General features: G+C 35.7%; 87 protein-coding genes and 1 pseudogene (2 of these 88 running past the window's edge). 57 read left to right on the plus strand and 31 right to left on the minus strand.

What is annotated here, in order from left to right:
* Window positions 1-1,075, minus strand: the 5' portion of a protein-coding gene (locus tag ACUXVC_RS03230; RefSeq protein ID WP_088022957.1) for a GerAB/ArcD/ProY family transporter. Its footprint begins 32 nt before the window's first position; the window shows 1,075 of its 1,107 coding nt (coding positions 1-1,075); the start codon lies at window positions 1,073-1,075; its stop codon lies beyond the left edge, outside the window.
* Window positions 1,056-2,558: a spore germination protein GerKA gene (gene gerKA / locus ACUXVC_RS03235; RefSeq protein WP_098235146.1), complete on the minus strand. Its 1,503-nt coding sequence runs from the start codon at window positions 2,556-2,558 to the stop codon at window positions 1,056-1,058. Before gerKA ends, ACUXVC_RS03230 begins: the two co-directional genes overlap by 20 nt.
* 189 nt (window positions 2,559-2,747) lie before the next feature.
* Between gerKA and ACUXVC_RS03240 the strand changes: the two genes are divergently transcribed.
* The 9 genes from ACUXVC_RS03240 to ACUXVC_RS03280 all read left to right on the plus strand — a co-directional run bounded on the left by ACUXVC_RS03240 (window position 2,748) and on the right by ACUXVC_RS03280 (window position 10,920).
* Window positions 2,748-3,719 carry a phosphotransferase enzyme family protein gene (locus ACUXVC_RS03240; protein ID WP_098235145.1) on the plus strand — a complete coding sequence of 324 codons (972 nt, stop codon included), beginning with the start codon at window positions 2,748-2,750 and terminating at the stop codon, window positions 3,717-3,719.
* Window positions 3,720-3,879: 160 nt separating this feature from the next.
* Window positions 3,880-5,340, plus strand: coding sequence for an alanine/glycine:cation symporter family protein (locus tag ACUXVC_RS03245; RefSeq protein ID WP_144465676.1), 1,461 nt, complete (start codon window positions 3,880-3,882; stop codon window positions 5,338-5,340).
* Window positions 5,341-5,475: 135 nt separating this feature from the next.
* Window positions 5,476-6,204 carry an amino acid ABC transporter ATP-binding protein gene (locus ACUXVC_RS03250; protein WP_002162934.1) on the plus strand — a complete coding sequence of 243 codons (729 nt, stop codon included), beginning with the start codon at window positions 5,476-5,478 and terminating at the stop codon, window positions 6,202-6,204.
* A 12-nt stretch (window positions 6,205-6,216) separates the two neighbouring features.
* A complete protein-coding gene (gene glnH, locus ACUXVC_RS03255; RefSeq protein WP_029441558.1) occupies window positions 6,217-7,047 on the plus strand; it encodes a glutamine ABC transporter substrate-binding protein GlnH in 831 nt (276 codons plus the stop codon).
* An 87-nt stretch (window positions 7,048-7,134) separates the two neighbouring features.
* The gene (locus ACUXVC_RS03260; protein WP_144465675.1) at window positions 7,135-7,791 is read left to right on the plus strand and encodes an amino acid ABC transporter permease; all 657 of its coding nucleotides are present in this window, start codon (window positions 7,135-7,137) and stop codon (window positions 7,789-7,791) included.
* Window positions 7,792-8,436, plus strand: coding sequence for an amino acid ABC transporter permease (locus ACUXVC_RS03265; protein WP_098126271.1), 645 nt, complete (start codon window positions 7,792-7,794; stop codon window positions 8,434-8,436).
* Window positions 8,437-8,640: 204 nt separating this feature from the next.
* The gene (locus ACUXVC_RS03270) at window positions 8,641-10,071 is read left to right on the plus strand and encodes an amino acid permease (protein WP_001187093.1); all 1,431 of its coding nucleotides are present in this window, start codon (window positions 8,641-8,643) and stop codon (window positions 10,069-10,071) included.
* Window positions 10,046-10,423 (plus strand): OsmC family protein, encoded by a 378-nt coding sequence (locus ACUXVC_RS03275; protein ID WP_000778853.1) that lies wholly within the window; start codon window positions 10,046-10,048, stop codon window positions 10,421-10,423. The genes ACUXVC_RS03270 and ACUXVC_RS03275 overlap by 26 nt, the downstream gene beginning before the upstream one ends.
* Window positions 10,424-10,485: 62 nt before the next feature.
* A complete protein-coding gene (locus ACUXVC_RS03280) occupies window positions 10,486-10,920 on the plus strand; it encodes an HIT family protein (protein WP_144465674.1) in 435 nt (144 codons plus the stop codon).
* Window positions 10,921-10,941: 21 nt separating this feature from the next.
* Here the strand turns inward: ACUXVC_RS03280 and ACUXVC_RS03285 are convergent, their stop codons facing one another.
* Window positions 10,942-11,925 (minus strand): helix-turn-helix transcriptional regulator, encoded by a 984-nt coding sequence (locus ACUXVC_RS03285; protein WP_186313200.1) that lies wholly within the window; start codon window positions 11,923-11,925, stop codon window positions 10,942-10,944.
* A gap of 64 nt (window positions 11,926-11,989) precedes the next feature.
* On the opposite strand from ACUXVC_RS03285, the gene ACUXVC_RS03290 reads away from it, so the two are divergent.
* The gene (locus ACUXVC_RS03290) at window positions 11,990-12,511 is read left to right on the plus strand and encodes a dihydrofolate reductase family protein (RefSeq protein WP_098126275.1); all 522 of its coding nucleotides are present in this window, start codon (window positions 11,990-11,992) and stop codon (window positions 12,509-12,511) included.
* 165 nt (window positions 12,512-12,676) lie between these two features.
* Here ACUXVC_RS03290 and ACUXVC_RS03295 read toward each other — a convergent pair whose 3' ends face one another.
* Both ACUXVC_RS03295 and ACUXVC_RS03300 read right to left on the minus strand, forming a co-directional pair.
* Window positions 12,677-14,068, minus strand: coding sequence for a HAMP domain-containing sensor histidine kinase (locus tag ACUXVC_RS03295; RefSeq protein ID WP_446025916.1), 1,392 nt, complete (start codon window positions 14,066-14,068; stop codon window positions 12,677-12,679).
* Between the two features lie 11 nt (window positions 14,069-14,079).
* Window positions 14,080-14,757, minus strand: a complete 678-nt coding sequence (locus tag ACUXVC_RS03300) for a response regulator transcription factor (RefSeq protein WP_043935151.1) — start codon at window positions 14,755-14,757, stop codon at window positions 14,080-14,082.
* Between the two features lie 175 nt (window positions 14,758-14,932).
* Here ACUXVC_RS03300 and ACUXVC_RS03305 point away from each other — a divergent pair, with 175 nt between their 5' ends.
* The 4 genes from ACUXVC_RS03305 to ACUXVC_RS03320 all read left to right on the plus strand — a co-directional run bounded on the left by ACUXVC_RS03305 (window position 14,933) and on the right by ACUXVC_RS03320 (window position 18,595).
* Window positions 14,933-16,180 (plus strand): ArsR family transcriptional regulator, encoded by a 1,248-nt coding sequence (locus ACUXVC_RS03305; protein WP_098126233.1) that lies wholly within the window; start codon window positions 14,933-14,935, stop codon window positions 16,178-16,180.
* 156 nt (window positions 16,181-16,336) lie between these two features.
* The gene (locus ACUXVC_RS03310; RefSeq protein WP_095691412.1) at window positions 16,337-17,788 is read left to right on the plus strand and encodes a SulP family inorganic anion transporter; all 1,452 of its coding nucleotides are present in this window, start codon (window positions 16,337-16,339) and stop codon (window positions 17,786-17,788) included.
* Window positions 17,789-17,853: 65 nt separating this feature from the next.
* The gene (locus ACUXVC_RS03315; protein ID WP_000278001.1) at window positions 17,854-18,276 is read left to right on the plus strand and encodes a universal stress protein; all 423 of its coding nucleotides are present in this window, start codon (window positions 17,854-17,856) and stop codon (window positions 18,274-18,276) included.
* A 202-nt stretch (window positions 18,277-18,478) separates the two neighbouring features.
* Complete coding sequence (locus tag ACUXVC_RS03320; RefSeq protein ID WP_000834733.1) at window positions 18,479-18,595, plus strand: DUF4027 family protein; 117 nt, start codon at window positions 18,479-18,481, stop codon at window positions 18,593-18,595.
* A 100-nt stretch (window positions 18,596-18,695) separates the two neighbouring features.
* Here the strand turns inward: ACUXVC_RS03320 and opp4A are convergent, their stop codons facing one another.
* The 6 genes from opp4A to glpT all read right to left on the minus strand — a co-directional run bounded on the left by opp4A (window position 18,696) and on the right by glpT (window position 25,951).
* Complete coding sequence (gene opp4A, locus ACUXVC_RS03325) at window positions 18,696-20,471, minus strand: oligopeptide ABC transporter substrate-binding protein (RefSeq protein ID WP_095691411.1); 1,776 nt, start codon at window positions 20,469-20,471, stop codon at window positions 18,696-18,698.
* A 12-nt stretch (window positions 20,472-20,483) separates the two neighbouring features.
* Window positions 20,484-21,389: an ABC transporter permease gene (locus ACUXVC_RS03330; RefSeq protein WP_446025917.1), complete on the minus strand. Its 906-nt coding sequence runs from the start codon at window positions 21,387-21,389 to the stop codon at window positions 20,484-20,486.
* Between the two features lie 18 nt (window positions 21,390-21,407).
* Window positions 21,408-22,373, minus strand: a complete 966-nt coding sequence (gene opp4B / locus ACUXVC_RS03335; protein ID WP_064532045.1) for an oligopeptide ABC transporter permease — start codon at window positions 22,371-22,373, stop codon at window positions 21,408-21,410.
* A 14-nt stretch (window positions 22,374-22,387) separates the two neighbouring features.
* Window positions 22,388-23,314, minus strand: a complete 927-nt coding sequence (locus tag ACUXVC_RS03340) for an ABC transporter ATP-binding protein (protein ID WP_090978408.1) — start codon at window positions 23,312-23,314, stop codon at window positions 22,388-22,390.
* Complete coding sequence (locus tag ACUXVC_RS03345) at window positions 23,301-24,320, minus strand: ABC transporter ATP-binding protein (RefSeq protein ID WP_090978411.1); 1,020 nt, start codon at window positions 24,318-24,320, stop codon at window positions 23,301-23,303. The genes ACUXVC_RS03340 and ACUXVC_RS03345 overlap by 14 nt, the downstream gene beginning before the upstream one ends.
* A 281-nt stretch (window positions 24,321-24,601) precedes the next feature.
* A complete protein-coding gene (glpT, locus tag ACUXVC_RS03350) occupies window positions 24,602-25,951 on the minus strand; it encodes a glycerol-3-phosphate transporter (protein WP_000466388.1) in 1,350 nt (449 codons plus the stop codon).
* Window positions 25,952-26,220: 269 nt separating this feature from the next.
* On the opposite strand from glpT, the gene ACUXVC_RS03355 reads away from it, so the two are divergent.
* The 12 genes from ACUXVC_RS03355 to ACUXVC_RS03410 all read left to right on the plus strand — a co-directional run bounded on the left by ACUXVC_RS03355 (window position 26,221) and on the right by ACUXVC_RS03410 (window position 38,578).
* Window positions 26,221-26,679: a MarR family winged helix-turn-helix transcriptional regulator gene (locus ACUXVC_RS03355; RefSeq protein WP_001132365.1), complete on the plus strand. Its 459-nt coding sequence runs from the start codon at window positions 26,221-26,223 to the stop codon at window positions 26,677-26,679.
* A 19-nt stretch (window positions 26,680-26,698) separates the two neighbouring features.
* Window positions 26,699-28,312 carry an MDR family MFS transporter gene (locus tag ACUXVC_RS03360; protein ID WP_000437647.1) on the plus strand — a complete coding sequence of 538 codons (1,614 nt, stop codon included), beginning with the start codon at window positions 26,699-26,701 and terminating at the stop codon, window positions 28,310-28,312.
* Window positions 28,313-28,449: 137 nt separating this feature from the next.
* Window positions 28,450-29,421 carry a ribose operon transcriptional repressor RbsR gene (gene rbsR / locus ACUXVC_RS03365; protein ID WP_000104051.1) on the plus strand — a complete coding sequence of 324 codons (972 nt, stop codon included), beginning with the start codon at window positions 28,450-28,452 and terminating at the stop codon, window positions 29,419-29,421.
* Window positions 29,422-29,434: 13 nt separating this feature from the next.
* Entirely contained in the window at window positions 29,435-30,331 is an 897-nt protein-coding gene (rbsK, locus tag ACUXVC_RS03370; protein WP_001132865.1) for a ribokinase, read from the plus strand.
* Window positions 30,328-30,723, plus strand: coding sequence for a D-ribose pyranase (rbsD, locus tag ACUXVC_RS03375; RefSeq protein ID WP_000716151.1), 396 nt, complete (start codon window positions 30,328-30,330; stop codon window positions 30,721-30,723). Before rbsK ends, rbsD begins: the two co-directional genes overlap by 4 nt.
* Before the next feature lie 18 nt (window positions 30,724-30,741).
* Window positions 30,742-32,226: a ribose ABC transporter ATP-binding protein RbsA gene (gene rbsA / locus ACUXVC_RS03380; protein WP_095691590.1), complete on the plus strand. Its 1,485-nt coding sequence runs from the start codon at window positions 30,742-30,744 to the stop codon at window positions 32,224-32,226.
* Between the two features lie 2 nt (window positions 32,227-32,228).
* Window positions 32,229-33,164: an ABC transporter permease subunit gene (locus tag ACUXVC_RS03385; protein WP_001074641.1), complete on the plus strand. Its 936-nt coding sequence runs from the start codon at window positions 32,229-32,231 to the stop codon at window positions 33,162-33,164.
* Between the two features lie 14 nt (window positions 33,165-33,178).
* Window positions 33,179-34,105, plus strand: coding sequence for a ribose ABC transporter substrate-binding protein RbsB (gene rbsB / locus ACUXVC_RS03390; RefSeq protein ID WP_000758975.1), 927 nt, complete (start codon window positions 33,179-33,181; stop codon window positions 34,103-34,105).
* Window positions 34,106-34,139: 34 nt separating this feature from the next.
* Window positions 34,140-34,787 (plus strand): fructose-6-phosphate aldolase, encoded by a 648-nt coding sequence (fsa, locus tag ACUXVC_RS03395; RefSeq protein WP_000667666.1) that lies wholly within the window; start codon window positions 34,140-34,142, stop codon window positions 34,785-34,787.
* Between the two features lie 380 nt (window positions 34,788-35,167).
* Window positions 35,168-37,567, plus strand: coding sequence for a M6 family metalloprotease immune inhibitor InhA2 (inhA2, locus tag ACUXVC_RS03400; protein WP_001252976.1), 2,400 nt, complete (start codon window positions 35,168-35,170; stop codon window positions 37,565-37,567).
* A 318-nt stretch (window positions 37,568-37,885) separates the two neighbouring features.
* Window positions 37,886-38,227, plus strand: coding sequence for a hypothetical protein (locus ACUXVC_RS03405; RefSeq protein WP_000665754.1), 342 nt, complete (start codon window positions 37,886-37,888; stop codon window positions 38,225-38,227).
* A gap of 21 nt (window positions 38,228-38,248) precedes the next feature.
* On the plus strand, window positions 38,249-38,578 hold the full coding sequence (locus ACUXVC_RS03410) for a hypothetical protein (protein WP_000964465.1): 330 nt from the start codon (window positions 38,249-38,251) through the stop codon (window positions 38,576-38,578).
* Window positions 38,579-38,594: 16 nt separating this feature from the next.
* On the opposite strand, the gene ACUXVC_RS03415 is transcribed toward ACUXVC_RS03410, so the two are convergent.
* The gene (locus tag ACUXVC_RS03415) at window positions 38,595-39,749 is read right to left on the minus strand and encodes an MFS transporter (protein WP_000873271.1); all 1,155 of its coding nucleotides are present in this window, start codon (window positions 39,747-39,749) and stop codon (window positions 38,595-38,597) included.
* Between the two features lie 225 nt (window positions 39,750-39,974).
* On the opposite strand from ACUXVC_RS03415, the gene bdhA reads away from it, so the two are divergent.
* The 6 genes from bdhA to ACUXVC_RS03445 all read left to right on the plus strand — a co-directional run bounded on the left by bdhA (window position 39,975) and on the right by ACUXVC_RS03445 (window position 46,257).
* Complete coding sequence (gene bdhA / locus ACUXVC_RS03420; RefSeq protein ID WP_000645827.1) at window positions 39,975-41,027, plus strand: (R,R)-butanediol dehydrogenase; 1,053 nt, start codon at window positions 39,975-39,977, stop codon at window positions 41,025-41,027.
* A gap of 118 nt (window positions 41,028-41,145) precedes the next feature.
* Window positions 41,146-41,490, plus strand: coding sequence for a potassium channel family protein (locus ACUXVC_RS03425; protein ID WP_000948241.1), 345 nt, complete (start codon window positions 41,146-41,148; stop codon window positions 41,488-41,490).
* Window positions 41,491-41,743: 253 nt separating this feature from the next.
* Window positions 41,744-42,595 (plus strand): phospholipase CerA, encoded by an 852-nt coding sequence (gene cerA / locus ACUXVC_RS03430; RefSeq protein WP_000730997.1) that lies wholly within the window; start codon window positions 41,744-41,746, stop codon window positions 42,593-42,595.
* Between the two features lie 76 nt (window positions 42,596-42,671).
* Complete coding sequence (sph, locus tag ACUXVC_RS03435; RefSeq protein ID WP_089170421.1) at window positions 42,672-43,673, plus strand: sphingomyelinase C; 1,002 nt, start codon at window positions 42,672-42,674, stop codon at window positions 43,671-43,673.
* Between the two features lie 107 nt (window positions 43,674-43,780).
* Complete coding sequence (locus ACUXVC_RS03440) at window positions 43,781-44,953, plus strand: amino acid deaminase/aldolase (RefSeq protein ID WP_095691409.1); 1,173 nt, start codon at window positions 43,781-43,783, stop codon at window positions 44,951-44,953.
* Window positions 44,941-46,257 carry a D-arabinono-1,4-lactone oxidase gene (locus ACUXVC_RS03445; RefSeq protein ID WP_095691408.1) on the plus strand — a complete coding sequence of 439 codons (1,317 nt, stop codon included), beginning with the start codon at window positions 44,941-44,943 and terminating at the stop codon, window positions 46,255-46,257. The genes ACUXVC_RS03440 and ACUXVC_RS03445 overlap by 13 nt, the downstream gene beginning before the upstream one ends.
* A 53-nt stretch (window positions 46,258-46,310) precedes the next feature.
* On the opposite strand, the gene ACUXVC_RS03450 is transcribed toward ACUXVC_RS03445, so the two are convergent.
* Complete coding sequence (locus ACUXVC_RS03450) at window positions 46,311-47,462, minus strand: VanZ family protein (protein ID WP_000128025.1); 1,152 nt, start codon at window positions 47,460-47,462, stop codon at window positions 46,311-46,313.
* 171 nt (window positions 47,463-47,633) lie between these two features.
* Here ACUXVC_RS03450 and ACUXVC_RS03455 point away from each other — a divergent pair, with 171 nt between their 5' ends.
* On the plus strand, window positions 47,634-47,837 hold the full coding sequence (locus tag ACUXVC_RS03455; protein ID WP_001268332.1) for a hypothetical protein: 204 nt from the start codon (window positions 47,634-47,636) through the stop codon (window positions 47,835-47,837).
* A 120-nt stretch (window positions 47,838-47,957) separates the two neighbouring features.
* On the opposite strand, the gene ACUXVC_RS03460 is transcribed toward ACUXVC_RS03455, so the two are convergent.
* The 3 genes and pseudogenes from ACUXVC_RS03460 to ACUXVC_RS03470 form a co-directional block, all read right to left on the minus strand.
* Window positions 47,958-48,245: a hypothetical protein gene (locus tag ACUXVC_RS03460; RefSeq protein ID WP_095691407.1), complete on the minus strand. Its 288-nt coding sequence runs from the start codon at window positions 48,243-48,245 to the stop codon at window positions 47,958-47,960.
* A gap of 179 nt (window positions 48,246-48,424) precedes the next feature.
* Window positions 48,425-49,237, minus strand: a complete 813-nt coding sequence (locus ACUXVC_RS03465) for an undecaprenyl-diphosphate phosphatase (RefSeq protein ID WP_095691406.1) — start codon at window positions 49,235-49,237, stop codon at window positions 48,425-48,427.
* Window positions 49,238-49,373: 136 nt separating this feature from the next.
* Window positions 49,374-49,904 (minus strand): annotated as a pseudogene (locus ACUXVC_RS03470) (methyl-accepting chemotaxis protein); the annotation flags it as partial.
* Window positions 49,905-50,535: 631 nt separating this feature from the next.
* Here ACUXVC_RS03470 and ACUXVC_RS03475 point away from each other — a divergent pair.
* The 5 genes from ACUXVC_RS03475 (at window position 50,536) to ACUXVC_RS03495 (ending at window position 54,624) form a co-directional block, all read left to right on the plus strand.
* Window positions 50,536-51,816 carry a 3D domain-containing protein gene (locus ACUXVC_RS03475; RefSeq protein ID WP_059304140.1) on the plus strand — a complete coding sequence of 427 codons (1,281 nt, stop codon included), beginning with the start codon at window positions 50,536-50,538 and terminating at the stop codon, window positions 51,814-51,816.
* Window positions 51,817-51,928: 112 nt separating this feature from the next.
* Window positions 51,929-52,147 (plus strand): helix-turn-helix transcriptional regulator, encoded by a 219-nt coding sequence (locus tag ACUXVC_RS03480; RefSeq protein WP_000154019.1) that lies wholly within the window; start codon window positions 51,929-51,931, stop codon window positions 52,145-52,147.
* The gene (locus tag ACUXVC_RS03485; RefSeq protein WP_053565231.1) at window positions 52,140-52,613 is read left to right on the plus strand and encodes a hypothetical protein; all 474 of its coding nucleotides are present in this window, start codon (window positions 52,140-52,142) and stop codon (window positions 52,611-52,613) included. Before ACUXVC_RS03480 ends, ACUXVC_RS03485 begins: the two co-directional genes overlap by 8 nt.
* Before the next feature lie 116 nt (window positions 52,614-52,729).
* Window positions 52,730-53,362, plus strand: a complete 633-nt coding sequence (locus ACUXVC_RS03490) for a class A sortase (protein WP_001041724.1) — start codon at window positions 52,730-52,732, stop codon at window positions 53,360-53,362.
* A gap of 140 nt (window positions 53,363-53,502) precedes the next feature.
* Complete coding sequence (locus tag ACUXVC_RS03495; protein WP_098126223.1) at window positions 53,503-54,624, plus strand: YHYH domain-containing protein; 1,122 nt, start codon at window positions 53,503-53,505, stop codon at window positions 54,622-54,624.
* A 30-nt stretch (window positions 54,625-54,654) separates the two neighbouring features.
* Here the strand turns inward: ACUXVC_RS03495 and ACUXVC_RS03500 are convergent, their stop codons facing one another.
* Window positions 54,655-56,040 carry a peptide MFS transporter gene (locus ACUXVC_RS03500; RefSeq protein ID WP_446025918.1) on the minus strand — a complete coding sequence of 462 codons (1,386 nt, stop codon included), beginning with the start codon at window positions 56,038-56,040 and terminating at the stop codon, window positions 54,655-54,657.
* Between the two features lie 253 nt (window positions 56,041-56,293).
* Between ACUXVC_RS03500 and brnQ1 the strand changes: the two genes are divergently transcribed.
* Together brnQ1 and ACUXVC_RS03510 are read left to right on the plus strand one after the other, a co-directional pair.
* Entirely contained in the window at window positions 56,294-57,595 is a 1,302-nt protein-coding gene (gene brnQ1 / locus ACUXVC_RS03505; protein WP_089170426.1) for a branched-chain amino acid transport system II carrier protein BrnQ1, read from the plus strand.
* A gap of 141 nt (window positions 57,596-57,736) precedes the next feature.
* The gene (locus ACUXVC_RS03510) at window positions 57,737-59,458 is read left to right on the plus strand and encodes a DUF2339 domain-containing protein (RefSeq protein ID WP_098126222.1); all 1,722 of its coding nucleotides are present in this window, start codon (window positions 57,737-57,739) and stop codon (window positions 59,456-59,458) included.
* 35 nt (window positions 59,459-59,493) lie between these two features.
* Here ACUXVC_RS03510 and ACUXVC_RS03515 read toward each other — a convergent pair whose 3' ends face one another.
* Window positions 59,494-61,041, minus strand: coding sequence for a DNA-binding protein (locus ACUXVC_RS03515; protein WP_446025919.1), 1,548 nt, complete (start codon window positions 61,039-61,041; stop codon window positions 59,494-59,496).
* Between the two features lie 180 nt (window positions 61,042-61,221).
* Complete coding sequence (locus tag ACUXVC_RS03520) at window positions 61,222-62,613, minus strand: amino acid permease (protein ID WP_001164892.1); 1,392 nt, start codon at window positions 62,611-62,613, stop codon at window positions 61,222-61,224.
* A 280-nt stretch (window positions 62,614-62,893) separates the two neighbouring features.
* On the opposite strand from ACUXVC_RS03520, the gene ACUXVC_RS03525 reads away from it, so the two are divergent.
* The 5 genes from ACUXVC_RS03525 to ACUXVC_RS03545 all read left to right on the plus strand — a co-directional run bounded on the left by ACUXVC_RS03525 (window position 62,894) and on the right by ACUXVC_RS03545 (window position 66,573).
* On the plus strand, window positions 62,894-64,186 hold the full coding sequence (locus tag ACUXVC_RS03525) for an NCS2 family permease (RefSeq protein WP_144561083.1): 1,293 nt from the start codon (window positions 62,894-62,896) through the stop codon (window positions 64,184-64,186).
* A 178-nt stretch (window positions 64,187-64,364) separates the two neighbouring features.
* Window positions 64,365-64,628, plus strand: a complete 264-nt coding sequence (locus ACUXVC_RS03530; protein WP_000816201.1) for a MerR family transcriptional regulator — start codon at window positions 64,365-64,367, stop codon at window positions 64,626-64,628.
* Window positions 64,625-65,782, plus strand: a complete 1,158-nt coding sequence (locus ACUXVC_RS03535; RefSeq protein ID WP_144465665.1) for an RNA-guided endonuclease InsQ/TnpB family protein — start codon at window positions 64,625-64,627, stop codon at window positions 65,780-65,782. The genes ACUXVC_RS03530 and ACUXVC_RS03535 overlap by 4 nt, the downstream gene beginning before the upstream one ends.
* Window positions 65,783-65,939: 157 nt before the next feature.
* Window positions 65,940-66,140 carry a helix-turn-helix transcriptional regulator gene (locus tag ACUXVC_RS03540; protein ID WP_000301177.1) on the plus strand — a complete coding sequence of 67 codons (201 nt, stop codon included), beginning with the start codon at window positions 65,940-65,942 and terminating at the stop codon, window positions 66,138-66,140.
* A 4-nt stretch (window positions 66,141-66,144) separates the two neighbouring features.
* A complete protein-coding gene (locus ACUXVC_RS03545; RefSeq protein ID WP_144465664.1) occupies window positions 66,145-66,573 on the plus strand; it encodes a hypothetical protein in 429 nt (142 codons plus the stop codon).
* Between the two features lie 39 nt (window positions 66,574-66,612).
* On the opposite strand, the gene ACUXVC_RS03550 is transcribed toward ACUXVC_RS03545, so the two are convergent.
* The 8 genes from ACUXVC_RS03550 to ACUXVC_RS03585 all read right to left on the minus strand — a co-directional run bounded on the left by ACUXVC_RS03550 (window position 66,613) and on the right by ACUXVC_RS03585 (window position 74,894).
* Window positions 66,613-67,050 (minus strand): GNAT family N-acetyltransferase, encoded by a 438-nt coding sequence (locus ACUXVC_RS03550; protein ID WP_000633846.1) that lies wholly within the window; start codon window positions 67,048-67,050, stop codon window positions 66,613-66,615.
* A 14-nt stretch (window positions 67,051-67,064) separates the two neighbouring features.
* Entirely contained in the window at window positions 67,065-67,322 is a 258-nt protein-coding gene (locus tag ACUXVC_RS03555; RefSeq protein WP_071714271.1) for a DUF4022 family protein, read from the minus strand.
* 52 nt (window positions 67,323-67,374) lie between these two features.
* Window positions 67,375-69,204, minus strand: a complete 1,830-nt coding sequence (locus ACUXVC_RS03560; RefSeq protein WP_000399979.1) for a monovalent cation:proton antiporter family protein — start codon at window positions 69,202-69,204, stop codon at window positions 67,375-67,377.
* Window positions 69,205-69,424: 220 nt separating this feature from the next.
* Window positions 69,425-69,736 carry a cytochrome aa3 quinol oxidase subunit IV gene (gene qoxD, locus ACUXVC_RS03565; protein ID WP_000068425.1) on the minus strand — a complete coding sequence of 104 codons (312 nt, stop codon included), beginning with the start codon at window positions 69,734-69,736 and terminating at the stop codon, window positions 69,425-69,427.
* Window positions 69,737-70,339 carry a cytochrome aa3 quinol oxidase subunit III gene (gene qoxC, locus ACUXVC_RS03570; protein WP_000729314.1) on the minus strand — a complete coding sequence of 201 codons (603 nt, stop codon included), beginning with the start codon at window positions 70,337-70,339 and terminating at the stop codon, window positions 69,737-69,739.
* A 13-nt stretch (window positions 70,340-70,352) separates the two neighbouring features.
* Complete coding sequence (qoxB, locus tag ACUXVC_RS03575; protein WP_000762374.1) at window positions 70,353-72,287, minus strand: cytochrome aa3 quinol oxidase subunit I; 1,935 nt, start codon at window positions 72,285-72,287, stop codon at window positions 70,353-70,355.
* Between the two features lie 33 nt (window positions 72,288-72,320).
* Window positions 72,321-73,196: a cytochrome aa3 quinol oxidase subunit II gene (locus tag ACUXVC_RS03580; protein ID WP_001176165.1), complete on the minus strand. Its 876-nt coding sequence runs from the start codon at window positions 73,194-73,196 to the stop codon at window positions 72,321-72,323.
* Between the two features lie 282 nt (window positions 73,197-73,478).
* A complete protein-coding gene (locus ACUXVC_RS03585; protein ID WP_446025920.1) occupies window positions 73,479-74,894 on the minus strand; it encodes an amino acid permease in 1,416 nt (471 codons plus the stop codon).
* Between the two features lie 376 nt (window positions 74,895-75,270).
* Here ACUXVC_RS03585 and ACUXVC_RS03590 point away from each other — a divergent pair, with 376 nt between their 5' ends.
* The 8 genes from ACUXVC_RS03590 (at window position 75,271) to ACUXVC_RS03625 (ending at window position 82,961) form a co-directional block, all read left to right on the plus strand.
* Window positions 75,271-75,981: a C39 family peptidase gene (locus ACUXVC_RS03590; RefSeq protein WP_000734491.1), complete on the plus strand. Its 711-nt coding sequence runs from the start codon at window positions 75,271-75,273 to the stop codon at window positions 75,979-75,981.
* 132 nt (window positions 75,982-76,113) lie between these two features.
* Window positions 76,114-77,289 (plus strand): amidohydrolase, encoded by a 1,176-nt coding sequence (locus tag ACUXVC_RS03595; protein WP_064532085.1) that lies wholly within the window; start codon window positions 76,114-76,116, stop codon window positions 77,287-77,289.
* A gap of 1 nt (window position 77,290) precedes the next feature.
* On the plus strand, window positions 77,291-77,488 hold the full coding sequence (locus ACUXVC_RS03600) for a DUF3311 domain-containing protein (RefSeq protein WP_000719836.1): 198 nt from the start codon (window positions 77,291-77,293) through the stop codon (window positions 77,486-77,488).
* Window positions 77,485-78,957 (plus strand): sodium:solute symporter family protein, encoded by a 1,473-nt coding sequence (locus ACUXVC_RS03605; protein WP_446025921.1) that lies wholly within the window; start codon window positions 77,485-77,487, stop codon window positions 78,955-78,957. The genes ACUXVC_RS03600 and ACUXVC_RS03605 overlap by 4 nt, the downstream gene beginning before the upstream one ends.
* A 101-nt stretch (window positions 78,958-79,058) precedes the next feature.
* Entirely contained in the window at window positions 79,059-80,537 is a 1,479-nt protein-coding gene (gene gerLA, locus ACUXVC_RS03610) for a spore germination protein GerLA (RefSeq protein WP_103574563.1), read from the plus strand.
* Window positions 80,538-81,662, plus strand: coding sequence for a spore germination protein GerLB (gerLB, locus tag ACUXVC_RS03615; RefSeq protein ID WP_000802006.1), 1,125 nt, complete (start codon window positions 80,538-80,540; stop codon window positions 81,660-81,662). It begins immediately after the preceding gene.
* Window positions 81,646-82,812, plus strand: coding sequence for a spore germination protein GerLC (gene gerLC / locus ACUXVC_RS03620; RefSeq protein WP_144465663.1), 1,167 nt, complete (start codon window positions 81,646-81,648; stop codon window positions 82,810-82,812). The genes gerLB and gerLC overlap by 17 nt, the downstream gene beginning before the upstream one ends.
* 11 nt (window positions 82,813-82,823) lie before the next feature.
* Window positions 82,824-82,961, plus strand: a complete 138-nt coding sequence (locus tag ACUXVC_RS03625) for a hypothetical protein (RefSeq protein ID WP_446025922.1) — start codon at window positions 82,824-82,826, stop codon at window positions 82,959-82,961.
* 62 nt (window positions 82,962-83,023) lie between these two features.
* Here ACUXVC_RS03625 and ACUXVC_RS03630 read toward each other — a convergent pair whose 3' ends face one another.
* From ACUXVC_RS03630 to ACUXVC_RS03640, 3 genes are read right to left on the minus strand one after another with little or no spacing between them, the layout of a single operon-like run.
* On the minus strand, window positions 83,024-84,424 hold the full coding sequence (locus ACUXVC_RS03630; RefSeq protein ID WP_144465662.1) for a nucleoside recognition domain-containing protein: 1,401 nt from the start codon (window positions 84,422-84,424) through the stop codon (window positions 83,024-83,026).
* On the minus strand, window positions 84,402-85,124 hold the full coding sequence (locus ACUXVC_RS03635) for a FeoB small GTPase domain-containing protein (RefSeq protein ID WP_106823158.1): 723 nt from the start codon (window positions 85,122-85,124) through the stop codon (window positions 84,402-84,404). The genes ACUXVC_RS03630 and ACUXVC_RS03635 overlap by 23 nt, the downstream gene beginning before the upstream one ends.
* On the minus strand, window positions 85,121-85,378 hold the full coding sequence (locus ACUXVC_RS03640) for a FeoA family protein (RefSeq protein WP_000252989.1): 258 nt from the start codon (window positions 85,376-85,378) through the stop codon (window positions 85,121-85,123). Before ACUXVC_RS03640 ends, ACUXVC_RS03635 begins: the two co-directional genes overlap by 4 nt.
* A 509-nt stretch (window positions 85,379-85,887) precedes the next feature.
* Here ACUXVC_RS03640 and ACUXVC_RS03645 point away from each other — a divergent pair.
* The 4 genes from ACUXVC_RS03645 to ACUXVC_RS03660 all read left to right on the plus strand — a co-directional run bounded on the left by ACUXVC_RS03645 (window position 85,888) and on the right by ACUXVC_RS03660 (window position 89,335).
* On the plus strand, window positions 85,888-86,790 hold the full coding sequence (locus ACUXVC_RS03645) for a phosphate ABC transporter substrate-binding protein PstS family protein (protein WP_000245112.1): 903 nt from the start codon (window positions 85,888-85,890) through the stop codon (window positions 86,788-86,790).
* A 71-nt stretch (window positions 86,791-86,861) separates the two neighbouring features.
* A complete protein-coding gene (pstC, locus tag ACUXVC_RS03650) occupies window positions 86,862-87,752 on the plus strand; it encodes a phosphate ABC transporter permease subunit PstC (protein WP_000676676.1) in 891 nt (296 codons plus the stop codon).
* Window positions 87,753-87,754: 2 nt separating this feature from the next.
* Window positions 87,755-88,675, plus strand: a complete 921-nt coding sequence (pstA, locus tag ACUXVC_RS03655; RefSeq protein ID WP_000994139.1) for a phosphate ABC transporter permease PstA — start codon at window positions 87,755-87,757, stop codon at window positions 88,673-88,675.
* 135 nt (window positions 88,676-88,810) lie between these two features.
* Window positions 88,811-89,335 (plus strand): AAA family ATPase, encoded by a 525-nt coding sequence (locus ACUXVC_RS03660; RefSeq protein WP_144465660.1) that lies wholly within the window; start codon window positions 88,811-88,813, stop codon window positions 89,333-89,335.
* Between the two features lie 44 nt (window positions 89,336-89,379).
* Here ACUXVC_RS03660 and ACUXVC_RS03665 read toward each other — a convergent pair whose 3' ends face one another.
* A protein-coding gene (locus ACUXVC_RS03665; RefSeq protein WP_095691394.1) for an efflux RND transporter permease subunit crosses the window boundary here: on the minus strand, window positions 89,380-92,157 show its 3' portion. It continues 267 nt past the right edge of the window; only the last 2,778 of its 3,045 coding nucleotides appear in the window; its start codon lies beyond the right edge, outside the window; its stop codon occupies window positions 89,380-89,382.

A 92,157-nucleotide genomic window follows, 5' to 3' on the forward strand; every position in this document is an offset into this window, starting at 1 on the left:
TCTTATTTCTGAATAAGGAATAGAGAAGAAATAAAAAAGGTAGAATTACTATAAAAATATAGGTGAATTTATCAGTAAATGTAGCAAGTACTTTAAGCTCCTCAGGTGTATCTATAAATAAGGCTACACTAAAAGCAATAATACCAACGATTGGAACAGCTTTTTTATGATTAGCAAGATTGAATATATGTCCAATTCCTATTGAAGCAGCACAATAATAACTAGCGATGGAGGCTACAACAGTTATCATCCAAATTGGAATGAAAATTAGGTCTGTTCGGTCTATAATCCCAATATGGAGAGAGCGTAATAAGTAAGCAACTGGTTCCGGAATAAGCTCAACTTGTTTTGGACTAAATACAATAAAGCAAATCCAAACGGTAAAAGTGTAAAAAAGAGTTACAAATCCATTAGCGATAGAAATGGCCTTTAGCCGTGCAACAGGATTCCCATTTACTTTTGGAAAAGCGATCAGAATAATTTCAAAACCATACATAGCTGTAATGGTTTCCTTTGAAGCTTGAATAATATTCCACCATCCGGCTTCTGTAATTGGAAAAATATAAGAAAAATCAGCTCGTGAAAACCCTAGTGCAATTAAAAGAGCCATGGGCAAAATGAGAATAGAAGCCATGACATAAAATCTTACAATTACTTTAAATGTATTATAGGCTACATAGCAGCAAGCTATTGTAAATAGTATGAGAATTGCAGACCAAGGGGTTGCTTGCAAAACCCATACTTTAATGACATTACAAGCATTTAACATAACGGTCATACCGATAAGTGTGAAATAAAAAACATAAGCAAAGCCTAATAGTTTTCCAAACTTATTACCAAATAGCATACAAACACTTTCATACATATCTGCATCAGGAAATCGTTTTAAGAAAAGCCACATAAGTAAAATAATAAGCTGAATCGCAAACCCAGCGATGAGAGCAGAAATCCATCCGCCACCTTTTGCTATTGGGTGAAGACGATTAGGTAAAGAAAGTATACCGACCCCAATTTGGCATTGAATAACGAAAAAGGTAAATTGAACAAGTGAAATTTTACTTTGCGTGTTTGTCACCGTCCTCATCCTCTCTCGTTACATGTTGGCGTTGCATTTTTTTCGGTTTTGGATCATGTGGTCGTTCCCAAAATGACCAAATTGGTAGTCTTACAAAAGAATCTTTCATATCTTTAATCCGCATTGGTGCAACAGGAGAAAGATATGGTGTATGGAAAGAATGAAGCTGACATAGGTGAACGAAAGTTATAATTAGACCGAATGATATTCCTACATATCCAAATATGGCAGCAAGGAGCATTAATGGAAAACGAAGAATTCGAACTGCTGAACTCATATCGTTTGATGGAACGAGAAAAGATGAGATTGCAGTTAAAGCTACAACGATAATCATTGTGTAAGAAACGAGTCCAGCTTTTACAATCGCATCACCAATTACTAAACCACCTACAATACCGATTGTTTGTCCAACTCGGCTTGGCAAGCGAATACCAGCTTCCCGTAATAATTCAAAGATTAATTCCATTAAGAGAGCTTCAAAAATAGGAGGAAGTGGTACTTTCTCTAATGAAGCTTTAATTGTATACACAAGTTCAAGCGGCAATACATCAGGATGAAAGGCTACGGTTGCGATATATATAGCTGGTAAGAGAAAAGCAATTAAGAAACTCACTAAGCGAATCATTCGGACGAAAGATCCAACAATCCAGCGGTTATTATAATCATCTGGTGATTGATAGAAAGCGAATAACGTAACAGGAACAATAAGTGCTGTTGGATCTCCGTCAGATAAAATAGCAACTCGGCCTTCCATTAAATTAGCGACAGTTCTATCTGGTCGCTCTGTATTTAATTGTTGTGGAAATGGTGAGAAAGAATTATCTTCTATAAATTCTTGTATATAACCTGGTGCCATAAGGGAATCGGTTTTTATAGTTTCTAACCTTCTTTTTACTTCAGTAACGAGATCGTCATTAGCTATGTTTTGCATATAAGCAATAGCTACTTTCGTGTGCATTTCTTCACCGAGTGTAAAATATTTAACAACTACATTTGGACTCTTAATGAGTTTACGAATAGAGGCTAAATTCGTTGCTAAATCTTCTACAAAACCAGTATGCGGTCCACGTACAATACCTTCATTATCAGGCTCTGTTATATCTCTTTTTAAAGATAGAGCTGTTTCAAAAATACAAAAGCTTTCGACTTGCTCATGGAAATATAATGATTTACCTTGTAATAAAAGCTGCACACCATAATTTAAATTCGTTTCTTTTGTCATATTCAATGTAGAAAAAGCTTTATCTAAAGCTAAGTCTGACCGTGTCAATAAAGGCTCAAGGGCTAACTGATGAATTAAATTTGGATCTGCTAAAGATTCGATATATAGGATTGTTCCTTTTCCATTTTGAAAAGGGAAATCTAATTTTTTTATATCATCAGAATGAGAAAGCTTATTTTCAATGTAATTAATGTTCTCCGGAAGTGATGGAAACATATGCTTTTGGTTTTTACTCTCTTGTTGTTCTTTTTTCTCTGTCATAATTTCCACCTCTTTTAAAGTGCAATTGTTTCTGTTAATTTTTGTCGTTTGTGAGAAATTTATGCTTGAATTATTTTTTAAAAAAGAGAATTGAAAGTTACGTTACATTGTCTTTTGTGCATTATTCAATTTCATAGCAGTACTTCTCACCTTTGTGTCGAATTAAGAAGATATATAGGAGGGATACATATGGAAATAGCTGTAGAACGTGTTTTTACAAAAGAGATTTTAAAAACAGCAGCGAATTTGTTTCATGTAACAGTGGAAGAAAAGCCACTTGGAGATTTTGAGAATTATATTTTTAAGGCGAAGGGTGATAATGATGAAGATTACGTATTACGTTTAACACATTCTTCTCATCGCTCTAAACAAGAGGTAGAGGCTGAACTAGATTTTTTACGATATGTTGCGGAGAATGGGGCAAAGGTAGCAGGACCTCTTTATTCAACGTCTCAAAATCTTGTAGAAGAAATCGCAGCAGAGGATGGGACTTTCTTTTTCGCTTCCTTATTTACATATGCAAAAGGTGAGCAAGTAAAAGGAGAAGAATCGCCTTATTGGGGAAATGCTTATTTTGAAGCGTGGGGAAAAGCGATTGGACAACTGCATCGCCTTACAATGGATTATCCTAAAACAGACTACCGTGAAACGTGGGAAGAAGACGAAAGTGGAATTGTTAATGAATTAGAAGATGAGAAAGTGAAAGAGGTTGCTGCTGTATTAATGGGGGAAATAAAGACTCTTCCAATTGGAAGAGAAACATTCGGCCTTATGCATGGCGATATTCATCCAGGTAATTTCCATTATGATGGGAAAGAGCTTACAATCTTTGATTTTGATGATGCGGCCTATAATTACTTCATTCATGATTTGGCAATGGTTCTTTATTACTCGGTCCTTTTTACACCGTGGACAGTGGAGGAGAAGACGACATTCGCTCGTAAACAGTTACAAGTGTTAAGAAAAGGATACGAATATGAGCACAGGCTGGCGGATAGTTGGTATGAATCGTTACCACTATTTTTACGCTTACGTGATATAGGTTTATATGGAACGCTTCAAAAGAAGTTTAAAGGGAAAGATATGCCTGATAATTTCTTGAAATTATCAGAAGAGCTATACGGAAGAATTATCAAAAAAGAAGCAATTGTGAATATATAATACATTTAGTTCAAAACAAAGTATATAAAACAAATATATACTTTGTTTTTTTATACAAAAATATGTTTACTTTATTAAAATAATATTGTCCTAGATTCGGTATACACTTATAATTTTATATATATTCTGAATATTCTTTATAAAAAGAGGAGGGGGAATGTTGGAAGCTATCGTAAGTTGGATCAATAATATTGTTTGGAGTCCAGCACTTGTTTATTTATGTTTAGGAGCAGGTTTATATTTTTCCATTCGAACGAGGTTTTTACAAGTAAGGCATGTAGGAGAAATGGTGAAGCTTACATTTCAAGGAGAAAAATCGGATGCTGGTGTTTCTTCGTTCCAGGCGTTAGCACTTTCTTTATCAGGGCGCGTTGGAACAGGAAATATTGCGGGTGTTGCAACGGCTGTTGCATTCGGTGGACCAGGAGCTGTCTTTTGGATGTGGGCGGTAGCTTTTCTAGGAGCAGGTTCTGCTTATGTAGAATCGACACTTGCACAAATATATAAGACGAAGCATCAAGGGCAATTCCGTGGTGGTCCAGCTTATTACATTGAAAAAGGGTTAGGGGTTAAATGGTATGCATTAGTATTCGTTGCAGCAACAATTCTTGCAACGGGGATGCTGTTACCGGGTGTTCAGGCAAATAGTATTGCTGTAAGTTTGGAAACAGCTTTCGGTATTAATACTTCTGTATCTGGAGCGGTATTAGTAGCGGCATTAGCGCTTATTATTTTTGGTGGAGTTAAGCGAATTGTTAACGTAGCGCAAGTTGTAGTGCCATTTATGGCGCTTGGTTATATTTTAGTAGCTTGCGTCATTGTTGCTATGAATATTGAAAAATTACCAGATGCTTTCATGTTAATTTTAAAAAGTGCATTTGCATTAGAAGCAGCTTTTGGTGGAATTATTGGTTTAGCAATCTCTTGGGGAGTAAAACGTGGTATTTATTCCAATGAAGCAGGGCAAGGAACTGGGCCACACGCAGCAGCTGCAGCTGAAGTATCACATCCAGCTAAGCAAGGTTTAGTGCAAGCATTTTCCGTTTACATTGATACATTATTTGTTTGTTCAGCAACAGCATTTATGATGATTATTACAGGCATGTATAACGTATTTGATGCAAGCGGAAAAAACTTTATCGTCAATAAATTAAATGGTGCACAGCCGGGTCCTGGTTATACACAGGCAGCAGTAGAATCTGTTTTCCCTGGATTTGGAAATGGTTTCGTTGCAATCTCTTTACTATTCTTCGCGTTTACAACAATTATGGCGTATTACTACATTGCAGAAACGAATATTGCATACTTAAATCGTGATAAAGATCGTCCTTGGATGTCCATCGTACTAAAATTTGTATTCTTAGGAGTCGTATTCTATGGTTGTGTAAAAACAGCTGCAACAGCATGGGCTTTAGGTGACATTGGTGTAGGGATTATGGCATGGGTTAACATTATCGCGATTTTACTACTACAAAAACCAGCATTGATCGCATTAAAAGACTATGAAAAGCAGAAAAAAGAAGGGAAAGATCCAGTATTTGATCCGCAGGAATTAGGAATTAAAAATGCTGATTTCTGGGAGCATGAGTACGGGAAAGATAAGAAAGAAGAAGTATCTTAACAGAATAGAAATGAAGAAGCAAAGGGGAAACTCTTTGCTTTTTTTATGGACAAATTGAAGCTAAAAGTTATTTTTGGGACTGTTTTTGAATATAAAAAGAATGTACATGCTTTGTTAGGGGAAGGGGTGAGTATGTTGATAGAGTTTCGTAACGTAAATAAATATTATGGCAACTTTCAAGTTTTGAAAAATATTAATGTGCAAGTGAAAAAAGGCGAAGTGGTAGTAGTTGTCGGGCCTTCAGGATCAGGAAAAAGTACATTGCTTCGATGTATAAATCAATTAGAGGCAATTACAGATGGAGAATTAATTGTACAAAATACAGAGGTACACAATAAAAAAACGGACATGAATGAATTGCGGCGAAATATTGGGATGGTCTTTCAACATTTTTATTTATATCCACATAAAACAGTTCTGCAAAATATTACACTAGCACCGATTAAAGTAAATAAAGTTTCCAAAGAAGAAGCAGAGAAAACAGCAATGTTTTATTTAGAGAAAGTAGGAATCCCGGAGAAGGCTAATGTATATCCGCATCAATTATCCGGAGGACAACAGCAAAGGGTAGCAATTGCTAGAGGACTTGCGATGCAACCGGAAATTATGCTGTTCGATGAGCCTACGTCTGCTCTTGATCCGGAGATGATCGGGGAAGTACTTGATGTTATGAAAACGTTAGCTAAAGAAGGGATGACAATGGTCGTTGTCACGCATGAAATGGGATTTGCGCGAGAAGTAGCAGATCGGATTTTATTTATGGATGATGGTCAAATTATTGAAGATACAACACCGGCGCAATTTTTTGCAAATCCTGAACAAGAAAGAGCTCGTTTATTTTTAAGTCGGGTGCTAAATCATTAGAGGAGGAATTTCATGCTTAAAATGAAAAAGTTATTTACTTTAATCGTATTTTCATGTTTATTCGTGCTTGTTGTTGCTGGATGCGGAAGTAAGAAAGATGAGGCAAAGGAAACAAATACGAAGCAAGGCGGGGCTGTTGAGCAAATTAAGAAACGAGGGAAATTAGTAGTTGGGGTGAAGAATGATACGAATTTATTTGGATTGAAAAATCCTTCAACAGGGCAGGTAGAAGGATTCGATGTTGATGTCGCGAAGGCACTTGCGAAAAAGATTCTTGGAGATGAAAAGAAGCTAGAGTTGAAAGAAGTAACGTCTAAAACACGTATTCCAATGCTGAAAAATGGTGATATTGATGCAATTATTGCGACAATGACAATTACGGAAGAACGCAAAAAAGAAGTGGATTTTTCAGATGTATATTTTAAAGCAGGACAATCGTTACTTGTGAAAAAAGGAAGCAATATTAAGAGCGTCGATGATATAAAACAAGGCGTTAAAGTATTAGCTGTAAAAGGATCAACATCTACAAATAACATTCGTCAAAAGTCACCAGAAGCGACTGTATTAGAATTTGAAAATTATAGTGAGGCATTTACAGCGTTAAAGGCAGGTAAAGGTGATGTGTTAACGACAGATAATGCGATTCTTTATGGAATGGCAAAACAAGATGCTAATTATGAAGTAGTAGGGAAAATTTTCACAGATGAACCGTACGGAATTGCAGTGCAAAAAGGTGCAGACGATTTAACGAAAGAGATTAATAACTTACTAAAAGATATGAAGGCGAGCGGGGAATACGATAAATTGTATGAAAAATGGATCGGTCAAAAACAAGAGAAGTAAAGTGAAACTTTATTTTTCTTGATAAATAGTAAGAGTGAGAGGATGAGAGTACTCATCCTCTTCTTGTAAAGAAAGAGGGGAGAATATGTGCCTGATTTTTCTATATTAACGAATAACATTGATATGTATTTAGAAGGGTTTAAATATACAGTTATGTCTAGTGTAATTGCATTAATAGGCAGTTTTATTTTGGGAGTAATTTTGGCAGTAATGCGTATTGCACCTATTCGTATTTTAAATTGGATGGGATCCGCTTTTGTAGAGTTTGTAAGAAATATTCCACTCGTATTAATTGCATTTATATTCTATTTCGCTTTACCTGTAATAGGAATTACGTTAAATGGTTTTGTAGCAGGAACAGTTACGCTTACGATATATACTGCAGCATTTATTGCAGAAGTAATTCGCGCTGGTATTTTATCAGTTGCGAAAGGGCAAATGGAAGCCGCGCGTTCCTCAGGATTAACGTATGTGCAAGGAATGTATTATGTTGTCTTACCTCAAGCTATGAAAATTGTAATCCCCCCTTTAGGAAATCAATTTCTCAATTTAGTTAAAAACTCCTCAATACTCGGAATTATTGCTGGTACTGATTTAATGTATCAAGGAGATTTAATTTCCACGAAGATGTTTGTTACGTTTGATGTTTATATATTTGTCGGGATGTTTTATTTAATATTAACAATTCCGCTCAGTATGCTAGTGCGTTATTTAGAAAAACGCTTAGCAAAGGAGGCGGTGTAAATGGATTTTAAGGGAGCAATTACAGGAGATCATATTCTGTTTTTATTAAAAGGATTACTCATAACACTAGAGGTAGCGTTCGTAGCAATTGTACTTAGCTTTATTATTGGTAGTGTAATAGGGATATTGCGCTACATGAAAATACCAGTCGTCTCACAAATATTAGGAATTATCGTTGAAGTGATTCGAAATTTACCGCTTCTTTTAATTATATTTTTTACGTATTTTGCACTTCCAGAAGCAGGCTTGAAATTAGAAATTATAACAGCTGCAATTGTTGCTTTAACAATATTTGAAGCAGCAATGATATCTGAAATTGTTCGAAGTGGTCTATTATCGATTGAAAAAGGGCAGGTTGAGGCTGCAAGATCTTCAGGATTAACGTATGTTCAAGCACTTTGGTATATTATTTTGCCGCAAGCATTAAGGAGAATGGTTCCGCCACTTGTTAGTCAATTTATTTCATTGCTGAAGGATACGTCGCTAGCGGTTGTTATATCACTACCTGAACTTATGCATAATGCTCAAATTATTAGCGGACAAAATGTGAATTACATGATCCCGACGTTTATAGTAGTAGCTTGTATGTATTTTATCGTAAATTATAGTTTATCAATTTTATCCAGAAGATTAGAACTCCGTTAACCCTTACAATATATGTGAGGGTTTTTTCCTTGTTTATCCTTATTTTCCTCTAAATAGAATCTAAATCTTGCAATAATTAGATTTTTTATATTATTTTATCAGAAAAGTTTTAATTTTATATAGAAAATGTAATCGCTTTCGTGTATATTTTTATTATCAGAAAATTTTAACAAGACATAGGGGTATGGTAGGGGGAGGATTTAGATGCAGCAACCAACGAATGAGAAATTACATCGCACGATGAAGAGTAGACATTTATTTATGATCGCACTTGGTGGTGTAATCGGAACTGGTTTTTTCTTAGGTTCAGGTTACACTATTAATCAGGCTGGACCAGGGGGAGCCATCCTTTCATATTTAGTAGGCGGATTTATTATGTATTTAACAATGCTTTGTCTTGGAGAGTTAACGGTAGCAATGCCGGTTTCAGGATCTTTCCAAAAGTATGCAACGAAGTTTATTGGACCAGGAACGGGCTTTATGATTGGCTGGTTATACTGGCTCGGCTGGGCAGTAACAGTGGGTCTAGAATTAACGTCAATCGGTTTAATGATGAAAAGATGGTTTCCAAATGTTGATGTTTGGGTATGGTGCCTTGTATTCGGTGTTATTTTATATGCTTCAAACGCAATTTCGGCGAAAAGTTATGCCGAATTAGAATTTTGGTTTTCTAGTATTAAAGTAATTACAATTCTTGCATTTGTTGTACTTGGTGGTAGTGCATTATTAGGATTTATATCATATGACGGAAAAGAAGCAGCACCTCTTTTCTCTAACTTTGTAAGCGATGGTGGACTTTTCCCGAATGGACTAGCTGCCGTATTACTTACAATGATTACAGTTAACTTCTCGTTCCAAGGAACAGAGTTAATCGGAATTGCAGCGGGAGAAAGTGAAAACCCAGAAAAAACAATTCCACGTGCGATCCGTAATACAGTATGGCGTATTATGTTATTCTTCATTTTAACAATGACAATTTTAGTAGGATTAATTTCTTGGAAAGAAGCAGGCGTAATTGAAAGTCCATTCGTAGTTGTATTTGATAAAATCGGTATTCCATATGCAGCTGATATTATGAACTTCGTTATTATTACTGCGTTATTATCTGTAGCGAACTCTGGATTATATGCAGCGACACGTATATTATGGTCACTTGCAAATGAAGGAATGGCACCAACTTCTTTCAAGAAAGTAAATAAACGTGGTATTCCAATTACAGCGCTAGTCGTAACGATTGCGGTAGCTGGATTATCCCTATTCACAAGTTTCCTTGCAGAAGATACAGTATACATGTACTTATTATCGATAGCTGGTTTATCGGCTGTTTCAAGTTGGATCATTATTGCTCTATCGCAACTTCGCTTTAGAAGTCAGTATATAAAAGGCGGAGGAAAGTTAGAGGACTTAAAGTATAGAACACCACTATATCCGATTGTTCCAATTTTAGCTTTAATTACAAATAGCATCGTTGTTATTAGTTTAGCGTTTATTCCTGAACAAAGAATGGCGTTATACTGCGGTATTCCATTTATCATTTTCTGCTATATATATTATTATTATATGAGTAAGAAACAGCAGAAACCGATGAAAGTGGAGATGGACAAAACAAATGAAACTAACAATCAAACACGATGATATAAAGGCAGATTTATCGTACGCTCAATTAGCGATTGGAAAAGAAAACGGGTATTCACCGTTACAATTACTCGTTTCTTCTATCGCAGGATGTAGTGCAATTGTCTTTCGAACAATTTTAGAAAAGAAACGTATTACATACGATACGTTTACGATCGAAACTGAAATTGGTAGAAGTGAAGCTTTATCCAAACCAGTTGAAAGTGTTCATTTGCACTATAAAATTAAAGCGGAAAACATTACAGAAGAGCAGTTGGACAAAGCATTGCAGCTTGCAGTGAAAAATTGCACGATTGTTCAATCTGTAAAAGATAGTATAAAAGTTACGGAAACAATTGAACTAATAAAGTGAAACATAAAAGCGTGAGAGTATAGCTCTCACGTTTTTATGTTTTTAACAGAGGAGGAAGTATTATGAAATGTTTAGGTTGTAAATTAGCAAACGAAGAGGAAAAAATATATAAAGTATATGAAGATGATTATGTAACTTGCTTTTTAGATCATGCGCCTTTCTACCCAGGACATACTTTAATTGTGCCAAAGCAGCATGTTGTAGAAGTAGACGAATTAGATGACGTTGTAGCAAGATCAATTATGGATGCTTCTAAGCTGATTTCAAAAGCGATTAAGGCATTATATAAACCAGATGGAATTACAGTTTGTCAAAATGGTGGAGTATTTAACGAGTTAACACATTACCATATGCATGTCGTACCAAGATATAAAGAGCGTTCGTTTGCTGAGTTTTATACGGTGCAATCGGAGGAAAAGAAGAATCATAATTTGGAAGAAATAAAGACGTTGTTAAAAGAAGAGATAGAGAAAATATTGCACACTAAAAAGGTGTAAAAGAATTTCTCTTACGCCTTTTTAATCTTCATACATACTTAAAATTTCTTTCGCACGTATACGTAAACCATCTATCAATTCTTTCGGTTCTAAAACTTTTGCATCTTTTCCAAGTCTATAAAATAAAGGAGTAATAAAGTTAATCTCACCTTTATCAATTGTTGAATGTATATATCCTGTCCCATCCTCGTTTACTATAACGAATTCCTCAAGATAAGGAACGCTTTTACATTGGCGTACGCCTTCTGTTGTCAGTAAAACATGTAACTGAGTAGGATTGTGTACTACGTTAGAGTTAGAGGCAAACCACTCTTCTAAATTCATGAATGTATCTGTATTTTCTTCCATCGATAATATTGAGAGAATACGATCAACGCGATACAGTAATACTTTTTTTCTACCGAAGTCATAGGACGGTAAGTACCATAACCCGTCGTGAGCATATACACCAATCGGATGAACATGTTTTGTTTTTATCCCTGATTTAGATTCGTATTGAAAGTGTAAATTTTTATTTTCAATAGCCGCTGTTAACACTTCGTTTAAAAGTGGGGTCTCAATTGTTCTCTTCGGATTCCAAAAGGCGATATAAGAACGTATTTTATCAACTTTCACTTTCGCCTCATGTTGTAGAGAGCTATATAGTTTATGAGTGACAGAATTGATTTCTGTATTAAAAGGCAAGTCTCTGTAGTAGCTTAAAGATTGAAAGGCAAAAAAGATGGAGACCGCTTCTTCTTCCGTAAATAAGATAGGTGGAATGACCCTAGTTGTTAATACTTTATATCCTCCATTACGACCTTGTTCAGCATAAATGGGTAATCCCATATCACTTAAATCTAAAATGTATCTATGAACCGTACGAACGGAGATATTAAATTCATCGGCTATTTCTTGCGCTGTAAATGCTTTTTTTGCAGAAGCAAATATAAGAATATCTAATAAGCGTTTAGCTTTTGACAAATGTATCACCTTTTTTCTCTTTAACATGACATAAATTGTCATGTTTTATTGTTAGTATATTGTTTACATCATATGTTATCAAGATGAGATGCAAGGAGGAAAAGATATGTCACGTGAAATAGTTTTATTTATAGCGGCGAGCTTAGATGGGTATATTGCGAAAGAAAATGATGATTTAGAGTGGTTAATGGAAACGGAAGGAGAGGGAGATAACGGTTATACAGAAATGTACGAAACGATTGATACAATAATTATGGGAAAGAAAACGTACGATTATGTAGTAGAGCATACAGAGACATTCCCGTATTTAGATAAAAAATGTTATGTGTTTTCTAATTCAGAAAAAGGCACGAACGGACATGTAGAGTTTGTAAATGAAGATGTAGTGGAGTTTACAAAAAGGTTAAAAGCACAAGAAGGATCTAAAATATGGATGGTCGGTGGAGGGAGTCTACTGAGAGAATTCTTTAAGAATAATCTAATTGATGAATATGTTGTCACGATTACCCCTCACATATTAGGTTCTGGAGTTCCGTTATTTCAAGACAAGAACCCGGAAATTAATTTAACTTTAACGGATACGAAACGTTTTGGGCAATTTGTAAATTTATATTATAAAGTAAAATGATAAAGTGAAACTTTAATCAGTGGGGGTTTTGTTCATCTCCCACTGATTATTAGTTGAACCAATCGGGCTTTTACGGGCAGTTGATCCCCCACCTAACTTCTTTGCTTCCGCTGAATTTTGATGTAGGGGTCTTACTGCCCGTTAATGCGGGATAAAGAAACACGACTATTGATGATAGTCGTGTTTTTTTATGGATGGTAATGAAATTATAAAACAAGATCCATGATCAACTTCACTCGTGACAGTAATCGTCCCGCCGTGTAGTTCTACGATCTCCTTCACGATAGAGAGTCCTAAACCAGTTCCACCTGTAGCGCGTGTTCTTGCTTTATCGACACGGTAAAAGCGGTCAAAAATGTGAGGGAGGTCTTCAGGCGGGATACCTTCGCCTTCATCTTCAATTGTAATGGAGATACGTTTATGTTCTTCTGTAATAGAAATGTTTATATGAGAATGTTCTTTTGAATGTCTATAAGCGTTATTTAAAATGTTTACTATAACTTGTTCAAATCGCTGTTCATCTAAGTTTACTAGCAGTGTAGGAGGACAAGAGAAAGAAACTTTAATGTATCTTTCTTTATACATGGCGTTTACTTTTTCAGCTATACGAGTAAGGAAGGTGTGTAAATGCACTTCCTTTACTTGAATAGAAAAGTTATGTTGTTCCATTTGTGCAAGTGAAAATAAATCTTGAACTAAGTTTGTAATGTAATCAGATTCATCTTTTATAATCGATAAATATCGCAAACGTTGCTCAGGAGGGGTGCTTTCTTTTAAAGCAATGCCAGCATAACCTCTTACGTATGTTAACGGTGTTCGTAATTCATGAGCAACACTTGCTAGAAATTCACTTCGCTCTGTTTTCATATAATGTAAATCATTTGCGAGCGTTTGAATAGATGATGCTAGTTCACCAATTTCATCATTTCGAGTAGTTGTTAACGAAACGGACAAATCGCCTTTACTCATTTTTTCAGTGGCATGTTTCATGTGTAACAATGGTTTTGTTAATAAACGTGATAATAGGAAAATTGTGATGACTGTGAGTAGAAACGTGATGACACCAGCAATAATGAATTGTTTCGTTAATCCATTAACTAACTTTTCAATTGATTCTGTTCCAAGAAACATGTACACATAGCCTTCATGTTTTCCATCTACTACAATGGGGCTAACTGTACATATATAATTAGATGTTTTCCAATGATTCTCTATAATTGCTCCGTCATGATCTGTCCGTGTTTGCATCTTTTCAATATGCTTTTTTATAGTAGTATTTATTTCATTGGATTTAGCTAGTACCTCCTTATTTGAATTTGTAATAACAACAGTAGTTTCGGCTTCGGATTCCATTAGTGCAACATGGGAGATTGTTTGCTTATCAAAATACTTTTCAAGGACATCTCTGTGACTATTTCCGCGCTTTAATAAAGCTGTCATTTCTTCATTTACTCTATTGTTGACAAGGCTATAATAAAGCGAGACAAATAGAACACTTTCGATTAAAAGTGTAACAATCAAAAAATAAAATCCGAGCTGAATGGAAATTCGCTTCATTGCTTTGCTCCTTAATCTAGAGTATCAACCCATCGATATCCGACTCCGTAAACAGTTTTTAAATGGTGATCAATAGGGAAATTTGCTTTTCGCAATTTATCACGTAAATTACGAATATGTGAATCGACTGTGCGATCTTCTGTATTTGTGTTTAACCCCCAAATTCGTTCGATGAGCTGATCACGGCTTAATACGTAGTTCACATGGCGTAAAAATAATCCGAGTAAAGAAAATTCAATTGGTGTGAGAAGGAGTTCTTCATTATGGACAGAAACGAAGTGTTTTGTTTCATCCCATACAATACCGTGATATTGGATTTGTTTATGTTCATTTGTACGTCTTAAAACGGCTTCAATTCTTGCGAAAAGTTCTTCTTCATGGAAAGGTTTCGTTACGTAATCATCGGCTCCAAGTTTTAATCCTTGAACGACATCTACTGTTTGATCACGAGCTGTAACCATAATAATAGGAATGTTACTAAAAGATCGGATTTTTTTGCACGTTTCCCATCCGTCCATCTTTGGCATCATAATATCGAGTAAAACAAATTTAAAGTTTCGATTCTCTATATGTAAAATAGCTTCTTCTCCTGAAGTCGCACATACGCAGTTATATCCAATTGGGGTAAGATAAAGCGTTAATAATTCAAGCATTCTCGGTTCATCGTCTACGAGCAGTATATCAATCATAGAGAGCCCTCCATATTTATAATCGTTACTTAAAGTGTAATGCAAAATCATGAAGAAATGGTGCAGATTATGATGTGTCTGCATAATTTCTTCAGAATTGCTTGTTATTGTGGAGTTGAAATTACATTTTAGGTAATCATATTGGCTCAAAAATGATTAATACGGAGGCGGTATAGTGAAAAAAATGACCCGAATTTTTGGGATAACAATAATTACAGCAGTTGGTCTTGCTGCATGCGGACAAACGAATACAGACCATAAAAACCATGAATCTACAAAAGAGAAAAAAATAGAGCAAAAGGAAATGAAAATGAATCAGGAGGTAACGGCGCCAAAAGAAATGAACGAAGGGGCATCGTATGATTTATTAACGACAAGTTTAAAAAATGTGACGAGGTTAAATACAAATGATCCCCTGCAAATGGCAGTGTTAACTTCGCAAACGATATGGCCAGCAACCCATAAAGAGAACCAGCCGGGTGCTGTTATTTTAGTACCAGCAAGCGAGTGGCAATTAGGTATTGCGAGTGCAGACCTTATTCATCATCCGAATAACGGACCGATTTTATTTATAGAAAAAGAAAAGATACCGGAAATGACGTTAAAAGAAATAAAACGATTAAATCCAATCGGAACGAAAGATGGAACACAAATTATGGTGATGGGGGATGTAGGTACTAGCGCGCTTGAACAATTAAAAGGTTATAAAGTAAAACAAATAAAAGAAACGGACCCAGCTATATTTGCGAAAGACGTTGATAAGGAGTATGCCGATATAACAGGAAGCTACCCAAATAGTGTTATTATCGGTTCATCTGCAGAAGAAGGACGCTTATATACAACACCCGCTGTAAACTGGATTTCTCATATGCCGGAACCACTACTCTATACAGAAAAGGATAAAGTGCCAGAAGCGACAATAGAGGCATTAAAAATGAGAAAAGATAAAGCAAATATATATGTACTAGGACCAGAAAAAATCGTTTCAAAAGAAGTAGAAAAAGAGTTAAGCAAATACGGGAAAGTAACGCGTATTAGCGGTGAGACTCCAACAGAAAATTCTATCGCATTTGCGAAGTTTAAAGATGAAAAAACAAAATTTGGCTGGGGATTCACAAAACCTGGTCACGGTGTGTCATTTGTTTCAAGCAAAACACCAGATTTAGCAGTTGCTGGGGCACCTTTTTCACATATGGGTAAACACGCACCTGTTGTATTATTAGAAGAAGGTAAAGCTTCACAACCAGTGTATGACTTCCTTGCAAGCATTCAGACGAAGTTTAAAGATGATCCAACACTTGGACCATATAATCACGGTTTCTTATTAGGAAGTACGAGTGATATTTCATTTGAAACACAAGGAATACTAGATGAGAGGTTAGAAATTGTTCAGGAAAGTGGTCAAGGACACGGTGGACATTAATGAAATGAGAAAAGATGCTACTAAGGTAGCGTCTTTTTCTTTAGGAAACTTTTACATAGCAAAAAATCTTCTACTCGTTATATAATTGCTTTCGTGCAGTCGGCTAGATTTTCTTATGGAGAAAATCAAATTATAAAGGAGTAGAGGAGTGGTATTTTGTTTCAAACGATAAAAAATGATTGGTTTTCTAATGTGAGAGGGGACGTGTTATCAGGAATTGTCGTTGCTTTAGCATTAATCCCTGAAGCGATAGCCTTCTCTGTTATTGCAGGCGTGGATCCGACAGTTGGACTATACGCAGCCTTTTGTATTGCGGTTACCATTTCATTTGTTGGCGGAAGGACTGGAATGATTTCAGCTGCAACAGGTGCAATGGCATTATTAATGGTAACGCTTGTTAAAGATTATGGTTTGCAATATTTATTTGCTACAACAATATTAACAGGTATCGTCCAAATTATTTTTGGCGTGTTCAAACTGAGCTCATTTATGAAGTTTGTTCCGAAATCTGTTATGAGTGGTTTTTTAAATTCACTTGGAATTTTAGTTTTTACAGCGCAATTACCGCATTTTAAAAATGCAACTTGGCAAATGTATGCACTCGTTGTATTAGGACTTGCAATTATATATTTATTTCCACGTATTACAACGGTTGTACCTTCTACGCTTATTTCAATTATTATTGTGACGAGCATTGCACTTATGAGCGGATTACAGTTGAAAACAGTAGGGGATATGGGAAGCCTGCCGAAAGAATTACCGTTCTTTAGTATTCCTGATGTGCCATTTACATTAGAAACATTAGGGATTATTTTACCTTATGCAGTTATGCTTGCAATCATTGGTTTACTAGAGTCTTTATTAACAGCTTCAGTTTTAGATGATATGACGCATACAGAAAGTAATAAGCATAAAGAGGCACGCGGACAAGGGATCGCAAACATCGTTGCTGGATTTTTCGGAGGAATGGCAGGATGTGCAATGATCGGTCAATCTGTTATTAATATTAAATCAGGTGGACGAGGTCGCCTATCAACATTTGTAGCGGGCGGATTTTTAATCGTATTACTATTCGTTTTAGGAGATTATGTCGTTCATATTCCGATGGCAGCTTTAGTTGCGGTTATGATTATGGTTTCAATCGGAACGTTTGATTGGAACTCTGTAACAACGATTCATAAAGTACCAAAAGGAAACGCATTTGTTATGATCGTAACAGTTGTGATTGTCCTAATTACACATAACTTAGCAGTAGGTGTAATTATCGGAACAGTAATTAGTGCGGTGTTATTTGCATTCAATATGGCAAAGATTCACGTGAAACATTTATATATTGAAAATAAGAAAATATACGAAATTCACGGTCAACTTTTCTTTGCATCCACAGCCGATTTCATAAATAATTTTTCATTTAATGAAGATGTAAAAGAAATTGAAATGAATTTTACTCATGCGCACGTATGGGATGATTCAGCGGTGGCATCAATTGATAAAGTTATCATGAAGTATGAGCAAAGTGGTGTGAAAGTAAGTATAGCAGGATTAAATGAACGTAGCTCAAAACTTGTTGCAAATTTAGCTACTTATAATAACAGAATTGCTAGTTAAAAGCCTCCTTTTTAGGGGGCTTTATTATATAATACGAGTAGGATAACGAAAAGGGGATTCAGCATATGTACAAACAAATTATATTAGCATGTGACGGTTCTGAACATGCACTTCGAGCAGCGGAACATGCAACATATATTGCGAAATGTAGCGAAGAAACAAATGTTGAAGTTGTGTACGTAGTAGATAATAGAACGGCAAAATCAGATATTATACAAGGTCAAACAGATTTAGAAACAATATCGGCTAGTCGAAAAGATAAATTAAAAGAGATTGAAGTTTTATTAAAGAAAGAGAACATATCTTATACAATTACGATATTACATGGTGATCCTGGAGATACAATTGTTCAATATGTAAATACAGGAGATATAGATCTTGTTATAGCGGGAAGTAGAGGATTAAATACACTGCAAGAAATGGTACTTGGTAGTGTAAGTCATAAAATAGCAAAACGAGTGAAATGTCCGGTGATGATTATAAAATAAAAAAGAATGTAATGAAGACCTTAGTATAGCTGAGGTCTTTTTTATGTATAAATAACTCTCATTTGTGGAAATACTAGATATATAAGTTGAAAAGATGTTAACTTACAAATTTGTAAGTTAGTTGTTAGAGAAATCGATGTTATGAAATTTTTCCCATTGGTAAAATAAAAGTATCAAAGGGGAGATAGGGAGGATGGAAGCAATGAAATCATTTCAAAATTTGTCATATAGTCAAGGGGTAAGCTTAATTTGTCTAGGAGGATTTGCTGCATCTGTTACGTTAGCTGTTTTAATAAAGGTGTTTCATCAAATTTTTTGATTTTATAGTAGGGAAGGAATTGGTTGTTATAAATAGTAAGAAAAGGATTGTAAATAAAAAATAGCTCCTGGCATGTATCTCAGTGCCAGGAGCTATTTTATTATTTCTCTGTTTCTGCTTTATCGCTCGTTACGCTAACTTTACCCCACTTATATTGATCTTCTGGTGTATATTTGTAATCTTTTACGCGATTATTTACACCTTTTAGGTCAAATTTATAATGAAGTGGAATTAATGGTACTTCATCATGAACTAATTTTTGCCATTTATCGTAGACATCTTTACGGTACTTTTCATCAGCAGCTTTTGGAGAAATACCTTGTTTTAATAATTCTGTGTTTTTGTCAGTAGCCCAACGTGTGTAATTGAACGCTGCATTTTTAGCCCAAATACCAGAAGGATCTGGATCAGATGCAGTTCCCCAAGCTGCCGCAAAAAGATCAACTTTTGGATCATCTTTTTTAATCATATCGTAGAATGAGTTGAATTCATGTAAGCGACCATCAAGAAGCTCTACTTTTAGACCGATGTCTTTCCAAGATTGAATAAAGAATTTTGCAAGTGGTTCACTTACATCGCTACCACTCATTGATAAGAAATTAGCTTTAAATTCTTTACCATTCGGGTCTTCGCGGAATCCATCCCCGTTCGTATCTTTATAGCCAGCTTCATCTAATAACTTTTTAGCTTTCTCTACATCTTTATCATAGGCACCAATTTTATTGTTATGATATTTTGGTAGAGATGGTGGGATTGGTGAGTTAGCCGGATAACGTAGGCCGTGATATAATTTTTCGCCAATTTCTTTTCGATCAATAGCATACGCCATCGCTTGACGTACACGAACATCTTTAAATTTCTCCTTATCCATCACTACTTCTTCTTTTTCTTTATCCATATGGCCTAATTTAAAGCCGATATAACTATAGTATAAATCGGTTTTACCGACTAATTGTGCATTTTTTAATTTACTTACATTTGGATACTGATCTGCACTTACTTCAGCAATGTCAATATCACCATTTTTTAAGGACGCGTTAACAACGGAAGGGTTAACAACTTTTAAAACCATACTTTTCAGTTTTGGTTTTCCACCATAATAATCATCAAAACGTTCAAATTCAACAGATTCTCCTGGAGTAATTTTCTTCACTTTAAAAGGTCCGAAACCAATTGGGTTTTTACGGATTTTATCAGATTCTGCTAATTTATCGATTGGTACATCTCCTAAATATTTCTTATGAAGAGGGTATGCCCAAAGCCCAGTTTTCACTGAAGGATTCGGCTCTTTAAATGTAATCGAAATTGTTTTTGGATCGGTCACCTTTATACCTGAAATTTTTTCTGCTTTTCCATTGTGGTAATCTTCCATACCTTCAATCATTTGCATTTGAGTGTCATAGCGAGAACCGGCATATTTTTTACTACCAATCACTAGATAAGAGTATTCTAAATCCTCAGCAGTAACAGGGTTTCCATCATGCCATTTTACATTATCTTTGATTTTTAGTGTAATTGTCTTTTTATCTGCAGAAATTTCATATGTAGCAGCGCCATCATTTGTGTATTCCCAGTTTTCGTCATTTGATAATAAAGATTCATCGAAAATTGTAATGACTTGGTTATCAGGATCTCCTTCATATACAGCGAAATTTAAAAGTCCTTCAAATGGTGTGTTAGAAACAAGACCATATGTTAATGAACCATCTTTAATTTCCTTTTTATCATTTTTAACAGATGCACTAAATTTATTTGTATCTACTTTTTTTGTGCTGCTCGTTTTTTCACTACCACCACTGCCCCCACATGCTGAAAGTAGTAATGTTGAAACTGCAAGTGTACTTAATACTTTGAAAAACTTTGGCTTATTTGTCATTTCTTCCACCCCTTATCCCTTTCTTTGTCTTGCGTCGGCCGAACGGCGTAGCGCTTGACCAATAAAATTTATACACAGCATCAATGTTAAAATCATGATTGATGCGGGTAACCAAATCCACCATTTCTCTTGTAATACATCTGGATTTCTAGCATAACTAACAAGTGTACCAAGGCTTGGTGTACTTTCTGGTAGACCAAATCCTAAGAAAGTTAGACCAGATTCAATACCGATGTTTCCAGCAAGATTTAATGTAACGCTAACAATGATAATTGAACTTAAGTTAGGTAGTACTTGGAAAAGAATGATTTTCCAGTTTGGTGTTCCTAAAGTTTTAGATGCAGAGACATAATCGAGTTCTTTTTCAGTTAATACTTTTGAGCGAATTAATCTGGCTTTTCCTGTCCATAAGAACACGCTCATAATTAAAATGAAAGTGAAAATATTAAATGTAGGAACAAGTGTAATAAATACAATTACAAGCATTAAAAATGGTAAAACCATAACAAAGTCGATAAGGCGCATAATGATATTATCAATAGTTCCTCCGAAATAACCGGCAATTAATCCAATTGAAAGACCAATTAAACAAGAAAGAATAGTAATTGCTAATCCAATTGTAAATGAGTTACGTGTACCAATAATAAGTTGACCGAAAATATCGCGTCCTCCGTAATCTGTTCCTAACCAATGTTCAGCAGAGGGAGGAGCATAAATAGCGAATAAATCAACTCGTACAATATCTTCTTGTTTCATAATAAAAGATGTTGCGTAGACTGCTAGTAATAAAATTGCTAGGAAAAAAAGTGAAAACATTGCTAATTTATCTTTACGAAGTTCTCGCCACATAATAGAGAAACCGGAAGGGCTTTTTTCGTAATGAATAACTTCAGTTTGTTTTTCGGGTTTTGCTAACATAATGTTTCTTCACCTCCATTAATCAATACGAATACGTGGATCGACGATGCTTAGAATAATATCTGAAAGGAGAGTTCCAAGTAACGTTGCAAATCCAGTAAACATAACGAGTGCAGTTATTACACTAAAATCACGTTGAGAAATAGATTGTATAAATAGTTGTCCAATTCCTGGATAGCTAAAAATACTTTCTAAGAAGATGGCACCGCCAACTAATCCTGTAATTTCATAGCCTAAGAAGGCTGCAATTGGTAAGAATGAATTGCGTAAAATATGTCTAGAATAGATTTTTGATTCTGGAACACCTTTTGCTCTTACTGTACGCACAAAGTCTTTATGTTTCGTATCAATAATTTCGCTTCGTAAATATTGAACAGTACCAACTGTTGCAATTAATGCCCCTGATAAAGCTGGTAGTAGCATGTGATTTAATTTGCTTAAATAGTAAGCAAATGTTCCTGTTGCAACTTGAGGATCTACGCTACCGCCGGTTGGGAATATTGCAAACTTAAATCCGAATAGGAAGAGCATAACGAGTGCAAATATAAATAGTGGTGTAGCAAAACCTAGATAGTTGTAAATGGTAATGAGTCGATCGGCCCATGTATCATTCCACCGCCCACTTATAACGCCTAGTGGTATGGCAATTAAATAAGTAAGAATAAGAATAACAAGTGCTAAAGATACTGTATTTCCAAGGCGTTCTCCAATTAATTCGGTTACTTTCATTTTGTGTGCATAGGAAATACCGAAGTCACCTTGGACTGCATTTTTAATCCAGCGAACATATTGTGTTGTAACTGGGTCATTTAATCCAAGCTTTTCACGTTGTTCTTCAATTACTTTTGGATCCGCTTTTGGATTCATTGCTCTGCCGGTTAAGGCATCGCCTGGCATTGCTTTAGCTAGTAGAAAGACAAGTATACTTAACACGAATAATTGCGGGATCATCACTAAAAATCTCCGTAATATAAACTTCCACATGTTTTATCACTCCCTTAAGGTAATGCCACCCGGTGTGTTGGCGAGATTGTTTTTAAATCGTAAGCACGACCATTTTCGTTGAAATAGTTTTCGTATGATTTTTCGTATTCAGCGCTTACTTCACGACGTAATTTACGTTGTTGTTCGCGGTTTTCAGGACGAATATCAGGAATAGCTGATATTAAACGCTTCGTATAAATATGTTGTGGATTATTATAAATTTCTGCACTTGTTGCTTCTTCAACGATGCGTCCGCGATACATAACACCGATACGGTCACACATATGGCGAATTACGCCTAAATCATGACTAATAAATAAGTATGTTAGTCCGAGTTCAGCTTGTAAATCTTGCAAGAAGTTTAAAACTTGAGCTTGTACCGACACGTCAAGTGCAGATACAGGTTCGTCCGCGATAATAAGCTTCGGTTTTAATGTAAGTGCCCGTGCAATACCAATTCGCTGTCTTTGTCCACCAGAAAACTCATGTGGATATTTATAAACAGATTCTGGGTTTAATCCAACTATACTAAGATACTCTTGAACGGTTCTACGTTCTTCATCAGGTGAGAGCTTCTCAAAATTTCGAAGAGGCTCAGCAATAATATCGAGAACACGTTTTTTCGGATTTAATGATGAATAGGGATCTTGGAAAATCATTTGAATATCTTTTCGTTGTTCACGTAGCTCAGAGCGACTTAACTTTGTTAAGTCTTTATTGTTAAAATGAATGCTACCATTTGTCGCTTTCGTTAAATGCATAATTGCTTTTCCAGTTGTTGATTTGCCGCTCCCAGATTCCCCAACGATTCCGTATGTTTCACCCGGTTGTAATTCAAAACTTACGCCATCGACAGCGCGCACGTAATCTAATGTGCGTCCGAAGAAACCACCTTTAATTGGGAAATGTACTTTTAAATCGTCTACTTTAAGCAGTGCCATGAGTTACGTCATCTCCTTTCTTATCTTGGAAGTTGAAATGCTTGTAGCAAGTACAACGTACCCAATGGTCTGGCTTTACTTCATGCAAAATTGGATTTTCCTCGTGGTGATCAGGTCTAATCCATGGAATTCGAGCTTGGAAACGGCAACCCGTGCGAGGCATCTTCGCCAACGAAGGAACAACCCCTTGAATCACGTGTAACTTTTCTTTTTCTGCATATGCAGACGGGATTGAATTTAATAAGGAACGAGTGTATGGATGAAGAGGATTATTAAAAATCTCTTCTACTGTTCCTGTTTCTACAACTTGTCCTGCATACATAACGACAATACGATCGGCGGTTTCGGCAACGACGCTTAAATCGTGTGTAATTAAGATGATGCCCATTTTTGTTTGTTCTTGAATGGATTTTAGTAAGTCTAATATTTGAGCTTGAATTGTTACATCTAGAGCGGTTGTTGGCTCATCTGCAATGATGAGTCCAGGCTTACAAGCAATTGCAATTGCGATAACAATTCTTTGTCTCATTCCGCCAGATAATTCGTGTGGGTATTGTTTATATGTAAGTTCTGGTTTTGGAATACCAACTTGATGGAGTAGTTCTAAGGTGCGTTCTTTCTTTTCAACTTTTGAAAGGCTTGTGTGGTAGTCTAAGTTTTCTTCGATTTGTTTTCCAACTGTCATAAGAGGGTCGAGTGCTGTAAGAGGTTCTTGGAAAATCATACCGATGTTTGATCCGCGTACTTTATTCATCTCTGCGGCGGACATGGTTAGTAGATCCTTATCTCTATAGTTAAGCTGCCCTTGTAATTTTGTATTTGCTTCATTATGCAATCGCATAATGGAAAGGGCAAGTGCACTTTTTCCGCATCCTGACTCACCAACGATAGCAACAATTTCATTTTCATGAACAGTTAAGGATACATCATCAACTGCTGCATGATACTGATCTTGTATACGAAAGGAAGTTTGCAAGTTTTCAATACGAAGAAGTGGATTCTTCATGGCTATCCCTCCATCTTTTCTGAAAAAACTAAATATTTTGTATGTTGTTATTTTAATATAAATTGACAATGTTTGACAAGGGTAAGTTGAAAAAATATTCAAAAATCTTTTTATATAAAAGTGGAATGCAGTTGTATTAGGTGTTGAAGTAATTTGGAAGCGCTAACATATATATGAGAGGAAAATAAATCTTTTGTAAGAAAAAAGATTTATATGTAGAAAAAAGAGAGGCATTCTGGAAAGAATGGTCTCTCTTTTTTTGATAAGTATAATATTTGTACTTAAGCTTGCTTTTGTTTTGTTGATCCTGTATTTAAAGTAAGGGCAAGGAAGAACATTGCAAGTATGCAAGATGCAAGTAATAAGATAAATCCGCCATCCCATCCGAATGCATCTACGATAAAGCCCATAGCGGCACTAGCGAAAGCAGCTCCGCCTAAGTAACCGAAGAATCCAGTTAAGCCTGCTGCAGTTCCAGCAGCTTTCTTTGGTGCTAAATCTAGAGCGTGTAGACCAATTAGCATAACCGGTCCGTAAATTAAAAATCCGATTGCGACAAGTGCGATACTATCAACCATTGGATTACCAGGAGGGTTTAACCAGTAAACAAGAACTGCGATAAATACACCAACCATAAATAAAATACCAGCAGGTGCACGACGTCCTTTAAATAGTTTATCACTCATCCATCCGCAAAGAAGTGTACCTGGAATACCAGCCCATTCATATAGAGCGTAAGCAGTACGTGAGCTACTATGAGTAAAGCTTTTTTCTTCTACTAAATAAGTAGGAGCCCAGTCTACAACGCCGTAACGTACGAAATATACGAAAACGTTCGCAATAGCGATGTACCATAAAAACTTATTGTTTAGTACGTATTTAAATAAAATTTCTTTTGCCGAAAGTTCGCGTTCGCGATCTTTTATTTTCTCATCTGGTGGATATTCTCCAGTATGCTCTTCAATAGAAGGTAGTCCACAAGATTGAGGCGTATCTTTCATCGTAATTAATACATAAATACCAACTAAAATTGAAAGAATACCTGGGAAGTAAAAAATACTTTTCCAGTCATTTGCAAAGAAGTATAAGCCTAATGTTACAAGAGAAGGCATAAGCGCGCCGCCGACATTATGAGCGACGTTCCAAATAGACATTTTTGTACCACGTTCGCTAATAGAGAACCAGTGAACCATCGTACGACCACAAGGAGGCCATCCCATACCTTGTACCCATCCATTTAAAAACTGAAGTACAAACATAAGTATAATGCTCGTTGTAATGAAAGAAAATGAGCCGAAAATAATATTAATGATACCTGATAAAAATAGCCCAGCTGCTAAAAAGTAGCGAGGATTACAACGATCGGATACGATACCCATCAAGAATTTACTTAATCCGTAAGCGATAGATACTGCTGAAAGGATAACCCCAAGTTCCCCTTTACTAAAGCCTTGTTCGATTAAGTATGGCATTGCTAGTGAAAAGTTTTTTCGAACAAAGTAGTAACCTGCATAACCGATGAAGATACCTAAGAATACTTGTAAACGTAATTTACGGTATTCGCTATCAACGCGATCAGCTGGTAAGCGTTCCGCGTGGGGCGCAGGTTTAAATAATTGTGTGAAAAACATAAAATGAAAATCCTCCCCTAATTAATTCGAAGCGTTTTAAGACAGAGAATATAAAAAGGCCATGAAATATAAAAAAGTTTCCTTTTTTATGATTCATAGCCTTGTACTCCGTTTCTCCGTGACTGTCAATATTAACTTCGTCGAAAATTATACAACTTTGTGACAAAAATGTAAACGTTTTTATGAATAAAAGTATTGACGGATTTTGTTCGTGGGATTAATATTTAAATACGTTAAATATTTTATTGTTTAAATAAGAGGTGGATAACATGCCAAATGATATGACGCATATCGATAAAATTCAAGCTCTTGCCTTTTCGATTGGAAAGAAAATGCAGACGGAGTTATTAGAACAAATGCAAGCAACAGGACTTACACCACCGCAGTTTTATATTTTAAAGATTTTAGATCATTATGGGGCTTCAAGAGCGACAACATTAGCAAAAAAGATGTATGTGAAGCCTAGCGCGATTACAGTGATGATTGATCGTCTAATCGATCAAGAACTTGTAGAACGCTATCACGACAAAGATGACCGTCGTGTTGTCATCATCGAGTTAACGAAAAAGGGGAAAGCTAGAGTAGAAGAGGCAATGACAGCTCGCAACGAGCATATTGCAAAATACTTTTCACATTTAGAGTTGCAAGAAAGAGAAGATTTATTACGTCTCTTTGAGAAGTTAGAAACCATTATTTGCGGGACACAAGAGAAAAAAGAGAATAACTAAGAGGAATTGAGGAGATTACATGGAGCAACAAGAAAATCAAAATAGAAAGTTGTTGTTAATCGGTTTAGTAATCGCGATGCTATTTGCTGCATTAGATGGAACAATTGTTGGTACAGCAATGCCACGTATCGTCGGTGACCTAGGCGGATTAAGTTTAATGACATGGTTAACGACAGCTTATATGTTAACATCAACGACAGTTGTACCAATTGCAGGTAAATTAGCGGATTTACTTGGTCGTCGTAACGTATATATAACAGGGCTAGTTATTTTCATGATTGGTTCGGCGTTATGTGGTATGGCGAATGGTATGACAGAATTAATTATTTTCCGTGGTATTCAAGGTCTTGGTGGCGGTATTATGATGCCAATGGCTATGATTATTATTGGAGATATGTTCACGGGAAAAGAACGTGCGAAATGGCAAGGTATTTTTGGTGCGTTATACGGTCTTGCTTCTGTAATTGGACCACAAGTTGGTGGTTGGATTGTAGATGCAGTGAACTGGAGATGGGTATTCTACATTAACTTACCGGTTGGTATTTTAGCAACAATCTTTATTGCAATGGGATTAAAATCACATAAACAAACAGGACCAATTAAAATTGATATCGCTGGAATCTTTACGATGATTCTAGGTGTTGTAAGTTTATTACTTGCGCTAACGTTTGGCGGAAAAGATTATGCATGGGATTCTTGGCAAATTATCGGTTTATTCGCACTAGCTGTAATTGGTATCGTTAGCTTTGTTATTGTTGAAACGAAAGCTGAAGAGCCGATTTTACCAATGCATTTCTTTAAAAATCGCACATTTACAATACTGAATGCGATTGGATTCTTTATGAGTATTGGAATGTTCGGCGCGATTATGTTCGTACCATTCTTCATGCAAGGTATTGTAGGAGTAAGTGCTGCTGAATCAGGAACAATTATGACTCCAATGATGATTACAATGATTGTAATGAGTATTATCGGTGGGCAACTTGTATTAAAAGTTGGTGTAAAACCACAAATTATCGCAGGTATGCTTATTATGGCCGGTGGTTTCTGGTTATTAACAACGATGGATATGCACACAACGAAGCTTACAGCTACTTCTTATATGATGGTTATCGGTTTAGGAATGGGTCTTGTAATGCCGACATTAACATTAGCGTTACAAGAAAGCTTCCCGAAAAAAGACCTTGGTGTCGTAACGTCATCAAGTCAGTTCTTCCGTCAAATTGGTGGAACATTTGGTATTACAATTTTAGGATCAATTATGAATAACACTTCAGGTACAACGTTAACAAATAAATTAGTACCTGTATTAGATACATTCCCGAAAGAAGCGGGACAAATGGTAACGAAATTTAAAGATATGATTCACACAGATCCACAAGGTTTATATTCGATGCTATTTAGCCCAGAGGCATTAAAACAAATGCCAGAAGCGTTTGCTAACAGCATTGTACCTATTTTGAAAAACTCTTTAGTAGACTCGCTTCATACTGTATTCTTAACAGGATTAGTATTTATCGTAGTAGGTGCCATCTTTACGATTTTCTTACAAAAAATTAAACTATCAGATCGTAAAAAAGATGCTGAAGAGCCTGCTGTAGAAGAAAAAGAAAAAACTGTATCATACTCGTAATGAAGAAGCATCGCCTTATGGCGGTGCTTTTTTGAGTATAACCTTAAAAGCTTTTTAGTGAGAAATGATTGACGTATTTTTAGAAATACGTTATATTATTTTCTGTAAACGGTTACATGAAATGAGGAGAAAAGAGAATGAGTACGATTAAAGACGTTGCGAAATTAGCGGGAGTATCTGTTGCGACCGTTTCCAGAGTTTTAAATAAAAATGGATATGTTCACGAAGATACATTAAAAAAGGTAGAGCGTGCAATTGAGATGTTAGATTATAAGCCTAGTACAGTAGCGCGTTCACTGTATAATAAAAAGTCTCGTTTAATTGGCTTAGTTGTTCCAAATATCGTGAATCCGTTCTTTCCAGAAGTTGCACGTGCCGTAGAAGATGTAGCACATAAACAAGGTTACACAGTTGTCCTTTGTAACTCTGATGAAAGTTTAGAAAAAGAGAAACAATACATTGATGTACTTAGACAAAATAATGTAGATGGATTTATTGTAGCAACAAATCCACAAAATAGTGTTAATTACATGAATTTATCTGTCCCGGTTGTTGCGATTGACCGTATGTTTAATGAGCGTATTCCTACTGTATATGCAGATAACTATGCAGGAAGTCAGGCTGCGACAAAGTTGTTACTAGATAAAGGATGTAAACATATTGCACATATTCGCGGTCCACGTGATGTGAGTACTGCAAATGAACGTTTTGAAGGTTTTGTAGACGTTATTACGCAAAATAACCTTTCGTATATGATTGCGGAGAGTACGTTTGAGCCAGCAAATAGTGAGCGTGTAGCGATGGAATTATTAGAAGAATACCCGCATATTGATGGTATTGTTGCTGGGAATGATTTAATTGCGATTGGTATTGTAAAGGCTGCACTTCAAAAGGGGATTGCCATTCCAGATGATTTACAAATTATCGGATTTGATGGAATTTCTTTAACAGAAATGATGTATCCATCTATTACAACAGTTGCACAACCGATATATGAAATGGGGAAAATTGCAACAGAGTTGTTGTTAGAGCAAATGGAAGGAAATACATTAGAAGAGAAACACTATCGTTTGCCGATTGAAATTATAGAACGAAATACAACGAAGTAAGGAGATGAAACAGATGCCAAATATTGCAGTAGTAGGAAGCATTTCAATGGACTTAGTGGCTGTTTCAAAAAAACGGCCGAAAGCAGGAGAAACAGTAATTGGTGAAGCGTTTCATACAATCCCAGGAGGGAAAGGGGCAAACCAAGCAGTTGCTGCAGCTAGGTTAGGAGCAAATGTAGCAATGGTTGGAGCGGTAGGAAATGATGATTATGGAACAGTAGTTAGAAAAAATTTAGAGAACGAACGCATTTTTATCGATTATGTGGTACCGGTTACAGATAGAACGACAGGAATTGCTCATATCGTTTTAGCAGAAGAAGATAACAGTATTGTTGTCGTACAAGGGGCAAATGCTCTTGTAAATAAGTCAGTTGTAGATCGCTCCAAAGACCTTCTTGTAAAAGCGGATATGGTTGTTCTTCAACTAGAAATTCCACTTGAAACAGTAAAATATGTATTGGCTATTTGTGAGGAACATAATATTCCTGTTATGTTGAATCCAGCGCCAGCACAAGTTTTATCAGAAGAAATTTTGGAAAAAGCAACTTATATTACGCCAAATGAACATGAGTGCCGCATTGTATTAGATGATTTTACATCACCAATTGAAGATTTATTGGCGAAGTATCCAAATAAATTATTGATGACAGAAGGTTCTAACGGTGTTCGTTTCCATAATGGCACGGAGATTGTACATGTTCCTAGCATTGCTGTTGATGTAGTGGATACAACTGGAGCTGGTGATACATTTAATGGTGCGTTAGCAGTTGCACTTTCTGAAGGAGAGACACTTCAAAAAGCAATTCGTTTCGCGAATATTGCCGGTGGTCTTTCTGTAACGAAACTTGGAGCACAGGGCGGTATGCCAACGAGAGATCGAGTACGTGAAGTGCAGGTGATTGTTGGATGAAAAAGCATGGTGTATTAAACAGTGAAATCGCGGCAGTCCTTGCTTCACTTGGGCATACAGATACGGTTGTAATTGCTGATTGCGGGTTACCGATTCCGGATGGAGTAAAACGAATTGATTTAGCTGTTGAGATTGGAAAACCGAGTTTTTTAGAGGTGTTACAAGTTGTAGCTGATGATATGGCAATCGAAAAAGTGACGTTAGCAGAAGAAGTCATTATAAATAATGCGGAAGTAAATAAAGAGATCGAGCAAAAATTAATAGAGCCAGCATTTGAGTATGTATCTCATGAACAATTTAAAGAGCATACAAAGAAAGCGAAGGCGATTATTCGCACAGGCGAGGCTACGCCTTATGCAAATGTAATTTTACATGCAGGCGTGATTTTTTAATAAAGGGAAGTGATGGGAATGCATATTGAAATGAAAAACATTTCAAAGGCGTTCAATGGCAATCCAGTTTTGAAGAATGCACAGTTTATGATTGAAACAGGAGAAGTCCATGCATTGATGGGGGAAAATGGAGCGGGTAAATCAACGCTCATGAAGATTTTAACAGGTGTATACAAAAAAGATGATGGGACAATCACGATTGATGGGCAAGAGCGCACCTTTAAAAATGCGAAAGAAGCTGAAGAGTACGGCATCGCATTTATACATCAAGAACTAAACATATTGCCGAATTTAACAGTAGCTGAAAATATGTTTCTTGGTAAAGAGTTAATGTATGGGAAAACAGGTATTTTACGCACTCGACAAATGAACGCGATTGCGCAGCAGCAACTAGCAGAGCTAGGATTGCATGTAAGAGGTGCTATGTTAGCAGAGGAACTATCGGTTGGACAACAGCAAATTATCGAAATTGCGAAAGCGTTAATGACAAACGCGAGCGTTATTATTATGGATGAACCTACTGCGGCACTGACGGATCGTGAAATCGAAACGCTCTTTACAGTAATCAATAAGTTACGTAAAGAAGGTGTTTCATTCGTGTACATTTCGCATCGTATGGAAGAGATTTTCTCAATATGTGATGCCATTACGATTTTGCGTGATGGAGAATACGTTGGAAAGAGATTAATTCCAGAAACATCATTTGATGAAGTAGTGAGTATGATGGTGGGGCGCAGCATTGGTGAACGTTACCCAGAGCGAAATAGTCAAATTGGTGATGTCATTTTTGAAATGCGTAACGGAGCGAAGAAAGGGAAATTTGAAAATGTTTCGTTTCAAGTGAGGAAAGGTGAAATCCTTGGTGTAGCTGGTTTGATGGGGGCTGGTCGCACTGATATTATGAAAGCGATATTTGGTTATGAACCTTTAGATTCTGGACAAATTTTTATAAATGGACAAGAAGTAAAGATTGATAGTCCGATAGATGCAATTAGACAAAGAATTGCTTTCATTACAGAAGATAGAAAATCTGAAGGGTTAGTGTTAGATTTCTCAATTCGAGAAAACTTATCGTTACCGAATTTAGAAAGTCTTTCAAAGGGAAGTGTTCTGAGCAACGAGCTAGAACAACAGTTTACAGAAGATATGATGAAGCTTCTTAATGTGAAAGCATCTAGCGGAGAGCAGGCAGTGAAATCTCTTTCTGGTGGAAATCAGCAAAAGATTGTAATCGCAAAATGGCTAGGCATTCATCCGCAATTACTCATTTTAGATGAGCCAACAAGAGGTGTAGATGTTGGAGCGAAAAAAGAAATTTACTCTATCATGAATAAGCTTACAGAGCAAGGCGATGCCGTTATTATGGTATCATCTGAGCTTCCGGAAGTTTTAGGGATGAGTGATCGAGTTCTTGTTATTCATGAAGGAAAAGTCGGCGGCATTTTAGGGAAAGATGAGGCATCACAAGAGTCTATTATGGCACTAGCTACAGGGGGAGAGTAAGGATGGCTAAGAAGGGGAATGTATTACAACAACTCGGTTCTTTAATCGGTTTAGTATTAATTATCGTCGTAATTACAGCTTTAAATCCAGCGTTCATTGAAATTCCAAATTTATTTAATATACTGCGTCAAGTATCGATTAATGCGCTTATTGCATTCGGAATGACCTTTGTAATTTTAACAGGGGGTATTGACTTATCGGTAGGTTCTATTTTAGCATTATCAAGTGCACTTGTTGCTGGAATGATGGCAAGTGGCATGGATCCGTTCCTTGCAATGGCAGTTGGACTATTAGCAGGTCTTGTAATGGGAATTGTAAACGGTATCATCATTGCGAAAGGAAAAGTAGCTCCATTTATTGCAACTTTAGCAACAATGACTATTTTTCGTGGGTTGACGCTTGTTTATATGGACGGACGTCCGATCACTGGTCTTGGTGATCATTTAATGTTCCAAATGTTTGGCCGCGGTTATTTTCTTGGTATTCCGGTACCAGCTGTTACAATGATGATCGCTTTCGCAGTACTGTACTTCATTTTGAAGAAAACGACATTTGGCCGTCGTACATTTGCAATTGGTGGAAATGAAGAAGCAGCAGCACTATCAGGTATTAATGTTACGAGAATTAAAGTAATGATTTACGGTCTTTCCGGAATTTTGGCAGCGCTTGCAGGTATTGTCTTAACATCACGACTAGATTCTGCACAGCCGACTGCAGGTACTTCTTACGAATTAGATGCAATTGCAGCAGTTGTATTAGGTGGAACAAGTCTTTCTGGGGGAAGAGGATGGATTGTTGGTACATTCATCGGTGTACTAATTATCGGTGTACTAAATAACGGTTTAAATTTATTAGGTGTATCTTCTTTCTTCCAACAAGTTGTAAAAGGACTTGTAATCTTACTAGCTGTATTAATTGATCGCCGAAAAGAAGCGTAATGGAGGGACAGTTCATGAAGAAATGGTTACTTATACTCGTTGCATGTATTATGGTCATTACTGCTGGTTGTTCAATGGAACCACCAGAATGGGCAAAGGATTCTAGCGATAAAGGTCGAAATAAAACTATTAAAGTTGGATTCTCTGTTTCAACTTTAAATAATCCCTTCTTTGTAACTTTGAAAAAGGGTGCAGAAAAGAAAGCGAAAGATAGCGGCATCGAATTGATTGCTGTTGATGCGCAAAATGATGCAGCGAAGCAAACGAACGATGTTGAAGATTTAATTCAAAAGGGTGTCGATGTAGTTGTTATTAATCCGACCGATTCAGATGCTGTTGCTTCAGCGGTAAGTGCGGCAAATGCAGCAAATGTTCCTGTTATTACAGTAGACCGCGTTGCGAATTCAGGTAAGGTTGTTTCTCACATTGCATCTAATAATATCGAGGGTGGTCAAATGGCTAGTGATTACATTCGTGAATTAGTCGGCGAAGGAGCAAACGTTGCTGAGTTAGAAGGAATCCCTGGATCGTCTGCTGCTCGTGAACGTGGGAAAGGATTCCATAACGTAGCCGATAAGTCTTTAAAAGTAGTTGCCAAACAAGCGGCTGATTTTGATAGAGCGAAAGGATTATCTGTTATGGAAAACATTTTGCAAGCAAATGGTGATATTAAAGCCGTGTTTGCGCATAACGACGAGATGGCATTAGGTGCACTTGAAGCATTGAAGTCTGCTGGAAAAACAGATGTGGTAGTTGTTGGATTTGATGCAACAGAAGATGCTGTGAAAGCAGTTAACGATGGGCGTATGGCTGCAACAGTCGCTCAAAAACCGGAATTAATCGGAGAGAAGGCGATGCAAACAGCAAAAGAGATAACACAAGGTAAAAAAGTGGACAAATCTATTCCGATTGAATTAGAGCTTATTAAGAAAAATAAATAAATATAAAATGAAAATTAGGAAGGAAGAATAACAAATGAAATTTTTTATTGATACAGCAAACATTAACGAAATTAAAGAGGCAAATGCATTAGGCGTAGTAGCTGGAGTAACGACAAACCCATCACTTGTAGCAAAAGAAGGCGTAGATTTCCATGAGCGTATTCGTGAAATTTGCAGCTTTATAGAAGGACCTGTAAGTGCAGAAGTAATTAGCTTAGAAGCTGATAAAATGATTGAAGAAGGAAAAGAATTAGCGAAGATTGCTCCAAACGTTGTTGTAAAAGTTCCAATGACAACAGAAGGTTTAAAAGCAGTAAAAGCATTCTCAGATTTAGGAATTCGTACAAACGTTACATTAGTATTCTCAGCAGTTCAAGCATTACTTGCAGCTCGCGCTGGTGCAACATATGTTTCACCATTCTTAGGTCGTTTAGATGATATCGGTCATAACGGTATGGATTTAATTCGTCAAATCGCAGAAATCTTTGCAATTCATGGCATCGAAACAGAAATCATTGCAGCATCTGTACGTCACAGCGTTCACGTAACTGATGCAGCATTAAACGGTGCACATATTGCAACAATCCCAGCAAACGTAATTGCTTCATTAGTGAAGCACCCATTAACAGATCAAGGAATTGAGAAATTCTTAGCTGATTGGGAAAAAACACAAGAGAAATAATAGAAAATCAAGAATCCTAGTTTAATTGACTAGGATTCTTTTTTATTTAAAAGAATTTTCATGCAATTTTGCATATTGTCTTTTAAATTTTTTATATAAGATATTTAATATATATCACATAACTCTTTATTTTTCATATTTCGATATAAAGTGAAACTTTAATCAGTGGGGGCTTTGTTCATCAGCACACTGATTATTAGTTGAACCAAGGGATAAACAGATAGAGGGTCTGACCAGAAAACTGGAGGGCATGATTCTATAACAGAAAGTTTAATGTTTATAGAATTATGTCTTTTTATATAGGGGGGAGTAAACAGAGATTTCGACAAAAACGCACCAATTTATCTGAATTTTAAGTTTTATAAAAGGAGAGAAATGGAATGAGAAGAAAAGCCCCATTTAAAGTGTTGTCATCATTAGCAATTGCAGCAATTATCGGATGCACATCTGTAATGAGTGCGCCGTTAGCATATGCAGAAACGCCAGCAAAAGAGAAAGAGAATGTGTCTACAACGCCAATTGATTACAATTTAATTCAAGAAGATCGTTTAGCGGAAGCTTTGAAAGAAAGAGGAACAATTAATCCAGCATCTTCTAAAGAAGAGACGAAAAAGGCTGTCGAGCAATATATTGAAAAGAAACAAGGAGACCAGGCGAACAAAGAAATTCTTCCAGATGCTCACTCACAAGAAACGTCTGATTTCACAAAAAAAGTAAAAGAGAAAAAGATGGAAGAAAAGGAAAATGTAAAAAAGACTGAAAAAAATATTAATCTTGAGCAAAAGCCAGAACCAAATAAAAAGCAATTAAATGGGCAAGTTCCAACTTCAAAAGCAAAGCAAGCTCCATATAAAGGATCTGTTCGATCGGATAAAGTATTAGTGCTACTCGTTGAATTTAGTGATTATAAACATAATAATATTGATCAAACACCAGGTTATATGTATTCGAAAGACTTTAGTAGAGAACATTATCAAAAGATGTTGTTCGGTAAGGAGCCTTATACATTATTTGATGGTTCAAAAGTAAAAACGTTTAAACAATACTATGAAGAGCAGTCTGGTGGTAGTTATACGACAGACGGATATGTAACGGAGTGGCTAACAGTTCCAGGAAAAGCATCTGATTATGGAGCTGATGGTAGCAGTGGTCATGATAATAAAGGTCCGAAAGGTGCACGTGATTTAGTGAAAGAAGCTTTGCATGCAGCTGCTGAGAAAGGACTAGATTTATCTCAGTTTGATCAGTTTGATAGGTATGATACAAACGGGGATGGGAATCAAAATGAACCTGACGGTGTAATTGATCATTTAATGGTAATCCATGCTGGTGTTGGTCAAGAAGCAGGTGGTGGTAAATTAGGTGATGATGCGATCTGGTCACATCGTTCAAAATTAGCAGTAGATCCAGTAGCGATTGAAGGTACAAAATCAAAAGTAGATTACTTTGGTGGAAAAGTAGCAGCACATGATTACACAATTGAACCAGAAGATGGAGCTGTAGGTGTGTTTGCGCATGAATTTGGACATGATCTTGGATTACCAGATGAATATGACACGAAATATACTGGAAATGGTTCACCTGTCGAAGCTTGGTCATTAATGAGTGGAGGTAGTTGGACAGGAAAAATCGCAGGAACGGAGCCGACAAGTTTTTCACCACAAAATAAAGATTTCTTACAAAAGAATATGGGTGGCAACTGGGCAAAAATATTAGAAGTAGATTACGATAAAATTAAGAGTGGTGTGGGAGTTCCTACCTATATTGATCAAAGTGTTACGAAATCAAATCGTCCAGGCGTTGTACGTGTTAACTTACCAGGTAAAAGTGTTGAAACGATTAAACCGGAGTTTGGAAAGCATGCATATTATAGTACAAGAGGCGATGATATGCATACAACGTTAGAGACACCATTCTTTGATTTAACAAAAGGAACAAATGCAAAATTCGATTATAAAGCAAATTATGAGTTAGAAGCAGAGTGCGATTTCGTCGAAGTACATGCAGTAACAGAAGATGGAACGAAGACGTTAATTGATAGACTTGGAGAAAAAGTAGTCCAAGGAGATAAAGATACAACAGATGGGAAATGGATTGATAAATCATATGATTTAAGTCAATTTAAAGGCAAAAAAGTGAAACTACAATTAGACTATATTACAGATCCGGCTGTAACATATAAAGGTTTTGCGATGGACAATGTAAATGTAACTGTTGATGGACAAGTTGTATTTTCTGATGATGCAGAAGGACAGTCTAAAATGAATTTAAATGGTTTTGTTGTTTCTGATGGGACAGAGAAGAAAGCTCATTATTACTACTTAGAGTGGAGAAACTATGCGGGATCAGATAATGGTTTAAAAGCAGGAAAAGGTCCAGTGTATAATACAGGTCTTGTCGTTTGGTATGCAGATGATAGTTTCAAAGATAACTGGGTTGGGGTGCATCCAGGTGAAGGATTCCTTGGTGTTGTAGATTCTCATCCAGAAGCGCTAGTTGGTAATTTAAACGGAAAACCAGCATACGGTAATACGGGCATGCAAATTGCAGATGCTGCATTTTCATTTGATAAAACACCAGCATGGAGTGTAAATTCATTAACACGTGGTCAGTTTAACTATTCTGGATTACAAGGTGTTACAACTTTTGATGATTCAAAAGTATATAGTAACAAGCAAATTGCAGACGCAGGAAGAAAAGTTCCAAACCTTGGACTTAAATTCCAAGTTGTTGGACAGGCAGAAGATAAATCGGCAGGCGCTGTTTGGATTAAACGTTAATAACATAAAAGCACATTCTTCATATGAAGAGTGTGCTTTTTAATTTGTACAGTAAGTTATTATTTTAGTTTATGTAATACAAGTGTTTATTCATGTGTAGTGTATCAAATTATGTGGGGAAAGGAAATATTTCCGAGGAAATTGTCGAAGTATCGTCGGTATTTATAAACTTTCTTTTTAAAAGAAGCGATGTATTATTGCCTTTACGGCTCAATTTATTTACATTGTTATTTGGTTATACACAAAAGTAATATATTGGGCAAAAAAGAGTTCTATTCAATAGGGCTCTTTTTATAGATAGAAAGGAGTAAGCGATAAATGAAAGAAGTTATTGAATGTCCACAGTGTGAAGGGGATATTACTGTACAGCATATTATTGATCTCCCGCATCCTTTTTCATTAAGGTGTCCACATTGTAAGGTGAAGTTGAAAGAAATCAGGGTAACGCCATGTTTAATATTAGCGATGATTTGTATAATTCCATTGTTTATTATTATTGGAGAGAGTATTAAGGAATTACTAGTAAAATATTTTTCTATTGTAGACAATGTACCAACTGTACTTATTTTCTTTTTATTTTGTTATCCATTGTATTATTTCTATGAAAAATATAATGCTATATTGTTTATTAAATATGGTTTGCTGAAAGTTAAAAGTTAAATTGAATAGGAGATTATAATTATGCTTTGGAAAATATATTTAGTTATTGTAGCAATGTTAGCTATTATTTCGTTAGTAAGGGGTATGTTTCAAACACCAATTCAAAAGTTTGACTTTGTAGTATCTATTATTACGTGGATAGGGCTCTTTGGTTTTGTATTTGATATACAAATATTAACCTCAATTGTTTGGAAATGTATCTTCTTGTTTAGCGTCATTTGGACTTTAACTGCAGTTTTTGTTTTTCGTTTATATGAAGAGCGAGATGAGCCATTACCTTTTATATTTAAATTAATTGGCATTATTCCAACGCTTCCATTATATTACGGATTATATCAATATGCATTTTAAAAAAGACAACGATGGATTATCCCATCATTGTCTTTTTTACTTTGCTTCTTACATAAATCATCCCAGCAAATGTTAATAAAAATGCTGTCCCGATAATGAAGCTGATGCTAGGTGATGCTCCGATTGCGCCGACTGTAAAGGAGCCAGCAACAACTCCTAATGAGAAGAAGGCATAAAATAATCCGAATGCCTTTCCGCGATTATCGTCTGTAGTATTTTCAACGAGTAAAGCGTTAATAGACGGAAAGAGGATTGCGAATCCAATTCCATAAATCATCATTACGATAAAGAGCATACCTTTTGTAGCAAATAATCCGAGTAAAGATAATGCGAATGCCATAACTGCAATTCCGATTAGCATTAGTTTCGAACGATTAAATCGATCGTAAATACGATTTGTTGGAAGCAAGAAGAAGAGGATAGCAGTAATACCAAATACACTTAACATCATGCCTGTTGTAGATGCTTTAAGCGCTAATGCCTCAACTTTTACTGGTAACATATAAGTGACAATCCCTTGTGAAAACATTAATGTGAAAGCACCAATATATGCTTGTAATAACGGTTCTGATTTTAAAAGTTCAACCATATCTTCTTTGTTCATCATTTGCGTTCTTGATGTATCTTTTCTTGATACGTTATTTGGTAAGAAGAATAGAGATACGATGGTACCAAGAGCCATTAAAATAGAAATAGTAATGAAGACCCATTCTACACCAGCTGTCGCTTTCATAATACCGCTGAAAGCAGGTCCTACGATTGCGGCTGTTCCAACAGCAGCACCAGATAGAGCCATTGCTTTTCCTTGTCTTTTTGCATTTGTTTGTTTTGATAAAAATGTAAAGGCAGCAGGAATTAAAAAGCCATCACTAAATCCATGCATAAAGCGCACAACTAATAGTTGTTCACCACTTTGAACAACGGTGTATAACAAGACTATGAAACTCGTAATTCCCATGCTTATATAAAGGATTTTTTTTGCACCAAATTTATCGACAGCGGCTCCAGCAATAATATTACCGATCATATTAGCGAATGAGTACATACCGACAACTAGCCCGATAATAAGAGGAGTTCCTCCAAGGCTTTGAGCGAAAGTACTCATAATAGGTAATTGTGAAAATGTATCTAAAAATGCCACGATAACGATAAAGTAAATAAAATATTTCAAGCGATATTCACCTCTCCTATGCTATTATGGCACAATGCTAATTTCACCTGCAATGAAATTGAATTAACAGATGTGGAAAAAAGTACAAAGTGACAAAATATTGAACGTTATTTGTAAAAAATTAGTGGGAACGTGATTGTTTTTTTGAAATATATGGATAGAAGTATTATAATAGAATTGTAAACTTCACCAGGTTAAGTATATACATAGAGAGGGATGTATAAAATGAAAGCACTACTTTGGCATAATCAACGTGATGTACGAGTAGAAGAAGTACCAGAACCAACAGTAAAACCAGGAACAGTGAAAATCAAAGTTAAATGGTGTGGTATTTGTGGGACAGACTTGCATGAATATTTAGCAGGGCCTATTTTTATTCCAACAGAAGAACATCCATTAACACATGTGAAAGCACCTGTTATTTTAGGTCATGAGTTTAGTGGTGAGGTAATAGAGATTGGTGAAGGAGTTACATCTCATAAAGTGGGAGACCGCGTTGTTGTAGAGCCAATTTATTCTTGTGGTAAATGTGAAGCTTGTAAACATGGACATTACAATGTTTGTGAACAACTTGTTTTCCACGGTCTTGGCGGAGAAGGCGGCGGTTTCTCTGAATATACAGTAGTACCAGAAGATATGGTTCATCACATTCCAGATGAAATGACGTATGAACAAGGTGCGCTTGTAGAACCAGCAGCAGTAGCAGTTCATGCAGTACGTCAAAGTAAATTAAAAGAAGGGGAAGCTGTAGCGGTATTTGGTTGCGGTCCAATTGGACTTCTTGTTATCCAAGCAGCTAAAGCAGCAGGAGCAACTCCTGTTATTGCAGTTGAACTTTCTAAAGAACGTCAAGAGTTAGCGAAATTAGCAGGTGCGGATTATGTATTAAATCCAGCAACTCAAGATGTGTTAGCTGAAATTCGTAACTTAACAAATGGTTTAGGTGTAAATGTTAGCTTTGAAGTAACAGGTGTTGAAGTTGTACTACGCCAAGCGATTGAAAGTACAAGCTTCGAAGGACAAACTGTAATTGTTAGTGTATGGGAAAAAGACGCAACAATTACTCCAAATAACTTAGTATTAAAAGAAAAAGAAGTTATTGGTATTTTAGGATACCGTCACATCTTCCCAGCTGTTATTAAATTGATTAGCTCTGGTCAAATTCAAGCAGAGAAATTAATTACGAAAAAAATTACAGTGGATCAAGTTGTTGAAGAAGGATTTGAAGCACTTGTAAAAGATAAAACACAAGTGAAAATTCTTGTTTCACCTAAATAAGATAGAATCGAAAAGAGTAGCCCTTTTCTAGAAATAGAAGAGGGCTACTTTTTTTCTGTACAGAAAGGTGATAGACTTTCCTGTAACTAAAGGTATTTTGTTTGGAAGGGGAAGTCTAATGCTTTCATTTATGTTGACATTGAAACGGATGCTAAAAGCTTGTTTGCGAGCATGGAAAGATAAAGAATTTCAAGTGTTATTCGTATTAACAATTTTGACATTAATATCTGGTACAATCTTTTATAGTACAGTGGAGGGGTTACGTCCTCTGGATGCTTTATATTTTAGCGTTATGACGCTGACTACTGTCGGTGATGGACAATTTAGTCCCAAAACTGACTTCGGAAAGATATTTACGATATTATACATATTTATAGGGATCGGATTAGTGTTTGGATTTATACATAAGTTGGCAGTTAATGTACAATTGCCAAGTATATTATCGAATAGAAAAAAAGAGTAAAGCATGTGTATGCTTTACTCTTTTTTTACATTAGTTTAGACAAGCCTTAATAATAGTTTATTAAAATGAAAGTGTATTCATTCATTATATTCACTGTGTATAAAGTTATAATGATATGAACATTTGCATATTTTAATTTAGTGATAGAAATTTCGTGAAAGGTGGGATATTCTAGTCATAGGTTAACCGGACGACATCATAGGATCCTAACAAAATGTTTACAATAATTCAATTATAAAATGGAGGATTTTATATGAAAAAGAAAGTACTTGCTTTAGCGGCAGCTATTACATTAGTTGCTCCATTACAAAGTGTTGCATTTGCTCATGAAAATGATGGGGGACAGAGATTTGGAGTTATTCCGCGCTGGTCTGCTGAAGATAAACATAAAGAAGGCGTGAATTCTCATTTATGGATTGTAAACCGTGCAATTGATATTATGTCTCGTAATACAACACTTGTAAAACAAGATCGAGTTGCACTATTAAATGAATGGCGTACTGAGTTAGAGAACGGTATTTATGCTGCTGACTATGAAAATCCTTATTATGATAATAGCACATTTGCTTCACATTTTTATGACCCTGACAATGGGAAAACTTATATTCCGTATGCAAAGCAGGCAAAGGAAACTGGAGCTAAATATTTTAAATTAGCTGGTGAGTCTTACAAAAATAAAGATATGAAACAAGCATTCTTCTATTTAGGATTATCTCTTCATTATTTAGGGGATGTAAACCAACCGATGCATGCGGCAAACTTTACGAACCTTTCGTATCCACAAGGATTCCATTCTAAATATGAAAACTTTGTAGATACGATAAAAGATAATTATAAAGTAACGGATGGAAATGGATATTGGAACTGGAAAGGTACAAATCCAGAAGATTGGATTCATGGAGCGGCAGTAGTTGCGAAACAAGATTACGCTGGCATTGTAAATGATAATACGAAAGATTGGTTCGTAAGAGCAGCTGTATCACAAGAATATGCAGATAAATGGCGCGCTGAAGTTACACCAATGACAGGTAAGCGTTTAATGGATGCACAACGTGTTACTGCTGGATACATTCAGCTTTGGTTTGATACGTACGGAAATCGTTAAGTATTTGAAAAAGGTCAAATCTCAGAATAGAGTATTTGGCCTTTTTATTACTATACAATACATGGAGGTATGAAACGTGAAAGGTAAATTGCTAAAAGGTGTACTTAGCTTAGGGGTTGGTTTAGGAGCTTTATATAGCGGAACTTCAGCTCAAGCAGAAGCATCTACAAATCAAAATGATACATTAAAAGTGATGACGCATAATGTATATATGCTATCAACAAATTTATATCCGAACTGGGGACAAACTGAGCGTGCTGATTTAATCGGGGCGGCAGAATATATAAAGAATCAAGATGTTGTTATATTAAATGAAGTGTTTGATAATAGTGCTTCAGATCGTTTATTAGGCAATTTGAAGAAAGAATATCCAAATCAAACAGCAGTATTAGGTCGTAGTAGTGGAAGTGAATGGGATAAAACGTTAGGAAACTATTCATCTTCAACTCCTGAAGATGGTGGCGTTGCGATTGTGAGCAAATGGCCAATCGCTGAAAAGATTCAATATGTATTTGCAAAAGGATGCGGGCCAGATAATTTATCGAATAAAGGATTTGTATACACGAAAATTAAGAAAAATGATCGTTTCGTTCACGTGATTGGGACGCATTTGCAGGCTGAAGATAGTATGTGCGGAAAAACTTCACCAGCATCTGTACGTACGAACCAATTAAAAGAAATTCAAGATTTTATTAAAAATAAAAATATACCAAATAATGAGTATGTGTTAATTGGTGGTGATATGAACGTAAATAAGATAAATGCAGAGAACAATAATGATTCAGAGTATGCATCTATGTTTAAAACATTGAACGCTTCTGTACCATCTTATACTGGACATACAGCGACTTGGGATGCAACGACAAACAGTATTGCAAAATATAATTTCCCTGATAGTCCTGCCGAATATTTAGATTATATTATTGCAAGCAAAGACCATGCGAACCCATCGTATATAGAGAATAAGGTGTTACAGCCGAAATCTCCACAATGGACTGTTACATCGTGGTTCCAAAAATATACGTATAATGATTACTCTGATCATTATCCAGTAGAGGCGACTATTTCTATGAAGTAGTTTCAAAAAGTTTCTTCGTAAAGAAGAAACTTTTTTTATTTGCAAACAGGAAAATCATACTTTCTTTCCAATATGTATAAGACATATTGAAAAGAGGAGAGAAAAATGTGGATCGAGGAATTTTTAAAGAAGTTCCATTACCGTGTGCATTTTTGGATGAAGTGGCTGTAGATAGAAATATTCAATCGATTATAGAGTTAAGTGGAAATAAGAAGATTCGTATAGCGAGTAAATCGTTACGTTCTGTTCCGATTATGCAAAAGATTTTAGCTGCAAATGATCGATTTCAAGGTATTATGTGCTTTTCACCTAGAGAGGTTTTATTTTTAATAGAACAAGGATTTAATGATTTATTGCTCGGATATCCTGCTTATGATGAGAGAGCTTTGTATGAAATTAGTTTGCTAACAAAGAAAGGTTTCATTATAACTTGTATGGTGGATTGTGAAGAGCATATTGTGTATTTAGAAAAAATTGCTGAGAAATCTAAAGGATGTTTTCGTGTTTGTTTGGATATTGATATGAGTAGTCGTTTCTTTCAATTTCATTTTGGTGTACAAAGATCCCCAGTAAAAAATGTGCAGGATGCGTTGAAAGTAGTAGAAAAGGTGAGAAGGTCATCATATTTAATGTTAGATGGTGTGATGGGTTATGAAGCTCAAATTGCTGGGGTGGGAGACCATATACCGAATCAATGGCTGAAAAGTAAAGTGATTTCGTATTTAAAGCAGAAATCAGTGCTAGAAGTTAAAGAAAGAAGAGAATATATTGTAAAAGCAATACAAAAACTTGGTATTGAGCTAAGGTTTGTAAATGGAGGCGGAACAGGAAGCATAAAAACAACTGAGAAAGATAATTCAGTTTCAGAGATTACAATAGGTTCTGCTTTTTATTCTCCGAAGCTGTTTGATTATTATAAAGAGGTGAAATTTCATCCAGCGGTCGGATTTGCCTTACCAGTTGTGCGTAAACCAGTCCCGTTTATTTACACTTGCCTAGGTGGTGGATATATTGCTTCAGGAGCAGTTGGAAAAGATAAAGAGCCTGAAGTTTGGAGACCAAAGGGTGCAAAACTATTAGCTTTAGAAGGTGCAGGCGAGGTACAAACGCCAATTTTTTATAACGGCGAGGAACGAGTGGACATAGGAGAGTCCATTTTGTTTCGTCATAGTAAGGCTGGTGAATTATGTGAGCGCTTTCCTTTTTTGTATCGTGTTAAACAAGGAGAGATTATTGGGGAGTATTCAACATATCGGGGGGATGGCCAATGCTTTCTATAAAGGGACAAAAGTGGAGGAATTGGACAGGGAATGTAGAAGGAACGCCGCATTACACGATGTATCCAGAAAGTATACAAGATGTAGTAGAAGTAGTGGGGCTTGCACGAAAAAAGGGGCAGAAAATTCGTGTTGTTGGTTCAGGACACTCGTTTACACCCCTTGTGCAAACCGAAGAAGTTTTAGTTTCTTTAGATGAATTGAAGGGCATTGTGAATATTGATGAAGAGAAGATGGTCGCTGAAGTGTGGGCAGGAACAAAGTTATATGATTTAGGGAAGTTACTTGAGGAAAAAGGTTATGCGCAAGAAAATTTAGGGGATATTGATTCGCAATCTATTGCGGGAGCGATTAGTACGGGGACTCATGGAACGGGTATTACCTTTGGGAGTTTATCAACACAAGTTATAGAGATTACAGCCGTTTTATCTAATGGTGAGAGTATAGTTTGTTCGGAAGCTGAGAACGTAGAATATTGGAGAGCCTTTCAGTTGTCACTTGGAATGTTAGGTATCATTGTAAAGATAAAATTGAAGGTTATTCCAGCGTATTCACTCGTTTATGAAAGTGAAAAACAGTCATTATCTACTGTAATGAACAAACTAGAAGAGTATAAGAAGCATCGTCACTTTGAATTTTTCGTTTTTCCTTATTCTGATGAAGTACAAGTAAAACTTACGAACGAAACAAAGAATATAGGCAGTGATTTGAAATGGCATAAACTAAAGGTGGAGTTACTTGAAAATAGGATGTTCTCTTTGCTATCTAAAGGGTGTAAATGGTTTCCTTCTATAAGTAAAGGAGTGAGTCGATTATCAGCTAAGGCTGTACCAAACACAAAAATAATTGGCCCGAGTTATGAAGTATTTGCTACATCACGTACGGTACCATTTTATGAAATGGAGTATAGCATTCCTTCAAAGTATATGAGGACTGTGGTAGAAGAAATCTCAAATCTTATTGAAAAGAAAAAGTATAAGGTGCACTTCCCGATCGAATGCCGCTATGTGAAAGGTGATGATATATGGCTTAGTCCAGCCTATGGAAGAGATTCAGCGTATATCGCTGTTCATATGTATAAAGGTATGAAATATGCTGCTTACTTTGGCGAAGTGGAAAAAATTTTTCTGAAGTATGAAGGGCGTCCGCATTGGGGGAAAATGCATACATTATCGTATGAGCAATTACAAGATATATATCCAGAGTTTCATTCGTTTTTACAGGCGAGGAAGTCTCTAGATGAACTTGGAATGTTTTTTAATCCTTATGCAGAAAAGTTATTTATCCCGCTATTTGCCGGGCAGTAAGACCCCCACTGATTAAAGTTTCACATTATGTATATAAAAAAGCTGACAAATAATTATTTGTCAGCTTTTTTTAGTGTAATTGCATTTCTTGTATGACTAATATGTTCATAAAATAGTAGTTTATCACGGCTAAATACATGCAGTAAAACATGAATAATGAATAGGCCGTTAATGATAAATAGGAATAACAATGTAACGAGTAATACTAAAGGTTCTGTATGATTTAACATAGAGCTACTAGAAAGAATATAATTGATTCCGCCTAACGCAAAATAAAATATACCGTAGCGAATAAATAGTTCTTTTAATGTAATACGATCTGATTTTCCTTTCAGATGAATGCGGAGCAATGCTTTCCCAATTGTTTTTCCATTTGTAAAGTATGGAATAAGAATAAAATAAATAAGGATTGAACACGTAATGAAAATGAGTTCATACATATTCGTGTAAGATTGCATATTAGAAACGAAGAAAGAATTTCCTTTGTTTTTAACGACAGGTACGACGATAGATAAGAAAATCCAATCAATTTGCATCGCGATAAGGCGACGAATGAATCCGACTGGTTTCGTTTCCAAATCAATATGACTATCTAACTCGTTTGTCTTCGGAAGGAAGTACGTAAATATTGGTGCAATGATAAAACCAATTACGCCACCTAATGTATTTAAAAACAAATCATCGATATCAAATAATCGGTATGCACAATTGTATATACCGTATAATCCAGTCACTTGTGTTAGCTCGAAAAATAGTGAAAGGAAAAAGGAAATGCAAATTGTTTGTAAGAAACTACGTCGGAAATAATAACGTAAGTAAATACCGAATGGAACAGTTAATAGAACATTAAATGCAACTTGTAAAAACGCAGACTCTTTTAATAAGTAGAAATAAGTAGCTGGTTTCGTTAAAACTGCCGATGTATGACTACTAATCTCTTGTATGAAATAAAATGGTGAGAGTTGCATGTGTTGTGTATTAGCTGGTTGTAGGCTACAAGTATCAAACGTTTGTGGTAACGGCAAAATAACAAGAAAATAGGCATTTAATAAGTAAAGTAATAATGAGTATAAAATAAATGAGCGCCATTTATTTAAATAACCGTATTTTCGATAATTAAATATTAAAAAAGGGATTAAAAGAAACATTGCTAAAAAGGGAAATAAAATAAATGCTGTTTTTACTGGAAATAAATATGCAGTCAAAGTAAAACTCCTTTCAATGAAAATTCGTTTATCATTATAGCGCTAAAAATATTTAAATACAAAGTTAAAATCTTTCGAAATAGAAATAATTACTAATTTTATAGGAATTAAGTTATAATAAATTTAATATGAGGATATTATGATTATATAAGTTGAGAGAGGGTACAAGAGATGCGATATGAACTTTTTTCTGTAAGTGGGGATCATATTACGACTTTTGAAAGTGCATGGCGTTTTCAGGAGGGAGAACAGATTTTTGTTCATGATGATCAAACAAAAAGAAACTTTATTATTATTCGTCTGACGCATGATGTATTTCAACAAAATAAACATGTTATTCGTTTGTATTGTCAAGAGAAGAAAGTGTATGCATAAGAGAAGCCCTCTTACAGTATGAAAAGTAAGAGGGGCCTTATCTCGTTATTTGTGAACAGCCCGATTGATGAGAGCTGATTAAAGTTTCACTGCCCCTCGTAAGGAATAAAAAGAGAAGGGTTAATGTACATAGCTAGCATTTGATTTGGAAGAAAGGATATAGCTTTGTATTTTGCGCTTCAAAGTTTCATTGCCTTCTCTTTGAGAAAGCCATGTATGGTAATCTTGTTGTGTTTTCCATAACATACGAATCATATATTCTGCCTTATTATTTGTACGATGAACATGTGAAAACTCTATGTTAATACAACCGTTCGTTCCGGGAGAAGGATAATATTGTTTAAGCCCATAAAGAAGCTCACTTTCATATCCGTACTTAATATGAATGAGTTTAGTAACAATAAACATATAAACACCTCTTTTACGATAATAGTAGGAAAGATAGCTTTACTATAATAGTGAACTTAAATTATATCATACTATTCAGAAAATTCAAATTAAATGATAGATTTTAACTTAATACAGGTATAAAAAAGCGAGTCATCTAGTGTAATAGAATGACTCGCTTTCAATTTGTAAGTTTCATTTTATAAGAAAATAAGAGTAAGTACACCTACGATAATACAATAGAAAGAGAAATATTTTAAATTTCCTTTTGCCATAATGTTCATAAACCATTTTAGTGAAATATACGTCATGATAAATGTTGCGATGAATGCAACAACATATGGCACGAATAATGTGTCTAGATTTGGATCATTTGCAATGTCTGTAATGCTTAACAATAAGCCACCTAAGCTAACAGGAATGTATAGTAAGAATGAAAAGCGAAGAGCTGTTTCTTGCTTCATACCAAGTAACATTGCTGCTACGATTGTGGCACCAGATCGGCTTATTCCGGGAATCAGTGCACAAGCTTGTGCTAATCCGACGATGATTGCATCTTTCATAGAAAGGTCGCCATCATTTTTACGACCGCGTAAATTTCTAATAATCCAAAGGCCGACAGCAGTAATAAGAAGGGAAATCCCAACCATCTTCACACCTTTTAAGTACTGATCGATGTAATCTTTAAATAAAACACCAATAACACCTGCTGGAATGGTTGCAATAACAAGATAAATAATAAAGAAGAAATCTGATTTTGTGTCTTCTGCTCTTGTAAATATATAAGAGAGACCATTCTTCGTTAGACGAATTAAATCATTTCTATAAATAAGTAATACAGCTAATAATGAAGCTGAATTAACAAGTAGTTCGAAGCTAAATCCTTCTATTTTTAGTCCTAGCAAATGTTGTGCTAAAACGAGATGACCACTTGAAGAAATCGGAATTGGTTCTGTTAGTCCTTGGAACAGACCGAGAATTAAATATTTTAAAACGTAGTAAAATTGTTCCATAATAACCTCCTTGTTTATTAGTTGAAAGAAACAACTTTTCCATTATAACAAAGATATGGATGAATATTGAAAAGAAATAAATATTCGAAATAAAATAAAAATCCCTTATAGCAGTATAAGGGATTCTTAATTTTAATTAAGAAGTCACTGTTCCTTGAAGACTTTTAGACAATTGAACATCGACTTTTTCAGCATCATGAATATGATTCATAATAGTAGTATTTAATTTTTGGAACATTTGTTGTGTGTTAGCAAATTCTCGTAATATGTCATCATTACAAGATTTTTGGTTTTCAATAGCCTTAATAACATTTGTAGCACCATTTTGTAACGTTTGAATCATAACTAAAATATTTTCAATTCTAGCGTTTGTATCGGCGCTCATTTCTACACCTTCATCGACTAAATGTAAATTATCTTTTGTGTTATCGTATGCTTTTTCAATTTCTTCTTGAATTTTTTTCGTTAAGTTGCCTATGTTTTTTGTACTTTCTGCTGTACTTTCTGCTAGTTTTCTTACTTCATTGGCAACGACAGCGAATCCTTTACCGTGTTCTCCAGCACGTGCGGCTTCAATACTCGCATTTAAAGCAAGTAAATTTGTTTGTGCTGCAATGTTTTGAATGACTTCTACAATTTGCTCGATTTCCTTTGAGCGTTCGCTTAGATGATTCATACTATTAGACGTGCGTTGGGATTGTTCACCTAATTTATTAATTACAATAAGTAAGCGGTGAACGGATTCTTTTCCTTCATTAGAGCAGTCAATAATTTCTGCAATAGACTGAATTAAGCTTTGTTCCTTTTGCAACATTTCATTATTTAACTCATTGGAATGTGTCGTACGTGTTGAAACATTTTCGAAACATGAACTTAATTGTTGAACTAAATTTTGAAGTGTATTGTGTTGGTTATTTACAAGTTGATGCTCTTGGACAACGCTTTGTACACGATCGTGGATAGTAGAAATAGTCTCTTGTTTTTCAATATCTTTTTGTTTTAATTCTGCTTCTAATTCTTGTATACGCTCTTCTAATTGAGCAATTGTATGTTGGAGTGATTTTTTTTGAGTAAACATGTATTTATTTCAACCGCCTTCGAAAGTTATATTTTCTCTATATTTGGATTTTAGCATCTTTTGTATTTTTTAAATATAGGAATTGTTAAATATTTAAGAATCTATTACATTTTATTCATAATTCTCTTTTTTTCGTCACGAAAAATAAACTGTATTTAATCGTTTTGTAAACAAACTGTAAAATAAATCATGTATAACTGTATAAGAAGGGAGTCGGATTATGAACTATTTTAAGCGAATCAGCTGTCTAGTATTAGCAGGAATTATCGGTCTTTCTAGTACAGTCGCTGTTAAAGCAGAGTCAAACGACGAGAAACTTAACAACATGCAACAGCAATTGCAACAAAACGATGCAGAAATGCAAAAGAAAGAACAAGAGAAGCAAGCTGTTAGTAAAGAAATTAAAGGTATCGAAAACGAACTACATAATTTAAATAATACAATTGCAAAAAATAAAGAGGATCAAGCTGCTATTCAACGTAAAATCGATGAAACACATAAGCAGATTGAACAAAAAAAGGAAGAAATTGTCGTTTTAGAGGATAAAGTCCTTGCTCGTAAAGATATTATGAGAAAACGTATGGTTTCTGTTCAAAACAGCTCAAATACAAGTTTAGTAGTAGAAGTTGTAGTAGAGTCAAAAAACTTTGCAGACTTCTTACAACGTATGAACGCAGTTTCTACTATTCTAGAAGCTGATAAAGAAATTTTACGTCTACAAGAACAAGATCTTCGTCAAATTGAAGAAGATAAGAAAACAATTGACGAAAAAGAAGCATCTTTAGTAGTAGACAAACAAAAATTAGCAAAAGCGCAAGCTGAACTGCAAGATAACTTGAAAAAACGTCAAGATAACTTACAAACAGTTCAAGCTAAATATAATGAGGTTGCAAGTCAACTTAATTTAGCAGCGGAAGAAAAAGCTAAAATTGAATCAAATATGAAGGCAGTACAAGAAACAATTGCTCGTGAACAAGAAGCAGCAAGAATTGCGGCGGAAGAGCGTGCAAAAGCAGAAGCGGCTGCAAAAGCAGAGCAAGAAGCTTTAGCGAAAGCACAAGCGGAAATTGCTGAAAAGCAAAAGCAAGAAAAAGCTAATAAACCAGCTGAACCAGTTGCTAATAATAATTCGAAGGTAGAACCTGCAAAACCTGCACAACCTGAACCATCTTCTAAGCCAACTGCTGGTGGGAAAGAACTTTATGTACATGCAACAGCTTATACAGCAGATCCAGGTGAAAATGGCTATGCACCAGGTCAACAAGTATATTCTGCATGGGGAGGCTATAATCTAACTGCAAACCCAGGAATGAAGTTGATTGCGGTGGACCCATCTGTTATCCCATTAGGTTCTCGTGTATATGTTGAAGGATACGGAGAAGCAATTGCAGCAGATACTGGTGGCGCGATTAAAGGTCACAAAATTGATGTTTTAATGCCAGATAAAGCTTCGTCTAGTAAGTGGGGCAGAAAAAATGTTAAGCTTACAATTTTAAACTAAAACGTAATCCAACTTTACAATACGTAAAGTTGGATTTTTTTGTAAGAATAATGTTAAGTTGAGTTTACATTTTGTTAAGGATAGCATACAATGGTGGTGAGAGGTGGTAAATTTGACCATTTTAAACAGAGTAAAAGAATTAAGAGCTCGTTTTAACTTTACACAAAGCGTATTAGCAGAAAAGGTTGGAGTAACGAGACAAACAATTGCAGCAATTGAAAAAGGGGATTACGTTCCTTCGTTGTTATTAGCACTTACGATTTGTGATGTGTTTCAGTTAAAGATGGAAGATGTGTTTGTTTTAAATAAGGAGGGGGAAGAGGATGAATAGAATTGTTTTTTCTTATATTATAAACGTGCTTTATACTGCTTTAGCATGCTGGACACTTGTTGAATTTTATAGTGTCATTACAGAGTTAGCAGATATAATTAAAAACGAGAAATTCCCGTTTGAAGTAGCGGTTAATGGAGTACCATTCATTTTATTATTTATTGGAGCAATTATAGTTACAATTTTTTATAGAATTCAAAAGAAAAAATATAAGAATTTATCTTTTTGGATGTATCCATTATTATTTCCACTAGAAGATGAACGTGAAAAAGCGATTACGGATAAAGCTTGCCGAACAACATTTGTATCGTTATGGTTTGTGTTACCTTGTGCAGTTGGATTTTTAACTTTTTCGCCTATTATTAATGAATATCTTCCTGGATACCCATTATATATTCTATTTTCGATTTTCTTTATTCAAATGACAGTATTTCACGTATCACTATACAGAAATAAATTAGCTTAAAAAGAAACCTTCTTGCACCGGCAAGAAGGTTTCTTTTTAGCTAATACTTGTACATATGGCGATATTATTTTATCATTTTATATAGAGTAAGATTTTGTAAGGGAAAGGAATTGTATATGAATAAGCAAAGAATTTATAGTATAGTAGCAATCCTTCTATTTGTTGTAGGTGGCGTGTTAATTGGAAAGCCATTTTATGATGGATATCAGGCTGAAAAGAAACAGACTGAAAATGTGCAGGCTGTTCAAAAGATGGATTATGAAAAGCATGAGACGGAATTTGTAGATGCTTCCAAAATTAATCAACCAGACTTGGCGGAAGTAGCGAATGCATCATTAGATAAGAAACAAGTAATTGGTCGTATTTCGATTCCAAGTGTTTCAGTAGAACTGCCTGTTTTGAAAGCTTCTACTGAAAAAAACTTATTATCAGGTGCAGCGACAGTAAAAGAGAATCAAGTTATGGGAAAAGGGAATTACGCACTAGCAGGACATAACATGTCTAAAAAAGGTGTTTTATTTAGTGATATAGCTTCTTTGAAAAAAGGCGATAAAATTTATTTGTATGACAATGAAAATGAATATGAGTATGCGGTTACTGGTGTATCTGAAGTAACTCCTGATAAGTGGGAAGTTGTAGAGGATCATGGGAAAGATGAGATAACACTTATTACATGTGTATCTGTAAAGGATAATTCTAAGCGTTATGTTGTTGCTGGTGATTTAGTAGGAACGAAGGCGAAGAAGTAAAAAAAGAAGGTGAACTCTTTAAAGAGTTCACCTTCTTTTTTACTAATGTTGAGAAATAATAGAATATTTTGGTTGGTATTTAAGTATTCTTCTATTTATGTATAATAAAGTTAGAATTCTATATTTTGGGAGGAACAAGAGTGAGACAACAGGTGAAGAAACTTCTTTTAACAACGAGTATAGCGTTATTGGTAGCTCCAATTTCAGCTTATGCGCATCCAGGGCGTACAGATGCTAATGGCGGACATACGTGTCGTACAAATTGTGAGAAATGGGGATTACAGTACGGGGAATATCATTATCACAATAAACCAGCTTCTAGTAGTGGTGCAACGAGCCCAGCTCCTAGCCAGAATAATAATAGTGCTGTAGAAGCTGAGAGACAAGCAGAAGCACAGCGCAATACTGAGGCTGAAAAACAACGTGCTGCAGAAGCACAGCGTAACGCTGAGGCTGAAAAACAACGTAATGCAGAAGCACAGCGTAAAGCTGAAGAAGAGAGACAACGTGTAGCCGAGGAACAAAGAAAAGCTGAAGAGGCACGTAAACAAGAGGAAGCGCAGCGCCAAGCTGATATGGAAAAAGGTCAACTTGAAGGTCAAAAGAATGGAGAAACTGATTTTAAAGCAGGAAAAAATGATGCAGAAGTGCATGTAGCTGGAAAATCTGATGCATATAAACAAGCGTTTAAAGCGACTTATGCAGCCGCATGGTCTTTAGAAGAGCAGAAGAAAACGCATTTTGAAAAAGGAAAAGAACAAGGTTTAGCGCAAGAGACGATGGACGATAGTCAAGTTGCTCCAGAGTTTAAGGTAAACTTTGCAGACGGGTTCAAAGTAGGGAATAAAGAAAGAGTAGAAAAAATTGAAAAAGAGCAAGCTGAATTAGGGGAAAAGACAGGGAAAGAATTAGCTGAAAAGAATCCTGGAAATAGAGAGAAAGAAGTATACGTGAAGGCATATGAAACAGCGTATGAAAAAGGCTATAAATCTACAAAAAAGGCAGTAGAAAAAGCTGGCTATAAGTATGCATTTGAAAACTATGATTTAAAAGTTCCTGCTAAGTATGAAAGAAATGAATTGTTAAAGAAATGGTTTACTGAAGGATTTAAATCGAATAAAAAAGCAGCGGAAATTCGAGAAGAAGGGTATAAAAAGGGAGACAGCTGGTTCTCATTCTTCTATAAGAGTTTCGTACCAAGTGAATATAAAGAACATAAAGAGCTGTACGAACAAGCAATCGAAAAAGGTAAAACAGCATAAAAAAAGATGAGGAGAAATTCCTCATCTTTTTTAATCCATCCATTTCACTAATTTCTTAGAAATTAATAATAAAACACAACCTAATACAATTGCCACAGCGCCAATAACTGTGAATACTTCAGCGTATCCAAGTGAAGTTGTGAAGCTTGCAAGTTGTCCGCCTAAAATGTTGGCGATACCTGAACTTGCTAGCCATACACCCATTAGTAAAGATGCTAATTTTACCGGAGCAAGCGCACTAACCATTGATAGTCCGACAGGTGATAAGAATAGCTCACCTAACGTATGGAAAAGATACGTAAAGACGATAAATAGTAAGTTTGCTTTTTCTGTAATGTTATGTTCATCACTACCTGTTTTTAATGTAGCGATAACGAGAATGATATAACCGATACCGAGCAAGATCATCCCAAGTCCCATTTTAGTTGGGATTTTTAAATCACCGCGCTTGCGAGTTGCAAGTTTTGCCCATAATGCAGAAATGACTGGAGCAAGCAAAATAATAAATAATGGATTGACCGATTGGAACCAAGATGTTGGAACTTCCCATCCGAACACAGAGCGGTCTACAAATTTGTTTGTATATAATGTTAATGAGCTACCAGCTTGTTCAAAGCCAGCCCAGAAGAAGACAACGAAGCATGTTAAAATGACGATAACTGCGGTACGTTGTTTTTCTTTTTTTGTTAATGGTGTATCTCCTACTGATGGTTGTCCAGCAGCTGTTTGTAAATCGCGAGTTGGTTTTTTACCGATATTACCAAGGAAGCGATTTGATAGTGTTGTAAATAAAATTTGTCCAATAATCATTCCGATTGAAGCGGCTAAGAAACCGTAACGGAATCCGTAATGTACAACGCCATCAACTGTTGTTTTGAATAAATTTTCTGATAAAAATCCGCAAACGAGTGGAGCTAAAAATGACCCGACGTTAATACCCATATAGAAAATGGTAAATGCACTATCACGTTTTGCATCGTTCTCTTCGTATAATTCCCCAACCAGTGTAGAGATGTTCGGTTTGAAGAATCCGTTACCGATAATAATAAGCGCTAATCCGAGGTATAGGCCTAATTGGTTTTGCAAGGCAAATAGTGTAAGGTTACCGATTGCCATTGTTATACCACCAATTGTGATCGCTTTTCGTCTACCTAGAAAACGATCTGTTAAGTATCCACCAATCATTGGTGTGAAATAACAGGCTCCAGTGTAAAATCCGTAAATAGAGAGTGCCCATGCGGGACTAAACCCAAGACCACCGCTTACTAAAGCTGTCGTTAAATATAATGTTAATAATCCTCGTAATCCATAGTAACTAAATCTTTCCCACATTTCTGTAAAGAAGAGTAAGTATAAACCTGGAGGATGTTTCTTTTTTCTTTGTTGTTCTCTTTCTAGTTGTATCGCTGATTCCATGTTATTTTCCTCCTGACACAAACAAAAACAAAGTTAATAATTTTGTACATTTAATATTTTACTTTATTAACTATTATAAGTCAATAAAGGTTGATTTTTCAGAAGAAATTGGAAAAAGGGAATAGCTATAGAAGGGGTGTTTCTTTTGTGATAGACTATGGACTATGTTTTCTTTGTAAGGAAGCGGGTTATTGTACTTTTTTTATATATGGAATTGATTTCATAAGAGATGAAATTAAAGAAGGAGAAAGAAATGAAATTGTTACAGAAAAAAGAAATTTTACTTATTAGTCTTATGTTATTTTCGATGTTCTTTGGAGCAGGGAATCTTATATTCCCACCTTTTCTTGGATATGAAGCAGGAGAACATGTGTGGATTTCATTAGTAGGATTTATTATATCAGCAACAGGTCTTCCTATATTAGGTGTTATCTCTATTGCAAAAGCAGGAAGTTTTCAAACGTTAGCGGGTAGAGTTCATTCTTCATTTGCAATTATTTTTCCATGTATCGTGTATGTATTTATTGGACCTGGGCTTGGTATACCACGTGCGGGAAGTTTAGCCTTTGAAATGGGGCCAGGTCAGTTATTCCCTGAAGCAGGAAGCGGAGTATTATTGTTTTATACAGTTATTTTCTTTAGTATTGTTTACTGGTTAAGTTTATCACCATCTAAACTAATGGGGTTGTTTGGAAAAGTCTTGACGCCGTTATTATTATGTATGATTGCACTTATTTTTATAAAGAGTATGTTTACAACAGTAGGAGATATGAAAGAACCAATAGGGAACTATGGCCAAGCTCCTATGTTTCAAGGGTTTTTAGATGGATATTTAACAATGGATGCGTTAGCTGCTTTAATCTTTGGAATTGTTATTGCAAATGCATTACGTGCAAAGGGTATTGAAGATGATAAAGGTTTAGCGAAATATATGAGTATTGCTGGAATTGGGGCAGGACTATTATTATCTATTATTTATGTCATCCTTGGATATGTGGGGGCAATTAGTGGCTCATTAGGAACATTTGATAACGGTGCGAAAGTGTTAGCACAAGTTATGATTACATTATTTGGACAGGGCGGAGTCGTTTTATTAGGTCTTATTTTTACTATCGCGTGTTTATGTGTTTCAATTGGACTTGTTACGTCTTGTAGTCAATTTTTTGCGAGTGCATTTCCGAAAGTATCTTATAAAGTGTGGGCATTTATAGTAAGTGTTGTTAGTATGATCTTAGCTAATTTAGGATTAACGCAAATTTTAAAAGTATCAGTACCAATTCTTGGATTTATTTATCCAATTGCATTAACGCTTATTATTCTAGGGTTATTCCATAAGTATATTGGGAGGTATGCATACGTATATGCAGTAACTGTTTGGGTTGTAGCGATATTTAGTGCAATTGATATTTTAAATAAAAATGTAATGATGAATCAGTGGACGTCAGTATTAAAATACATTCCGTTTTATACAGAAGGTGTTGGGTGGATTGTTCCAGCTATTGTAGGCATGTGTCTTGGTTTCATCGTTAGTATTGCTTTAAATAAGAATAAATGAGTAAAAAGGTGTTTTCCTATTTTGGGAAGACACCTTTCTTTTTTTGGGAAAAATACTATTGAAAATGAATAGACTAAGAGTATGATAAAGATAATTGGTAATATATAGGTTTAATGAGAGTTACGAATAAGGGGGTAGCATATGAAGAAGGATTTGGATAAGAAAATAGAAGCACTCGAAACAGCAATTGAAACGATTCAAGAAGCACTTGCTGAATTAAAGGTGAAGCAAAGGGAAATAGAAGTAGAAAACGTTCAGCAACATGTTAGTAAGGAAAAGAAGGAATATATTGAAACGGTAATGGAGGAAAAGCCAAAAGAAGAAATAGTTACGATAAAAGAGCCTGTGCAAGAATGTGAGGTAAAACAAGTAGATATATCTGCTTTTAAACCAGAGCCATTTAATATTATTAAGTTTTGTCAAACGTGGTTACCGCGTGTATTTGTCGGTATTATGTTGCTTGGAGTGATCTGGTTATTTAAAGCAGGAGTAGATGCTGGTTTATTAACACCAGCAATACGAATTGTGTTTGGTATCGCATTATCTATCGGTTTGTATTATATAGGAGATATTCAAATTAAAAGAGAGCGGCAGGCGTTAGGATTAGTATTGGTTGGAGGAAGTATTTCGGGGATTGTTTTAACGACGTTTGCGGCACATTATTTGTATGCATTTATTCCGGCAAGTATCGCGTTTCTCTTTAATATTGCATGGGTTATTTTAGGGATTTATTTAGCGAAAAGATATAACTCGGAATACCTTACTATCTTCGTAGCGGTAGGAGCGTTCTTCGTGCCATTCTTGTTAAATAGTACGACTCCTAATCCTTATATTTTCTTCGGATACGAGACGATATTAACACTTAGTTTATTATGGTATGGATTGAAAAATCGTTATAAATACTTATATATGATTTCTTACGCTGTTGCGGCCATTGTTCTTTTTGTCTTCTTTGCTGTTATGTCAATATTAGTAGAGAACTTGCAAATACAGTTAACGATTGTATATGGTTTGATTCATTTACTATTATTTTGGCATATGTTTACGGAGAGAAGTTTTATACCAGAACCACGTTTGGCGATATTTAGTGCGAATGCAGTTTTCTTTATACTAGCTATTGCCAAAATACCTGATTTTACAACATGGGGATTGATTATTAGTGCAATTGTGCACGCTGCTATGTTTGTGCTTGAGTATAGGAAGAATAGACATTCTATATTTACAAATCTCTTATTTGGTTTCGCGATGGGAGCATTTAGTTTAGCGATTTTATACGAGTATAGTTTAGTGAATGCAGCGATTGTACTATTATTACAAGGTTTCCTCGGCATGGTCACTTCTATTAAAGTAAAACAACAGATAAAATTGTATGTTAGTGCGACGGTTTATGCAATTGGAATGATACAGACGATTTTTAGCCCGTTTGATGAATTTATTTCGGCAGGTTTTGTTGCTCATCTTATTTTAATAGGAACGTTCTATTATTGCATGAGACAAGCGAAAGAAGTGTTAGCGAGTATTGGTAAGTATGTGTACTCTATAGCGCTCTACTGGTTAATGGTCATTGTATTTATTACAATCACTAGAATTGGTGAAGTTCTTTCTACAGATGGAAGTATAATTAGCGTATCTGTATCGTTATTATGGATGATATATGCGTTATTTGCAGTTTGGTTTGGTCGTTATAGACAGATGAATGAAATATTATATGCTGGATTAATCGTATTAGTAGTAACGGTAGGGAAGTTATTCCTACTTGACTTACCAGAGGTATCGATGATGATTAGGGCAGTGTTATTCCTAATCGTCGGTAGTATAGGTATCGTTATTTCAAGAATGTTTTTCTCGAAGGAAGAGAAGTGAGAAGAAGGCAATCCATGTATGGATTGCCTTTTTCATTATTTCTTATTAATCGTTACAGTTTCATTATATTTCGTTGTTGTATTTTGGCGTAGACGAAGAGTTGCTTGTCCAGTTGTATTTGAATCAATCTGTACATTTACAACTTTCTCAGCAGAGCCTAAGCTGTTTGTTGTGAAAGAGAAGGCACTACTATATCCAAAAGCAGATGGCCAAGTGCCGTTTGTATTTTGAATTTTTGCTACTTGTGTTCCACCAGTAGTGAATATACCTAAAGAATAGTTGTTATAAGTTGTATTAGGTAGTAAGTTGTTTACTTGAATCTTCATTTGGAAAATTTCATTGTTTGGTAGAATGCTAGGGTGTGTAACGACGTAGTCGCTTGTTGTTAACGCACCGTTATAACCGTATGAACCTGCTTTAAAAGTATTTGTATTAAACCATTGATAACCTGCATTTGGTGCACTCCAAGGTTCAGGTTGTGGTTCTGTTGATAAGCTTGGCTGTTCAAATGTTTGTAGAGATGTAGGTGAATCAAGCTGTAAACCATTTACTTGATCTAAACTTGTAAATGTCTCTTTATTCGATAACCAATTTACGATGTTTTCTAATAAAATCGCATCGTTTTCTTCTTTATAACCATCGTAAGTTTTCTTTGTTTGGCCAGAATCTTCACGAACGTACTTTGGCGTAGCATCTTCAACAGGAGAAGAGTCACCAATAAAGGCAGCTTTTCCAAGTCCTACTTTTGCAATTGCAGCATATGGGCCTTCTGCAATACCACCGCCATTATAAACGCCACTATCAACAGCGTTATTCCATTTTGATGGATTTTCTGGAAGGTAAACAAGTCCTTTTGCTAGTTTTGGGTTTGTAATTGCTAGAGTAGAACCAGCATGCATTGCTACAGAAGAAACACCTTTTGTAATTCCGAAAGATTGTTCAGGCGATACAATTGTTTTCGCTGAAACATCACCAAGTGCATTGTAGCGGAAGCGAATACCGAAGTTGTCAGATAGCCAATCAGAGCTTTCTACTCCTTGCATAGCTTGTGAATTTGCTTCTTCATTAGACATTCCTTTTGCTGGATTATCCCAAGCACCGCGTCTATATCCATTAAATACTTCAGAAGAGTCCCAGCGATTTTTATTACGATCTGCATTGTAATGATCGGCAATAAAGAAGATACTACCGCCATTTTTTACATATTGTAACATAGCGTCCTGCTCAGATTTTTTGTAAGGAATATTAGCTTCTGGAACGATAAATACATTGTAACCTTGTAAGTCTTCGTACGTAATAGGTGTTGATTTACGAAGTTCTTTTACGTGATAACCGTTTTTTGCAATGCCGTTTCCGAAGTCAGAAAAGCCGCCGTCAATAACCCAGTCAGCTGTCCCAGCAGTTTGACCGTGTGTATTATCGAATAATACTTTCTTCCCATTGTTTTGATTTACAACTTTTGCAGCAATTTCAGGAGCTGGGTCTACAGAGCTTTCGGCATAAGTAGACGGTATGAACGAGGTCCCTATACTTAGTGTAATTGCTGTTGCTAAAGAAAATGTAATCCATTTTTTATTCTTCATAGAAGAATCCCCCTAATAATAAATATATGTGCTTTAATAATGTAATTTATTTTTCTGTAAAAATAAAGACGGAAAACATAAAAAATATTAAAAGATTGTAAAAATACCGTGAATTTTGTTGAGAAATATTTATATAGATATAAAAAAAACCTTCCAAGTAATAAGGAAGGGGTGCTTTGCTTAACTAATTTTTGAGTTAGGTGTTTCATCAATCTTATGAAACCCTTTCATGTAATATACGATTGCTAAGCCGATAAGCCAAATTGGGCCGACAATCAATGCAATTCGTGTATCTTCTGAATACGCCATTATACCTAGTACTAATACAAGGAAAACGAGTGAGAAGTATGAGCTTAATGGGTATAAAGGCATTTTATACGATAACTTTTGTTTATTTTGAGTAGGTAAGCTTTTACGGAATTTAATTTGAGCAACTAATATAATTCCCCAAGTCCAAATTGCGCCGAAAGTTGAAATGCTAGTAAGCCATGTAAATACCTTTGCAGGTACGAGATAGTTTAATATAACGCCAATGAGTAAAACGATAGCAGTTGCTACAATTCCTTGGCTTGGAATGCCATTTTTATTTAAACGACCAAATCTTTCAGGAGCTTTTTTCTGCTGAGCTAATGTAAATAGCATACGGCCTGTACTAAATAAACCGCCATTACAAGAAGAAAGAGCTGCTGTTAATACGACAAAGTTAATAATACCTGCTGCTTTTGCGATACCAATTTGCTGGAATGTTAATACGAATGGGCTTCCTTTCTCACCAAGTTCGTTCCATGGATAAATTGCCATCATAACGAATAGAGCTCCTACGTAGAACAGTAATATTCTCCAAAACACGTTATCAATTGCTTTTGCGAGTGTTTTCTTCGGATTTTGAGCTTCACCAGCTGTGACACCGATTAATTCAACGCCTAAATAAGCGAATAGTACCATCTGCATGGAGAGTAGTAACCCAGAAAAACCATTTGGGAACCAGCCACCATGTGACCAAAGGTTTGAAATGCCAGTAGCGATACCACCGTTTCCGAATCCGAATAAAATAATACCAGCGCCGACCACTATCATACAGATAATTGTGACAATTTTAATGAGAGCAAACCAAAACTCAAGTTCTCCAAATACTTTTACTGATAAGAAGTTAAAAGCGCTCATTAACAATAGAGCAAGTAACGCCCAAGTCCAGCGCGGGATATCAGGGAACCAGTATTGCATGTAAATACCAGCTGCTGTAATTTCAGCCATACAAGTAACAACCCATAAGAACCAGTAATTCCAGCCAGTAATATAACCAGCGAGTGGGCCGATATAATCATATGCATATTTACTAAAAGAACCGGCAACAGGTTGTTCAATTGCCATTTCCCCGAGAGCTCGCATGATGAAAAAAATAACGAGTCCGGCAATCATATAGCCTAGTAAAATAGAAGGACCGGCTAGTTTAATAGCGGAAGCAGATCCTAAAAATAGCCCAACGCCAATAGCTGAGCCAAGTGACATTAAAGTAATATGTCGTTCTTTTAAACCACGATTTAAAGTTCCAGATTTGTTTGTGTGCTGCATAAGAAGAATCCCCCTTGTAGAGTGAACAATATTTGAATGCGTTTACTAAGTATTTAACTATTTCAAATTATAAAACATTTCTATCTGTTATGCTACAAAAATAATCATAATGAACTGTACTACATCTGTACTTGTCAGACTTAAACTTAAAATTCGAACTATTAGGGAATATATTGACTCTTCTTTTTATTGATTGTTAAGATTAAGTATTATATTTTCTCACATACTAGTAAGAAAAGAATGTGTGATAATAATTCAGGTGTAGGAAGGGTACATAAGCATGTTTCAATTACAAAAATATAACACTTCTGTGAAGCAAGAGTTTTTAGCTGGCATCACAACTTTTTTTACATTTGCGTATATTCTTGTCATCAATCCAAAAATATTATCTGATGCAGGTGTACCATTTGACCAAGCGTTTACAGCAACAATTATTGCAACCGTTGTTGGAACAGTAGGTATGGCGATTTTCGCGAATTACCCGATTGTTATTGCTCCAGCTATGGGAATGAATGCATATTTTGCTTATTCTGTTGTACAGAAGGCAGAAGGGATTACATATGTAGTTGCCTTTTCAGCTGTATTTGTAACGGGGATTATTTTTCTTTTATTATCTTTTACTTCGTTTAGGCAAAAGTTAATTTTAGCAATTCCTGATAGTTTAAAGCATGCAATTGCAGGTGGAATTGGACTATTTATTGCTTTTATTGGATTGCGCCTTTCTGGAATTATCGTGGATCATCCTTCTAATTTAGTTACGATTGGTGATTTTCATTCTCCAGCTGTTATTTTAACTTTAATTGGTTTAATATTAGCGGCGGTATTAATGGCATTACGTGTGAGTGGTGCATTATTTATTAGTATGATTGTGACAGGAGTTATCGCCTTCTTTACAGGGCAATTGAAGTTTGCTGATAAAATTGTGGCGATGCCTCATTTGCCAGAGGGTATTATCGTTTCAAACCCAATCAATGCATTTTCAGATGTAATTGAATACGGATTATATGGTGTTGTATTTTCATTTTTACTTGTACTTTTATTTGATACAACAGGTGCATTACTTGGTTTAATTAAACAAGCAGGTTTAATTACAGACAATACAGAGAAGCGTTTTGGTAAAGCGTTTATTGCAGATGCAATTGGCGGGACTACAGGTTCTATCTTTGGAACAAGCCCAACAGCAGCGACGATTGAATCGTCAGCAGGTATTGCTGCAGGTGGGAAAACTGGATTAACAGGGATTGTAGTTGTTGGTCTAACAATTATAACGGCATTTTTTAGTCCTGTTATTGCTTCTTTATCAAGTGTAGCCGCTATTACAGCTCCTTCATTAATTATAGTAGGTAGTTTAATGGCACAAAGCATTCGAGATATTAATTGGAATGAATTTGAAGATGCGTTACCAGCATTTTTAATTTTTATAGGTATTCCGTTAACATCTAGTATTGCGAATGGAATTGCAATTGGATTTTTAGTGTATCCAGTCTTGAAAATTGTGAAAGGGAAAGGGATGGAAGTGCATCCGTTACTATACTTATTTACAATTTTATTTGGATGTCATTTATTCTTATAATATAGGAGAGGGGGCTTCTTATGAGGGGCTCCTTTTTTGTGTATAATAAAGTGAAACTTAAATTAGTAATGTAAAATATAAATTACTTATTGGAATATATATTATAATAAGGGTGGAGGAGAAAGAAACAGTAAACAAAAACATAGACAAAAGTAGGCATATATAGTGAAAAGTAATTATGAAACAATATAAACCGAAAGAATTTTCAGAAATGCTTAATGTCTCTGTTAAGACATTGCAAAGGTGGGACAATCAAGGTGTTTTACCTGCTTACCGAAACCCAAAAGGAAGAAGATATTATACAGAAGAACAGTATAAGAAATATATGGGTATTCAAGAAGAACTTGTTCAGGATTTAATATCTATCATTCATGTATTTAGCTGTAGAATATATGGGTTGAGAAAATACAAAAAGAAAATGTCGGAGGATGAAGACTTATGAAAAGAGCATATTTAATAGAAATCAAACCGACAACTGAACAAATTAGTAAAATCCGTCAAACTATTGGGGTGTGTCGATATGTATATAACCTGTATATCTCTAAAAATAAAGAGGTATATGAGTCGGAGGGGAAATTTCTTAGTGGTTATGACTTTTCCAAATGGTTAAACAACATTCATACAAAAGAGTGTGACCAGTGGATTAAAGAAGTGTCGAGCAAAGCGGTAAAACAAGCGATTATGAATGGACATAAAGCTTTTAAGTGGTTTTTTAAAGGTTTATCTAAGTTTCCACGATATAAAAAAAAGAAGAAGCAAGATGTGAAGTGCTACTTTCCGAAAAACAACAAAACAGATTGGACAGTAGAAAGACATAGAGTAAAAGTCCCTACAATTGGTTGGATAAGGTTAAAAGAGTATGGATATATTTCAAAAAATACAACTGTAAAAAGTGGTACAGTATATCAAAGAGCAGGAAGATACTATGTGTCTATACTCTGTGAAGTGAAAGAGGTAAAACCAAATGCAACTCTCAATACAGTAGGTCTAGGAATTGATTTGGGAATTAAAGACTTCGCTGTACGTAGCGATGGAAAAACTCACAAAAATATAAATAAAACAGTACAAGTAAAAAAGATAGAAAAACGGTTAAAACGTGAACAACGCTCTTTATCACGCAAATTTGAAAATATAAGAAAGAGAGGTGAACAACCTGTTACTAATAAAAGAGCGAATATAAACAAAAATATTCTTAGGGTGCAACAACTACATGCTAGGCTAGCAAATATTCGATTAGCGTATGTAAAGTCTATTGTAAATGATGTGGTGAAAACCAAGCCAACGTTTATTGTAGTAGAAGATTTGAATGTGAAAGGTATGATGAAGAACAAACATCTATCTAAAGCTGTAGCGCAACAATGTTTTTATGCTTTTAAAACATGGTTATTAACGAAATGTAGGGAATATGGAATTGAACTACGGCAAGTGGACAGATTCTATCCATCTTCTAAAATGTGTTCATGTTGCGGTCAAAAAAAGTCGGATTTAAAGCTGTCTGACCGAGTATATACATGTGAATGTGGCAATGTAATAGATAGAGATTTAAATGCGTCAATCAACCTTTTACAAGCAAAAAAATATAAAATACTAACGTAAATAGATTGTATATATGTACGGTGGGCTACATCGGAATTTACGCCTGTGAAGTGTCACAGCAAACTGTAGTAGCAAGTGATTAGCGAGGCAGGGCACGTAGAAGCAGGAATACTCTAAGAATATACATTTGTCTATATTTTTAGTAGCAGGAACATGAATGGCTGTAAGTAAAATAAAAGTCGCGCGTGTTCAGTTAGATTTAACACAGCAAAAATTAGCAGAAAAAGTAGGCGTTACAAGGCAAACGATTAGTTTAATTGAGAAGGGGAAATACAACCCATCTTTAGATTTATGTTTGAAAATTTGTTATGCGGTAGATAAAACATTGAATGATTTGTTTTGGGAGGAAAAGGAGTGATAGGGTGAAAATCGTGAAAGATGAACGTTTAATGATTGAGGGGTTAAAACACATTAGGTTAGTTTTCATTTTACAAAATATCATCATACTAGGCATTGTTTTTTACCGTTATGTTTTGCAAGGAGCAGGATATGAAAGTGTTTCGGATCTATTAATGGTATTTATGGGCGGGGTCGTAGCTATTAACTTCTTAAATTTAAAACATTCTGTAGAGGCATATGAGCATACAGGTGGGGTATCACGTAGCTATTTCATGAAACTATTATTCATTCCGGTAGGTATTGTTATTGGACTGTTAGCTATTTGTATTATTGTAACACCGGATATTTCGATAAAAGCAATTAGTATAACAGCACTTATTATGTTTGCTTGTTTTTTAGTTCCTAGTTTATTTATCTACATATATATGAAAAAGATAAAAAGTGAAGATTGAAATATAAGAAAGGCTTTCCCGTATTGAGGAAAGCCTTTCTTATATCTTTTTATACAGTACTTTATGAAGACCAATCGGTTCAATTTCAAAGATTTCACCATGCTCCTGAAAGTCTAATCGCTTGTAATAGTCAGTTACAGTAATACGGCCATTACACCATAGGATGTTTGCTTTCCGTTCTTTTAAAATTTGTTCTGCCTTCTGAATTAAGGAGCTTCCAGCTCTTTTGTTCCGAAAGTTAGGTAATGTTGCCATTCCTCGTAGTCTATAATGGATACCTTTTTGCAAATCAGGATATATTTCTTTTGAGAAGGAAGCGATGCTAATCAACTCATCGTTTATAAAGGCACCTAAGTGGAATGTGTCTTTTTCGTAATCAGAAGAGTATTTACAGTCTGCTAGGGACTGATTGGGACGCAACACCGCTTGGCGTAATAAGTGTGTCTCGGATGCATCAATATACTGCACAGTAATCATGTTATCATCCTTTCTTATAAACCTTTTTCTATAAGTTGTATAAAGAAGTATGCAGGTGCAGCGAGAAGGCCGAGTATACTAGCGGTTCCGAGAAGGAGTGAAAGAAAAAGGAATGAGTATTTAACTCCATTTGATTTTTTCCAACCATAGCTGCAAATTTCAATGCTAACACCGATGAGAATAATGGCGACGAGTACTTCCGCTAATAATAAGAGAGCTAAAGTTACAATAGACATAATGTAATCCATCCTCATAATATGTGATAGTAACATTTTACCATATGAAATTAAAAAAATGCCCCTCAATTATGTGAGGGGCATTTTTTTACTCTAATATGTTTTTTAGTGTATCGATATGCTCTTTTGAACCTGTTACAAGTAATGTATCGCCGTGTTGTAGTCTTGTATCACCATGTGGTATTAATGCTTTATTACCGCGGTAGATTTGAATGACAAGTACATCACCTAAAAACGGAAGGCGGCGAAGCGCAATGCCGTTATATTTATTGCTGCGTAGTTCAACTTCGCGTACTGTTTCGTTTGCTGTTGTAATTAAGCGAACGAGACTAGGTTTATCAATAAGTGCACGTAATAAAATACGTGTAGAGTTAATTGTTGAGAATACAGCGATATGTTCTTGTGTTGCTTTTTCTTGTAGAAGTGGATCTTCTACACTTGCAATAACATGTTCAACACCTAGCTCTTTTGCATGTTCTGCTAATAATAAGTTTTGTTCATCATCGCTTGTTGCAACAACGACGCGATCTGCATCAAATGCTGTTTGTTCAGTTAATGATGCGATTGTGATGTCATCTAATTTCACGATAGGGAAGTCATGCGATTTCGCTTCCTCATCATTTATTTTGTTTTGACGCATCATATATAGCGTTACGTCATAATCTTCTCGTTTTAAATCTAGTGATAACGGAAGGGTAATTCTGCTCGCGCCAATAATAGCTACTTTTGGTTTTGGTGTTTCTACTTTTGGGAACATTTTTTTAAACAATATAGGTGCAAAAATACAAGTAATAACTGCGCTTAAAATAAGAGAGGCAGATAAACTTGGACTGATGATCCCTAGTTTTTCACCAATTTGTGCAGCCGCGATAACTAAAGAAAGTGTCGATGTTAATAAGATTGCACTTCCAAGTACGATATTACGTGGATACCATTTTCGTAAGACGAGTGATGGTAAGAGTTTTGAAATAAAGAGCCCTACAATTAAGATTGGGATCATTAGCATGCTAGAAGGCTCTTTAAAAATAGACCATACCTCTAGATTTACACCAACCATTACGAAGAAAATAGGGATGAAGAAACCATAGCCGATGGAATCAAGTTTTTCCACCATATCTTCATTAGGTGATAATAACGATACAAGTACACCTGCTAAGAAGGCACCTAAAATATTTTCTGCTCCAACAGATTCCGATAACCCAACTAAGATTAAAATGAGTGCAAAAACAGCCCGTGTATCAATTTGTACACTACCAGCTTTTAAACTATCTAAGTATGGAATGTTTTTAAAGCGTTTTGCAATAAAGTAAATGACAATACCGGCACCGAATAGAAGAAGTAAGAGCCACATACTTTGGCCGCTTTCGGAATTTAATCCGACGAAAACAGCGAGTAAAATCATTGTAACTAAGTCTGCAATAACAGCAACTAATAAAATGATTTGTCCGATTGCAGTTTTTCCTAGGTTGTTCTCTTTTAGTGTTGGTACAACAACACCTAAAGAAATAGTTGAAATAATTAAAGTCATGAACATTGCATTATCTACAAATCCTAGCCATACGAATAGTAATGATAGGGCATAAGATAAGATGAAAATAAATAAGAAGATAATGCTTGCTGCTTGAAATGTATTTGGTTCGTTTGTCGTATTTTTTTTCCCTTTTTGTTTAAAGATAGAAAAATCAATTTCTAAACCGCTTAAGAACATGAGGAAGATAAATCCTAATGTTGATAAAACTTGAAGCCACATATCTGGCTCAATAATATTAAACCCACTTTTACCTACAAAGATTCCTGCAATAATTTCTGCAACGACAACAGGAAGTGCTTTTAATTTAAAGCGTTGTAACAAAAGGGGAACGAAAAACGCGATTGCAACGACAACCATAAGTGATAGAACAGAAGTATGATGTTCCATTGCGTTCTCTCCCTTCAAATAAATATAGTACCTATTTAGCCATATAATAGGTAGAAAAGCAACGCATATGGATTCGATTTCATAAAGAAAGACTTTTCTTAACATTTGTCATAATAAGTATATTCTTCATGATTCTGCTGTTAATTCCGTAATGTGGATGTAATAGGGGAGGGAATAAAAAAAGACTGCTGAGATTCCTCAGCAGTCTTTTTCATGTACATTACATTGAGAAGAAGATCCATACAGTTAAACCAACTGTTGCAGTTGCAACGAAGAAACTGTATATCATTGTAAGAATTTGAACTCTTCCTTCTCCTTCTTTTAAATGCATGAACATAATTAATTGTAACAATGCTTGCGCAACAGCCATTATGATAATAGTTGTTAAGACTGTTGAAAGTGGCAATGTTGTGTAAAGTGCCACGTATAACGCTAGAAACGTTAATGCAAGCGATAAAATAAATCCGAAAACGTGTGACCAAGGGAATCCGCTATGCGCATGCCCGTTTGCTTGATTGTTGTTTTGAGCCATTTACGCCACCATCCCGTTCAAGTAAACTAGTGTGTAAATAAAGACCCAAACTAGATCAAGGAAATGCCAGTATAAGCTGATAATGAATACTTTACGAGCTGTAACTGGTGTTAAACCTCGTTTTAAAATTTGGATAATAACACAAGTTGCCCAAATGATACCGCCTGTTACGTGGGCTCCGTGCGTTCCAAGAAGAACGAAGAATGCAGATAGGAACGCACTTGTTTGAATTGTTGCGCCTTCACCGATGTACATAATGAACTCTTCGATTTCAAAGAATAGGAAACCTGCACCTAAAAGTAATGTAAGGATGAACCATCCAAGCATTGCTTTTTGGTTGTGCTTACGCATTTCGTGAATTACGATACCACATGTGAAACTACTTGTTAAAAGTAGTAATGTTTGAATTAAAAGCGTTTTAAGTTCAAACAGTTGCGCTGGAGTTGGGCCATCTGCCGTACGACCAGCAAGGACTAGATAAGAGGCGAAAAGTGTTGCGAACAGCATAATTTCAGCCCCAAGAAAAATCCAGAATCCTAGGATATTCAATCTGCTTTGTTCGGATTGATATTCCAAAGGTAAGCTTTTATCTAAAGCCGCCATGTCATTTCACCTCTCATGCTATATGTTCTGTTTCTTTAATTTCATCAACACTTACGTAGTAGCCATCATCATAATCGAATGAACGATAGATTAAGCAAGCTAAAATACCAACGCCGCCGATTGCTGCAAGCCAGAACCAGCTAAATACTAATGCGAAACCTGCAAGACCGAAGAATAAAGACGCAATAATAGGCACACCAGAGTTACTTGGCATGTGAATTGGTTTGATATCTTCTGCTGCTGGTGTAACTGTTTCTCCGCGTTTTTTCATGTACCAGAAAGCATCAGCTTCTTTGATTTCTGGAAGTTTCGCGAAGTTGTAATGTTGTACAGGAGATTGAGTTGCCCATTCAAGTGTACGGCCATCCCATGGATCTCCAGTTGTGTCACGTTCACCGTGACGTGCACTCCAAATTACGTTGTAGCAAAGAAGTAGGAAGCCAATACCCATCATTACCGCACCAACAGATGCGATTTGGTTTAGCCATCCCCATCCAAGACTTTCAGAGTAAGTGTACATACGACGAGTCATACCGTCTAAACCTAAGAAGTACATTGGGAAGAAACAGATGTTGAATCCGCTCATAAAGATCCAGAATGTCCATTTACCTAGGCGTTCATTTAACATATGACCAGTCATTTTTGGATACCAGAATGTGAATCCAGCAAGCATAGCGAATACTGTACCTGCGATTAATACGTAGTGGAAGTGAGCGATTAGGAAGTAGCTGTTATGGTATTGATAATCAGCTGCTGCCATTCCAAGCATAACCCCTGTAACCCCACCGACTACGAAGTTTGGAATAAATGCCAATGACCAAAGCATTGGAACTGTAAAACGGATACGTCCTTTATACAGTGTAAACAACCAGTTAAAGATCTTAACCCCGGTTGGAATCGAAATCGCCATTGTCGAAATCGAGAAGAATGAGTTAACCGCTGGACCTGCACCCATCGTGAAGAAGTGGTGAAGCCATACGACGAAACTTAGTAAAGAAATTGCAACCATTGAGTATACCATCGCACTGTAACCGAATAGACGCTTACGTGAGAATGTACTAATGATTTCAGAGAAAATACCGAATGCCGGTAAAATAACGATATATACTTCAGGGTGACCCCATACCCAGAACAGGTTGGCCCATAACATCGGCATACCGCCGCTCGCCATCGTAAAGAAGTGAGCATCGAATAGACGGTCAAATGTCATTAATGCAAGAGCAACTGTTAATACTGGGAAAGCGAAAATAATGATAATTGTTGTAATTAAGATTGACCAAGTAAACATTGGCATTCTCATTAAAGTCATACCAGGTGTACGCATTTTTAAGATAGTAACAAGGAAGTTAATACCGGTCATTAGCGTACCGAGACCTGAAATCTGTAATGCAATTGCGTAGTAGTTATTTCCTACGCCTGAAGTAAACTCTGTACCTGCCATTGGGAAGTAAGAAGTCCACCCAGCGTCTGGAGAACCACCGATTACGAAAGCGATGTTGAATAACATTGCTCCGACAAAGAATAACCAGAAACTTAAAGCATTTAAGAACGGATATGCAACATCACGAGCACCAATTTGTAATGGTACTACAAGGTTCATTAATCCCATAACGAATGGCATTGCCATGAAAAGAATCATTACTGTACCATGCGTTGTAAAGATTCCGTTATAGTGTTCAGCGTTTAAATAAGTTGTTTCTGGGAATGTTAATTGTGCACGGATCATTAAACCATCCATACCACCACGGAATAACATGATAACCGCAGAAATAATATACATGGCTCCGATTTTTTTATGGTCAACAGTTGTTAACCATTCGTCCCAAAGCCATTTCCATTTTTTATACTTTGTTAGTACGAAAATGATTGCTAATGTCACAAGAACGATAGAAGCGTCTGCACCGTAAATAATCGGGTCACCTGTGACAAAGAATTCATCAAGCTTCACTGTGTTCACTCCAATCTGTTGGAATAATAGCTATTATTTTTTGTTTTTGTAGTAGTTGTAATCACAATATTCAAGTGATTTTGGATCTACATAACTTAAGTGGTGACTAGAGAATGTCATACGACCAACTACACCAGGTTTAACAATTTCGTTGTACTTAGCTTCTGTTAGTTTAGGAGCAGTTTCTTGTACTTCTTTAACCCACTTGTCATATTTCTCTTTAGTTTTCGCTTCAACTTCGAACTCCATGTGTGTGAATCCTTCACCAGAGAAGTTCGCACTACGGCCTAGGTAAGAACCTGGCTTATCAGCTTGTAAATAAAGATCCATAATCATGCCATCCATTGTGTACTTCATACCACCAAGTTCTGGTACCCAGAAAGCATTCATTGGGCCGACAGAAGTCAGTTTGAATTGAATTGGTACACCAGCTGGGATGTTTAAATAGTTAACGGTTTCAATTTTTTCCTCTGGGTAACTGAATAACCATTTCCAGTTTGCAGATGTAACATAAATTTCAACTGGTTTAATATGTTTGGACTCTTTCGGAACCTCTTCCGAAGCATAAGTTGCTTTTACTGTTGGAATCGATAATGCGATAACGATAATAACAGGAACAAGCGTCCAAATAATTTCTAGTAATGTGTTACCGTGTTGTTCAGGTGGCTCATAGTCCATATTCTCTGGTTTTTCACGATAACGAATCAAGATGACTGTAAACAGAATGAATACAATTGCGATAATTAATGACATAAGCAAGAATGACCAAACAATTAAATCATACTGTGCTTTTGCAACAGGTCCTTGCGGATTTAATACTGCGAGTTTTTTATCACAGCCACCGAGGAACAGAAGTAATGATAACGGAAGAAGCGAAGCCAACTTCCAAAACGCTTTCTTTAGTTGCACGATTGAAAATCTCCTTTCTCCTTGGATTGAAACTATGCCAATAAAACAATATAAACCTATTAATTTATAGAAGGCAATAGTTTTTGATATATTGTTAAAAAATAGACACAAATGCACACTTTTTAAGGTGAATATCATTTGTAACTTGATTACATTGTAAACTATTTTCCAGAGAAAAACGTGATTGTGAAAATTTTAAGATAAATAAAGTTATACCAGGATATCCAAGAAATAGAAAAAAGCTATCTTATCATAAGAAAGATAGCTGAATATTTTGTATATTTAGTTTATTTCTTGTGTGATAGTTCGTGGCTGTTCAAGTGTGACAACTTTTTTATATTTAACTTGGTATAAAATGTAACAAGTAATCATAAATGGAATACCACAATAAAGAGCAATTCTTTGATCTGGAATGAAAGCCAAACTAACAAATGTAATGAAATTGAGCGAGAACGCTACGATTGGAACTAGCGGATAGAGCGGTGTACGATATTTTAAATCATTTATGTCGCCACCATTTTTCACGAAATTTCTACGGAAGAAAAACTGTGAAGCGGCGATTGACATCCACACGACAACAGCAGCCATCGCTGCAATAGAGGTTAAAACTAGAAAGACAGTATCTGCCGCAAATACACTTGTTAATAAAGAAAGGCTAGCGAAAATTAGGCTGAAAATTAGTGCATTTAGCGGTACACCTTTTTTAGTTAATTTCGTAAATGCTGGACTTGCCATTCCTTGTTTTGCCATCGCCCAAAGCATACGAGAATTTGCGTATAGACCAGAGTTAGCAACGGATAATACAGCTGTAATAATAACGAAGTTCATAATGTCTGCTGCATATGGGACACCGGCTACATCAAAAACAAGTACAAAGGGACTTTCGACTAGATTAGCCTCTTGCCATGGGAGTAAACCTACAACAACTGATATCGCTAAGACGAAGAAGAAGAGAGTTCGCCAAATTGTGTTTTTGATTGCTTTTGGAATTGTTTTTTCAGGGTTTTCACTTTCTCCTGAAGCGATTCCGATTAATTCTGTTCCTTGGAAGGAGTAATTTACTGTAATCATCGTAAGAAGAACAGCTAATGCGCCGTTTGGAAATAGCCCGCCATTTTCAGTGAAATTATGAAGCATTGGAGCTGGCTTTCCATTAAAGTCTAGTAGACCGAACATAACAGCGCCACCAAGTACGATAAAAATAACAATTGTCGCGACTTTTACACTTGCGAACCAAAACTCTGCTTCTGCATATGCTTTTGCTGATAAAGCGTTTACGAGGAATAGCGCTGCTGCAAATGTAACGCACCAAATCCATGAAGAAACGTCTGGAAACCAGCGTTTCATTAAAATACTTACAGTTGTTAACTCTACTCCCACCGTAACAGCCCAATTTAGCCAATACATCCAACCGACAACAAATCCAAAACCAGGTGAAATAAATTTGCTTGCATAGCTTTGGAATGAACCTGCTTCTGGCATAGCAACGGATAATTCACCAAGACATAACATCGTTAAATACATAACAAATCCACCGACTAAAAATGCAAGAATAGCACCACCAGGTCCGGCATTATGGACGATTTGACCAGATCCCATAAATAGACCGGTTCCGATAACGCCGCCGAGTGCAATCATAAATAGGTGTCTACTTTTCATTGTTCGTTTTAAATCTGTTTGTTCAATTTGTTGATTCATATGCCCCTCACCCCGTATTTTCTTGAATGTGTGAACTTCGTTTTATTCTGAGTTTTTAATCATTAGTGGGGGATGCAAAACACACTCGGTTTATTTGCTATGAAATGAATGGAGTATGTAAAAAAACGAACTATGACTAAATACTCTAAGAATGTTTGTTAACATGGTGATATCTTCACTATGTTAACAATTTTGATTTTAGCAAAATATTCTGGAAATGTATATTTATTTTTCTTTTTATTAAAAATAATTAGAATTTTTATAATTAATTCTATGAGCGATAATTCACATGATCTTTCTAGCAAACTAGTAAGAAGAAGGGTACAATGATAAGAGTTGTGTCTGTAAAATAATAATTAATGGAGTTTTGTTTATAATGAAAAAGTTAAAATATCTTTTTGTTTTTGGGATTATACTTGCTGCTGCATTTTTTATAGGAAAAGATAAAATCATGCAAAAGGCGCAAGTTCTACGCTTAGAGTTTCTATCTGAAATGAAAGAAGCAGCTATGATTGAAGATGTTCCGTTTATTAAACAATTACCAGAATTACCTCGAGGATGTGAAGTGACAAGTTTAGCTATGTTGCTGCAATATAAAGGTGTACAAGTAGATAAGATGCAACTTGCTAGCGAAATTCATCGCGTTCCATTTGAACAAAATGGCGTACGGGGAAATCCTTACGAAGGGTTTGTTGGAAATATTTACACAAAGGCAGAGCCTGGATATGGTGTATATAATCAACCGATTTTTAATTTAGCAGAAAAATATGTTCCTGAAAAAGTAATTAATTTAACAGGTAGAGACATGCAAGATATATATAAAGTAATTAGTTCTGGTTCACCGGTATGGGTCATTATCAATACGACGTTTAAGCCGCTAGCTGAAAGTAGTTTTGAAACATGGAATACGAGTTCGGGCGAAGTGAAAATTACATATTATGAGCATAGTGCAGTAGTAATTGGATATGATCAAAACTTTGTATATGTAAATGATCCTCTTAAAAATAATCCGCGTTTGGCTGTTCCACGAGCAGAATTTGAGAAAGCTTGGGAGCAAATGGGAAAACAAGCAATTACTATTTTATGATAATGAAAAAGTCATCTTTTGGGTGGCTTTTTCTTTTTAGTTTATCATCACTGAAAATTCAGAAGATTCTTTTAAAAGTTAACAATTCACGTTATAATAACATTTAACTTGGTGAAGAAGGAGTGAAGGGGTATGGATGTTGCAAAGGAACTTGTTTTGTCAAAAAATCAGTTAGTTGAGTGGAGAAGGCATTTTCATAAGTATCCAGAGTTATCTTTTCAAGAAGAAAAAACATCGCAGTTTGTGTTCGACATACTTCGAAAATCCCCGTATTTAGAAGTGTCACGGCCGACTAAATATAGTGTGATGGCAAAATTAGTAGGTAAACAGCCGGGCAAAACAGTTGCGGTTCGAGCCGATATGGATGCTCTTCCTATTCATGAAGAAAATGAGTTTGATTTTATTTCTACATATAAAGGTGTGATGCATGCATGTGGTCATGATGGACATATAGCGATATTACTTGGGGTTGTACATAAGTTAGTGGAAGAAAGAGAGAAGATTAAAGGGGAGATTCGTTTTCTATTCCAACATGCTGAAGAGAATTTCCCTGGTGGTGCAGAGGAGATGGTTGCTGCAGGTGTAATGGAAGGTGTGGATTATATTATTGGTGCTCACCTTTGGGCGTCGTTAGAGGTTGGGAAAATAGGCGTTATTTATGGTCCTGCAATGGCTGCACCGGATGTTTTTAAAATTAAGATAGAGGGAAAAGGTGGACATGCTGGAATCCCTCATGAAACGGTGGATAGTATCGCAATCGGAACACAAGTCGTTTCGCAACTTCAGCAAATTGTATCTCGCCTCACGAATCCATTAGATTCGCTCGTAATATCTGTTACGCAATTTCATGCGGGGACAACTCATAATGTAATACCAGAGCAAGCCGAGATTGAAGGGACAGTGAGAAGTTTAAGACATGAATTACGAGGTGAAACAGAGAAGAAGATTGAGCGGATTGTGAAGTATATTACGGAATCTTACGGAGCGAAATATACATTTTCATATGAATATGGATATCGACCAGTTGTAAATGACTATGAAGCTACAGAGCTTATTGAACAAACGGCATTACAACTTTATGGAAGGGATAGAGTTGTTCGTTTACAGCCAACGATGGCTGGAGAAGATTTTTCAGCGTTTTTACAAAAGGCACCGGGGACATTCTTTTTTATCGGAGCAGGAAATAAAGAGAAAGGTATTATATATCCTCACCATCACCCTCGTTTTACGATTGACGAAGATGCATTACCGATTGGAGTGGAAGTCTTTGTATCAGCCATTATGAACTTTATAAGTAAAGGAGAATGAGATGAAGAAAATACACATCCTAGCGCTTATTCCAGTTCTTTGTTTAGTAGTTGGGCCAATATTTGCGAATTCAGTTACTCCTTACGTATTAGGGATGCCCTTTTTATTATTTTGGGTATTATTATCAGTGTTTATTACATCTCTTTGTATGGGGCTTGTGTACGTGTTTGATCCTGCTAATAAGGAGGATGTAAAATGACTGCATTACTTATCATTATTTTATTTTTGTTTCTCGCACTATTTTTAGGGATTCGGGCACAACATGGAAAAGATATGAATTTAGAGCAATGGTCAGTTGGAGGAAGAGGGTTTGGCACTATTTTTGTTTTTCTCCTTATGGCAGGTGAAATTTATACGACGTTTACATTTTTAGGAGGAAGCGGCTGGGCATATAGTAAAGGCGCACCTACCTTTTATATTTTAGGCTATGGTGCTTTAGCTTATCTTTTATCGTATTTTTTATTGCCACCGATTTGGAAGTATGCAAAAGAGCATAACCTTGTTTCGCAGTCGGATTTTTTTGCGAAGAAATACAGAAGTAAGGCGCTTGGACTTATTGTTTCAATTGTTGGTGTTGTTTCCATCATCCCATATCTTGTTTTACAGTTAAAGGGACTGGGAATTATCGTTTCAGAAGCGTCTTACGGAAGGGTATCACCTGTTGTTGCGGTTTGGATTGGTGCTATTGTTATAACTATATATGTAATGGTTTCAGGTATATACGGTTCAGCTTGGACGGCTGCTTTGAAGGATATTATGATACTGTTTATCGTTATGTTTTTAGGTATATATTTACCGTATCATTATTATGGAGGATTTCAGCCGATGTTTGAAGCTGTAGAAGCAGCGAAACCAGGATTTTTATCTTTACCTGAAGAAGGAATGAGTATTTCTTGGTTTGTTTCTACTATTATATTAACGGCCCTCGGTTTCTATATGTGGCCTCATACATTTGCTTCTGCTTTTTCTGCAAAAAATGAAAAAGTATTTCGTAAAAATGCAGCAATTATGCCATTGTATTCTTTAGTGTTACTTTTCGTATTTTTCGCAGGGTTTGCTGCTATATTGCAAGTTCCTGGGTTAAAGGGAGCGGATGTAGATCTTTCGTTAGTCCGTCTTGCTTTACAAACTTTTGATCCTTGGTTTATTGGGATTATTGGTAGTGCGGGAGTATTAACGGCATTGGTTCCAGGCTCTATGCTTGTTATGGCGGCTTCTACACTGTTAGCAAAAAATATTTATCGAACGATTGTTCCATCTGCTTCAGATAGACAAGTTGCTAAGATGGCAAAATTATTTGTGCCTGTAGTAACGCTCGTGGCAGTTTTATTTACATTTAAAGGAGGGGAAACAATAGGAGCGCTTCTCTTAATGGGGTACAGTATCGTTACGCAACTTTTCCCTGCACTTGTATGTAGCTTGTTTCCACGCCAAATTGTTACGAAGCAAGGAGCGATTGCAGGAATGGGAGTTGGGCTGTTAGTGGTCGCATATATTACCTTATCTGGCTCAACTATAGCTACGATGTTTCCGAGTTTTCCGCAGTATATAAAAGATTTGAATGTGGGCATAGTCGCATTGTTAATTAATATGATTGTGATGTTTGTAGTTAGTGGATTTACAAAAGGTGTATTTATAAAGAAAAACACTACAATAGTAGAAAAGTAATTCGTTTATTGGAGCTATCTTTGCAAAGAGATAGCTCTTTTTTGTATATATTTTCTTCTATTAGCGGAATCTAACTAAAAACTTGTTGAAAAGGAAGTTAGGTGGGGAAATTGTTAGAGCTTGAAGGTAACTTATTTGAAGTTATGAAAGAAATTAGGGATGAGTTAGGTTCACCTAACGATTTAACAATTAGAGAAGTTGCTCTTGCTGGGAGTTTTACACGTTGTGCGGTTGTGTTTTTATGTGGATTAACAGATAAGGATAATGTTTATAAATATGTCATTCGCACACTGCAATACGAAGAAATTCAAAATGAGGAAGCTGTTGTTCAAACGTTATTGGATCGTTTTATTTCTATCGCAGAAGTGGGTGTAAAGACGAAGTTTCCAGATATTATGAATGCGATTTTAGCGGGAGATACAGTTATATTAATTGATAATATTCAAACTGCTATCGTTATTAATAGTAGGGCTTGGGAGAAGAGAAGTTTAGAGCCACCAGTGACAGAAGATTTAATACGCGGACCGAGAGTTGGATTGAATGAAGATATTAATGTGAATAAAATGTTAATCCGACGCAGTTTACGCGATCCAAAGTTGAGGTTCCAATCTTATATTATGGGGAAGCGATCGCAGAAAGAAGTAACCCTAGTATATATAGAAGATATTATAAATCCTCACATTGTAAAAGAGTTAGATCGCCGTCTTCAATCAATAGTGACAGATGTCGTTTTGGAAACAGGTACGATTGAACAATTAATTCAGGATAATAATTTATCCCCATTTCCACAATTTTTGAATACGGAGAGGCCTGATAATATTATAGCCTCATTAGCGAAAGGGAAGGCGGCCATTTTAGTAGATGGATCCCCGTTTGCTCTTATCGCGCCACTCGTATTTGTTGATATTTTTCAATCTGTAGAAGATCATTACGAGCGCTGGGTGATTGGAACGTTATTAAGATTTTTACGTATGGGATCAGGTATAATTGCGGTTTTGTTACCAGCTATGTATGTAGCGCTTGTATCTTACCATCAAGGACTTATTCCTTCTAAACTGGCTTATTCAATTGCGGGTGCGAGGGAAGGTGTTCCGTTTCCAGCATATATTGAAACGTTAATGATGGCCTTGACTATGGAATTAATACGAGAAGCTGGAATTCGATTGCCGAAACCGATGGGACAAACGATAGGGATTGTAGGAGGTCTTGTAATTGGAGAAGCTGCGGTAAATGCAGGGATTGTAAATCCGTTTTTAGTTATTATTATTGCGGTTACTGCGATTGCTACGTTTTCGCTTCCTGTATATAGTATTACGATTACGTTCCGAATTTTACTTTTCGTCTTTGTATTAGCTGCAACGGCTTTTGGGTTGTATGGGATCATTCTAGCTCTGATTGCACTTGCTATTCATATTACAAATTTAACAAGTGTTGGTATACCGTATACAACCCCAATTGCTCCTGCATTTTATAAAGATTGGAAAGAAGAATTTATTCGCATGCCAAAATCGATGTTGAAAGATAGACCAGAGTACTTACAAACAAAAGATTCTACAATACGTCCAAAGGAGCGAAAATAAGTGAAACCATTTGAGTATGGCGATGAAGAGATTGGATCTCGGGAAATTGGGTTTGCGGTATCATCGACCATTATTGGTATAGGGGCATTGTCTATGCCAAGAGATATCGCTAACCAAACTTTATTTTCGGACGGTTGGATTATCTTGCTTTTGGGTGGATTGATCTGCGCAGTTTTAGGTTGGTTTGTGACGAGAGTAGCTATCTTATTTCCGAAACAAAATTTTGTTCAATATACGAGTGCGCATTTGACGAAGCCTGTTGCATACACAATTAGTAGTATTTTAGTATTAACGTTTGCTGCTTTGACAGCATATGAATCGCGAATGATTTCAGTTATTTCTCAAACGTATTTATTTAGTGATACACCGATACAACTACTGTCTTTCTTCTTCTTATTAGTTGTTATTTATGGAATAGCAGGATCACGAGCAGCCTTATTAAGGTTAAATGTTTTATTCTTACCTATTGTTTTAATTGCAATAGTACTTCTTTCTTTATTGAATATAAATTTAATGGAAATAAATAATTTACTACCAGCTTTTCAAACGAAAGTAAGTCAATATGCTGTTGGAGTTAAAAATTCTATTTTTACGTTTATTGGATTTGAAGTAGCTTTATTTTATGCGGTGTTGCTAAATGATAAGACAGCGAAAAAAGCGCCAATGGCAGTCGCGAAAGCGGTGATGGTAAACGTGCTGTCATACATTTTAATTTATGTAACTTGTATTAGCGTTTTTACTTATATGACAACACGTGGATTGACATATCCAACAATTGAATTAGGGAAAGAAATTGAAATTGGGGGAGGATTTTTAGAAAGGTTTGATGCGATTTTTTTTACGACTTGGATTATTACAATTTATAACACTACAGCAATGTATTATGACGTCGCATCTTTATTGTTTTGTGCTATGTTTCCGAAAGTGAAGAAACATATTTTTATTTTCGTAAGTGCCCCTATTATTTTTATGGTGAATATGATACCTAGTAGTTTGAATACTTTATCAAGTTATGGGACTTATTTAGCTTGGATAGATATGGGGTTTGTTGTGTTAGCTCCTTTGCTCGTTTTAATTATATATAAAATAAAAAGAAGGAATGGTGGCAATGAAACGCCTTCTTAAAATTATAATGGTTATGGCTTTAACTGGATTTATGAGTGGGTGTTCTGAGTTAGAAGAGATAGAAGAAAGAGGATTTGTAGTAGGAGCGGCTTACGATATCGTGAAGGAGAAGAAAGCGAATCCAATTATGAAAGGGACCTATCAGATGGTACTCCCTAGTAAATTGTCTCAACAGGGCGGACAAGGGGGTGGGGATAGCGAAAATTATATTAATGTTAGTGCAAAAGCAGATAGTGTATTTGAACAAATAAGAATAATCGCAAAAAAAATTAGTCGTACATTATTTTTCCCTCATATACAGGTGATTATTTTCTCTGAAGAATTACTTTCACATCCATACATTTTACAAAATACGTTAGATGTATATATTCGCGATCATGAGATGAGAAGAAATATTCGTTTGTTCGTTTCTAATAAAAATGCCGAAGCTATTTTAAAACAAAGTGCCAAGCCTGAAAATTTACCGGCGCAGTATATTGATATGTTAGCTGAACACCCTCCGAAAAATGCCCAAATGATTGAGGCTGCAAGAATTGGTGAGGTGCAGGAAAAGATGATCTCTAACCGAAGTTTTGTATTGCCTATTCTGGAACTAACAAAGCAAGGAGTACAAATGAACGGTGCAGCATTGTTTCGTGGAAAGGATAATAAGTGTGTAGGCAATTTGAGTGGGGAAGAAACATTAGGGATGAATTATATAATAGGTAAAAAAATTGGAGGCTTTTTTACCATCCGTAAAAAGAATCAACTTATTACATATGAAATTCATAAGTTACGTCGAAAAATTAAAGTATCCACAACGAATGCTACAAAACCGAAATTTAATATTCATTTATTTCTGGAAGGTACAATAGCTGAGTTGCACTTTAGTGATCATAAAAAGGTTTTGAATGAAAAGCGTTTAGAGAAGGATATATCGGAAGAAATGGAGGAGCGTATTCAAAAATCGATTAAGCTTGTTCAAAAAAAATATAAGGTAGATGTATTAGAGTTAGGGGAAGTGTATAAGAGACATAATTATAAAGAATGGACAAAAATAAGTAAGAATTGGGATCAAGGCGAAAATTACTTTAGTAATGCTGAAATTACTGTTCACGTTCATCCAACAATTGAACATTCAGGTTCAGCTTTACCGAAAAGAGTGAAATAAGGTGATGAAAGTTGTTTACTGGATTAGGAATTAGTTGCACGATATTAATGGCGGTGCTGCCGGGGGCTATTTATTTCATTCATAAAAAACTCACAAAGTATGGAGCGCAGCCGTGGAATACTGATGTACAAAAAAAGAAACCTGAATGATTTTCAGGTTTCTTTCGGGCAAAGCATATGTGAAGGGGGATGCCTTCTATGTATGCTTTGTTTTATACAAGCCCTAACCAATGTACCAATTGTGTAGAGAGGAATGTAACAACAATGGCGATAACGGTAGGGATTGCAAACGATAAGAATGTCCATTTTGCACTTTTTGTTTCTTTGTATATGTTAACCAGTGTTGTTCCACACGGGAAATGAAGAAGTGAGAACAACATTGTGTTTAACGCTGTTAACCAAGTCCAACCATTTTCTAGGAATAGATTTTTAATTTGATTAAAATCATCTATTTCAGTTAAAGCCCCAGTTGATAAGTAAGACATTAATAAAATTGGGATTACAATTTCATTAGCGGGTAGTCCAAGAATGAATGCAGCTAGAATAAACCCGTCAAGTCCTAACATTTTAGCAAATGGATCTAGGAAATTTACAAAATACATAAGTAAGCTTGTGTCACCGATAAAAATATTAGCAAGTAACCAAGTTAATGCAGCTGCAGGGGCAGCAACAACTATAGCTCGTTTTAAAACGTAGATTGATTTATCGAGTGTTGCGCGAACAATTGTATTCCAAACTTTTGGCTTGCGGTACGGAGGTAACTCCAGTGTGTAGTGAGTTGGAACCCCTTTTAAGGCTGTTTTTGATAGTACCCAAGAAACAGTTAATGTCATAATAACACCAATTACAACCATTCCAACTACAACGCCAGCAGTAACCAATGTTTGCATACTGCCTGTATAACCAGCAGCCATAAATAGTGAAGCCATTAAAATTAACATAGGCCAGCGACCGTTACAAGGAACGAAGTTGTTCGTTAAAATTGCTAGCATACGTTCACGTGGTGATTCAATGATACGTGTTGACATAATGGCTGCTGCATTACAACCAAATCCCATTGCCATTGTTAAAGATTGTTTCCCGTGTGCGCCGGATCGTTTGAATAAGCGGTCCATATTAAACGCGACACGTGGTAAGTATCCGTAGTTTTCTAATAGCGCGAACATAGGGAAAAAGATTGCCATAGGTGGTAACATAACGCTAATAACAGCACCGATACCACGGAATAAACCAAGTATTAAAATGCCATGTAACCATTCAGGTGCATGCGCTGCTTGGAACCAAGATGTTAAATATCCTTCGGCCCATCCGAAGAATTCGGCAATCATATCAGATGGTACGTTAGCGCCTGCAATTGTAAGATAAAAAATAATAGATAAAATACCGAGCATAATTGGGAATCCCCAGATTGGAGATGTGAAAATTTTATCTAGTTTTTCGGAACGATATAATTTATCAGTATTTGTATATTGGACAGATTCTTTACATATGCTTGCAGATGTTCGGTAAATATCTCCGACTATATCATCTCGTATATCTTCTGTTGAAAGTGATTGTGCATGTTGAATAATATAGTCTAATGGAAGAGCTTTACTGGCTGAGTGAGATTCCATTAATTACGACCTCCCTTACAAGTGGTTCATTATGGTGTTTTTGAAGTGTAGTTAAGAAATTTTTATCTCCATCTAATATACGTAACGCAATCCAACGTGCTGGATACGTATCACCGAACACTTTATAAATTTGTGGTTCTAATTCCTGAATCATATTTTCGATTTTTTCGCTGTAAGTAATTTTAATTGGTGTTGGAATTAGTTTTTTATTTGCTACTTTTGCAATAACATTTAGCAAATGACCAATACCTACTCGGTTACGTGCTGAAATTTTAACGACAGGTACACCAAGTGATTTTGCTAATTTCTTTTCATCAATAATAATGCCTTTTTTCTCGGCTTCATCAATTAAGTTAATGCAAATGACTACATTATTTGTCATCTCCATCACCTGGAGTGCTAAATTTAAATTTCTTTCCATAGCAGTTGCATCTATGACAACTACAGTTACTTCTGGTTTTTCGAATATAATATAATCCCTCGCTACTTCTTCGTCTGCGGAATTTGAGTATAGTGAGTAAGTTCCAGGTAAATCTATTAATGTATAATTACTTCCGTTATGTTCATATTCTCCTTCAGCTTTTAAAACAGTTTTTCCCGTCCAGTTTCCAGTATGTTGTTTTAAACCTGTTAAAGTATTAAATAATGTACTTTTCCCGGTATTCGGGTTACCAGCTAAAGCAATACGATGTTTGCTCATCTGAAATCATCTCCTATTAATACCCCGAAAATAAGGGAGCTTTCTTCTTTGCGCAGTGCAATAGTTGTGTTGCTCACTTGATAAGCGACCGGATCTCCAAGTGGACTGCGTTGCAATACTTTAATCGTTGCCCCTGGGATAAATCCCAAATCTAATAAACGTCGTTTCATAGTTCCTTCTAATTGTATCTTCTCAATTTGTACAAACTCCCCTGTTTTAAACTCGGAAAGGGGTTTAGTATTAGCCGATACCATAAAAGTTACCTCTTCTCTATATTTTTAGTGTTAGTTTAAAAAGTTTCCTTAGGTAAACTTTTTGTTAGTAATATAGTAGACTACATTGGATGATGCTGTCAATTAGTACTTTAAAAATATTCATTTAATTTTAGAATTGTTCCAATTTATTTAGTTGTACTAAAAAATATTACTGAAATTCTTTTTAATGTGCATAAATTAGGCGTGAAAAAGTTACAAAATACAGCGGAATTGTAAATGTAACTTTAACTAAAAGGGAAAAAGAGAGAAAAACATTTACATTGAATTTACATTGTTAAGAATAAATTTACATTACAGCATAGTTAGTGTGGTTTTTGTTTGCTTCTTTAACTACAAATGTTGGGATTCCTAGCTTTTGAGGATGATTATCGTCATTTACTTAAAATTAAAAATTGCTTAACACTCACATAATATTGTTGTCCTACAATGAATTTGTGTTCGAAAGAAAATGAATTCGAAAAGTGATAATCCAAATGGGGGTACAAGACATGGTTATGAAAAAAGGTATTAAATTTTCTTTAGCAGCTTTAGTGGTAGCAGGAGCATTAGTTGGGTGTGGGAAAGCAGAAGATACAACTAGTAAAGAAACTGCTAAAGGAAGCGATAATACAAAACAAGAATTATCAGGTACGATTGCAGCAGCTGGTTCTACAGCTCTTCTACCTCTTGCGGAGGAAGCTGGAAAGAAATTCATGGAGAAAAATTCAAAAGTTTCTATTCAAGTTCAAGGTGGCGGTAGTGGAACTGGGATTAACCAAGTAGCATCTGGTGCAGTACAAATTGGTAATTCAGATGTTCCGTCTGGAGATAAAATAAAAGATGCTGAAAAGGCGAAAGAATTAGTAGATAACAAGGTAGCGGGTATTGCATTCGCTCTTGTCGTAAATAAAGATGTAAAAGTTGATAACTTAACAGTGCAACAAGTACAAGATATCTTCACTGGAAAAGTAACAAACTGGAAAGAAGTAGGCGGAAAAGATGAAAAAATCAACGTAATTAATCGTCCGGCTTCATCTGGTACACGTGCTACATTTGAAAAAACGATTATGAAAGACGCGAAAATTAATGATGGAACTGGTACAACACAAGATTCTAACGGTGCAGTAGAGCAAGCTATCAATTCTACTCCAGGTTCAGTAAGCTATTTAGCGATGTCTTACATGGTTGGAGATAAAAAAGGTGCACTACAAACAGTGAAAATTGATGGTGCTGAACCGAAAGTTGAAAACATTGCGTCTGGTAAATATCCATTCTGGTCTTACGAGTATATGGTAACAAAAGGTGAAGCGAAAGAAGCAACAAAAGCTTACATCGATTATGTAAAAGGTAAAGACTTTGAAAAGCAAGTAGAAGATATGGGCTACATTCCAATGTCTAAATTAAATAAGTAATAAAGTTTTATGGGGCTGGCTGCAAGGCCAGTCCTGTTCATTTCAATCTGTGAAGTGGGGTCTGTCCTGTGATGAAGGGGAAAAAACAAATTAATTACGTGAAAAGTGAATATATAGGAAGATCACTTGTTACGTTTTGTGGTATTTTTATTGTTTTAATTACATTAGCTATTATTGCGTTTATTTGTGGTAAAGGTATTCAATCTTTTACACAAAGTGGTATCTCATTTACTGAGATGTTAACATCGACAAAATGGAATCCAAATGCTGATCAAGGATCCTTCGGGGCTTTAATTTTCATTGTAGGTTCAACGGTGGTTTCGTTAGGTGCGGTTATTATTAGTGCACCAATTGCTATAGCTCTTGCTATATTCATGAATTTAATTTCGCCAAAGTTTGGAAATAAAGTATTGAAGCCTGTTCTAGAATTGTTAGTTGGTATTCCTTCGGTTGTATACGGATTATTAGGTGTTACGATTTTAGTACCACTATTACGTGATTCGTTTGGGGGAGTAGGCTTTAGTTTAATTGCAGGTATTGTTGTATTAAGTATTATGATTTTACCTACTATTGCTAGTATCGCTTCTGATGCAATACGTTCTGTTCCATTTGATTATTTAGAAGCTTCTTATGGTCTAGGATCAACGAAATGGCAAGCGATTAGCCGAGTGATTGTTCCTGCTGCGAAAAAAGGGATTTTAACAGGTGTTGTTTTAGGCTTAGCGCGTGCTTTCGGTGAAGCGTTAGCGGTTCAAATGGTAATCGGGAATACGATTAAATTACCAGAAGGAATATATAGTCCGACAGCGACGTTAACTGGTATTTTAACAATGGACATGACGAATACATTGAACGGAACTGCTTGGAACAATGCGCTATGGACTTTAGCGATGATTTTACTTGTTATTTCATTCCTGTTTATTTTAGTAATTCGAGCGATTGGGCAAAGAGGTGAGCGATAATAATGAATGCAAGAACGGTAAATAAAGTTTGGACAGGTATCTTTTATGCGGTTGCGGCTTTAGTTGTAGCTTTGCTAGTGTTCTTAGTATTTGAGATTTTACAAAAGGGATGGGGATTTTGGGATCCTAATTTCTTGTTTGGAGAACCAAGCAATACAAGAGCTGGTGGTGGGATTGGTCCGCAGTTATTCAATTCCTTCTACATGCTTGTTATAACGCTTATTATATCTATTCCTCTTGGATTAGGTGCTGGAATATATTTAGCAGAGTACGCAAAACAAGGACGTTTTTTAAATTTTGTTCGTCTATGTATAGAGACGATGGCGTCTTTACCTTCTATTGTTGTTGGTTTATTTGGTTTGTTAGTGTTCGTTACAATGACAGGTTGGGGATACACAGTAATGGGTGGTGCTCTTGCTTTAACTATTTTAAATTTACCAGGTTTAACGCGTGTTTGTGAAAATGCGATTTCAGAAGTTCCTCATAATGTAAAAGAGGCAAGTCTTGGATTAGGTGCAACGAAGTGGCAAACAATCGCTCGTATTATTATCCCATCGTCATTACCACAAATTATTACAGGGATTATTTTAGCGGCGGGTCGTATATTTGGGGAAGCGGCAGCATTAATTTACACAGCGGGTTTAACATCCCCGATTTTAAATTCAGCAGCGGATTTCTCAAGTCCTGCGCATCCTTTAAATCCGTTTAGACCAGCTGAAACATTAGCGGTTCACATTTGGAAATTAAATTCTGAAGGAGTTATTCCAGATGCGAAGTTGATTGCGACAAAATCTGCAGCTGTATTAATTATTATGGTATTACTATTCAATGTTATTTCACGCTTGATAGCATCTATATTACACAAGCGCTTTACAGGAACGAAAAGAAAAAGTAAAGCAACGAAAAAGGTAAAAGCGGCATAAATTATAAAGAAGAACTCTCTATTTATAAGTAGGGGGTTCTTTTGTATTTTAATATAGAAGGAATGGATGTAATGGTTGTTGAATTTGTGATTAATTATAAAGAAGAACAGATGTAATTTAGAGAGGAGTTTTAATTTGTTTTTTCTGCAAATGTCAGGTTTTCCTGGGTCAGGAAAATCGACAGTTTCTAAGTACATAGCGAAATTAACAGGTGCTGTAATTATAGATCAGGATGTTTTGAAATCCGCGTTGTTAAAATCATTAAAAGTAAAAGGAATTGAATCAACGATTGTTGGTGGGCTTGCGTATGATGCCGAATGGGTATTGATTGATTCTTATTTAGAACAAGGGCATAGTGTTATATTGGATAGTCCGTGTTTATATGAGGGAATGGTTGAAAAAGGAAATAAATTATCAACTAAACATGGTGTGAAATATAAATATATTGAGTGTTATCTTAATGATATGGAAGAGATTAATAGGAGACCGCAAACACGTAAGCGTATGATCAGTCAAATTGAAAAGGTGGAGTCGGAAGTAGGTTTTGAAAAGTGGTTAAATGGTAGTCAAAGACCTTTAAATAATGAATACCTTATTGTGGATTCTAGTAAACCTATAGAGCAATATGTGGAAAAAATGATGGATTATATGACTAAGTAGAGAAAAGACGTTATCTTCATTTGTGAAGATAACGTCTTTTGTTTTTAAATATCAGGTGTTTCTGTAGAAGTGCTTATTTTCCTACGGGAGCGTCTTTTTCTCCCGATTTTGTCTAATAATTCATACATAACTGGAACGACTACTAATGTAAGAATAGTTGAGACTGCCAAACCACCGATAACAACGACGGCTAAACTTTTTGATACCATACTTCCTGCTTGGGATTGGCCAAATAGGAGTGGGAGCATAGCAACGATTGTTGTTATAGCTGTCATAATAATTGGGCGTAGTCTAGTAGAGCCTGCTTCAAGTAAGGCTTCTCTTGTTTCCATTCCGTGTTCCCGATTTTGTTGGACTCTTTCTATTAATACAATAGCATTTGTAACGACAATCCCGATTAACATTAATGCGCCGATCAAGGAATTTACATCAACAGGTGTTCGTGAAATGATTAATCCTAAAATACCACCGACAGCAGCTAACGGCAAGGAGAATAGGATTGCAAAAGGAGCGCGTGCTTGCCCGAAGGTGATAACCATAATTAAATATACAATCCCGATTGCAATCCCCATAATTTTGAATAAATCTGTAAAATTCTCTTGCATAGATTCAGTAGCTCCTGCGATATTTACTTTTGAACCGCTAGGTAAATCTAAGTCAGTTATCGCTTTATTTACTGCTGTGTTTACTTTACTCAAATCTTCATTTGAAGCTTCGGCGGCAATTTGAATTGTTTCTTTTCCGTCTTTATGGAAAATTTCTGTTTGCGTTTGTTTTTCTGAAATAGTTGCGATGTCTTTTAAAGGAATTGGTCCATTAGTAGGTGATAGTATGTTTGTATTTAAAATATCTTCTTGTTTAGTAATGTTTTCCTTTTTATGTTCTATCATAATAGTAGTTTTTTCATTATTAATTGTAATTTCGCCAATAGGTGATTTCTTCATAAGGAATGCTACTTGTTGCGCAGCTATTTCCGGTGTTAAACCTAGTTGTTCAGCCTTTGTTTGATCAATATGAATTTGCCATTCTTTCTTAGAGTCTTCTAAATTCGTTTTTACTTTAGAAAGATCATCCATGCTTTTTAGTTTTGTTTCGACGATAGTAGCCGCCTCTTTTAAATCCGCTTCGTTAGTAGCTGTTACGTTAAATTGTAAGTTGTTGCCGCCGCCAGAGCTTGAATAACTGGTTTTTATATAATCAAGTTCAGCAGGCTCAAAAGTTTTATTTTCCTTTTTTAACTCTTTAATATATTGATCAATATCAGAACCTTTTTTAAAGACTACAAATATACTAGCAAGGTTATTTTTAGTTGTTTGCCCCCATTGTGCATCTTCTGCGCTAGATCCCATTCGTAAAATAACGTCTGTTACATCTGAATTAGAAAGTAATTTCTTTTCGAAATCGAATGCTTTTTGTTTTTGAGCTTCAGCATTATAATCGGCTGGAAATGTCATGTTAATAGATAACATTGTGTCGTCCTCAGATTTTATGTTTGCTTTCGGTAGTAATATATAGGCTGCAATTGATCCTGCAAATAATAAAAATGCAGTAAGTAGAATAATGAATTTATGAGAAAGAGACCACTTTAACGTAGTGACATATCGTGATGAAGAACTTGGCTTTCGATGCTTTGTTTTTTTGAGTAGTAAAAAAGCCATAAGTGGAACGACTGTGAGTGCAACGATTAAGGATGATAGAATAGAATATACAACTGCTAATACCATAGGTAACATTAATTTTCCGATTGCTCCTGATACGAGGCCGATAGGTAAAAAAACAGCGACCGTTGTTAAAGTAGAAGAAGTAATTGCGACGGCAACTTCTTTCGTTGCATCAAGAATAATATTTTTAGAGAAAGAATCTTTTTGTAAACGGCGGAAAATATTCTCGATGACAACGATACTATCATCGACGAGACGTCCAACCGCAACAGCTAAACCACCAAGGGTTAAAATGTTAAGTGTGATGTTAGATTGATGTAGTAAAAAGAGTGTTAATAAAATAGATAATGGAATACTGACAACAGCGATGAGTGTTGTTCGGAAGTTACGTAAAAAGATTAAGATAATTAGAGTTGCAGCGATTGCTCCAAGTATTACTTCTTTTCCCATGCTAGTAACAGCATTTTCAACTTGTTCATGGGTTGAGGCCAAAAGTTTAATGGAAAACTGATCTTTATATTCCTTATTTATCTCTTTAACTTTTTTATCAATCTCTTTTCCAATTGCAACTGCATTTTTGCTCGGTTCTTTCATGATGATTAATCCAGTGCCTTCTTCTCCGTTTATATGTGAGATTGTATCGTAGTGTTGTTTGATTTCGATTTGAGCAATGTCTTGCAATTTTACTTGGGGTACCACAGTGATGTTTTTAATGTCATTTACATTTTTTATGTCCCCAATGACGCGGAGATTGTATTCTTCCTGATTAACAGTAATTGCCCCAGCTGGAGTAGAAGTTTCTTTTCCTTGTAAAACAGTGAGTACCTGCTGTGATGTTACGTTTTTGTTTTTTAATTGGTTCGGATCAAGTACGATAGATAATTCAGAGGTGGATTTTCCGAAAAACATAACATTAGCAACACCATCAATGTTTTCGAGTTGTGGTACGATTTCTTTTTCAATTTGTTTTTCATCTGCTTTTGAAAACCCGTTTTGTTTCTGGATAGTAATTTGGGCGAGTGGAATCATAGAAGTGTTTAGTTGACTAACTACGGGCTTGGTTACATCTTTAGGTAATTTAATTGTATTGACGGCTTTTTCGACTTCGCGTGCTGCATCTTTCATGTTTGCTTTTGATGTATACGCAATGTCGATACGTGA

Source organism: Bacillus sp. N6, assembly GCF_052805735.1.

Coding starts and splice junctions, on each gene's coding strand:
- ACUXVC_RS03265 (WP_098126271.1), top strand. CDS start 7,792: ATGGATTTTAAGGGAGCAATTACAGGAGATCATATTCTGTTTTTATTA.
- bdhA (WP_000645827.1), top strand. CDS start 39,975: ATGAAAGCACTACTTTGGCATAATCAACGTGATGTACGAGTAGAAGAA.
- ACUXVC_RS03540 (WP_000301177.1), top strand. CDS start 65,940: ATGGCTGTAAGTAAAATAAAAGTCGCGCGTGTTCAGTTAGATTTAACA.
- ACUXVC_RS03550 (WP_000633846.1), bottom strand. CDS start 67,050: ATGATTACTGTGCAGTATATTGATGCATCCGAGACACACTTATTACGC.
- ACUXVC_RS03635 (WP_106823158.1), bottom strand. CDS start 85,124: ATGAGCAAACATCGTATTGCTTTAGCTGGTAACCCGAATACCGGGAAA.
- ACUXVC_RS03515 (WP_446025919.1), bottom strand. CDS start 61,041: ATGAAGAATAAAAAATGGATTACATTTTCTTTAGCAACAGCAATTACA.
- rbsK (WP_001132865.1), top strand. CDS start 29,435: ATGCCAAATATTGCAGTAGTAGGAAGCATTTCAATGGACTTAGTGGCT.
- rbsB (WP_000758975.1), top strand. CDS start 33,179: ATGAAGAAATGGTTACTTATACTCGTTGCATGTATTATGGTCATTACT.
- ACUXVC_RS03585 (WP_446025920.1), bottom strand. CDS start 74,894: ATGAATCAACAAATTGAACAAACAGATTTAAAACGAACAATGAAAAGT.
- ACUXVC_RS03530 (WP_000816201.1), top strand. CDS start 64,365: ATGAAACAATATAAACCGAAAGAATTTTCAGAAATGCTTAATGTCTCT.
- ACUXVC_RS03385 (WP_001074641.1), top strand. CDS start 32,229: ATGGCTAAGAAGGGGAATGTATTACAACAACTCGGTTCTTTAATCGGT.
- opp4A (WP_095691411.1), bottom strand. CDS start 20,471: ATGACAAATAAGCCAAAGTTTTTCAAAGTATTAAGTACACTTGCAGTT.
- ACUXVC_RS03595 (WP_064532085.1), top strand. CDS start 76,114: ATGGATGTTGCAAAGGAACTTGTTTTGTCAAAAAATCAGTTAGTTGAG.
- ACUXVC_RS03425 (WP_000948241.1), top strand. CDS start 41,146: ATGCTTTCATTTATGTTGACATTGAAACGGATGCTAAAAGCTTGTTTG.
- qoxD (WP_000068425.1), bottom strand. CDS start 69,736: ATGGCTCAAAACAACAATCAAGCAAACGGGCATGCGCATAGCGGATTC.
- ACUXVC_RS03445 (WP_095691408.1), top strand. CDS start 44,941: ATGCTTTCTATAAAGGGACAAAAGTGGAGGAATTGGACAGGGAATGTA.
- brnQ1 (WP_089170426.1), top strand. CDS start 56,294: ATGAAATTGTTACAGAAAAAAGAAATTTTACTTATTAGTCTTATGTTA.
- ACUXVC_RS03555 (WP_071714271.1), bottom strand. CDS start 67,322: ATGTTACTATCACATATTATGAGGATGGATTACATTATGTCTATTGTA.
- ACUXVC_RS03270 (WP_001187093.1), top strand. CDS start 8,641: ATGCAGCAACCAACGAATGAGAAATTACATCGCACGATGAAGAGTAGA.
- cerA (WP_000730997.1), top strand. CDS start 41,744: ATGAAAAAGAAAGTACTTGCTTTAGCGGCAGCTATTACATTAGTTGCT.
- ACUXVC_RS03535 (WP_144465665.1), top strand. CDS start 64,625: ATGAAAAGAGCATATTTAATAGAAATCAAACCGACAACTGAACAAATT.
- ACUXVC_RS03355 (WP_001132365.1), top strand. CDS start 26,221: ATGCCAAATGATATGACGCATATCGATAAAATTCAAGCTCTTGCCTTT.
- rbsR (WP_000104051.1), top strand. CDS start 28,450: ATGAGTACGATTAAAGACGTTGCGAAATTAGCGGGAGTATCTGTTGCG.
- ACUXVC_RS03510 (WP_098126222.1), top strand. CDS start 57,737: ATGAAGAAGGATTTGGATAAGAAAATAGAAGCACTCGAAACAGCAATT.
- glpT (WP_000466388.1), bottom strand. CDS start 25,951: ATGTTTTTCACACAATTATTTAAACCTGCGCCCCACGCGGAACGCTTA.
- ACUXVC_RS03560 (WP_000399979.1), bottom strand. CDS start 69,204: ATGGAACATCATACTTCTGTTCTATCACTTATGGTTGTCGTTGCAATC.
- ACUXVC_RS03405 (WP_000665754.1), top strand. CDS start 37,886: ATGAAAGAAGTTATTGAATGTCCACAGTGTGAAGGGGATATTACTGTA.
- ACUXVC_RS03490 (WP_001041724.1), top strand. CDS start 52,730: ATGAATAAGCAAAGAATTTATAGTATAGTAGCAATCCTTCTATTTGTT.
- ACUXVC_RS03295 (WP_446025916.1), bottom strand. CDS start 14,068: ATGAAGCGAATTTCCATTCAGCTCGGATTTTATTTTTTGATTGTTACA.
- opp4B (WP_064532045.1), bottom strand. CDS start 22,373: ATGTGGAAGTTTATATTACGGAGATTTTTAGTGATGATCCCGCAATTA.
- ACUXVC_RS03330 (WP_446025917.1), bottom strand. CDS start 21,389: ATGTTAGCAAAACCCGAAAAACAAACTGAAGTTATTCATTACGAAAAA.
- ACUXVC_RS03300 (WP_043935151.1), bottom strand. CDS start 14,757: ATGATTGATATACTGCTCGTAGACGATGAACCGAGAATGCTTGAATTA.
- rbsD (WP_000716151.1), top strand. CDS start 30,328: ATGAAAAAGCATGGTGTATTAAACAGTGAAATCGCGGCAGTCCTTGCT.
- pstC (WP_000676676.1), top strand. CDS start 86,862: ATGAAGGGGAAAAAACAAATTAATTACGTGAAAAGTGAATATATAGGA.
- gerLC (WP_144465663.1), top strand. CDS start 81,646: ATGAAACGCCTTCTTAAAATTATAATGGTTATGGCTTTAACTGGATTT.
- ACUXVC_RS03500 (WP_446025918.1), bottom strand. CDS start 56,040: ATGGAATCAGCGATACAACTAGAAAGAGAACAACAAAGAAAAAAGAAA.
- ACUXVC_RS03485 (WP_053565231.1), top strand. CDS start 52,140: ATGAATAGAATTGTTTTTTCTTATATTATAAACGTGCTTTATACTGCT.
- ACUXVC_RS03460 (WP_095691407.1), bottom strand. CDS start 48,245: ATGTTTATTGTTACTAAACTCATTCATATTAAGTACGGATATGAAAGT.
- ACUXVC_RS03590 (WP_000734491.1), top strand. CDS start 75,271: ATGAAAAAGTTAAAATATCTTTTTGTTTTTGGGATTATACTTGCTGCT.
- ACUXVC_RS03360 (WP_000437647.1), top strand. CDS start 26,699: ATGGAGCAACAAGAAAATCAAAATAGAAAGTTGTTGTTAATCGGTTTA.
- ACUXVC_RS03320 (WP_000834733.1), top strand. CDS start 18,479: ATGAAATCATTTCAAAATTTGTCATATAGTCAAGGGGTAAGCTTAATT.
- fsa (WP_000667666.1), top strand. CDS start 34,140: ATGAAATTTTTTATTGATACAGCAAACATTAACGAAATTAAAGAGGCA.
- ACUXVC_RS03520 (WP_001164892.1), bottom strand. CDS start 62,613: ATGCAGCACACAAACAAATCTGGAACTTTAAATCGTGGTTTAAAAGAA.
- ACUXVC_RS03605 (WP_446025921.1), top strand. CDS start 77,485: ATGACTGCATTACTTATCATTATTTTATTTTTGTTTCTCGCACTATTT.
- gerKA (WP_098235146.1), bottom strand. CDS start 2,558: ATGACAGAGAAAAAAGAACAACAAGAGAGTAAAAACCAAAAGCATATG.
- ACUXVC_RS03645 (WP_000245112.1), top strand. CDS start 85,888: ATGGTTATGAAAAAAGGTATTAAATTTTCTTTAGCAGCTTTAGTGGTA.
- qoxC (WP_000729314.1), bottom strand. CDS start 70,339: ATGGCGGCTTTAGATAAAAGCTTACCTTTGGAATATCAATCCGAACAA.
- ACUXVC_RS03240 (WP_098235145.1), top strand. CDS start 2,748: ATGGAAATAGCTGTAGAACGTGTTTTTACAAAAGAGATTTTAAAAACA.
- ACUXVC_RS03455 (WP_001268332.1), top strand. CDS start 47,634: ATGCGATATGAACTTTTTTCTGTAAGTGGGGATCATATTACGACTTTT.
- ACUXVC_RS03345 (WP_090978411.1), bottom strand. CDS start 24,320: ATGAAGAATCCACTTCTTCGTATTGAAAACTTGCAAACTTCCTTTCGT.
- ACUXVC_RS03290 (WP_098126275.1), top strand. CDS start 11,990: ATGTCACGTGAAATAGTTTTATTTATAGCGGCGAGCTTAGATGGGTAT.
- ACUXVC_RS03465 (WP_095691406.1), bottom strand. CDS start 49,237: ATGGAACAATTTTACTACGTTTTAAAATATTTAATTCTCGGTCTGTTC.
- ACUXVC_RS03340 (WP_090978408.1), bottom strand. CDS start 23,314: ATGGCACTGCTTAAAGTAGACGATTTAAAAGTACATTTCCCAATTAAA.
- ACUXVC_RS03475 (WP_059304140.1), top strand. CDS start 50,536: ATGAACTATTTTAAGCGAATCAGCTGTCTAGTATTAGCAGGAATTATC.
- glnH (WP_029441558.1), top strand. CDS start 6,217: ATGCTTAAAATGAAAAAGTTATTTACTTTAATCGTATTTTCATGTTTA.
- inhA2 (WP_001252976.1), top strand. CDS start 35,168: ATGAGAAGAAAAGCCCCATTTAAAGTGTTGTCATCATTAGCAATTGCA.
- pstA (WP_000994139.1), top strand. CDS start 87,755: ATGAATGCAAGAACGGTAAATAAAGTTTGGACAGGTATCTTTTATGCG.
- ACUXVC_RS03280 (WP_144465674.1), top strand. CDS start 10,486: ATGAAATGTTTAGGTTGTAAATTAGCAAACGAAGAGGAAAAAATATAT.
- rbsA (WP_095691590.1), top strand. CDS start 30,742: ATGCATATTGAAATGAAAAACATTTCAAAGGCGTTCAATGGCAATCCA.
- ACUXVC_RS03410 (WP_000964465.1), top strand. CDS start 38,249: ATGCTTTGGAAAATATATTTAGTTATTGTAGCAATGTTAGCTATTATT.
- ACUXVC_RS03275 (WP_000778853.1), top strand. CDS start 10,046: ATGAAACTAACAATCAAACACGATGATATAAAGGCAGATTTATCGTAC.
- ACUXVC_RS03525 (WP_144561083.1), top strand. CDS start 62,894: ATGTTTCAATTACAAAAATATAACACTTCTGTGAAGCAAGAGTTTTTA.
- ACUXVC_RS03315 (WP_000278001.1), top strand. CDS start 17,854: ATGTACAAACAAATTATATTAGCATGTGACGGTTCTGAACATGCACTT.
- ACUXVC_RS03600 (WP_000719836.1), top strand. CDS start 77,291: ATGAAGAAAATACACATCCTAGCGCTTATTCCAGTTCTTTGTTTAGTA.
- ACUXVC_RS03285 (WP_186313200.1), bottom strand. CDS start 11,925: ATGACAATTTATGTCATGTTAAAGAGAAAAAAGGTGATACATTTGTCA.
- ACUXVC_RS03630 (WP_144465662.1), bottom strand. CDS start 84,424: ATGGAATCTCACTCAGCCAGTAAAGCTCTTCCATTAGACTATATTATT.
- ACUXVC_RS03640 (WP_000252989.1), bottom strand. CDS start 85,378: ATGGTATCGGCTAATACTAAACCCCTTTCCGAGTTTAAAACAGGGGAG.